The sequence below is a fragment of the Paenibacillus lautus genome (assembly GCF_050482385.1).
GTDB lineage: Bacteria > Bacillota > Bacilli > Paenibacillales > Paenibacillaceae > Paenibacillus_AQ > Paenibacillus_AQ lautus_B.
This window is the reverse complement of sequence record NZ_JBCNHV010000030.1, coordinates 1-115,343: the sequence shown is the minus strand read 5'-3', so window position 1 is coordinate 115,343 and position 115,343 is coordinate 1. Positions and strand designations below refer to the sequence as shown.

Annotated in this window: 77 protein-coding genes and 11 pseudogenes (1 of these 88 running past the window's edge); 23 read left to right on the top strand and 65 right to left on the bottom strand. The window is 48.4% G+C overall.

Annotation, left to right across the window (positions count from 1 at the left end):
- The 3 genes from ABEW73_RS31580 to ABEW73_RS31570 form a co-directional block, all read right to left on the bottom strand.
- Positions 1 to 12,053, bottom strand: partial view of an amino acid adenylation domain-containing protein gene (locus tag ABEW73_RS31580; protein ID WP_430168771.1) — the 5' portion only. 118 nt of this gene lie to the left of the window's left edge; 12,053 of the gene's 12,171 nt are visible here — the first part of the coding sequence; it begins with the start codon at positions 12,051 to 12,053; its stop codon lies off the left edge, out of view.
- Positions 12,054 to 12,082: 29 nt separating this feature from the next.
- Complete coding sequence (gene panD, locus ABEW73_RS31575; RefSeq protein WP_430168768.1) at positions 12,083 to 12,466, bottom strand: aspartate 1-decarboxylase; 384 nt, start codon at positions 12,464 to 12,466, stop codon at positions 12,083 to 12,085.
- Between the two features lie 762 nt (positions 12,467 to 13,228).
- Positions 13,229 to 13,753: a CueP family metal-binding protein gene (locus ABEW73_RS31570; protein ID WP_430168765.1), complete on the bottom strand. Its 525-nt coding sequence runs from the start codon at positions 13,751 to 13,753 to the stop codon at positions 13,229 to 13,231.
- A gap of 265 nt (positions 13,754 to 14,018) precedes the next feature.
- On the opposite strand from ABEW73_RS31570, the pseudogene ABEW73_RS31565 reads away from it, so the two are divergent.
- The 3 genes and pseudogenes from ABEW73_RS31565 to ABEW73_RS31555 form a co-directional block, all read left to right on the top strand.
- A pseudogene (locus tag ABEW73_RS31565) lies at positions 14,019 to 14,138 on the top strand (hypothetical protein); the annotation flags it as partial.
- Between the two features lie 492 nt (positions 14,139 to 14,630).
- On the top strand, positions 14,631 to 15,587 hold the full coding sequence (locus ABEW73_RS31560) for an ABC transporter ATP-binding protein (protein ID WP_430168763.1): 957 nt from the start codon (positions 14,631 to 14,633) through the stop codon (positions 15,585 to 15,587).
- 2 nt (positions 15,588 to 15,589) lie between these two features.
- On the top strand, positions 15,590 to 16,423 hold the full coding sequence (locus tag ABEW73_RS31555) for an ABC transporter permease (RefSeq protein ID WP_430168761.1): 834 nt from the start codon (positions 15,590 to 15,592) through the stop codon (positions 16,421 to 16,423).
- A gap of 258 nt (positions 16,424 to 16,681) precedes the next feature.
- Here ABEW73_RS31555 and ABEW73_RS31550 read toward each other — a convergent pair whose 3' ends face one another.
- The 5 genes from ABEW73_RS31550 to ABEW73_RS31530 form a co-directional block, all read right to left on the bottom strand.
- Positions 16,682 to 17,056, bottom strand: a complete 375-nt coding sequence (locus tag ABEW73_RS31550) for a cupredoxin domain-containing protein (RefSeq protein WP_430168758.1) — start codon at positions 17,054 to 17,056, stop codon at positions 16,682 to 16,684.
- Between the two features lie 58 nt (positions 17,057 to 17,114).
- Positions 17,115 to 17,309, bottom strand: coding sequence for a twin-arginine translocase TatA/TatE family subunit (gene tatA / locus ABEW73_RS31545; RefSeq protein ID WP_076321416.1), 195 nt, complete (start codon positions 17,307 to 17,309; stop codon positions 17,115 to 17,117).
- A 74-nt stretch (positions 17,310 to 17,383) separates the two neighbouring features.
- Positions 17,384 to 19,063: a GMC family oxidoreductase gene (locus ABEW73_RS31540; RefSeq protein WP_430168861.1), complete on the bottom strand. Its 1,680-nt coding sequence runs from the start codon at positions 19,061 to 19,063 to the stop codon at positions 17,384 to 17,386.
- Positions 19,064 to 19,130: 67 nt separating this feature from the next.
- Complete coding sequence (locus ABEW73_RS31535; protein ID WP_430168755.1) at positions 19,131 to 19,910, bottom strand: gluconate 2-dehydrogenase subunit 3 family protein; 780 nt, start codon at positions 19,908 to 19,910, stop codon at positions 19,131 to 19,133.
- 485 nt (positions 19,911 to 20,395) lie between these two features.
- On the bottom strand, positions 20,396 to 21,154 hold the full coding sequence (locus tag ABEW73_RS31530; protein WP_430168858.1) for a cyclase family protein: 759 nt from the start codon (positions 21,152 to 21,154) through the stop codon (positions 20,396 to 20,398).
- A gap of 106 nt (positions 21,155 to 21,260) precedes the next feature.
- Between ABEW73_RS31530 and ABEW73_RS31525 the strand changes: the two genes are divergently transcribed.
- Positions 21,261 to 21,524, top strand: coding sequence for a DinB family protein (locus ABEW73_RS31525; protein WP_430168752.1), 264 nt, complete (start codon positions 21,261 to 21,263; stop codon positions 21,522 to 21,524).
- Between the two features lie 165 nt (positions 21,525 to 21,689).
- Here ABEW73_RS31525 and ABEW73_RS31520 read toward each other — a convergent pair whose 3' ends face one another.
- The 6 genes from ABEW73_RS31520 to ABEW73_RS31495 all read right to left on the bottom strand — a co-directional run bounded on the left by ABEW73_RS31520 (position 21,690) and on the right by ABEW73_RS31495 (position 29,222).
- Positions 21,690 to 22,772 carry a Gfo/Idh/MocA family protein gene (locus ABEW73_RS31520; RefSeq protein ID WP_430168750.1) on the bottom strand — a complete coding sequence of 361 codons (1,083 nt, stop codon included), beginning with the start codon at positions 22,770 to 22,772 and terminating at the stop codon, positions 21,690 to 21,692.
- Positions 22,773 to 22,790: 18 nt separating this feature from the next.
- The gene (locus ABEW73_RS31515) at positions 22,791 to 23,774 is read right to left on the bottom strand and encodes a Gfo/Idh/MocA family protein (RefSeq protein WP_430168747.1); all 984 of its coding nucleotides are present in this window, start codon (positions 23,772 to 23,774) and stop codon (positions 22,791 to 22,793) included.
- A gap of 79 nt (positions 23,775 to 23,853) precedes the next feature.
- Positions 23,854 to 25,545, bottom strand: a complete 1,692-nt coding sequence (locus ABEW73_RS31510) for an extracellular solute-binding protein (RefSeq protein ID WP_430168744.1) — start codon at positions 25,543 to 25,545, stop codon at positions 23,854 to 23,856.
- Positions 25,546 to 25,602: 57 nt separating this feature from the next.
- The gene (locus ABEW73_RS31505) at positions 25,603 to 26,517 is read right to left on the bottom strand and encodes a carbohydrate ABC transporter permease (protein WP_430168741.1); all 915 of its coding nucleotides are present in this window, start codon (positions 26,515 to 26,517) and stop codon (positions 25,603 to 25,605) included.
- Between the two features lie 32 nt (positions 26,518 to 26,549).
- Complete coding sequence (locus ABEW73_RS31500) at positions 26,550 to 27,500, bottom strand: ABC transporter permease (RefSeq protein WP_430168738.1); 951 nt, start codon at positions 27,498 to 27,500, stop codon at positions 26,550 to 26,552.
- 561 nt (positions 27,501 to 28,061) lie between these two features.
- Positions 28,062 to 29,222, bottom strand: a complete 1,161-nt coding sequence (locus ABEW73_RS31495) for a GntR family transcriptional regulator (protein ID WP_430168735.1) — start codon at positions 29,220 to 29,222, stop codon at positions 28,062 to 28,064.
- Positions 29,223 to 29,601: 379 nt separating this feature from the next.
- On the opposite strand from ABEW73_RS31495, the gene ABEW73_RS31490 reads away from it, so the two are divergent.
- Positions 29,602 to 30,099 carry a DUF1579 family protein gene (locus ABEW73_RS31490; protein WP_430168732.1) on the top strand — a complete coding sequence of 166 codons (498 nt, stop codon included), beginning with the start codon at positions 29,602 to 29,604 and terminating at the stop codon, positions 30,097 to 30,099.
- Between the two features lie 230 nt (positions 30,100 to 30,329).
- Here ABEW73_RS31490 and ABEW73_RS31485 read toward each other — a convergent pair.
- Positions 30,330 to 30,702: pseudogene (locus ABEW73_RS31485) on the bottom strand (winged helix-turn-helix transcriptional regulator).
- A gap of 245 nt (positions 30,703 to 30,947) precedes the next feature.
- Here ABEW73_RS31485 and ABEW73_RS31480 point away from each other — a divergent pair.
- A complete protein-coding gene (locus tag ABEW73_RS31480; RefSeq protein ID WP_430168855.1) occupies positions 30,948 to 31,523 on the top strand; it encodes an NAD(P)H oxidoreductase in 576 nt (191 codons plus the stop codon).
- Positions 31,524 to 31,996: 473 nt separating this feature from the next.
- Here the strand turns inward: ABEW73_RS31480 and ABEW73_RS31475 are convergent, their stop codons facing one another.
- The 14 genes and pseudogenes from ABEW73_RS31475 to sufC form a co-directional block, all read right to left on the bottom strand.
- Complete coding sequence (locus ABEW73_RS31475) at positions 31,997 to 32,551, bottom strand: hypothetical protein (protein ID WP_430168729.1); 555 nt, start codon at positions 32,549 to 32,551, stop codon at positions 31,997 to 31,999.
- Positions 32,552 to 33,426: 875 nt separating this feature from the next.
- Positions 33,427 to 33,978: an OsmC family protein gene (locus tag ABEW73_RS31470; RefSeq protein ID WP_430168726.1), complete on the bottom strand. Its 552-nt coding sequence runs from the start codon at positions 33,976 to 33,978 to the stop codon at positions 33,427 to 33,429.
- Positions 33,979 to 34,093: 115 nt separating this feature from the next.
- Positions 34,094 to 34,498: an ArsR/SmtB family transcription factor gene (locus tag ABEW73_RS31465; RefSeq protein WP_430168723.1), complete on the bottom strand. Its 405-nt coding sequence runs from the start codon at positions 34,496 to 34,498 to the stop codon at positions 34,094 to 34,096.
- A 145-nt stretch (positions 34,499 to 34,643) separates the two neighbouring features.
- Positions 34,644 to 35,609 carry an ABC transporter ATP-binding protein gene (locus ABEW73_RS31460; protein ID WP_430168720.1) on the bottom strand — a complete coding sequence of 322 codons (966 nt, stop codon included), beginning with the start codon at positions 35,607 to 35,609 and terminating at the stop codon, positions 34,644 to 34,646.
- Positions 35,602 to 36,585, bottom strand: coding sequence for an ABC transporter ATP-binding protein (locus ABEW73_RS31455; protein ID WP_430168716.1), 984 nt, complete (start codon positions 36,583 to 36,585; stop codon positions 35,602 to 35,604). The genes ABEW73_RS31460 and ABEW73_RS31455 overlap by 8 nt, the downstream gene beginning before the upstream one ends.
- Positions 36,586 to 36,592: 7 nt before the next feature.
- On the bottom strand, positions 36,593 to 37,477 hold the full coding sequence (opp4C, locus tag ABEW73_RS31450; RefSeq protein ID WP_430168852.1) for an oligopeptide ABC transporter permease: 885 nt from the start codon (positions 37,475 to 37,477) through the stop codon (positions 36,593 to 36,595).
- Positions 37,478 to 37,543: 66 nt separating this feature from the next.
- A complete protein-coding gene (locus ABEW73_RS31445; RefSeq protein ID WP_430168713.1) occupies positions 37,544 to 38,497 on the bottom strand; it encodes an ABC transporter permease in 954 nt (317 codons plus the stop codon).
- Between the two features lie 99 nt (positions 38,498 to 38,596).
- Positions 38,597 to 40,345 (bottom strand): ABC transporter substrate-binding protein, encoded by a 1,749-nt coding sequence (locus ABEW73_RS31440; protein WP_430168710.1) that lies wholly within the window; start codon positions 40,343 to 40,345, stop codon positions 38,597 to 38,599.
- Between the two features lie 807 nt (positions 40,346 to 41,152).
- Positions 41,153 to 41,647, bottom strand: a complete 495-nt coding sequence (locus ABEW73_RS31435) for a MarR family transcriptional regulator (protein ID WP_430168707.1) — start codon at positions 41,645 to 41,647, stop codon at positions 41,153 to 41,155.
- Positions 41,648 to 41,764: 117 nt separating this feature from the next.
- Positions 41,765 to 43,084: pseudogene (locus tag ABEW73_RS31430) on the bottom strand (MDR family MFS transporter); the annotation flags it as partial.
- Between the two features lie 245 nt (positions 43,085 to 43,329).
- On the bottom strand, positions 43,330 to 44,079 hold the full coding sequence (gene gpmA, locus ABEW73_RS31425) for a 2,3-diphosphoglycerate-dependent phosphoglycerate mutase (RefSeq protein WP_430168704.1): 750 nt from the start codon (positions 44,077 to 44,079) through the stop codon (positions 43,330 to 43,332).
- 64 nt (positions 44,080 to 44,143) lie between these two features.
- Complete coding sequence (gene sufB / locus ABEW73_RS31420) at positions 44,144 to 45,541, bottom strand: Fe-S cluster assembly protein SufB (protein ID WP_430168701.1); 1,398 nt, start codon at positions 45,539 to 45,541, stop codon at positions 44,144 to 44,146.
- Positions 45,542 to 45,556: 15 nt separating this feature from the next.
- Positions 45,557 to 46,873, bottom strand: a complete 1,317-nt coding sequence (gene sufD, locus ABEW73_RS31415; RefSeq protein ID WP_430168699.1) for a Fe-S cluster assembly protein SufD — start codon at positions 46,871 to 46,873, stop codon at positions 45,557 to 45,559.
- A 17-nt stretch (positions 46,874 to 46,890) separates the two neighbouring features.
- Positions 46,891 to 47,718: a Fe-S cluster assembly ATPase SufC gene (gene sufC / locus ABEW73_RS31410; RefSeq protein ID WP_430168696.1), complete on the bottom strand. Its 828-nt coding sequence runs from the start codon at positions 47,716 to 47,718 to the stop codon at positions 46,891 to 46,893.
- 232 nt (positions 47,719 to 47,950) lie between these two features.
- On the opposite strand from sufC, the gene ABEW73_RS31405 reads away from it, so the two are divergent.
- Positions 47,951 to 48,343, top strand: coding sequence for an ArsR/SmtB family transcription factor (locus ABEW73_RS31405; RefSeq protein ID WP_339290074.1), 393 nt, complete (start codon positions 47,951 to 47,953; stop codon positions 48,341 to 48,343).
- Positions 48,344 to 48,505: 162 nt separating this feature from the next.
- Here ABEW73_RS31405 and ABEW73_RS31400 read toward each other — a convergent pair whose 3' ends face one another.
- A complete protein-coding gene (locus ABEW73_RS31400; RefSeq protein WP_430168693.1) occupies positions 48,506 to 49,984 on the bottom strand; it encodes a pyridoxal phosphate-dependent decarboxylase family protein in 1,479 nt (492 codons plus the stop codon).
- A gap of 705 nt (positions 49,985 to 50,689) precedes the next feature.
- Between ABEW73_RS31400 and ABEW73_RS31395 the strand changes: the two genes are divergently transcribed.
- Positions 50,690 to 51,070, top strand: coding sequence for a hypothetical protein (locus tag ABEW73_RS31395; RefSeq protein ID WP_430168690.1), 381 nt, complete (start codon positions 50,690 to 50,692; stop codon positions 51,068 to 51,070).
- 59 nt (positions 51,071 to 51,129) lie between these two features.
- On the opposite strand, the gene ABEW73_RS31390 is transcribed toward ABEW73_RS31395, so the two are convergent.
- A complete protein-coding gene (locus tag ABEW73_RS31390) occupies positions 51,130 to 51,297 on the bottom strand; it encodes a hypothetical protein (RefSeq protein WP_430168687.1) in 168 nt (55 codons plus the stop codon).
- A gap of 163 nt (positions 51,298 to 51,460) precedes the next feature.
- A pseudogene (locus tag ABEW73_RS31385) lies at positions 51,461 to 53,724 on the bottom strand (heavy metal translocating P-type ATPase).
- Positions 53,725 to 53,988: 264 nt separating this feature from the next.
- On the opposite strand from ABEW73_RS31385, the gene ABEW73_RS31380 reads away from it, so the two are divergent.
- The gene (locus ABEW73_RS31380; RefSeq protein ID WP_430168685.1) at positions 53,989 to 54,942 is read left to right on the top strand and encodes a helix-turn-helix transcriptional regulator; all 954 of its coding nucleotides are present in this window, start codon (positions 53,989 to 53,991) and stop codon (positions 54,940 to 54,942) included.
- A 101-nt stretch (positions 54,943 to 55,043) separates the two neighbouring features.
- On the opposite strand, the gene ABEW73_RS31375 is transcribed toward ABEW73_RS31380, so the two are convergent.
- A complete protein-coding gene (locus ABEW73_RS31375; RefSeq protein WP_430168683.1) occupies positions 55,044 to 55,415 on the bottom strand; it encodes a winged helix-turn-helix transcriptional regulator in 372 nt (123 codons plus the stop codon).
- 142 nt (positions 55,416 to 55,557) lie between these two features.
- Here ABEW73_RS31375 and ABEW73_RS31370 point away from each other — a divergent pair.
- Positions 55,558 to 55,692 (top strand): annotated as a pseudogene (locus ABEW73_RS31370) (NAD(P)H oxidoreductase); the annotation flags it as partial.
- A 78-nt stretch (positions 55,693 to 55,770) separates the two neighbouring features.
- Here the strand turns inward: ABEW73_RS31370 and ABEW73_RS31365 are convergent.
- Positions 55,771 to 56,721, bottom strand: coding sequence for a LacI family DNA-binding transcriptional regulator (locus tag ABEW73_RS31365; protein WP_430168681.1), 951 nt, complete (start codon positions 56,719 to 56,721; stop codon positions 55,771 to 55,773).
- A 651-nt stretch (positions 56,722 to 57,372) separates the two neighbouring features.
- On the opposite strand from ABEW73_RS31365, the gene ABEW73_RS31360 reads away from it, so the two are divergent.
- Positions 57,373 to 58,287: an EamA family transporter gene (locus ABEW73_RS31360; protein WP_430168677.1), complete on the top strand. Its 915-nt coding sequence runs from the start codon at positions 57,373 to 57,375 to the stop codon at positions 58,285 to 58,287.
- Between the two features lie 223 nt (positions 58,288 to 58,510).
- On the opposite strand, the pseudogene ABEW73_RS31355 reads toward ABEW73_RS31360, so the two are convergent.
- Both ABEW73_RS31355 and ABEW73_RS31350 read right to left on the bottom strand, forming a co-directional pair.
- Positions 58,511 to 58,600, bottom strand: a pseudogene (locus ABEW73_RS31355) (hypothetical protein); the annotation flags it as partial.
- Positions 58,601 to 58,618: 18 nt separating this feature from the next.
- The gene (locus ABEW73_RS31350; RefSeq protein ID WP_430168674.1) at positions 58,619 to 59,644 is read right to left on the bottom strand and encodes an SGNH/GDSL hydrolase family protein; all 1,026 of its coding nucleotides are present in this window, start codon (positions 59,642 to 59,644) and stop codon (positions 58,619 to 58,621) included.
- Between the two features lie 268 nt (positions 59,645 to 59,912).
- On the opposite strand from ABEW73_RS31350, the gene ABEW73_RS31345 reads away from it, so the two are divergent.
- Together ABEW73_RS31345 and ABEW73_RS31340 are read left to right on the top strand one after the other, a co-directional pair.
- Positions 59,913 to 60,974 (top strand): GntR family transcriptional regulator, encoded by a 1,062-nt coding sequence (locus ABEW73_RS31345; RefSeq protein WP_430168671.1) that lies wholly within the window; start codon positions 59,913 to 59,915, stop codon positions 60,972 to 60,974.
- Positions 60,975 to 61,016: 42 nt separating this feature from the next.
- Entirely contained in the window at positions 61,017 to 62,036 is a 1,020-nt protein-coding gene (locus ABEW73_RS31340; RefSeq protein ID WP_430168668.1) for a GDSL-type esterase/lipase family protein, read from the top strand.
- A 135-nt stretch (positions 62,037 to 62,171) separates the two neighbouring features.
- Here ABEW73_RS31340 and ABEW73_RS31335 read toward each other — a convergent pair.
- From ABEW73_RS31335 to ABEW73_RS31320, 4 genes and pseudogenes are all read right to left on the bottom strand, one after another.
- Positions 62,172 to 62,318, bottom strand: a pseudogene (locus tag ABEW73_RS31335) (winged helix-turn-helix transcriptional regulator); the annotation flags it as partial.
- 71 nt (positions 62,319 to 62,389) lie between these two features.
- Positions 62,390 to 63,928 (bottom strand): extracellular solute-binding protein, encoded by a 1,539-nt coding sequence (locus ABEW73_RS31330; RefSeq protein ID WP_430168665.1) that lies wholly within the window; start codon positions 63,926 to 63,928, stop codon positions 62,390 to 62,392.
- A 91-nt stretch (positions 63,929 to 64,019) separates the two neighbouring features.
- Positions 64,020 to 64,931 (bottom strand): carbohydrate ABC transporter permease, encoded by a 912-nt coding sequence (locus tag ABEW73_RS31325; protein WP_430168662.1) that lies wholly within the window; start codon positions 64,929 to 64,931, stop codon positions 64,020 to 64,022.
- A gap of 129 nt (positions 64,932 to 65,060) precedes the next feature.
- Positions 65,061 to 65,972 carry an ABC transporter permease gene (locus tag ABEW73_RS31320; RefSeq protein WP_430168659.1) on the bottom strand — a complete coding sequence of 304 codons (912 nt, stop codon included), beginning with the start codon at positions 65,970 to 65,972 and terminating at the stop codon, positions 65,061 to 65,063.
- A gap of 300 nt (positions 65,973 to 66,272) precedes the next feature.
- Here ABEW73_RS31320 and ABEW73_RS31315 point away from each other — a divergent pair, with 300 nt between their 5' ends.
- Entirely contained in the window at positions 66,273 to 68,519 is a 2,247-nt protein-coding gene (locus ABEW73_RS31315; protein WP_430168656.1) for an AraC family transcriptional regulator, read from the top strand.
- Between the two features lie 159 nt (positions 68,520 to 68,678).
- Here ABEW73_RS31315 and ABEW73_RS31310 read toward each other — a convergent pair whose 3' ends face one another.
- From ABEW73_RS31310 to ABEW73_RS31280, 7 genes and pseudogenes are all read right to left on the bottom strand, one after another.
- Positions 68,679 to 70,304 (bottom strand): hypothetical protein, encoded by a 1,626-nt coding sequence (locus ABEW73_RS31310; protein ID WP_430168653.1) that lies wholly within the window; start codon positions 70,302 to 70,304, stop codon positions 68,679 to 68,681.
- Positions 70,305 to 70,759: 455 nt separating this feature from the next.
- Positions 70,760 to 71,427, bottom strand: a pseudogene (locus ABEW73_RS31305) (SGNH/GDSL hydrolase family protein).
- On the bottom strand, positions 71,424 to 74,474 hold the full coding sequence (locus ABEW73_RS31300) for an alpha-mannosidase (protein WP_430168650.1): 3,051 nt from the start codon (positions 74,472 to 74,474) through the stop codon (positions 71,424 to 71,426). Before ABEW73_RS31300 ends, ABEW73_RS31305 begins: the two are co-directional and overlap by 4 nt.
- A 92-nt stretch (positions 74,475 to 74,566) precedes the next feature.
- Positions 74,567 to 76,192, bottom strand: coding sequence for an extracellular solute-binding protein (locus ABEW73_RS31295; protein WP_430168647.1), 1,626 nt, complete (start codon positions 76,190 to 76,192; stop codon positions 74,567 to 74,569).
- 112 nt (positions 76,193 to 76,304) lie between these two features.
- Complete coding sequence (locus ABEW73_RS31290; RefSeq protein ID WP_430168644.1) at positions 76,305 to 77,201, bottom strand: carbohydrate ABC transporter permease; 897 nt, start codon at positions 77,199 to 77,201, stop codon at positions 76,305 to 76,307.
- A gap of 11 nt (positions 77,202 to 77,212) precedes the next feature.
- On the bottom strand, positions 77,213 to 78,127 hold the full coding sequence (locus ABEW73_RS31285) for an ABC transporter permease (protein WP_430168641.1): 915 nt from the start codon (positions 78,125 to 78,127) through the stop codon (positions 77,213 to 77,215).
- A gap of 282 nt (positions 78,128 to 78,409) precedes the next feature.
- Complete coding sequence (locus ABEW73_RS31280; protein ID WP_430168639.1) at positions 78,410 to 79,258, bottom strand: AraC family transcriptional regulator; 849 nt, start codon at positions 79,256 to 79,258, stop codon at positions 78,410 to 78,412.
- Between the two features lie 142 nt (positions 79,259 to 79,400).
- On the opposite strand from ABEW73_RS31280, the gene ABEW73_RS31275 reads away from it, so the two are divergent.
- Both ABEW73_RS31275 and ABEW73_RS31270 read left to right on the top strand, forming a co-directional pair.
- Positions 79,401 to 80,342, top strand: coding sequence for an MTP-1 family protein (locus ABEW73_RS31275; RefSeq protein ID WP_430168636.1), 942 nt, complete (start codon positions 79,401 to 79,403; stop codon positions 80,340 to 80,342).
- A gap of 333 nt (positions 80,343 to 80,675) precedes the next feature.
- On the top strand, positions 80,676 to 81,755 hold the full coding sequence (locus tag ABEW73_RS31270) for a substrate-binding domain-containing protein (protein WP_430168633.1): 1,080 nt from the start codon (positions 80,676 to 80,678) through the stop codon (positions 81,753 to 81,755).
- Positions 81,756 to 81,898: 143 nt separating this feature from the next.
- Here ABEW73_RS31270 and ABEW73_RS31265 read toward each other — a convergent pair whose 3' ends face one another.
- Positions 81,899 to 82,048 (bottom strand): hypothetical protein, encoded by a 150-nt coding sequence (locus ABEW73_RS31265; protein WP_430168631.1) that lies wholly within the window; start codon positions 82,046 to 82,048, stop codon positions 81,899 to 81,901.
- Positions 82,049 to 82,141: 93 nt separating this feature from the next.
- On the opposite strand from ABEW73_RS31265, the gene ABEW73_RS31260 reads away from it, so the two are divergent.
- Positions 82,142 to 83,293, top strand: a complete 1,152-nt coding sequence (locus ABEW73_RS31260; protein ID WP_430168628.1) for a lyase family protein — start codon at positions 82,142 to 82,144, stop codon at positions 83,291 to 83,293.
- Between the two features lie 311 nt (positions 83,294 to 83,604).
- Here ABEW73_RS31260 and rpoN read toward each other — a convergent pair whose 3' ends face one another.
- The gene (gene rpoN / locus ABEW73_RS31255) at positions 83,605 to 84,915 is read right to left on the bottom strand and encodes an RNA polymerase factor sigma-54 (RefSeq protein WP_430168626.1); all 1,311 of its coding nucleotides are present in this window, start codon (positions 84,913 to 84,915) and stop codon (positions 83,605 to 83,607) included.
- 142 nt (positions 84,916 to 85,057) lie between these two features.
- Positions 85,058 to 86,605, bottom strand: coding sequence for an L-glutamate gamma-semialdehyde dehydrogenase (gene pruA, locus ABEW73_RS31250; RefSeq protein WP_430168624.1), 1,548 nt, complete (start codon positions 86,603 to 86,605; stop codon positions 85,058 to 85,060).
- Positions 86,606 to 86,795: 190 nt separating this feature from the next.
- Between pruA and ABEW73_RS31245 the strand changes: the two genes are divergently transcribed.
- Complete coding sequence (locus ABEW73_RS31245; RefSeq protein ID WP_430168621.1) at positions 86,796 to 87,716, top strand: proline dehydrogenase family protein; 921 nt, start codon at positions 86,796 to 86,798, stop codon at positions 87,714 to 87,716.
- An 85-nt stretch (positions 87,717 to 87,801) separates the two neighbouring features.
- Complete coding sequence (locus ABEW73_RS31240; RefSeq protein ID WP_430168619.1) at positions 87,802 to 89,541, top strand: sigma-54 interaction domain-containing protein; 1,740 nt, start codon at positions 87,802 to 87,804, stop codon at positions 89,539 to 89,541.
- Between the two features lie 275 nt (positions 89,542 to 89,816).
- Here ABEW73_RS31240 and ABEW73_RS31235 read toward each other — a convergent pair whose 3' ends face one another.
- The 6 genes and pseudogenes from ABEW73_RS31235 to ABEW73_RS31210 form a co-directional block, all read right to left on the bottom strand.
- Entirely contained in the window at positions 89,817 to 91,043 is a 1,227-nt protein-coding gene (locus ABEW73_RS31235) for a copper amine oxidase N-terminal domain-containing protein (protein WP_430168617.1), read from the bottom strand.
- Positions 91,044 to 91,190: 147 nt separating this feature from the next.
- Positions 91,191 to 91,553, bottom strand: coding sequence for a hypothetical protein (locus ABEW73_RS31230; protein ID WP_430168615.1), 363 nt, complete (start codon positions 91,551 to 91,553; stop codon positions 91,191 to 91,193).
- A 5-nt stretch (positions 91,554 to 91,558) separates the two neighbouring features.
- A pseudogene (locus ABEW73_RS31225) lies at positions 91,559 to 91,681 on the bottom strand (putative immunity protein); the annotation flags it as partial.
- A 580-nt stretch (positions 91,682 to 92,261) separates the two neighbouring features.
- Positions 92,262 to 92,942, bottom strand: a complete 681-nt coding sequence (locus tag ABEW73_RS31220) for a phytoene desaturase family protein (RefSeq protein ID WP_430168612.1) — start codon at positions 92,940 to 92,942, stop codon at positions 92,262 to 92,264.
- Between the two features lie 352 nt (positions 92,943 to 93,294).
- Positions 93,295 to 94,008 (bottom strand): annotated as a pseudogene (locus ABEW73_RS31215) (virginiamycin B lyase family protein).
- Positions 94,009 to 94,155: 147 nt separating this feature from the next.
- A complete protein-coding gene (locus ABEW73_RS31210; protein WP_430168609.1) occupies positions 94,156 to 94,650 on the bottom strand; it encodes a DUF6022 family protein in 495 nt (164 codons plus the stop codon).
- 150 nt (positions 94,651 to 94,800) lie between these two features.
- Between ABEW73_RS31210 and ABEW73_RS31205 the strand changes: the two genes are divergently transcribed.
- Entirely contained in the window at positions 94,801 to 95,493 is a 693-nt protein-coding gene (locus ABEW73_RS31205; protein ID WP_430168607.1) for a MerR family transcriptional regulator, read from the top strand.
- Positions 95,494 to 95,726: 233 nt separating this feature from the next.
- Here the strand turns inward: ABEW73_RS31205 and ABEW73_RS31200 are convergent, their stop codons facing one another.
- From ABEW73_RS31200 to ABEW73_RS31170, 7 genes are all read right to left on the bottom strand, one after another.
- Positions 95,727 to 98,744 (bottom strand): DUF4855 domain-containing protein, encoded by a 3,018-nt coding sequence (locus ABEW73_RS31200; protein WP_430168849.1) that lies wholly within the window; start codon positions 98,742 to 98,744, stop codon positions 95,727 to 95,729.
- Between the two features lie 291 nt (positions 98,745 to 99,035).
- Positions 99,036 to 100,310, bottom strand: coding sequence for a Gfo/Idh/MocA family protein (locus tag ABEW73_RS31195; protein ID WP_430168604.1), 1,275 nt, complete (start codon positions 100,308 to 100,310; stop codon positions 99,036 to 99,038).
- A gap of 96 nt (positions 100,311 to 100,406) precedes the next feature.
- Positions 100,407 to 102,089, bottom strand: coding sequence for a response regulator transcription factor (locus ABEW73_RS31190; RefSeq protein WP_430168601.1), 1,683 nt, complete (start codon positions 102,087 to 102,089; stop codon positions 100,407 to 100,409).
- Between the two features lie 12 nt (positions 102,090 to 102,101).
- A complete protein-coding gene (locus tag ABEW73_RS31185; protein ID WP_430168598.1) occupies positions 102,102 to 103,832 on the bottom strand; it encodes a sensor histidine kinase in 1,731 nt (576 codons plus the stop codon).
- Positions 103,833 to 103,871: 39 nt separating this feature from the next.
- Complete coding sequence (locus ABEW73_RS31180) at positions 103,872 to 104,750, bottom strand: carbohydrate ABC transporter permease (protein ID WP_076322150.1); 879 nt, start codon at positions 104,748 to 104,750, stop codon at positions 103,872 to 103,874.
- A gap of 43 nt (positions 104,751 to 104,793) precedes the next feature.
- Entirely contained in the window at positions 104,794 to 105,699 is a 906-nt protein-coding gene (locus ABEW73_RS31175) for an ABC transporter permease (RefSeq protein WP_430168595.1), read from the bottom strand.
- 115 nt (positions 105,700 to 105,814) lie between these two features.
- On the bottom strand, positions 105,815 to 107,488 hold the full coding sequence (locus ABEW73_RS31170) for an extracellular solute-binding protein (protein WP_430168592.1): 1,674 nt from the start codon (positions 107,486 to 107,488) through the stop codon (positions 105,815 to 105,817).
- 307 nt (positions 107,489 to 107,795) lie between these two features.
- On the opposite strand from ABEW73_RS31170, the gene ABEW73_RS31165 reads away from it, so the two are divergent.
- The 3 genes and pseudogenes from ABEW73_RS31165 to ABEW73_RS31155 form a co-directional block, all read left to right on the top strand.
- A complete protein-coding gene (locus ABEW73_RS31165; RefSeq protein WP_430168590.1) occupies positions 107,796 to 108,656 on the top strand; it encodes a helix-turn-helix domain-containing protein in 861 nt (286 codons plus the stop codon).
- 95 nt (positions 108,657 to 108,751) lie between these two features.
- A complete protein-coding gene (locus ABEW73_RS31160; protein ID WP_430168587.1) occupies positions 108,752 to 110,134 on the top strand; it encodes an ADP-ribosylglycohydrolase family protein in 1,383 nt (460 codons plus the stop codon).
- Positions 110,135 to 110,194: 60 nt separating this feature from the next.
- Positions 110,195 to 110,635: pseudogene (locus ABEW73_RS31155) on the top strand (transposase); the annotation flags it as partial.
- Between the two features lie 432 nt (positions 110,636 to 111,067).
- On the opposite strand, the gene ABEW73_RS31150 reads toward ABEW73_RS31155, so the two are convergent.
- Both ABEW73_RS31150 and helD read right to left on the bottom strand, forming a co-directional pair.
- Positions 111,068 to 112,615 (bottom strand): MFS transporter, encoded by a 1,548-nt coding sequence (locus ABEW73_RS31150; RefSeq protein ID WP_430168585.1) that lies wholly within the window; start codon positions 112,613 to 112,615, stop codon positions 111,068 to 111,070.
- Between the two features lie 25 nt (positions 112,616 to 112,640).
- A complete protein-coding gene (helD, locus tag ABEW73_RS31145; RefSeq protein ID WP_430168583.1) occupies positions 112,641 to 114,980 on the bottom strand; it encodes an RNA polymerase recycling motor HelD in 2,340 nt (779 codons plus the stop codon).
- Positions 114,981 to 115,343 lie beyond the last annotated feature (363 nt).

Here is a 115,343-nt window from a genome sequence, read left to right as displayed (position 1 = left end):
TCGTACGTCCATACCCCGCCAAGCTCTAGTACTTCCGCCCCGCGTGGTGCGGCGGCAGCACCACTGATATACAGCACAACATCGAATCGTTCCAATAGCTCCTCCCGCTCCTTGAACCCGTGCTGCGCTGCTCCTGCAAATAACGGGAACAAGGTAAATCCGGCTTCGGCTTGCGGCTGCTTTCTGATTTGCCGCGAGGTATAACATTCTCCCGCGTTCACCCGTTTGGCAGCATGCCGCAGCAGCGTATCAAAATCGCGCACCTCCCCAAAGTCGATTTCCTTCGGAGCAATCAGCCCGTTGTCCGTCATTGCCGGAAGCACAAGCCGGCTCATGCCGGACTCGCCGCGCCAGAAGTATAGATATACGGCATACGCCGCGGCTTCGACCGTTACCGAGCGGGATGCCGCAAGTTCCGTAAGTCCTTCAGCAACCACCGTGTCCAGTTGGAACTGAACGCTGCCGATGCGCTCCGCGGCATCGCCGCTACTGACGCAGTCGTCTGCCACAGGCAGACCGCCCCAGCTCCAGCTCGCGAGCTCGCGATTTCTCGACTCCAGATAAGCCGCAAGCGATGCGATCGTCGGGTAGGTGAACAAATCCGTTACGCCGAGAGCGCCAGGATACAACGCCTCCAGCCGTTGATGCGCCCGCACCAGAAGCAGCGATTCTCCCCCAACATCGAAGAAACGATGATGAATGCCGAAGTCATCCCTTTGCAGAATTTCGCGCCATACGGCGGCAATCGCCAGTTCGATATCGCTTGCCGCTTCGACAAACGGAGTGCCGCTATCTGCCGCGAGTTCGGGCTCTGGCAGCGCCTTCCGGTCAATTTTGCCGTTTGGAGACAGGGGTATGGCTGGCAGCTTCACCACGGCCTGCGGAACCATATAATCCGGCAGGCGCAGCGCTGTAAAATCCAGCAGTTCCTGATGGTTCGCAGGTTCGGAGCAAACGATGTACGCGCATAAATACTCGCTTCCGCTTGCAGCGTCCCGCTTCATCACCACCGCTTCCGAAACCGCCGGATGACCGAGCAGCACATGCTCGATTTCCCCACACTCGATGCGCTGGCCCCTTATTTTTACTTGATGGTCGATTCGGCCCAAATATTCGATCGTTCCATCAGGCAGCCATCTGGCAAGGTCTCCTGTCCGATACATCAGACTGCCCGTCGTAAACGGATTTTCGACGAACTTTTCTTCCGTCAAATCGGGCCGGCAGACATAACCCCGCGCCAGACCCGCACCGGATATGCACAGTTCCCCGGCAATGCCGACAGGCTGAAGCTGCATCGCTTCGCTCACGATATAAAGCGAGATGTTGTCGATCGGCTTACCAATCGGAACATTGATCGAAATATCGTTGATCGGAATATCGCCTTCAGAGCAATCGTAATAGGAAACATCAACCGTCGCCTCGGTCGGGCCGTACAAGTTCACGAGCCTGACATCGAATGGAACTCCGATCCGCTCGCGGAACCGCCGCACCTGATCCGCAGACAGCACTTCGCCGCTAGCGAACACGTGACGCAGGCTCTCCAGCCTGGCTTCGCCGCGCAGCAAGCTCGGATGCTCCAGGAACAGGTGCAGCATGGACGGCACAAAATGCATCGTTGTTACGCCATGCCGCGCTATCGTATCCATCATAAGCGCGGGATCCTTTTCGCCGCCTGGAGGCAGCAGGACCAGCTTGGCTCCCGCAAAGCTCCACCAGAACAGCTCCCAGACCGATACGTCGAAGGTAATCGGCGTTTTCTGAATAATGACTCCGCTTGCGTCCAGACCGTATTGCTTCTGCATCCAGCCGATCCGGTTGACGACAGAATGATGTTCGATCATGACGCCTTTCGGCTGTCCGGTCGATCCCGAGGTATACAGCACATAAGCCAGCGAACGTGAATCATGCAGCTTCTCTACAGGGGAGTCATCCCCCTCCTGGGCCAGCGCCTCATGAACGTCCATCAATGGCACGAACCTCTCCAGCTCTTCCGGGGCTTTGCCCTTCGTCAGGACAAGCTTGGCTCCGGAATTGTCCAGCATGTAGCGTATTCGCTCCGGCGGCAAGCTCGGCGCGACAGGAACATAAGCTCCGCCCGCCTTTAGCACGCCAAAGATTGCAATCATCATCTCCAGATTGCGATCCATTACGACGGCCACGCGATCCTCGCGCTTGACGCCTTGCTTTCTCAGCGCCTGCGCCAGCCGATTCGACCTCCTGTTTAATTCCGCATACGTCAATGCTCCGTCCTCCGCCGCAACCGCAACGGCCTGAGGCGTTTCCGCCGCTTGTCTTTCGAGATAAACCTCTACTGTATCGCCGCTTGCATACGGCGCGGCCGTGCAATTGAACGCTTCGCTCTGCTTCTCCGCCGCCGCGGGATCGAGTAGCCCGATCCCTCCGAGCGGCTGCTCCGGCTCGGCCAGTGCAAGGCCGACAATACGGAAATACCATTCCGCCATTCTGCATATGCTGTCTTCTTTAAACAACGACGTCGCATATTCGATCGTCAAGGCTGCACCTTTTGCGCCCTGATCCGCAATCTCAAACGTCAAGTCCAGCTTTGATACGCAATGGTCCGGCACTTGCGCCTCAAATTGCAAGTCGTCCACCGCCACCTGTCCGGCCTCCATATGCTGCATGACAAACATTGTGTCAAACAGCGGATTGCGGCTCAGATCGCGCGGCACGTCCAGCATCGTCACCATGTGCTCAAACGGGAGCAAGCTGTTATCCAGCGCCGCAAGCACGGTTTCTTTGAGCTGCTCGGCAAACGCTCTGAACGACAGCTCGCCGGATGGCTGGCTGCGAATCGGCAGCGTATTGACAAACATGCCGACCAGAGACTCGGTTGCGGGATGGAAGCGGCCGGCGATTGGCGTGCCGACAATCAAATCGTCTTGCCCCGTCATCAGATGCAATAACGTGTGGTAGGCGGCAAGCCAAATATGGAATGGCGTAACGCCCCATTGCTCCGCCGCTGCCGAGGTGCCCTCGGCAAGCCCCGCCGGAATCGGCAGCGCAAGCTTAGCGCCCTCGAAGCTTTGTTCGGACGGACGCGGATAATCGGTCAGCAGTTGCAGCACAGGAAGCGTACCCGCTAGCTGGCACGTCCAATATTGCTCTTGCTGTTCTCTTGCCTCCGAAGCCATCCACTCCTGCTGCCAAACGGCGGCATCCTTATAGTGAATGGGCAACGGCTGCAAGGAGACTCCGCGATACAATCGCTCGAAATCGCGGGCCATCACATTCATGGACACGCCGTCGGCGACGATGTGGTGAATGTCCAGCAGCATCGTATGTCGACTTTCGCCGTCTGTCGCGAGAAACGCCCGAATTAACGGAGCCTTTCGCAAATCGAACGGGCGGACGACTGCACGCGCAAATGTATTCAAGTCCGCTGCATCCATCAAGGCATAAACGGCGAGTTCAAACGAAACTCTCTCATGGACACGCTGTACAGGCTTGCCGTCTGCCCAGTCAAAGCTGGTGCGCAGCGGTTCATGGCGATCAATCAACCCCTGAATCGCCTCGCAAAGCCTGTTCTGATCAAGCTTGCCCGTCAGGTTCAGCGCTAGCGGAAGATTGTAGGACGTGCTGCCCGGATAAAGCTGCTGCAGCACAAACAACCTGTTCTGCGCGAGTGACAACGGGTAGTAAGGCCGACTTTCCGCCCGGTCAATAACCACGGCCGGCTTGAAGGCTGCGGTGTCGATGCGGGCCGCCATTTCCCGCAGCTGGGGAGTCTCGAACACATCCTTCAGCGCATACGCCGCTCCATAACGCTGCTCGATCAAGCCCGCAAGCTGTGCGGCGCGCAAGGAATGGCCGCCTAATTGAAAGAAATGGGCTTCTCTCCCGATCAACACTCGTTGGTCCGGCCCACTTGCGGCCAGACCGAGCACCTCCCGCCACAGCTCGGCCAGCCGCTGCTCTGTTGGCGTCGCAGGCGCTTCGCCGTGAGCCACCGGTTCAGCGAATCGGGGCTGCGGCAGGCGGCTGCGGTCGGCTTTGCCGCTCGGACTCAGTGGTATCGCTTCCATAGCTACAAAATATGTAGGGATCATATACTCCGGCAGCAGTTTCTTAAGTGCATCCCGAAGACTCGCTTCCTCCGGCGTATCCCCATCCTCTGTCACGAGATAGGCGCATAACGCCGGCTCTCCCGCATGGTCCGTCACCGCCGTCACAACGGCATCGCGAACTTCTACCTGCAGGAGCAGCGCGTGCTCAATCTCGCCGCATTCAATGCGGAGACCACGCAGCTTGACCTGATGGTCAAAGCGTCCCAAATATTCAATATTGCCGTCCGGCAGCCACCTTGCAAGGTCCCCGGTACGGTACATCTTCTCTCCTGCGGCAAACGGATTCGGAACAAAGCTTTGCTCTGTCATATCCGACCTGTTGCGATATCCGCGGGCAAGACCGGCACCCGCGATGCACAGCTCGCCGGACACGCCGATCGGCTGCGGTCTCATCCGCTCGTCCACAATGTGGAGCCGGATGTTATGGATGGGCTTGCCGATCGGAATCGCTCCCGCCCCAGAGTCCAGACAATTGTAATAGCTGACATCGACTGTCGCTTCCGTCGGGCCGTACAGATTGATGAGCCGGCATTGGCCGCCGCTACACTCCATCAGGCTGTAAAAACCTGCAACATGCGCGGGCTTGAGCGCTTCGCCGCTTGCAAATACGTACCGCAGGGATCTTAGCTCGCCGCCTCTGCCGCTGTCCGTCGCATAGGGCAAAAAGACACCCAGCATGGATGGCACAAAATGCATAACCGTGACCGCTTGCTCCTTTATCGTGCGCAGCATGACTGCTGGCTCCTTCTCGCCGCCGTGCTCCAGCAAATAAAGCGTAGCACCGGCAAAGCTCCACCAGAACAGCTCCCATACGGAAACGTCAAACGTGATCGGCGTTTTCTGCAAAATAACGTCGCGCTCATTCAGCGGATAAGCTGTCTGCATCCAATGCAGACGGTTGATCGCTGCGCAATGCTCCACCATAACGCCTTTGGGTTTGCCGGTGGAGCCTGACGTATAAATGACATACGCCAAATGCTCAGGGCCCGCTTGAGGTGGCAGAACCGTTTCTTCTTCGCCCATCGGCAGCTCCGATGCGGCGGTAGTCGCAAGCGCGTCCAGATCTAGCGTTTCCCCCTGAAAGGCCGGGAGCGTATGAATCCACTTGGTCCCTGCCAGAAGCAGACTGGCCCCACTGTCCTCCAGAATGCCGCGGATCCGCTCGGACGGATGCTCCGGGTCGATCGGCAAATAGGCCCCTCCCGCCTTGAGCACCGCCATGATCGCAATCATCATGGACAACGAGCGCTGAGCGGCAATCGGCACAATTGTTTCAACCGCAACCCCCTTGCCTCTTAGCACGGCAGCCATGCGTTCAGCGCGGTCATTCAGCTCCCCATACGTCAGCGAGCCTTCTGCCGATCGCACCGCCGGGAGGTCTGGCCACCTCCGCGCGGACTCGGCGAACCATCCGTGAATCGTCTTCTCCATCGGGTACGAATATCCCGTATCATTCCATGCCGCAATGACGGCTTCTTCAGCAGGTGTCGTCATTGCAACGTCGCCACAGATCAGGTCAGGTCTGGCGGCCGTTTGCTCCAAAATGTAAAGCAGCCGATCCGCCAACCGCTCCATCGTGCCTTTATAAAACAATCCCGTATTGTACTCCAGCTCCGCCCGCAGACCGCCTTCACCATCGCTGTACAGATCGAGCTTGAAGTCCAGCTTGGAGGTTCCGTGGCTGACAGGCAAAGCCTCCATGCTCCAGCCGTCGCCGCGTGCCACCAGCTTCTCTTCTTCAAACTGGTTGTGGACGATCAGTATCGTATCGAACAGCGGGCTGCGCGACGGGTCATGCGGATACCGGGCCGCTTCCATCATGTGCTCGAAGCTGACATCGCCATGCTCGTATGCGGCAAGCAAACGCCCATGGGTCTCACGGACAAATGTCAGGATCGGCAGCTCGTCCGCCACCCGCATCCGAATTGGCAGAAACTGGTTGAACATGCCGATCATCCGGGCCGTGTCCGGATGTGTCCGGCCTGCCGCCAAAGAACCGATTGCAAATTCCGACTGATGCGTCGTTCCCTTGAGCAACAGCGCGTAAGCCGCAAATAGCAGGCTGTTCATGCTCGCTCCGGCGCTTGCGGCCGTCTCATTCAGCCGTGCCGTGAGCGCCGCCGGAATGTGGAAGGTATACGTATCGCCCGCAAATGTCTGACGGTCGCCGCGCGGCCGATCCAGCGGCATATCGAGCGGCGCCGTAGGCTCTGCAAGCTGCTCTGTCCAATATGCTCGGCTTGCCCTGGCGCGCTCCGAGCCCGACTGTCGCTCATGCCAAACGGCATAATCTTTGTAATGCAGGGCCAAAGGCGCAAGTTCCGCGCCGTCGATCAAAGCGGTCAACTCCTCCAGCAGCAGCTTGACGGATATGCCGTCCGCCGCGATGTGGTGGATGTTGAGCAGCAGATAGGCCTCCGCTCCTTCCGATGCGGGCCGGCAATAACATGCGGCGAGCAGCGGCGCCGCGGCAAGCTCGAGCGGCCGGAAAAACTCGCTCAAGCACTCAAAAAGCGACGTCCCCGCAAGCTCCGCCGTTTGCAGAACAAAGGCGGCCGAATCGTGTACAATCTGGGCCGGCACGCCGTCGATCCAATGATAGGAGGTTCGCAGCGGCTCATGCCGTTCGATCAACTTCCGAAGCGCTGGACCGATACTGGTCTCATCCACCGCACCCGACAGTTTAAGCGCAAGCGGAATATGGTAGGTTAATCCGATATCAGCCATGCTTTCCGCCAAAAACATGCGCCGCTGCGGCGGGCTCAGTGGATAGGATGCGTCTTTGGGCGCGCACGTAACAGGTTCGTACGCTTCCTTGGCAGCCCTGTCGATCCAGGCCGCCTGCTCTCTAACCGTCGGCAGCTTGAAAATTTCCTGAAGCGGCATGCGCACCCGGCAAAACTTGTAGATGGCCGAGGTCAATGCGGCCGCCTTCAGGGAATGGCCGCCATGCTCAAAGAAGTGGTCAAGCGCGCCAACCTGCCCCGCATGAAGCACTTCTTGCCACAATCCTGCGACAATGATCTCCGTATCTGTGGCGGGCGCTTCATATGAGACCGCGCGCTCCGGCGCAGGCAGACGTTTTTTGTCCACCTTGCCGTTCGCGTTCAGCGGCAGCTTCTCCAACTGCACAAACGCGGCAGGAATCATAAATGCCGGCAGCTTGCCTGTCAGTTGGCTCCGAACGCTTGCCTGCCCTTCGTTTTGCTCCACAACGATATAAGCGCATAAATACGGCGCGCCGTCATTCTCGATCAGCGCCACAAACGCTTCCTTGACGCCTGCGCATTCCAGCAGCCTGCTTTCGATTTCGCCTAGTTCGATTCGGTAACCCCTCAGCTTGACCTGGCCGTCGATTCGGTCCAGAAACTCCAAATTTCCGTCAGGCAAGCGGCGCACCAGATCCCCGGTTCCGTACACGGTTTCGCCTTCCCGGAAAGGATGCGGACGGAACTTCGAAGCGGTCTGCTCCGGTAAATTCACATAGCCGGATGCGACACCGTCGCCCGCAATCCACAGCTCGCCCGGCACCCAATCCGGCTGCAATCGGCCCTGCTCATTCAGCACCAGCGTTTCTGAACGTGCGATTGGCGCGCCGATCGGCACGGTGGCCGTTCCTTGTCCGTCCCATGTCTCAGTAATCGGATAACAGGTTGCGAACACCGTCGTTTCCGTAGGGCCGTAGACATGCAGCAGTACGCCCGGTCCAAGCGCGCGGAGCGCTTTGCGGATATGCCGCACGGAAGCCCGCTCTCCGCCAAATAAAATATGGCGCAGGCCGTGCAGAGACTCCAGCCCATGATCGACCAGCGTATTGAAAAGCGCCGTCGTCACAAAGAATACGGTAATGCCTCTGGCCTCAATCAGCTCGGTCAGCCGCACAACGTCGGCAACCTCTTCCTCGCCGACCAGCGTCAGCTTCGCGCCGTTCAACAGCGCTCCGTACAAATCGAATGTTGAACCGTCAAAGGCGTAGTTGGAAAGCTGCAGCAGCGCATCGTTTTCCGAAATGCTTACATAATCGGTATGGACGGCAATTCGGGACACATTGCGATGCGCGGTCATAATCCCTTTCGGCTTGCCCGTCGAGCCGGACGTGTACATGATATAAGCGAGATCGTCCCCAGCGCCGTCGATGTCCAGATCATGGCCGGGCTCGCTGGCCCATCTCGTATCGAGTCCATCCATGTCAAAGACATCGATGCTGTCTCCGGCAAGTCGGGCGCCCATCTCCATCGTCGCGGCTGCAGCCACGATTACCCGAGCTTCCGTATCCCGCAGCATAAACAAAATCCGCTCTTCGGGATATTGCGCGTCAATCGGGACATAAACGGCTCCCGATTTCAGCACAGCCAATATCGCCGCAATCATATCGGGCGTGCGACGCAACAGTAACGCCACCCTGGCCCCCGGCGCAACGCCGCACCGCGCAAGCACGCGCGCGAATCGGTTGGCACGTTCGTTCAGCTCGCTGTAGGTATACGTCCGCTCGCCCATTTCAACGGCAATCTGCTGCGGTGTTTCCGCCGCTTGCCGTTCAAACAGCCTGTGCAGCGACAGCTCCTGCGGCTGCGTGGCGAATGAACGGCCAAGCCGGAGCAGCCGTTCCCGCTCCTCTGCATCGACGGGATCAAGCTCGCCAAGCGCCGCATGCGGCTGCGCGGCGACAGCTCGGGCCAACGCTATATAATGCCGGGCCAATTGCGCAGCGGCCCGCTCATCGTACAAATCCAGCGCATACTCCAGCGTAAATGCGATACTAACGCCGTTATCCGCGCACTCCCAAGTCAGGTCGAACTTGGCCGAGCCGCTGTCCAGCGCCTGGGGCGTATAAACAACATCTTTGCTCTTCCATTCGGGCAGCTCCATATTTTGCAGCGTAAACACTGAATCGAACAGCGGATTCCGCCCATACGCCCGTTCAACATTCGCCAGCTCGGCTATTTCTTCATAAGGCACATCCCCATTGCCGATGGCGGTCAGCGCCTCCCCGTGGACCCGCTTCAGCCATTGATCGAAGCGCAAGCCGCTTTGCCCTTGCAGGCGGATCGGAACCATGTTAACGAACATCCCGACTACGCCTTGCAGCTCCGGCCGTATCCGTCTCGCGGCTGCCGTGCCGACAACGATGTCGGATTCGCCCGTATATTTTGCAAGCAGCGCATAATAAATGGATAGCAGGACGGTGTATAACGTTACGCCCTCGCGTCTAGCCAGCCCCCGCAGCGATCCGGCAAGCTCCGGCTCCAGCTCGAAGCGCTCCATTGCTCCGCGATAGCTCGGCGTCTGCGGCCTTGGACGGGGAGACGGAATCGACGGAGACGGCACGCCATCCCGAAAGACTTCGTGCCAATAAAACTTCTGGCGCTCCAGCCAGCCGCCGCTTTGGCCCGTTTCTTCCCACAACGCTATATCCCCACTATGAATGGACAACGGCTCAGGTATGTTCCCCTCGTAATACCTCGTAAGATCGGACATCAAAATGCCCATCGACGTTCCGTCCGTTATGATATGATGCATATCCAGCAGCAGCACGCTTGACTCGCACTCCAGGAGAACAAGCTCCATGCGCAGCAGCGGCCCCTGCTCCAGACAAAACGGCTGCAGGAAGCTGCGCTGACGTAACGCCAGTTCATGCGCTGACCAGTTGCTTCCGTCAACGACGACAAGCGGCGGCTCAATCGCCTGATCGATGCGCTGCATCACATTGCCTTCTTCCATATAAAAGGATGACCGCAGCGCCGGATGCCGCTCTATCAGCGCCCGCCACGCTGCGCGGAATCGGTCGATATCGAGCGGGCCCTTCACCTGAACCGCAAAGGGCAGATGGTAGTTAAGCAGTCCCGGATTCAGCTGTTCCAAAATGAACAGCCGCTTTTGCGCCGAGGTCGATGGATAAACCGTCCGCTCTTCCGCTTTAACCACCGGAGGAGGAGCGGCTGTGGCAGTACCAATGCCCTCCTGCGCCCTTTGCTCCAGTAAAGCGGCCAACGAGCTCACTGTGTCATGCAAAAACAGTTCGGTAAGCGTAAGCCGTGCGCCAAACGCCTCTTGCAACCTGGCTGCGGCATCAGCCGCCTTGAGCGAGTTGCCACCTTGCTCGAGAAAGCTGTCCCTCAGGCTTATGGCATCCTTTTTCAACACCTTGCGCCAGATGGACATGATCCGCTCTTCCGTCTCCGTGGCCGGCTCCAAGCCGTCATCCCCGTGCAAGACATTGCCGTCATCCGCATCATGGAGCTCCAACGCGGCCGCCGCTTCCAGCTCCGTCAACTCGGCAAGCGCTTCGGCAAACTCGCCTTCGCGCAGCGCTTCCGCCAATACGTAGCGTTGAATTTTGCCGGAGGTCGTTTTCGGAATTCGCCGAACGGGGACAACAAAAGCAACGTCCAGACCGGCCGATCCGTTCAGCCGTTTTTTCACCTCGGCCATCAGCGGTACAAATCCGCTGATCTTGCCGCGATGTTGAATAAAAACAGCGATCGCGTCCCGTTTGGTCGTGTCATCCTGAACGGCGGCAATCGCCGTTTTCCCGATTTCGGCCCCTTTCAGGCCGCTGATCAACGCCTCCAGGTCATGCGGATACACATTTTGCCCATTGACGAAAATGACGTCCTTCATGCGACCGGTCACATATAAACGCCCTTCCAGCAAGAAACCCAAATCTCCCGTATTCAGCCAGCCATTCGGGGAAATCGTTTGCTTGTTTACATCAGGTCGCTTATAGTAGCCGCTTGTAACGTTGCGGCCTCTAATATGAACCAAGCCTACGCTGCCTGCAGCCGTTGGGATTCCCGCTTCGTCGCAAATGCGCACCTCGCACTCTTGTACGGGGAAACCCAGCTCAACGATCTCGATCGCAGCATGATCCCCGTGCGCGGCCATTCGTACAGCCTGTCCAACAGCCAGTGATTGGCGCTCAAACTTAATGGTATTCAGGTGATCTTCCGTCCCCGGGAACGTTACGGCCAGACTCGCTTCCGCAAGCCCGTATACCGGGAAAATGCAATTCCCCTTTAACCCGTACGGCTTCATCGCCTCCAGAAAACCGCGGCAATTGGCGGCCGATATCGGTTCGGCCCCGTTAAAAATCAGCCTGACGCAAGACAAATCCCATGCCACCGCTCCTTCCGGCTTCCAATGCTGCAGAAAATGCACATAACCGAAATTCGGCGAAGAGAGGCATGTCACCCGATGCTTATGCGTAAGCTCCAACCATTTCATCGGATGAAGCACAAACGTCGAGGTCGGCAAGTGCAGCTGATTCATGCCGCAAAACAGCGGCGAAAGATGAAAGCCGATGAGCCCCATATCATGCGTCAGCGGCAGCCAGCTTAGCGAAGAATCCCTCTTTGTCGACTGCGCCCCAAGGATAATGGCGCGCATGTTCGACAGAAGATTGCCGTGCGTTAATACGACCCCCTTCGGGTCTCCGGTAGAGCCTGATGTAAACTGGATGAATGCGGTGTCCGTCTCGGCAGCGTCATATGGCTCAGCCTCGGGCCGGCCTGCATCCGTAGCCGCCGCAAATATCTCCGCAACCGGCACGCTGCCGGACTCGAGCTGGGCCAGCGCCTCCGTCTCCCCGTGCTTCAAAGCGTAGCCTTGAATTCCCGGCCAAAGCTCTTCATCACAGAGCAATCTCGGCGCTTCCAACTGCTTGCATACCTGGATCAGCTTTTTGCGTCCTTCGTCCGTACGCGCCGCCATCACAGGGACAGGGACAATGCCGCCGAGCACGCAAGCCCAGAATAGAAGGATAAACCGTTCGTTATCTTCCGTCTGCATGACGGCAAAGTCGCCTGGCACAAGGCCCTGCTCGCGCAGCAGATGAAGCGCCCTTCCGGCCAATGCAAGTAATTGGCCATACGACAAGTAGCGCTCCTGACTGCTTTCGCAAAATAAAATTCCCGCATCGTTTTCCTTGCGCGCCAGCAGTACGCCGGACAAATTACGGATGGTTCTCATAGTCGGCAGCCCTCCGTTCTGTCTTTTATTTACACCGATGTGGAATGCAGTTCTTGATAATCCTCCGTTACGATGCGATTATGCTCGTCCATAATGACGACATGCGGACGATACGTCCGGGCTACCGATTCCTCCATCATCGCGTAAGAAATAATAATGACGCGGTCGCCCGGCTGCACCAGTCTGGCAGCTGCGCCGTTCAAGCAAACCATACCCGAGCCTCTTGGGCCTGATATGACATACGTCTCCAGCCTGGCTCCGTTATTTATATTGACAACTTGGACTTTTTCGTTCTCCAGGATGTCCGATGCATCCAAAATATCCTGATCGATGGTTATGCTTCCTACGTAATTCAAATTGGCCTCCGTCACGACAGCACGGTGAATTTTGGACTTATGCATCTCTCTAAACATGAATACACTCTCCTTGTGGAGTAGTCTTTAGAAAAATAAAACTTACTAACTTCTTATAACGAACGTTATTTTCCAACTATTCTTTTTAAGGAACATTCAGAGTACAAACAAACCAACATCGTTTCTCTGTCTTAACGAAAAAGAACAAGCTGGAGCAATCAAGCCGTTCAAAAAAAGAAATTCTGCGGCAATTTCGTGCCAATGCAGCTGTTTGTAACGAATAAGCAAGTTCATGCTTATGTGTGGGATCATGCTGAGTGGGTTATTTCATGCCATTGTGAGGGGGGCATGTTGACTGACAGCTCATGCTTTTTGTGTGGAATGTTGCTGATTGGGCAAGCTCATGCTATTGGAGAGAGTCATACTAATTAGGCAGGTTAATGCTATTGTGCGGGTTCCAGTTGATTGAATATTTTGACAGTAGAAACAAAAAACGTGGCTTATACATCGCAGCAGCTCATCATACAGGCAGTTCAGCTGCGCAGGGGAGGAAATCATGTCGTGTAACCGGGTGTAGCGGTAATGAACTAAAGTATTACAGCGCAATAAACACTTTTCTCAAATTTTTTGCAACCTACCATCATAGTAGTGCTAAACCTTCACTTGTGATAGGGAGATAATCTTTCAACGGAGGGGTAAATTCTTTTACTTTTTTGAGCAGACCTACCATAAATTAAGAGTCTTATGAAAAAGTTTCTGATTCCACCTATACCCATAAAATAAAAAAGCCTGAACGATCAGGCTTTAATGCTTTATTGAGTGTTATGTTAGTTGCATCGTTGTGATACAAGTATTGTCATCTTTAAAAGTAGCGATTTCAGATTCTACTGTTTTGCCATCATACTCAATTTTCACTTGATATGTCCGATCTCGCGGTAACCATAGATCAATAAAACCATTTTCTAAAGAAGTAATCGTTTCATCCATCACTACATTGCCTTCTTCATCCTGAATAAACACATCGAAGTTTTTTTCTACTAATTCCCCTTGGCACCCTGTTAAATTGTGGATAGCACATTCATGTGTATTTTCAACAAACGGTGCAATCGAAACAAAAAATTCGTTCTCTGGAAGGTCAAAAGAAGTCTTTTTACCATTATCAGTCACAATTAGTTCATGTGATGTAATAGATGCAGATACATCCTCAAAGGTACCAACACTATACGCATGGACTTTTTCTTTGATTTCCTGTGCTCCCACTTCATTCGATGCACTATTATCGTTGTTACAAGCTACTGACACAAGACTTAGTAATAAAGCCGAAACTATGAGCAAACCCTTCTTCATACATTATTCCACTCCCTTTTTCTTGTCATATTGAAAGGCCAAACTTTTTTGATTGTATCACATTTCCACTTAAGTAATCGGTGCTCAAGTTCACATCAATTCCTCCACCTTAAATGCATCCCGATACTGTTAACCCCCCTTTCCCTATATTTTCGATAGCTTTTTTTTGACGATTATATCCCCAATTCCTTGAAATACACAATTTCGGGATGATACATTTAGATAGTTCAGTAGAGTCACTACTAAAAATGGAAAGAAGGATGAGGACGAGTTCTTTGCCTACATACTGCAGCATTTTAACGAACTCCCGCGTTTCTACAGCCAAACTGAAGCCGAGGGCAAGGGTCTAATCTTCTACATTTTTCTGAATCCAATCATATCGTAAGCGTAACAAAAAAACATTACAGAGGCTCATGGGTTTCCTCCCCTAACTTCATATGCTCGCCATCAATTCGTGATTGTGTACAGCTTTTCGTTTTCTTCCGCTCTAAGCATGAACTCCGCATACGTTCACTGTCCTTCATTAAAATCTTTTTAAGATGTTGTCACTTTTTTTAGTTTTGATGCTTAAACTTTTGACTGATTCTTATCATCACCCGCTTTTTCGCGGAATGGCGTTACTTATATCTTGTGATCGAAATATTGGGTTCGGGAGCTCAGCATGCCGTCTCCGTCCTAAGACGGAGACGAAAACCATTCTGCCGCCCGTCACTCCTTGGAAGAGCAATGCGATATCTTGATATTAACGCCTGTTGATATACCGTTAAGTATATTTAGGCATCATCCAACAAAAGCATTGATCAATCAAAGAATACATACTCTCTCTGGGTTCAGACACGCAGCAGCAAAAACATAGTTCGAACTGAAAGGGGAAAGAATGATGAAGCTGATCTATCAATTAGAGCATGTGAATAAAACGTACAAAAAAGGAAAGGTTGTCGCCAATCAAAACATAAGCTTCGACGTTCAACAAGGGGAAATTCTCGGTTTGCTCGGTCCGAATGGAGCAGGCAAATCCACGCTAATCAAGCAGATGGTAGGACATCTTGCTCCCACCTCAGGTACGGTATGCTATAAAGGAACCAGCGTACAGACCCAAACCAAGCGAGTTGCCCAGGAGGTGGCCTACTACTCGCAAGAGCCTCACGCCTTGACCAGTTTAAAAACCTGGGAAGCTTTGTATTTTACAGGAAGGTTGCGGGGGTTGACGAAGCAGTCCTCCATAAAGCAAACAGAGGAATTGTTGGAACGCTTTGGAATGCAGGACCTCCGTCATAAGCTGTTGAAAAACGTTTCCGGCGGACAGAAGCGGTTAATCGGGATTGGTACTTGCTTGATCGGCTTTTCCCCCGTCATGATCCTGGATGAACCGACCAATGAACTGGACCCTAAAAAGAGAAGGCTCGTATGGGATCTGATTCAGGAACGCAATCGGCAAGGAGTAACCGTAATCTTGGTGACACACAACGTACTGGAAGCCGAACAGGTCGTGGACAGAGTAGCTGTTGTAAATCACGGAAAGCTATTGGCCATCGATCATGTCAGTGTCTTAAAACAAAGGGTCGATCAGCGGATGAAGCTGGAAATTACGACTTCCTTAGGCGAAAGCGATTATGTTTGCCGAAGCTTAAGCGCGCTGGGACAGTGGACCAAAACGGGAGAAAACCGAATCCGGGCACTGATCGAGAAGCAAGACGCAAGCCACGTAATTGACGTCCTGACTACGCAGCAGCTACCAATTGAAGAATATTCGCTCGTTCCACCCAATCTTGAAGATGTCTATTTTCATATCGATGACGAACAGGATCAGCCTGCCAAAGCGGAGGTGAACTAAACGTGGAACAGATGAAACCTTCAATGCAAAGCCAAGACTTGCAACTGCAGGAATCGGTCTTTCTCCAAGGGCACGAGCAGCAGAGCATAATCCAACGCAGATTGACGGAATGGCTGATTCTGGCCCGCATACAATTCACGATTATCCGCGAGGCATGGGTTTGGATTTTTATCATGGCGTGCATGTTTCCATTAACGACGCTGCTGTTTCTCAAATTCTTTACGGTTGACCCAACACCGGCTGTCATGACCCGTATTATTACGGGGAATATGCTCTTCGGCTTAATCGTCATGGGACTCAATTCCATGGCTCAGGAGATATCTTGGCAGAAGCATCAAGGCCACTTCACGTACTATTCGTCCCTGCCGATTGCCAAGGTAAACTTCATCTTCGCTAATTTACTGCGCGGCTTGATCATGAGCGTACCGTCTTTTATTATCCTGGCCGTGATTGGTCAACTTGCTTACGGCATTCAATTCCACTACAGCTGGGGACTTGTCCCTGTATTGCTGCTCACCGTCTTTAGCGTGGTTGGCGCGGGTGTACTGATCGGCTTCTGGTCACCTAGTCATCAATTGACGAATATGTTGGTTCAGGCGTTGATGATGTTCGTCTCGTTTTTGACGCCTGTCATGGTAGATATGGATCACTTGCCTGTGATCTTGCAATGGTTCTCATATATCTTCCCAACCACTTACGGCGCTGAGGCCATGCGGGAGGTGCTGATTTCGGGCTGGTCCGGGTCAGTCGCCAGGAACACGCTTGTACTCTTGCTTTTCTCGCTGATTTCCATCGTATTGATCTTGAAAAAGGTAGATTGGCGTGTTGAGAAGTAGAGAAAAGTTCTGTCCCTGTGCCTCGAGGTACATGGCGCTCCATCAGATACCTCCAAGTTTATTTCCCTAGCTCAACACTTTATTATTCAGTCTTGAACTTTAGTATCTTCTAACATGGATCCAGCCACAGTCCTGAGCGTAGAAGAAAAAAAAGCGCCGCCAGCGCGAACCTTTACGGTCCGGCTGTTCGGCGCTTTCTTGATCTGCCTCCCGCAGTCATCTAGGCGGCAATCCGGCGGTCTCAACCGCAATACATATTTATTCGACAATCAAGGTCCCCTTCATATCGCTGTGGCCGACCCCACACATGACGGAGCAGTGGAACTCATGCTCACCGGCTTGATCGGCGGTAAATTCGGTCGAGCCTGGCTGCTGCAGGTCAACGTTGAAATCAGGAATGGCCAGGCCGTGATTTCCATCTTTGTTCTCCAGCGTAATTTTGACTTTTTCGCCCTTTTTGACTTTGATCTCAGAAGGCTCGAACTTAAAGTTTGACGCCGTCACCTTAATTTCTTTTACACCATCCGCTCCGCCTGAAGACGAGGACTCGTCCGACGAGCTGCCCCCGCTTCCGCATGCGCTCAGCACCACAACCAGTAGCAGTGTAAGTCCAATCATCATCCATTTTTTCATGTCAAATCCCTCCAGATGAAATAATTAAGTTGCCGTCTTCGAAGCAAACAAACCATTCTTAGTGATCTTCCTGGCGGCGCCCCGCGTCCTGCTTCTCTTCGTCCTCTTCCGTCAGATGACGAGCGGAGCTGCGGAATTCGTGAAGTGTCGTTCCCACCGCCCTGCCAAGCTGAGGCAGCTTGGACGGTCCGAACAGCAGCAGGGCGAGCAGCAGCAACAGCAGCAGCCCCGGTATTCCAATCGTCGAAAGCATGGCCGATCCCTCCCTTTCCATGAAGTCTCATGAAGTAGCATGTTAATCGCATGAGCATGGAAGGACTTGCCCGTTCAGACAAGCATGCCTCCCTGTTTCAAATATTTCTGGATCCCTTCCGCCGCCCTGTAGGCGAGCGCGCCGACGGTATCGGTCGGATTATATCCACTGTTATGCGGGAATGCCGAAGCACCCACCACAAACACATTTCCCGCTTCCCACATCTGCAGGTAACTATTCACGGCCGACGTTTCCGGGTCCTTACCCATAATGACGCCGCCGGTATTGTGGGTGGACTGGTAAGGAACGATATTATACGGGTCCAGCTTGTCCTTGATCTCCACTTGGGAAGGACCCATTTCCTTCATGACCTTGCCCGCCTTGTCTGCCAGAAACTTCGTCAGCTCTCGGTCCTGATCTTCGAAATCAAACGTAATCCGAAGCAGCGGTTTGCCGTAAATGTCCTTATAGGTCGGATCCAGATCCAGGTAATGGTGCTTCCAGGGCAGGCTGGCGCCTTGCGTCGCCACGGTCAGCACCCGGTTGGCATACTTTAGTGTGGTCTCCTTCCACTTCTTGCCCCAAGTCGGTGTACCCTGCGGTGCCGGATTGTTCTCGATCGGACGTAGGCCGTTCTGGCTGATCCGGATTCCAGCCCCGTGCAGAAACTTCAAATCGGAATGGTCGAAATTATCCCCGTTGAAGTCGTCGAACTCCATTCCGAGCGCCCCGGCGCCCATGAACGTGCTGAACTCTTCGTCATCGTAAAAGCCGACCGCATGCCCGGAGTTTACCTGATACGCATAATTTCTGCCGATGGTCCCCCGTCCGGTCTTCCGGTCGTAAGGCGTCCCGAGCTTGGAGTTCAGCAGCAGGCGTACATTGTTCAGCATGAAACTGCCGAGAACGACCACGTCCGCTGGCTGGGTCACCTCTTCCCCGGTCACTGTGTTGATGTACACCACGCCGGTCGCTTTTTTGCCGTCATGGAGAATTTCGGTCACGTTCGAGAAGGTGCGCACCTCCAGTTTGCCGGTGGCCATCGCCGTCGGAATGACGGTAACAACAGGATCCGCCTTGGCGCCATACTCGCAGCCGAACCGCTCACAAAATCCGCAGTACTGGCAGGCTGCCCGGGATACGCCGTCGGGATTTTTGTAGTTCTCGCTCAGGTTTGCCGAAGGGATCATGTACGGGTGGTATCCGAGCTTCTTCGACGCCTCTTCGAACCGCTGCAAAATCGGCGTTTTCTTCATCGGCGGGGTCGGAAACGGATTAGACCGTTTGCCAAGCATCGGATTGGCTTCCGATTCCCCCGAAATGCCGGCTATCTGCTCAAACTTGTCGTAGTACGGTTCGATTTCGTCATACGTGATTCCCCAGTCCTGCAGCTGCATGCCCTCAGGAATTTTGCCTTTTCCATACCGCTCCACCGTCTGGTTGTAGATTTCAAAGTCATACGGCAGGAAACGGTGCGTCTGCCCGTTCCAGTGCGATCCGGCACCGCCGAGCCCGTCCCCCAGCAGAAAGGAGCCATAGCTGCGCATCGGCAGCGCCCTCATTGACTCCGAATTGCGGAAGGTGATCGTTTCCTTGGATAGATCCTGCATCAGTTCAAAACGCCGCGCGTACCGGAGCTCGTCATGATCCATGAAATAATCCTCTGTGCTCCGGCTCTTTCCGCGCTCCAGTCCGACTACCTGGATGCCCACTTTGGTCAGTTCGGCCGCAATAATGCCGCCGACCCAGCCCATTCCAACAATAACTACTGGTACTTTAGGTAATTTGGCCACGTCTGATGTCCCCTTATATCTGTGAAATTTATTCGCTCATGTGAGCCTGCAGGCTTTTCGGCTGGATCTGGACCAGTCCTTCCTTCGTAATCTGCTGGGTATAACTCATCTGGTTGCCAGGAAAATTCCGCATCTTCCACCCGTTCATATTCCGGTTGCCGCCATAGAGCGGATCCGCGTAGACCCCTTCGATCGTCAAATTTCTCAGCATCTTGAAGAAACTGCTGCTCGTCACCCCGCGCATGGGAAATTTGTCCTCCTTTTCCATGGCGGTCAGCACTTCATCCTGCTGCTGGGCCTCAAGTTCCGTAAAAACCTTTTTATACTTTTGCTGGCAGTAGCTCTTAAGCCCCTCCAGGCCCAGCGTAAACATTTCGTTGCGCTTTAGGCGCGACTGCTCTCCCTGAGTTACCTGGGCTTGGACGAAAGGACCCATCATATAGTCCCGCGCATTATATCCCCAAGGGCCTGCAAGCTGATGATCAATAAAAAAGGCTACGCCCAGCGCCTTGGCTCCAGGACCGTTCTCATCTTCGGGATAAATCCGTTCGACCGCCGCATCGGTCATTTTAAACTGCTCCTGATTAAAGAACATCAGCGCATCCTGTAACGAAGCTTCCGGCTTGCTGCTGGCCGGCTCGGGGGAGTGATTTTTCTCAAGATTGTCCGTCAGGACACCCCCGAATACGCTGCCGACGATCAGACCGCCCAGCGTCATACCTGAGGCTTTCAAAAATTTCCGCCGGGATTCATCCGGTTGTTCTGACCGGGCCGGCTTGCTGTTCTTTCCCAATTTCAGTCCTGGCAACATGATCCCTCCAATTGTGAATATTGTGGATATAATAATAAAGACCACTTTGAATCAGTTACCCAAAATGTATCTGTTTAAAAAGAATATTTGACATCAGGCGTCAAAATGCAACTAAGTGCCTAGGAAGACCACCGGCGCGTAAGTTAGCCTCGCCCAGCTTTTTCGTAAAGGACCGACGCAGCGCCAGCCCTATTTACTTCTAAGATGAGAATAGAGCGCTCTACTGCCTGCTTTTTTGGAAACAAAAAAGAGCCTCCGGTTTTCTACCGGAGGGCTGGCATGACTACTGATTCAACAATGTGGTAACTTAGTGATTTCAAAACTTGTACCGATAGAACAAAAAAGCCCCTAAATTAGCGACTTTCAATGGGGCCATGCTCTCTTGTCCCCCGACACATTTCAATCCAAATTCCCCCAACACTACTTATGGCAGCTTCGTAGTATACGCAACAACACGTTGATACTTGCTTTATTTTTTTGTCTCATTCCTCCACGATTGCGACCGGCCGGGCCCAGCCGGCACTTGCCATTTCTACTTTAATCGGAAAGCAGCATACTTTGAAGCCAAACGGTTTAGGAATTTTCTCTAAATTGGCCAGCTTTTCAATCTGGCAATATTCCCTGTCCTTGCCGACATAATGTGCTGCCCACAGAACGCCTTCCCTCGGCTGCTTTTTATACGCTTCAGCCTGCAGGTTGAGCGGAATATCCCAGCCCCAGCCATCAGTACCGACTACCTTGACGCCTTGATCCAGAAGCCACAGCGTAGCATTGGCCGATACCCCAGCATGAAGGTATGCATAATGTTCGTGATACAGCCGTTTGTCCGCATCGCTCCGGATGAGAACGATATCGAAGGGTTTCAACGTATACTCGATCCGTTTCAGCTCGGCGATCAGGTCGTCCGTCGTAATTTCGTATCCCGGCGGCTTCGCGCTGAAATCGAGCACCACGCCGTCGGAATAAAACCATTCGAGCGGCAGTTCGTCAATCGTCCTTGCTTGCTTCCCTTCCGAAATCGGCCAGTAATGCCACGGCGCGTCGATATGAGTACCCGAATGCGTATTCAGCGTCACCATTTCCGTCGCCCATGCCTTGCTCTCTGGAAAATCCTCCTGCTCGAGGCCAAGTATCGCCGCAGCTTGCCGCGCACCGTCTTCATGGGACGCATATTCGATCTTCGCTGGCAGCGGCTCGCGGATGCGCGGACTAATCGGCACGCTCAAGTCAATAAGCTTCATCATCATTTCCACTCCCCTTTCATACCAATTCATGCATATTATACTAAATTGAACAAAAAGCCGGTAGACCAACGTCGCGTTCTGTGGCATCATCCGAATTTTCCAAATGAGGCTAGAGGATATTACTTTTGAACAGGCAATTTGGAAACCAGTTGATGCAATGAATTCCATTTGGGAATTAGTTTGTCATTTACTCTTCTATGAAAAGAGACTTCTGATGCGATTTCTTGATGAAACAGCGAATGAACCACAGGCAGAAGATAATAAATCTACATTTCGATTGCCATTGCACGATGCATATCATATTGGGCAAATTGTATTCCTAAGTAAAATACAAGGAGCTGTTGATGATCGATCCAAATTTTCTTGAAATAAGCAGAAAAATAGCCCGGTTTATGACCGGGCCTAAAACGCTGCCGTATAAGTATTACTTTTTTATAGAATCAACCATTTTCTTATGCAGTTCCAGCTCAGAACATTGAAAGATCCCATTAAAATCATGAGGATTACAAATTCCACGAACATATAGGAGAACTTATTCCTTATCAAAATAAACGGTTTTTCCTGTATCTGCGGATATATACACGGCTTCTAATATTTGTGAAACAATCATAGCTTCCCTTGGCTTAACCAAGGGTTCGGTATCGTTCACGATACTGTGAATCCATTGTTTGGCTTCATACTCAAAATCGGTCATTTCTTCTCCCCTGAATCGTTCTCTTGCATTCGGATTCACCTCGATTTTATTCAGGAACAAGCTCCCGTCCCTCTCGCCATTGATCCGCAGTTCATTTTTAGCAAAATCCGCTCCTCCCTTCGTTCCGCACAGCAGGTTGCCGCCGCCTTCCGCTATGTTAAGGGCCCAACTGGTTTCAATGATGACCGTCGCTCCATTTTTAAATTTCACATACCCGAACGCCGAATCTTCTACCTCGAATTCGTTTGGATCCCAAGATCCCCATTCGTTCGCGGCATTTTCGGTATACTTCAGTTTATGGAAGACACTGCCGACTACACTCACCGGTTCATAGTTATCCATCAACCATAGGATCAGATCAAGGGAGTGGGTTCCAATATCGATCATAGGACCGCCCCCCTGTTTCTCTTTATCCAGAAACACGCCCCATGTGGGTACGCCTCTTCTTCGGGTAGCGACAGCTTTTGCAAAATAGATATCTCCAAGTTCCCCATCGGCGATCATCTTTTTTAGCAGTTGGCTTTTGGCGTTGGAACGATTCTGGTACCCGACGGTTAACTTCTTGCCTGTTCGCAAGTGGGCTTCGTACATCGCTTTGGCCTCCGCACCTGTGACGGCCATCGGTTTTTCGCACATGACATGTTTGCCGCTTTCGAGAGCATCAATGGAAATCATCGCGTGGGAGCTGTTCGGTGTTAGCACATGTACGACCTCAATATCATCCATGGCAAGCAGATCCTTGTAATTTGTAAACACCTTTGCGCCTTGCGTGCCGTATTTTTTGGCGGCTTCCTCGGCTCTTTCCAGCTTCAAGTCGCAGAAGGCCACCATCTGTACGTTATCCAACTTGGACAAACACGGCATATGTTTCCCGCCCGCAATCATTCCGCAGCCGATGATCCCTACTTTTACGATTCTCATCAAAGTCCCTCCCCCGCGTTATTTGAACTCTACCGTTCGGTTTTCCTTATGAGCGATGTATGCCGCTTCCAATAGCTCCGTCAATTTCGTCCCGTCCTCCAGTCCGAAGGGCATCGGCTTGTCATGAATCAATGCATCTGCCCATTGGATGATCGGAAGCGGCTGCTCTTTAGGGAGTTGATTAGGTGAAATCCATCCGGAAAAAGGTACATCGAGCTTCTTCGAGATGACTCTAACGGTATCATCCGAGATCATCAAGGTGCCCTCCGTACCGTAAATCTCAAGAGCAGAAGGAGTTTTGTACGTAACAAGGCTTGTTTCGACCAGGGCCACCGCGTTGTTTACGAACTCAATGGAGCACTGTGCATTATCTTCCACTGCTCGGTTGGTGAAATAATGAAACATGGAGGTGATTCTTTTGGGCTTACCGAGCAGCCAACTTGCGATGTACATCGGATGACAGCCCAAATCCATCATGGCTCCGCCGCCGGTTTGCTTCTCATCGTACCAGTATTCCGGGAGCCAATTGTTCAATGCGCCGTCGTGGCCGTTCCGAATGCGCAAAAGCGTGACGTCCCCTAATACATGGTCATCGATCAGCTGCTTCGCGAACAATGGGTGAGGCCTTGTGCGAGCCGGAAATGAAATGCAGAACTTGACGCCTGCTTTGCGTACCGCTGCAGAAATCCGATTACATTCTTCTACGGTAAGAGCCATGGCTTTCTCGGTAAAGATATGTTTGCCGGCCTCGGCGGCAGCTACCATGACGTCTGCGTGCATGCTTGTAGGAGCATCCACCACGACGCCATCGATGTCTTCCCGCTCTAGCAGAGTGTCCAAATCGGCTTCAAAATCCGTTCCCAATTGGGCAGCCCATTCGTTTCCGCGTTCAGGCTGTTCGTCCCAGACAGCCATGAGCTTAACGTTACCGTGAGATTGTAACCTTCTGGCGTAGTCATCTGCATGCACATGCCACTTACTTAACATCGCAACGTTTAACATTCGTCTTCCCTCCGTAATCTTTAAATCAAAGCGATTTTGGGATGGCTGTGACACCATCCCATGGATAAACTTCCTTCACTTAGAACCCTACATCATCTCGTTCTGCAGCTTTTTGAGCCACAAACTCCGCCATTTCTTCCACGCCGGCAGCTCTAAATTTTTCTTGAACACTATGAAGCATATCTAGAGCTTCCTGATCTGACGCCGCAAAATACGCTCTCTTAAATTCCTCATCGAAATTCAAGCTGCTGGTTTTATCCCTATATTCCTGATATTTGGGCCACTCTCTTGCAAGGTAGTTGGCGCTTACTTTGTCTATAATTTTGATAGGCATTTTTGCTGAGAGACTCTCCTCTAACTTTTTCCACTTCGTTTTTTGATCTTCGGGCATAGGCCAAGTAATATCATTGGAGAATGCCCCAATGAACCTTCCTGGAAGATAGTTGAGCCCTGCGTCTCTTTTCAGATCCGGGTTATCATCGAATTGTTTTTTCACATCAGGAATCCACCGGGGTAACCCGTTTTCCATGGAGTAGTGCGTTCCTTCGATCCCGAAATAAGCAAGCAATCGGCCTTCTTCGCTGTTGACATAATCAATGTACCGCAAGGCCGCATCGGGATCTTTGATGTTAGCGCTTATGAACAGGGCAGGGAAACCGGAACGGCCGGGTTTTTCCACTTGCGTTCGAATTTCTCCTCTCTTATTCTTCATGGGTCCGAGTAGTTCATATTGCATTTCCGGATTCGTCTTATAAAGCGTTTTTTGCAAATCATCTAACATCGGCTGGGCTCCAAATACCGCAAGCTTACCCGTCGTAAGTTTTTCATTCGCTGTTGTACTCGTATTGTTAAACGCTTCAAGATCAAACAAACCTTCCGTTAATAACTTCCTCATGTATAACAACTTAGCTTCATGATCCTTGGATTGCGTCCAGTGAATCAGTTTTCCATCCACTTGATGGAAGTCCGAAATCGTGTAATCCGACCACCCGGCTAGAAACTGGCCGGAATCCCATCCATTCCACATCGTTCCGGCCGGGATGACCGGTTTCCCGCCAATATCCTTAAAACCGCCATCTCTAATCTTGACCAATAGATCATATAGTTCTTCTTGCGTATCAATATCCTCCGCTTTTACGTTTAAAGCTTTCAGGATATCCCCCCTGGCAAAAAGACCGTAATTCCAATTATGAATGCTCTCAGGGGTGCCGTCTGGGGTCTCCGTAGGAATGAGATAAGTCTTGCCTTCAAAATCGGGACTATTGAGATCGAACTCGGCAAAATCCTTTGCAATCCCAGTAGTCACAAGTCTCTTAATATTCGGGTATTTATCGAGATATGGGGTTAAATCCAGAAGCTGTCCTTCCATGGCTGCCTTCTTAATGACTTGTCCTTCTCCTCCTGTAGTCGACCAGAAGGGTGCGTTAACAATATCCGGGACCGTACCGGAAGCAAATATGGTGTTTAGTTTTTCTACTTCGCTTGTTGTGATGGATTCAAGTTTTAACGTTACCCCGGTCTTCTCCCTAATTTTTTGGGCTACAGGATTATTTTCCTGGTCCTGCGGAAAACCGGCTCCGCCACCGTTCCAAGCACTGAGAAAAGTCAAGGTTACCGGTTTTATTTCTTCAGTACCTTGCTCCTTCGGACCTGTGTCAACCGTGCCTGCATCCTCCCCTCCGCCTTTTCCCGTGCATGCCGTCATGGTCACTAAAAGCAGTAAAGCGATTAGTGCCATGCCAAGCACACTCCTACGCTTGTTCTTCCTCATCCTGCAATCCCCTTCCATTGGAAGTTTTTATATAAAAGGCTTTACCTTTTATACCAACTACTCTTTAAGAGAGCCTACCAATACGCCTTTTACAAAATATTTCTGAAGAAATGGGTACACACAGATAATCGGAGTCGTAATAATGATGACGAAAGTCATCCTCAAGGCTTCGGGCGTTACTCCTCGCAGTTCCATCTGAGTCTGGGCCATGTTTTGAATAGCAGATCCGCTATTTCCCGACGTCATCGACTGGAAAGAAGCTTCGCTGATCATCTTATTAAGGAACGTAGCTGCAGGCTGCAGTTTTTCATTCTGGATGAAAAACTGACCGGTAAACCAGTCATTCCACACGCCCACTCCGACAAACAAGGCAATGGTAGCAAGCACCGGCATCGAAAGAGGCAATATGATTCTTGCAAATACCGACAATTCACTTGCTCCGTCGATTCGGGCCGATTCCGACAGAGCTTCAGGGATCCCATCAAAGAAGGTTTTCATAATAATCGCATTAAAAAAATTATATAGAGACGGCAACACCAACACCCAAAACGTATCCAGGATGTGTAATTGCCGGAACAGGATAAACGTCGGAATAAGCCCTCCGCTGAACAACGTGGTAAAGAAAAAGAAAAACACGATATATTTTCTTCCGGGCAAACCTTTCCGCGAAAGTGCGTAGGCTAGCAAGGCCGTCAAAAATACAGAGCCAACCGTTACCACAAGGGTTCGGGTAATGGAAATATAAAACGAATTTAAGATCAAAGTATTGCTAAATGCTTTCGCATAGTTCTCTAATGTAAACACTCTAGGAAAAAAATAGATTCCACCCTTCATCGCATCGTAGCCGTCATTGAAGGAAAGGGCTAGAAAATAGATAAATGGATATAGTGCTGTAGCGCAGAATAACAGCAGCACCGAATAGTTAAGCGTTATATACATTTTATCTGCTGTCGTCAGCCTTCTCGCACCCATACACACACCTCCTCGTCTTCAGCGCAAGCTGATTACCATAACGATACGTCACTCACGCGCCTGGATATATTATTTACAGCAACAATGAGAAGCAGCGAGATCGCCGATTTGAATAAACCAATGGCCGTGGAATAGGCTAGTTGCCCTTGTTGGAGACCTGTTTTTAAGACATAAGTGTCCAATATCTCGGAGACGTTTAATGTTGCTGGGGACTGCATCAGCCAGATTTGGTCAAAACCTGCGTTCAGTATTCCGCTAAGGGAGAATATGAGCAGTATGCCTATCGTTGGAACAAGGCATGGAAGCGTAATCTTAAATAGTTTGCTCCATCGACCCGCCCCGTCGATTTCCGCAGCTTCATACAAGTGTGGATCGATATTCGTTAACGCGGCTAAATAAATGATTGAACCCCAGCCTATACCTTTCCAGATGTCAGAAATGATGACCAGTGGATAGAATAATTCCGGCTTTCCCATAAAAAAGATCGGATCCAAACCCATTTGGTACCGAATGTCATTGATAAGCCCTACGTTCGGAGACAAGATTTTTTGAAGTAAGGTAACGACAACGACCCACGAAACGAAGTGCGGCAGGTAGGAAATCGTTTGAAACACTCTTTTGATTCTTTTGTGCATGACGGCATTGAGCATTAAGGCTAGGATCAATGGAGCTGGAAATCCGAAAATAAGTTTAAGGGCACTAATGGATAACGTATTTCGGAGTACTTCGTAAAATTTGGAATCGTTTAAAAACTGTACGAAGTATTTGAAGCCTGCCCATGAACTCCCCATGATCCCCAGATTGAATTTGTAATCTTTGAACGCGATTATAATGCCGTACATCGGGTAGTAAGCAAAAACCAGAAACCAGATGATAGCTGGAAGCAAAAACAAATATACATGCCTGAAATACCATATTTTAGTTAGTTTCCTGTTCTTTTTTAATTGCTCAAATCCAGCAATACCAACACCTTTTGGTACCATCCTCGGAACACCTCCTACTTCTTCGTCGTATCGGATTTTTACGAATCCATTCCCGATAGCTTAGGAACAGAGCCAATGCCAATGGTTTTCGATGTTTCGACGGTATATAACGACTGTCTCCCCCTCCTCTATTGCAAGCGGTTTCATTTTTATAGTTTAAATATATTCAATATGGTGTAGGAATCATTCCATAATTTTATTTTGTACATCGTGCGCACTCCTCCCTATGCACACGATGCGTGGTTTAGGGCATGTTTGATGGCTGTCGGCTATATTCAGGTGTTTGTATTCCTTGACAAGGATACATTATATTCAATATATGCATATGAAATGGTTTAATGAAAATGTTTATTGAAATAAAGCAACCTGGGAATGGTCTGAAGAGCTTCTGCTGGATTTCTTTATGGAATTGGACTTATTATGGGAGGATTTCATGAGAGGAAGTTGTAGTTGACCTAGTAGAAGAGTCCGTTGCATCCGTCGCTTCCTTTGTCAGGTTCGAAAGAAAGCGCGTCGGACTCGTATTTAGGTTACCTATATAGGGGGAAGCGGGTGTTGATATCATGAAGTGGAGAGAACGTTTTTTCCCGTCGTCTCGCCAATCACCAATTCCGGTTCCACTAGGGTTTTAAAGTATTTTCCTTGTTGCCCGTCATCACTGTTAATGACCTCAAGCAGCGTGTAAGCCGCACGGTAGCCCATGTCTCGTTCAAACTGTTTAACATGTGTGAAAGTGCTGTATCCTTCGATGATGGAAGTCGGATCGTCAAAACTGATAATGGAAATGTCCTCAGGCACCTTCAATCCAACTTGACGGGCAATCTGATAGATTTTCACTCCAAGACTTCCATTTAGCGTAATATAGGCCGTTGCCATTCGATTTTGGATATAGCGGTACAGTGGATGTGTTTCAGCTTGCTCAAGACTTCCTATTTCAAAACCAGTCACGATGTGGGCAGGGTTTATGAGTGCTCCCTTTTCCTTAAAGGCATTCATATATCCATCGATCCGCTCTTGAACGGTGACGGTTTGTATGGGCGAATCGGAGCATATGGCGATTTCACGATGCCCCAGCTCCCACAGGTAATTTACCGCCATGTTAGCGCCAAGCCTGCCGTCTGATGCTATATAATGAGTTTCTACCCCAGGAAGGTAACGGTCGATGAGAACGAACGGAAACCCCGCAAATTTCATGCTTAATATTTCCTCGTTGAATAATTCCTCGTCAACCGGGAAAATCAATAACCCTTCCACTCCGATGTTACTGCATGTCTTGATCGCCTCTTTTTCCTTATCAATGTCCCCCTCCGATAAATAGATAACACAACGGTAATCGCTTTCATTTAGGGCTTGCTGAATACCTTGTATAAGTCTAATCGTAAAATAGTCATAAATGCTGGGCAAAATTAGGCCTATCAACCGCGTCCCCATTTCACCGCTAGTTTTATGGATAGGCTTTACGGCAATTTTAGGAGATGTCGTCGGCATTTCATATTCAGGCTCGCTTACAAAAGTCCCCTTTCCGGGCACCCTGGTTATGATTCTTTCGTTAACCAAACCGGCCAGGGCATTAACGACCGTAATCTTGCTTACTCCGAAACGCTCCATGAGTTCCTTTTCCGTAGGGATACGGTCTCCAACCTTCAGTACTTGCGACGATATTAATTCTCGTATATACTCTTGAACCCTCTGATACAAAGGTACCCTTTCCGTAGAGCTCATCCGAATCACCACATTTCATACAATATGTTTAATATATACATTACGAAAGGTGCAACCGTTTTATTCCATGTCCTTTCTTTGTTTGTGGTTGGTGCTGCGCCCACAGGAGGTTGTGTTATGTTGCAGAGTAAAACAATCCCCAGCCGTTTAGCCGAGGCTTTTCGCCGATTTAGTATTAGGGTGGAAGATATGCGACGTACAGGTGGACACTATTATGTGAATTTCCTACAATGTGGTCACTTTTGTGCATTCTAAAGGGCAGTTCTGGTTAATAGGTAATTTGGTTATCCCTGAGTAATAAAATGAGCAATTGATAAGAAATCATAACATTTGTTACATGCTATGATATAAGAAACTTAGCATGAAAGGAGAAAACAAAATGGCAACAAACAATATCAGGGAACCAGAGAATGATAATGCCCTTACTCCACAAAATCCGTCTAAACCAGATCCTGCAATGGTACGCTTGAATGTCTTCATAGGGAAATGGAATACAGAGGGTGTGATTAAAGCGAGTCCGTCTGGGCCAGTTGATCAGCTGAAAGCAGTAGATACCTACGAGTGGTTGCCCGGGGGTCATTTTCTTATTCATCATGTTGATGGCCATATGGGAAAGGATGAGGTTAAGGCTATTGAGATCATTGGCTATGATGCTTCCAGTCAGAAGTACACCACACACTCATATGACAACCAAGGCAATTTCAGTGCATACCAAGCGAACCTAATCGACCGTGCCTGGACAATTTTGGGCAAATCGGAGCGTTTTACAGGAATGTTTAGTGAAGATAGCAACACCTTAACAGGTAGTTGGGAGCTGTCAAACGACGGTAAGAATTGGGTACATTGGATGGACATCAAGTTGACTAAAATCATCTAGCTAATAGGCTGGTACTACCCCTTAATGCACAAAATATTGGTTTTAATAATCTAAACTCCTATCTAACATCCACTGACCGATTAATTTGGTCTGCTCAACGATTAGCTCACTCTTGTTGTAAAAATCAAAACACCTCCAAGGTTGTCTCTATTGAAGCATTCCCTTGAAGGTGTTTTGATTGATCCCACTCTATGGGGTCTTTTAAGTGTATAAATTTACTGTGTACAGCCTTAAAACTGTTCCAAAACCTTGGATTTGTCACCATAAACCCTTTCCAGGTGATCCTCTCCCCAATAGCATAAATAGTCTAGCGCGGGCTTTAATCCCCACCCGTAGGCCGTTAACTCATACTCCACTTTAGGTGGGATCTCTTTATAAACCTTTCTTGCAACATTCTCATCCTTTTCCAGGCCTCTTAGTTGAGTGGTCAGCATTTTTTGAGTTATGTCGGGTATTAACCGTCGAAGCTCAGACGTCCGTTTCCGGCCAGTCATCAAATGATAGATGATTAAGGGCTTCCATTTCCCCCCCCATTACTTCTAATGCCGCCTCCACTCCAACTTTATACTTCTTTTGAACGTTATTTTTCCTCTTTTCAGTCATCTCTTATTCCTCCGTTAAAAGGCTGTATTTTTGCTAGGAACATAAGATTCTTTCATTTCAGTCCGTTATTCAGGTAAGTTTCTAGGGCATCTTTCTAGGGCACTTCCATGTTTCTATGGCACCTCTACCATCCTATAGAACTTGAAAGTGCGTACTTCCAGAGTATTTTGTTACTGTTTATAATAGCATCAGCCATTGATCGTGGCTACGAGTTAGCTGTTAAGAAAGGTAGTGAACATACAAGCATGAGAGTATTAAGCGTTGTTTCGCACCCAAGAAAGGATTCCCTGACTTTTAAGATTGCCGATCGTTTTGTAAAAGGTCTTGCCGAGGCTGGCCACGACTATGAGATATTGGATTTACACGGGATTGGCTTTGACCCTGTTTTAAAAGGCGTAGATGAACCTGATTGGTCAGCCGAGGAACAGTCCTTTTCCCCTCAGGTAGAAATGGAAATAAGGCGAATGAAGGAGTATGATGCCTTGGCATTTATTTTTCCAATTTGGTGGTGGCATTTGCCAGCTATGCTAAAAGGTTATATTGACCGGGTATGGAACAATGGGTTTGCGTACGGTTCGAATCAGCTTCATCATCAGCATGTCTTGTGGATTGGTTTGGCGGGCGTTTCGAAAGAACAGATGAAAAAGCGTAACTATGATGAAATGATGACGCATCTTCTCAATGTGGGAATTGCAGATTATTGCGGTGTATCCAATTCCAAGGTAGAATTTTTATACGAGACTTTGGATTCCAATCCCAGGCATTATGAGATGCTGCTTAACCAAGCCCATCACTTAGGGCTAAATTATGCCAAGCAGTAAGCTTTAAGTTAAGTCTGAACTATCATATTTGCGTTATTATGCGTGTACGTTGTTGTTTGCTCTTGCCCACTGCTGGCGCCACCTTCTGCGTACGATTTACCTACCACGTCATAACTGTAACAAATCGCCGTTCCATCCGGCAGCGTTTCTGTTACCATTTTCAGGTTTTCATGCTGTTCATTAAAATCACTATTGTGCAAACCTATTTAGATCATTATCTAATCGGTAATCGGACCATCTTCGTATCCTTTACTGCACCATCCTGCCCATCAGTTAAACAAAGGCAGCCGATCTCGTAAACGGCTGCCTTCTCTTGTCTTCTATTGAACTAACCTCTCCCGTTAGCATAATGATCAGCAATTCTAGTTATGATACGTTTCACCGCCGTATAAATATCTTACAATTTATCAACGTATGTCATGTGTTCTTTTTTTCGGCAGATAAAAAATAACGCTTAATTAATACCCTGCTCATTATTTGTTTAGTGTAATCTTCTTTCGACCATCTTTTGATTCAAAGATGACTTCCTTTTCATTCAGCCATACAGGACGATCAAATCCTAATGTTCTCTCAGCATTTGGATGTGAATCATGATCATAAACCGTAATTCCTACATCTTCTTCAGGTAGTTTTTTCATTAGAAAAGGAAACGACTTTTGATAAAATTCATATGAATAATGGCTTTCGCCTAAGGTTGCTACTCGGTGCTTTATAATTAGAGTTTCCGTTCCTTTAGGTGAATCCACATAGTCGTATTCCCATTCCATAAATAAAAAAGCAATCCGATAACCTATTAATAAAAAGAATAATATGACAATAGGAAGCCATATAATCTTTTTTTTTGATATTAATAACATTAAAGTTAGTACTACTATATTAAATACGATAAAACTATTCCATCCAGAAGTATCAAAGATTAAGTAGTATTGTTTAAGACTTACTAAAAGCAATGTTGCATCTACTATCAGCGCAAGCATAAGCAAAAATAATACGTATTTTTTACTTGTGCTTGTTTCCACATCTTTCATCTAACGGCACCTCCGATGGACACGGCGCGTTGTCCTAACGTGGACTCCGTGTCTCTTGCAGCAGCCATCATTATACCGCGCGCCAGGAGAGACACGCGGTAAGAAATAATAACAACTACCCTCCATTATACTACCATCTTTGGAAAATTGTATTATGAAATCTTGAAGTCTTTTTATTATACATAACTGCCCTTAGCGCTTCTTCTTGTCTTTATTGAACTATCGTACCCCGTTAATTTAATAATAAATAATGATAATGAGGACGAAGCATTTTATAAAACAAACCTTTAACACGCTTCGCCATTTGAACCTGTTTCAAGTTATCTAACACTTTAGGATAGTGGTCTTGTCCAAAGAGAGTTGTACTATCAATATATATTTCTTATCGTCGGACGCAATATTTGCTTTTTATGTGATAAAATGTAATTCAAAATAAATGAAGGGGCTGATTTTTTGAACTTATCGATCTTAGCTCTTATCCTTGTCGGGATAATCACTATCTATGCCATTGCATTTACCATGATAATAAAGTCACTTGGCCGGAAATTTAAAGACAAATCTAATATGTATTTTCTATATGCATCCATTATCTTGGTTATCCAATCTTATCTTATAATTAAGGATTTTTTAGGAAAACAGCCTTTAAGTTCAGTCAATATTTTATTTTTCTTAATGGCGTTTATGCTGATTTTCCAAGGAATAAGGCGGAAAAATCAAATAACATAAAATAAGAATCTGTTTGCTTTCTGTAAAGTGTTTTTTCTAAGACAGATGGCTCTTGTTATAAATTATTCTGTGCCCTGTTATAGCATAAAAGGACACACAAACCAAATTGTGTGTCCACTTGTCAAGACTATTTATCTATACCTTCATATCTAAAAGGAAGAACCTTCTGGCTGGCTAGCAGGCGAGCGATGCACTAATCCACCGGAGATGGATTGGGGATACTTTAGGAGGTTGTATATCGGGCATGCGCGCTCAACCACTTCATGAAGCTCGGTGATGGTTTCGGCGGATTCTTCGGATACGATGTGAATGTTATATTCGATATTATGCGGATATATGGGAATGTCCTCGTATCCCGGTTTGCCGGCAAGCGGGTGCAACTGACCCGTGACTTCGACTTCAAGGGATTCCAGCGATATGCCCCGTTCCGCAGCTTGAATCAACGTAATATGAGTCAGGCAGCTGCCTAATACGCCAAGCTGAATTTCAGGTGATGAGGGACCGAGGCTATATCCAGCATAATTCTCAGGGCTGTCGCTGATAATTTGGAAGTCGCGTATACGTATTTCTCGAACGCCGCTGCGGCCTTTCGCCTGTACCTTGGCCGAATAGGTATTCGGCTTGGGGTCTTGCTCCGCTTGAGAACGCAGGGCCTCTGCCGCCGCTTTTTTTTGTGCTAAATAATCATTTAATGTAGTCATGCTATCTCGCTCCTTTACAATTTTGATATTTTTAACGAAAAAAAGACACAGCTAAGCAGCTCATCCCTGCTTAAAGCTGTGTCTCCGACGATTCGGTCAACACTCGTTTGCTTGATTATTCCATTTCATTGACGGAATTGGATGACAGGCTGGGGGACATTCCCAAATAATCGAACAGCCCCTGCTCAATTTGTAGAATTCGTTCCACTCTCAAACTATAGGTCGATACCGTCTCTCCGACGACATGAACGTTGAGCAGTCCCGCACTGCGCAAATTGAAAATATGATCATTCGTTATGCCTTTGGATATGCCAAGATGTCGAACCACTTCGATAAAAGTACGCGGTTCGCTGCGCAAAAAGTGCAGAATCCGCAAACGGCTCTTCTCGCTCAGACTGCGAAGAAGCCGGTATAAATGAAGCGACGGCTCGTCGTCTTCCTCAGCATACGACTCGATCCTGGATGCATAATGGCAGAGGGTCAGGCTTCCGTACGAATAAAAGATATTGCCGGGCTGCACTCCTTCTTTGACCTCTTATGATTGACTGGCTGCCGGTATCCAGCAGCCATTTCGCTCATATTTTACAACATTCCGCATCGTCCGAACACGCCCTCCGGGCATATCCTCAATGAGTTACATAAGGATCCGAAGATGGCGTGCCGCTTCAAACGAGATGACATGCCACGTAATGATCATCCCCCACGTTGCGGAACTCGGGCACGACTTCCTTACACTGCGCCAAGGCATAAGGGCAGCGTGTATGGAACTTGCAGCCAGAAGGCGGTTGAGCCGGACTCGGAATGTCCCCTTTGAGCACGATCCTCTCCCGCTTCAGCCTCGGTACCGGGACAGGGATCGCCGATAGCAATGCTTGGGTATATGGATGCAGCGGACGGCCGAACAGTTCGTCACGCGAAGCCATTTCCATCATGGAACCGAGATACATCACCCCGATGCGATTGCACAAATGCTCCACGACGCTTAAGTCATGCGAAATGAACAAATAGGTTAATCCGCGATTATGCTGAAGTTTCTGAAACAAATTGATGATTTGTGCCTGGATGGACACATCAAGCGCGGATACCGGCTCATCGGCGATTATGAAATCAGGATTCAGCACCAGAGCGCGGGCAATGCCGATCCGCTGCCGCTGGCCGCCTGAAAACTCGTGCGTAAACCGATTGTAGTGATAGGCAGACAGGCCGCAAGCTTCCAGTACATCCAGCACCTGACCACGAACCTCGGATTTTTCGGCCAAATCGTGTTCAAACAGCGCTTCGCCGATTGCGTCTCCGATGCGGATACGCGGGTTAAGCGAGCTGTAGGGGTCCTGAAAGATAAGCTGCATTTTAGGCCTGAGCTTTCGCATCTCCGATTTGGGCAGGTCGTGAAACGGGATACCTTTGTACAGGATGTCCCCGCTGGTTTTCTCATGAAGCCGGAGTATCGTGCGCCCAACCGTGCTTTTGCCGCTGCCGGATTCGCCGACCAGGCCGAACGTTTCTCCAGCCCGAATTGTCAAACTGATATCATCGACCGCTTTGACGTGACCAACGTTACGATTAAGCAGCCCGGCGGTAATGGGAAAATATTTTTTTAAATGTCGTACTTCCAGCAATGCTTCACTCATGCCGCGCCTCCTCTTCATACAACCAACAGGCCGTCCTGTGACCGGGCTCCACCTCTCTTAATGACGGCTGCCGGGATCGGCAGATGGCCATGCAGCTTTCACAGCGATCATGAAAATAGCAGGATTCCGTCAGTTCAAGCGGATTGGGTACCTGGCCTGGGATGGAGTACAACAGGTCCGAGCGCTGGCCGAGGATCGGTTTGGATTTCAGCAATCCCTTCGTGTAAGGATGTTTCGGACGGTCGAAGATTTCCTCGACGTCTCCCTCCTCGACGATTTTCCCCGCGTACATGACGATGACATAATCCGCCATCTCGGCCACCACACCAAGATCGTGCGTAATCAGCAGGATCGACATATTGGATTGCTCTTTGCTTTCCCTCAGCGTTTCCAGTACCTGCGCCTGGATGGTAACGTCCAATGCCGTCGTCGGTTCGTCTGCGATCAACAGCTTGGGGCCGCACGAGATCGCAATCGCAATCATGATCCGCTGCAGCATGCCTCCGGACAATTGATGGGGATAGGAACCCGCGATTTGTTCCCCTCGGGAAATGCCGACCAGCTCGATCAGTTCAAGCGCTCGCGCATAGGCTTGTTTTTTGTTCATCTGGCGATGGAGCATAAGCGGCTCCATGATTTGCTTGCCGATCGTAATGACCGGGTTCAGGGAAGACATCGGTTCCTGGAATATGATCGAGATGTCGTTGCCCCGAATTCGGCGCATCTCTTCTTTGCTGACCTTTAGAAGATTCTTGTCCCCGAATTGGATCCGGCCGTTCACCACTTTCCCGTGCGGCCCTTCAACCAGTCCCATGATCGACATGGCCGTGATGCTCTTGCCGCAGCCGGATTCGCCCACGACGCATACCGTTTCGCCTTCGCGGATGCGAAAGCTGATATCGTCCACCGCTTTGACCGTTCCGGTTCCGGATTCGAAATAAGTGCTTAAATGATTGACCTCGATTAATGAATTCATTATCCGTTCACCTGCTTGTATTCTGTTTAGGATCGAGAACGTCCCGCAATCCGTCACCGAAAATGTTGATGGCAATGACCGTCAAAAAAATCGCCAGACCTGGCGGAATCCACAGCCAGGGCCGTTTTTCAAAATCGATGACGTTATTGGCCGCATCGATCATATTTCCCCAAGTGGGTGTCGGGGGCATGACCCCGAGCCCGAAGAAGCTAAGCACCGATTCCGACAGTATCGCTCCTCCGATACTAAGTGTGGCAATGACGATCAGAAGCGGGAAGACATTGGGCAGTAGATGGCGAAACAGCTTGCGCTTATCGCTGAGACCTAGCACGTCGGCAGCTATCATATACTCCCGTTCCCGCAAGGTCAGCATTTGGCTGCGGACGAGCCGCGCCACGCCGGGCCAGCCGATGACGCTGAGCATGAGCATGACCAGATACAGCCGATAGTCGGTTGGAACCTTCCAATCCGACATCAACGCCCCCATGATGAAGAGAATCGGAAGCCCCGGGATCGTAAACAACAAATCGGCGGTTCGCATGATCAACTGATCGACTACTCCGCGATAATAACCCGAGATAACGCCGAGAACCGTCCCGATTGTCATGGACAACGCCATGGACGCAAGGCCGACCGTGAGCGAAATTCGGCCTGCTTGCAAGAGCCGGGTCAGCACATCGCGGCCAAGCAGGTCCGTTCCCAGCCAATGCTTGCCGCTGGGGGGCTGGTGCATCATGGCGGGATTGATTTTACCATCCGCATATGGCGAGAATAAGGGACCGATAAAGCAAGCAACAAACATCAACACGATGAAGGCGAAGCCAGTTACGGCCAACTTGTTTTTCCTGAGTTTCCGAGTGGATTGCTTCCATAAGGAGTCTGAAACATTCATTCCTCGGCTGGCTTTTCCGGCTTGACTTGCCGTCGTTGGAATCGACAAAGGTAGCTCCTCCTTTCTTTAAAGCCTGACCCGGGGATCGGAAGTGTGGTAGAGGATATCGGATATGAGCGTCCCGACGATCGTCAAGATAGCCAAAAACATGGTAAAGCCCATGAGGAGCGGATAATCCCGAACCGTGAAGGATTGCATGTACAACTGGCCGATGCCCGGCCAATTAAATATCTTCTCAATGATGATGGAGCCGCCGAAAAGGCCCGGCAATTCGAAGCCAATCAACGTAATCGCGGGCAGCATCGCGTTTTTCAATGCGTGGCGGAACAGCACCGTTCTCTCCTTCAACCCTTTCGCACGGGCGGTGCGGACATAATCCTGCCGAATCACCTCCAGCATGTTGCTCCGGAAATAACGGGTGAGCGACCCGACGCCAAGCAAAATCATGACGGCTGCCGGAAGCAACATATGGTGCACTACCTCGACGACGTAGTCCCAGCCCTCGGCCCGGCTCCCTGTCGTAATCATTCCACCTGGCGGGAGAATCTTTAAATCGACGGCGAATACTTTGATCAGGAATAATCCGATGAAGAACGAAGGGATCGACATCGCGGCGAAGATGCCGATCATCACCAGGGTATCCAGCAGCGAGTATTGCTTATAGGCCGTAAGAACGCCCACGACGACCGCAATGAACCAGGTGAAGAACGTCGAAACCACAGCCAGCAGAAAGGAGTTCCATATGTAATCCTGAAACAGGTCCAGGACGGGGCGCTGCTGGGCCAAAGAATAACCGAAATCGCCTTTGAAAATGTTGGCCATCCAGTTCACGTATCGTTCAATGACAGGTTTGTTCAACCCGTGGATTTCCCTTAGTTCCGCTTTGCGCTCATCGCTCAAACTCAAGTTGTTGTCGACATAGTCGCCTGGCGTTAAGGAGTACAGGATAAAGATTAACAAGGACGCTCCAATTAATATCAAGAGCATGTACAAGCATCTTCGGAGCAAATAGGTTCTCATGTTCTCTCCTTCATCAGTCATCTCCTTGCCTGATGGGTTCAGGCAAGAGATGTCTTCTTTGATAGAGCTGTCTAATCTTCCCTCCAGCTGCCAGCTCGCCTATTGCAAATTCCATCCCGGCAAGCTGAATGCGATACCCGCGAGCGGGTTCAACTCAAAACCGCCGATGCGTCCGTTGATCGCGATGACGGATTTCGTATAGTTGGTAAACATGATCGGCAATTCGTCATTCAATATTTTGAACATTTCGTGGTAAATCGCTTTACGCTCTTCGACGTCGCCAGTAGCAAGACCCTGGGCGTAGAGCTCTTCGATGCGCGGATTGTCATAGCCCTTCGTTTCTCCTTTGATGAACCGCTCCACCCCTTGCGAAGGATCGCTGATAATCGTCGTCGAGAATGAAGCCATATCATAATCGCCGCTATTGACCTTGGATACAAGCGTGTTGAAATCCGGGAATTGCTCAGGCACGAAATCAACCCCGATTTCTTGATAGTTCTCTTTGGCGACGGCAATGAAAATATCGGTATTCGGGCTCTTCGATCCCAAATAGTTAATACGGAGCTTGACCCCGTCCTTTTCCCGAATGCCGTCTGCGCCGACCGTCCAGCCTGCTTCGTCCAGCAATTGTTTAGCTTTCTCCGGATCATAGGGATACGGGTTGATATCTTCCTCGGTATAGGACCACAGAATCGGAGATGATGGAATGTTGGCGATCGATGCAGCCCCTTGCCTGGAATCCACGTAAATCAGCTGACGATTCAGACCGTAAGTCAAGGCTTGGCGAACCCGCTTGTCTTTCAATGAATCCCTCTCCAGATTGAATTGATTATAGCCGTAGTTGCTGGCCGTGGACGGAATCAGGTTCAAGAAGCCGAGGGCTTTCAATTTCTCGATGTTATCCGTCGTAGCCGCGAAGCTGCCATAGTCGACTTCCCCGGTTTCGATAAACTGCCAAGTGTCGCCCTCCGTCGTCTTGTAGATGAAATATTCGGTTTTCGGTTTGCCTAACACATAGTGTTCATTGGCGACAAAACGCACTTCTTGGCCCGGAATGAACTTCTCCAGCTTGTAAGGTCCGTTCGTGATCGGATTGGCGTGCAGGTTCTTAATATAATCCAGGTTGCCGAACTGATAATCCTTGCCATAGTACGCTTTGGACAATATGGGTCCGCCAAGCACAGTCAACGCCGTTGCGTTGGTCTCTTCCAGCGTCACGGAAATGGTTCGATCATCGATAATTTGAATGCCTTCAATGGAATCCGCTTTGCCGTCCTTGTAGGCTTGACCGCCTTTGATCTTCGCCTCCACCACGCTGTTGAGGCCGTCATACGACGGATCATGAAGCAAGGTCCATGTAAATTCCACGTCCTCGGTTGTCATGGGGGAACCGTCGCTGTACTTCAGCCCTTCGCGAAGATAATACGTATAAGTCAGCTTATCCTCGGAAATGTCCCATTTCTCCGCGAGACCCGGAATCGGCAAACCGTCGGTATCGACGCGGACAAGCGGGGTGTACAGGACAGAGTTGACGTTCCCGTCATAGCCCACTTGGGTGAAGTATGGCGTGAAGGCCCCGCTCGGATTCACCAAAGTCACGATAATCGCATCATTGCGCTGTTTCGCCCTGTCCGGGAGCTTGTTTAAATCGGTTGCGGCCAAGGGTGCTTCGAGTAAATGGCCCTCCGTCCCCTGCTCAGCCGGCTCACTGGAGGCAGTCGCTTGGGGAGTTGAAGGCGGCGACGCCTCAGGCTCGTTGTTGGCAGATTCGGAGGAGCAAGCAGACAGTATTAGGAATAGCGTCAATAACCCTAACCATAACAATCCGGAATATCGTTGTTTTCTCATAGAAACCACCTTTGTCTATTTTTAGAAACCCATCTTCCAAGTAAAATAATAATTCAAATAGGATAACTAGGATTTATGGCCAGACTGATGCATCAGTAAGATCATTTTAGCCAGCGTTATGGATTCTGTAAATAGCTAACTTCCGCGTGTTTCTGTCTAAACAGAAACATTCTGGCGGCTTTTGAACATTACAATGCTGGCCTTAGATTGGCCAGCATTTGTTCAAATGTTGGATATCATATCTTCTTCGCTGTTTCAACGCTTACGATGGACTTCATCAATCCATACATGTTCTTTCATCCCCGTTTTCGAATGGCACGACATGCTTCGTGATAGGAAGAAAATCGAATGTGCGCGCTCCGTTCAATCCCTGAGTTCAGAATCCGTTTTTGCATCGATGACCTATTGGGCACCGCGGCTTTCCGCTAATCCGAATGGAACGCTATTGGTCCAAATGTTGAGTCTTCCATATCAGTCAAATTTAGTATTTCACGTACGGTTCGAGCATTTAATTTTTTTAAAAAAATCTTTCCCCGTGGCTTTTGCAAGTCGTTTTGCATCCCAACAGCACTTAAATACGGAATAAAGACTGTCGAGGATATGCTTAAAAATAAAAAAAGCCACATTTAATGTGACTTTCAAGATATTATGTTCTTCTCGTCCGACAGGAATGGGGACACTTTTGTAACAATACGAATGCTCTCTTATCTCCCGAATTGTGTCGGCGATACTCAGGACAATCACACTCCCATTGTTAGTGGCCCTGCGATTGGCACTGGCACTTACCAACGCCAGGCGGCCGCTCGCCTACTCCGTCTCTTTGTCAGCCCAATGCGAGGATACGCTTTGCAGAAAACGCAGAATAACGTGTAATTCCGCTTCCTTAAACGGCTCAAGCAGCTGCATAAACCTCTCCTCCTCCAGCATGTGAAGCTGTTGATGGAGCTCAAAAACCCGTCTGCCCTTCTCCGTCAGGCTAAAGTAGACTTCCTTCTTATTATCATTCAGTTGCCGTCGATGGATATAACCTTCCTCCAACAGCTTCACGCTGATCTTCGTAATACCGGCCTTGGACAAGTCCATCTTCTCTGCAAGCGCCGTATTGTTGATCGGCTCGTTTTTGCCGATGCAGTCGATGACGTGCACGCTAGTCAAATGACGCGGGATCGACTCCAATTGCTGCTCCTGTGCATAACGAAAAATCTTGTCCTGCTCCGATTCGATCCTTTGCTCGCTCAGATGCACAAAATGAACAACCTGATCATGGACCAGCCATTTGATCGTCTCCAATGTATTCATCATCTCGTACCTTTCGTAACATAGAATATAGTTAACCGAGAAACAATCGTATCATGTTCCGATACCAGAGAGCAACGTTCCTCTACCAAGGATACGAGATGATTAACGCACGGGATCGCTTTAGGCTCCGCTGGTTCCCCGTTCCTTCTGCCGCGCTTTGCGAATTGCAAAGACAAATGGTAGTGCCAGCAGGACAATAAGCGTTGATAAAATGTTCAAATCGTTGATGCCCATCGTTGTGGACAGGTGGGCCAAGTTCGGTCCGACTTCCCCATCGGTCAGCCTTGCGGCGTGGTCAGCCGTACGTGAAGATAGCAGCGTGGTGAATAGAGCCACACCGAACGATACGAATACATTCCGCAGCCAGTTCTGAATGGAGGAGGCGTGTCCGATATATTCGTGGGAAATCTCCTCCATCCCGGCCGTCGTCGCCGGCATCAGCACCAGGGCGAGACCTAGACTGCGGACCGTCATCCACAAGAGCGTATATGCAGATGAGCTGTCGATTTTCAGCCACGCTAGCGGCAAATTTCCTGCGGCCATCAACAGTACGCCAACAAGCAGTAGCGGCATGGGGCCAACCACTTTGTACAGCCGACCGACAACCAAGGACATAATCGCCATGGCACATGTAGCTGGTAACAGAATCATCCCCGAATCAAGTGGCGAATGTCCCTGAACATTTTGCAAGAAAACGGGAACGAGGAGCATGCCCGAAAAAAAGTTGATCATCACGATACACAGCAATATCACCGTCGACGTGAATCGCCGATTCAGAAATACTTTGAGCTGTAGAAGCGGCGTGTCGATTGACATCTCGCGCCAAAGAAACAGTGCTAACGCCAATAGCCCGCCTCCCAGACAAAGCAGCGTACGGGCCGAGCCCCATCCCCAACCGGAGCCTTGCGACAACGTGATCAACAGCAGCGAACTTGCGGCGATGACCGTCAGAAGCCCCCATACATCGAAACCCTTCGGTACTTTCAGACGATAGTAAGGAATGAAGAAAACGGCAACAACGATCGCAAGCACGCCAAGCGGCACATTGGTCCAGAAGAGCCACTGCCAGGAGCCGTGCTGGATAAGCCAACCTGCGTAAGTCGGTCCAATGGCTGGCGCCACGATCGAAGCTGCGATCCAGATGCTCATGGTGACAGACTGCTGGTGCCTGGGGATGATTTGAAATATCATGGTCATCGACGCCGGCACTATAATACCGCAGAACGCGCCCTGAACAATGCGGAAGGCGATCAGCATCGACGCGTTCCAAGACAAGGCGCACAGTACGGAAGCAACCGTCATGCCAAGCAAGGCGAAAATATACAATCGCTTATAACTGAAGCGTTGGCCGAAATAGCCAGCTGTAGGCGCGAAGGTCCCGAGCGCCAACATGAAGCCTGTCAGTGTCCATTGCACAACACTTAAGTCGGTTGCAAATTCTTTTGCAAGACCGGCAAAGCTATATTAATCGTATTGCTATTCAACAGCGAAAGGAAGTTTCCCATGAAAATCGCTACAATTAATGGTATAAGCTTTAGGGGCTTCTGAGTTTGTTGCTCTTGTGTGTTCATTAAATTCGTTTGTTTCATAGCAGGTTCCACCGCCCCTCACTTACATTGTTTACTAGTTAACCAAAATAATAAATCTACACGCATTAGCGGCAGGTTTCAATCCAATTCATGCCCTTATTCCATAATCTTGTCTGGCTCGGCAACCTGCTTGATCTTACTTTCGATATGCTTCTCGCTTCCTAGGTAATATCTCTGAACCGGATGTAGTCGGTCATCAAGATTATATACAAGCGGAATACCCGTTGGAACGTTCAAATCAATAATCTCTTTTGAGCTGAGATTTTCCAGAAACATGATTAATGCCCGTAGACTATTGCCATGTGCAGCGATAATGACATTTTTACCGGCTTTGATCTGCGGTGCAATTTCCTTATCCCAATAATCCCTAACCCGAACAACCGTTTCCTTGAGGCTTTCCGTTAACGGGATAAGCTCGTCATCAATGTCGCGATATTTAATATCGTATCTCGGATAACGGGCATCGTCCTTTGTCAACGCAGGAGGCAGCACATCATAGCTTCTACGCCATAATTGAACCTGCGCTTCTCCATATTTCTCAGCGGTGGTGGTTTTGCTTAAACCTTGAAGTGCACCATAATGGCGCTCATTAAGCTGCCATGTTTTATATACAGGGATCCACAGCAAATCCATTTCTTCCAGCACATAATCTAGTGTTTTAATCGCTCGCTTCAAATATGAGGTGTAAGCTACATCAAATACGAACTGTTCTTCCTTAAGTAATCTGCCGGCATGTAAAGCCTCTTGAATGCCTTTATCCGACAAGTTTACATCCATCCAGCCCGTAAATAAATTCGCTTTGTTCCACAGACTTTCTCCATGTCTAATCAAAACCAATTTATGCATCTTTCTCCCATCCTTCCTGATGAACTCGGTTGCCAACCCCATAATTCTGGACAGATGATAGAGCTTACCCTATACTGCCTTCCATCTCCAGCTTAATGAGCCTGTTCATTTCAACTGCATATTCCATGGGCAGTTCTTTTGTAAACGGCTCGATGAAGCCCATCACGATCATCTGGGTCGCTTCGTCTTCAGACAGGCCACGGCTCATCAAGTAGAAGAGCTGGTCCTCGGATACCTTGGAGACGGTCGCCTCGTGCTCAAGCGTGACATTGTCGTTCATGATCTCGTTATAAGGGATTGTATCCGACGTGGACTCATTATCGAGAATGAGCGTGTCGCATTTGATGTTCGATTTGGCTCCTGAAGCTTTGCGTCCGAAGGAAGCCAGACCGCGGTACGTTACTTTACCACCATGCTTGCTGATCGATTTTGATATGATGGTCGAAGTCGTGTGCGGGGCCAGGTGAATCATTTTGGCCCCGGCATCTTGATGCTGCCCTTTGCCAGCGACCGCAATCGAGAGTACCGAACCCTTGGCTCCACGGCCTTTTAACACTACGGAAGGGTATTTCATCGTCAGTTTGGAGCCAATATTGCCGTCCACCCATTCCATTGTTGCGTTTTCTTCGGCTATCGCCCGCTTTGTCACCATGTTGTAAATATTGGGTGCCCAATTTTGAATAGTTGTATACCGCGCACGGGAATTTCGCTTACTGATGATTTCTACAACGGCACTATGTAACGAGTTCGTGCTGTAAATCGGTGCCGTACAGCCTTCTACATAATGCACAAAGCTGTCCTCTTCCGTAATGATGAGCGTCCTTTCGAATTGTCCCATGTTCTCCGAATTGATGCGGAAGTAAGCTTGCAATGGGACCTCGCATTTTACCCCTTTCGGAACATAGACAAAACTTCCTCCTGACCATACCGCGCTGTTAAGTGCGGCAAATTTGTTATCGCTCGGCGGAACAATGGTGCCAAAATATGGGCGCAGTAGATCCGGGTGCTCGCGCAGCGCCGAATCCGTGTCTGTGAAGATGACCCCTTGCTCCTCTAGGTCTTTCTGGATGCTGTGATACACGACTTCGGATTCATACTGGGCCGACACACCGGCAAGATACTTTTGTTCCGCTTCCGGTATGCCAAGTTTGTCAAAGGTTTGCTTAATCTCAATCGGCACTTCCTCCCAGGTTTTCCCCTGCTTCTCGGAAGGCTTGACATAATATTGAATATCATTGAAGTCCAGTGTTCGCAGATCGCCGCCCCATGCAGGCATCGGCATACTTTGGAACAGTTCCAGCGACTTCAGACGAAAGTCGAGCATCCAGCCGGGTTCGCCCTTCATCTCCGATATGGTGGCAACAATCTCACGAGTTAGTCCTTTGCCGGATTGAAACACCGCTTGATGCGCATCTTTGAAGCCATACTGATATTCTCCCAGCTCCACCATTTCCTTGGCCATATGTTGTCATCCTCCTTATTCGGATATGCTTGCTTGATCTATGTTCTTGATTTGCCCCAGCTTATGTTCCACGAGCGCTTGCATCTGATTGGCTACACCTTCCAGCGGTACTTCGGCCACAACGGGAGCGAGGAAACCATACACGATTAGCCGCTCAGCCTCTACGCGGCTAATGCCTCTGGACATCATATAGTACAGTTGTTCCGGATTCACTTGTCCGACGCTGGCGGCGTGTCCGGCTTTCACATCGTCTTCATCAATCAACAGGATCGGATTGGCGTCGCCGCGCGCGTCGGGATGCAGCATTAATATTTTTTCTGTCTGCTGTCCGTTCGCCCCGCTTGCTCCCTTCTCAATTTTGGTGATTCCATTCAATATTGCGGTTGACTGCTCTCTCATCACCGCTCGGATAACCATATCGCTTGGCGAATTCTTGCCATAATGGACCGTCCGGGCTGTAATATTCATGATCTGCTTGCCGGATCCCACCAAGATTGACTTTATATCCGAACGTGCCCCTTCGCCTTTGAGTATGGATGCCGTATCGCTCATCGAGTTGCCCCAATTCATTTCGCCATTCAACCAATTCACACTTCCGTCTTGTTCAACGATTGCGCGCCGATAAGTCAGGTCGATCACGTCTCTTTCCAGTTGGTGCAATGACACGACATTGACTTTTGCACTTTCGCCAACGAATACTTCCATAACGGCTTGATTCACAGCCACACTCTGATCTAATGAGGACATGGTATTCTCCACCAGCGTTACGGTACTACGCTCCTCGGCTACCACTAAAACATGCGGCATAAAGAGCGTATCGGGTTCGTCTACAAAACAAAGCGTCTGCAGCGGGGTCTCTACCTGAACCCCCTCAGGAATGTAAATAAAGGCTCCGCCGCTCCAGTGCGCGGCATGCTGCGCAGTAAGCAGATTCTCTTCAGTCTGCACGGCTTGCATGAAATAAGGCTTTACAAGTTCCGGATACTGCCTTGCTGCTGTTTCCAGATCGGTCAGAATAATGCCTTGCTTCTGAAGTCCTTCTGACAAGCACTTAATTAATGGGCCCGAATTTCGCTGTACCAGCACATTGTCCGAGTACACCCATTTCCTGATGGTTTCCGGCAATTCATCGAGGGACTTTACCTGCTCTGGCTTACGGCATATCCCTAGCTGCCGTAATGGCCACCGCTGCAGATTAGTCTTTTCCAACTTGGGCAGCTGCAGGGTGCTGACGGCATCCAAGCCTCTCTTCCTCAACATGGTCAACCAATCCGGTTCTGCTTCATATTGAAGTTGCCCTGATACCTGGTTCTCTGCACTGTTCATTGTCATGTTATGGCTCCCCCCTTTCAGATGCGCGGTGACTTGGTCTGCATCGGAATTTGAAACGGCTCTTCTTCATCCGGCGCCGCCGCTTCCTCTGTAATACCCAGTTCTTCTTTGATCCACTCATATCCGTCTGCTTCTAACCGCTCCGCTAATTCCGGGCCCCCGGACTTAACGATGGTTCCTTGCATCATCACATGTACAAAGTCCGGCTTGATATAATTAAGAAGTCGCTGATAGTGCGTGATAATTAAGAATCCTCGATCTGTACTGCGCAAAGCGTTGACCCCTTCAGCAACGATGCGCAGGGCATCAATGTCCAGACCGGAGTCGATTTCATCCAAAATGACCAATGACGGCTCGAGCATCATCATTTGCAAAATCTCATTTCGCTTTTTCTCCCCACCGGAAAAGCCCTCGTTCAAGTAACGATGCATAAATTCCGGGTTCATCTCCAGCGTCTGCATGCTTGCTTCCATCATCCGCACAAATTTGATCAACGAGATTTCCTGGCCTTCTTCACGTTTGGCATTGATCGCACTACGCATGAAATCGGAATTCGTGACCCCCGTGATCTCACTCGGATATTGCATGGCCAGAAACAATCCTGCCCGGGCCCTTTCATCCACTTCCATCTCCAGCAGATCTTCTCCGTTCAGCGTAACCCTTCCCTCCGTTACTTCGTACTTGGGGTGCCCCATCAAAGCGGAGGCCAATGTACTCTTCCCTGTTCCATTCGGTCCCATTACGACATGAATTTCTCCGCCATTTACCGCAAGGCTCAGACCTTTCAAGATTTCCTTACCTTCAACTGCCGCCTTCAATTGTTCTATTCGCAGACTCACTGTCATTTCATCGTCACTCCTTTTTATATGCGTTGCTCTTATTTTGTTTACTAGTAAACATATTATGTGATAATGATTCTCATTGTCAATATTGTTTTGAGAAAACACTATGAATATACCAGTCATGGAAAGCAAAAGTCCCGGGATTCCTTGACTAGATATCAGGTAATGCATAGGCTAAAATAGAATGAGCATACTGATCGTTTCATCAAATGAATACTTATTTGAAGGAGTGTCCATGAAAAAAGACAAGGAAATACTTCACGACCACGGACAAGATTTAAGCCATGCTTTAAAGCAAATGCCTGATGTGGAATATTTTCTGGACGGAGCCACCGTATTTCAACAGCTTTGCGACGGCACACGTTTGCGAATCCTTTGGTTGCTCTGTCATTGCGAGGAGTGCGGGAACAATATTTCAGCCGCTCTTGGCATTAGTGCCGCTTCTGTTTCTCATCACTTGAAATTGCTGAAGCTTCACGGACTGATCAAAAGCAGACGTGCGGGGAAAGAAGTTTATTATTCACTGGCCGACAATGAAAGAGCACGCCTGGTTCATCAAATGATAGATGATTTTTTTCAAATGACTTGCCCAAAGAAAGGAATTGCAGATCACAACCTCAATCGATAAAACTATAGATACTTTCTTAAGTTGTGCATTTCATTTTTGAACAATGCTTGATTCTTCCCTCAGCCGAATAAAGTCCGGTTCGTAGTAAGAAACGTTAGCCTTATTTAGTGCTGACCTAGCCATACATAGCCAGTCGGTTTCGCCTTTAGGGATGAAAAAAATTTATGGGTGCTCTTTTTCAAATGACCTTTCGGATATCTCCTCCAAATATTTTGCTCTTGCTCTATTCAGCAGTTCCATCAATACCATAATATCTTCCTCTGTTGTATCGTAGTTCGTAATGCAAGCCCGCAGAACGGGAGTCTTGTTTATTTCGTATACCGAAATCCATGCCTGCCCTGAACGCAATATCTCTTGACATATAAATGATGCGAAATTCGATTGGCTCTTTGATTGAATATTGGTATCTGTAAAGCAAACGACAGGCAATACAGTTTCATTGATAACCTTCCAGTTAGAGCAAGCAAGCTCCCGGCGCAACCGATTGCCCATCTCAGTCTGGTGCTGCACCATGCTTCGATAGCCTTCCCAACCAGCCGTCACAAGCGATAAATACACTTTCAAACCGATAAACCTTCGCGACCATTGAATCGAATGGGTGAACGGATCAATAATATCCAGATCAGCCCCTTCTTTAGGCATATAATCTGCCGTTATGCTGAATGTTCTATGTAAGATGTCCTTATGGCGTGTAATATAAATTCCCGCCCCCATCGGGACAGACATCCACTTGTGCGCATCGAAGGTAATGGAGTCAGCTCGGTCAATACCACAAAGTAGATCCAACAGTTCCGGTGCAAACACCGAGGCTCCACCATACGCAGCATCGACATGCAACCACAATTGCTCGCGTTCAGCCAAGTTTGCCATTTCGTTAATGGGATCAATCGCTCCGACGCCGGTCGTCCCACCCGTCGCAATGATGAGAAATGGAGTGTATCCAGCAGCGCGATCCACTTGAATTTGATGATGAAGCGCATCAACATCTATTTGCATTTCAGAGCCCGTCATAATCATACGAAGGGAATCCGTACCCAGTCCGCAGGAACGCGCTGCCTTTACCAGGGAATGGTGGCTCTCTGCAGAGGCGTACATGACGGGATGCTTGGGGAGCGACCTCAGTCCTTCTTTGGCATACGATGGAAAATGATGTACTAATGCGGTTAGTACGGCCGTCAGATTTGCTTCCGCTCCCCCCGTTGTAAATGTCCCATCCGCTTCATCTGCTGAATAACCGAATTTTGAAGCTATCTCTTTCAATACATAGTTCTCTATTTCGACCGCTACAGGTGCATGGCTCCATGCTGCAAGCTGCGGATTGAAAGCTGCAGTAATCGTGTCCGCCATAATTCCCATGAAGTTGGGCCGCGGATTATACAGGCCGAAATATCGCGGGTGTGGCGTATGCACCTGGTATTGCGTTAATCCCTCCAGGATATGATAAATCGCCTCGCGCGCGCTGACGGGATGCTCAAAGGATAATCTACGTGCGTGTTCTACAAGTGCATCCACGTTGAGTTCAGGTGAGACACGGACCCCGCGTATGTGCGTCAGGTAGTCATTGATTTGTTCCAACAGATAGGTTCCAATGTCCATTCGTTCATCCGTATCAAGATTAAGAACTGGATTTTGCTTCATCATGTGGGAAATGCATCCTCCTTCATCTTCTAAATTCCGTTGCTGATTCACAGTATAAACTCGCAGAACTCGGTTTTGTATCATCTTCGAATGAAACCGCAAGATTTCGAAACAATCTCTTCCTCTCGACGGCAGCCGACTCTGGTAAGAAGTAGTTCTTGCGTTGCCAGACGATTCGAGGTATTGAAAACCGTTCTTATTTCGTAAATCAAGAAAAATTCTTGTCATTCACTTTTGACAAGAACTTATATCGTTAAAACAAAAAAGCCGCATCTATGCGACTTTTAAGCATATAGGTTCTTGTCACCCGACACTAATGTGTCGATCGTAATGGCAAGACTGATTCCCTTTGATTCCCTGAAGGTTAACATCTACGGGAGAGGCTAGGTGGTGCTGTTGATATATGACACGTCAAAATTGTTATAGCCTTGTGCAAAGGGCAAAGTCCACAGAGTACCAAAGATATGTGTAAAATAGAGCTCGTCGTCGATAGGGTTGCGGCTAAGGCTCTGGAGGCGCTGTTGTTCGAGAAAATCGCAGCGGGCCCTACAACAAGATTAGCCAGGTCTTCATGAGCGATCCAAACTCCCCCGCCGTCGATGATGGCCGTATTGGTAAAGATGGCGGGACCAAAGTTGAATACGCCGCCGCCGCTGGAGGCTGTAGCCGGAAATCTCACCGCCTGTCATCACAAAGGTAGATGCCTGGTTGTTAACACTACCGCCACTAAATGATCCTGTTATATTTCCTGAAATTTTACCAGCATATAGGTTAGTTGAACACTCCGCCGCCGTTTGTAGCCGTATTGTTAAAAATTGTGCCACCGTTCATAGTGAAAGAATTGGTAGCACCGAACACATACACACCACCGCCATTTCAGTTGTCTGCGCTGGCTGTATTGCCGGAGATTTCACCATTGTTCATCATACAAACAGCGTTGCCGTTCATGTATATGCCGCCGCCGTTATTAGCCATACAGTTCGCAATCAGAACATCCCGCATGCTTATCGTACATATGGCTGTATCGCCGCCAACCGAAAGGCCTCCGCCGTTGCCCGCGACGCCCAGATCCGCTTCTTACGCAATTAATAATTGAGCAGCCATCCAGAATCAATTGTCCGCCCGAGCTTAAAAAGCCGAATTGATGGTCAGCTTCTTCTGATCACCACAGAACTGGTGAACAGAAGGTCGTTTGTTATATTAAGGTTTAAAACGTCGCCGTCATTGGCGTTTTCTATGGCGTTCATTAATTCCGCAAAGGTAGTAATATCAATATCTTCCGACCTGGGTACGGGCGTATCGTTTAAAGAAATCATAAAAAATAACCTCCTTATAGTTGGTAAATCTAAACATATATTAATATCCGTATGACATTATATACGTTTGTTTCCGCGTGGGTGCCTCTGACAAGATATCAGGTGAATCGATAAAAAGCAGGCGTGTTACGCACAGAGCTTACCGGTAACACGCCCCCTCAACTTATGCCATCGCTCTTTGCCGACTTCCTTCCCCTTGTTTTCGGGCTGCTTGTATCGGCGTATTGAATTTCTTCACGTTGAGTGCCCGGATTGCGTTGATAATGGCAATGACGGATACTCCAACATCAGCAAATACTGCTCCCCACATGGTTGTAATGCCAAGTGCTCCCAGAACCAGCACAATTCCCTTGACACCCAGAGCAAAAATGATGTTTTGTTTGACGATACGGAGCGTCTTTTTGCTTATCTTCATCACGGTGGCGATTTTGGATGGCTCATCGGTCATGATCACAACATCCGCAGCTTCGATCGCCGCGTCGGAACCCAATCCCCCCATGGCTATGCCGATATCGGCGCGAGCAAGAACGGGTGCGTCATTGATGCCGTCACCGACAAAAGCCAGTTTTCCGTTGGGACTTTTCCCCTTCATTAATTCTTCCATTCGTTCAACTTTATCCGCGGGCAACAGCTCAGTATAAGCTTTGTCTAATTTGAGCGTTGCAGCAACCTTTTGCCCTACGGCATCGGCATCGCCGGTCAGCATAACGGTCTGCTTGATTCCTGCCGATCTCAAAGCCGCGATAGCGCGCGCAGCGTCCTCCTTAATTTCATCCTCAATGAGGATATATCCCATATACTCCTTGTTTACAGCCAGATGAACTACGGTACCTACAAGATTCTTTTCTTTGTAGGTGATGCGTTCACGTTTCATGAGTTTGGCGTTGCCTGCCAACACGACCTTGCCATCGATCACGGATTTCACACCATGACCGGCGATTTCTTCGATATCTTTGACGCGAGAGGAATCAATGGTTCTACCAAATGCCTTCTTGATACTTTGTGCGATAGGATGGTTGGAATAATCCTCCGCATAGGCTGCCAATTCCAACAACTCCTGACCGGTCATTTTGTCGGAATGCATCTCACTGACGGCGAAACTGCCTTTTGTCAGTGTACCGGTTTTATCAAACACGACCATCTCTGTTTTGGCCAGAGCCTCAAGATAGTTGCTTCCCTTCACTAGAACGCCGGATTTGGACGCCCCGCCGATTCCACCAAAAAAGCTGAGCGGTACCGAAATAACCAAAGCACAGGGACAGGAAATGACAAGGAAAGTCAGCGCTCTTTCAATCCACATGCCGAATGACTGACCTGTGATAAGCGGTGGAATGATGGCCAAAATAACCGCCGCGAAAACAACGATCGGGGTATAGTATCGAGCGAATTTTGTGATAAAGTTTTCACTCTTGCTCTTTTTGTCGGAAGAATTCTCCACCAGCTCCAGTATTTTCGCTACCGTGGACTGGCCGTATTCTTTGTTCACTTGAATGGTCAGTTTACCGGTTTGGTTGATGCAGCCGCTAATCACATTTTCCCCGGCGTGTACTTCCCGCGGAACAGACTCTCCCGTAAGAGCTGATGTATCGATTGCGGAGAAACCGTCTGTAACAACACCGTCCAGAGGGATACGCTCGCCAGGCTTCACCACAACGATTTCATTAACCTGTACTTCTTCCGGGTCGACCTGTATCAATTCCCCATTTCTTAGCACATTGGCATAGTCGGGACGAATATCCATCAGTTCGGATATGGACCTGCGGGATTTGGAAACGGCATAGGATTGAAACAGTTCGCCGACCTGATAAAACAGCATAACGGCGATACCTTCCGAATACTCGCCAAGACAGAATGCCCCGATCGTGGCCACTGACATCAAAAAGTTCTCGTCGAAGACCTGTCCCCGAGAAATATTTCTTATCGCTTTCCAGATGATGTCTCCTCCAACGATGAGATATGTGGCGAGATATAGCAGAAATTCAGCGATGCCCTCTAACTTCAGCAGTAGTGCCGCTACGAAACCAACAGATGCAATCAGGATACGCACCAACTGTTTTATTTCCTTTTTTGACATGTCTCTATCCTCCTCCTATTTGAAAAAGCAGCGGCTGTATCATCACAACCACTGCTGACTCAAATAGCGCAATTTGAATGTGGCTAACCATGTTCAATCGTTATAGACCAAATCGAGAAACTTGCATCTATCTGCTAAGCCTCAATGGATACATCCGGTTCAAGTTTTTTTATAACCTTCTTGGACTCCTCAAGAATGGCGTTAAATTTATCATCCGGAGCCTCGAGAATCATCCTCTGCCCCATAAAGTTAACTTTAACCTCGGTCACATCAGCCAGCTTGCGAATACCATTTTCGATCTTCGCCGCACAATTCGCACAATCCAGGTTACTCAGTTTATAAGTTTTTTTCATGAAAAACTACTCCCTTCAAATATCGAACTTTTTTTATTACAATCAAACCATATAACAATCAAATGATCGTTTGATTGATTAAAAGTATACTCTCTCCAATGTTTTTTTCAATAAAATTTGGAAAGTGAATCTGTTTGGGCTAAAAATTCGACGGTTTGGAATAATTTTTAGCGATGAAACCCAAGACTCTAGGAAATTGTCTATTTGAATTCGTATATATTAAGATGGGGAAATAGAAATAACAATCGGAGGAGAAACCAACCTATGGGAGCATCTGCTTTTTCACATTTTAGTACAGGCACGATTGTAGAACGGAGCCTTGACCACATCGTTTACCAGCTGGATCCTAAGCATGGGCAAGGTACTGCCTCGGTTTATGCTGTAATGCCTGGTGTTGAAGTGATTAGCTTAAACTTTCATGCGAGCCGTTTTATACCAACACTTCACTCCAAACGTAACATGCTGGAACTCAATCACTGTCAAGAAGGACGAGCCGAGTGTAAAATGAAGGACGGGTGCCTGCAATATATAGGCGAAGGTGATTTGTTCATGAACACAATGAGCAACCACAGTGATTGTATTGAACTTCCATTGGGCTTCTATAAAGGGATAAATATTACGATTGATTTGGAAAAGTTAGCAGAACAGTTAGCGGATTATTTGCCCGATCTTTCCATTGATGTTCAAGGAATGGCTCCTCGTTTTTTTGTAAACGATGAGTGCTTTTTTATACAGGCCAAGGAAGAGATTCAGCATATCTTCTGTGGGATGTACTCGGTTCCTATAGAGGCCAGAAGCACTTATTTCCGGCTTAAAGTATTAGAAATTTTAATATATCTTCATTATTTTGATATAGCCAGCGAGAAACAAAAGACGATTTATGCCCGACAGCAAGTTGATATTATCAAGCAGATTCAAAAGAAAATGACGGAAGATTTTGAACGAAGATTTACAATTGAGGAACTAGCACAGCAATACTGTATCAGTCCTACTGTACTAAAGACTACTTTCAAAGGAGTATACGGCGTTTCCATTGCGGCATATATGAAAGAATATCGGATCAGGCAGGCTGCTTCCATGTTACATAAGACTTCAAAAAGCATCGGGGATATTGCCTTGTCGGTGGGGTACAAAAGTCAGAGTAAATTCGGGGCTGCTTTTAAAGAGATTTATGAAATGAGTCCTCTTGAATATCGCAATAAAATCAAATCAGATTAATAAACTTCCGTTGAATATTGGTAACAGCATCGATAAAACTTAAAAAGCCGCTAAAATAGCGGCTTTCCATGGCACCATGTTCTTGCCCCTCGACAATAGACTTAAAACTCTTCTAAAACCTTGGATTTGTCACCATGAACCTTATCCAGATGATCCTCTCCCCAATAGCATAAATGGTCTAACGCGGGCTTTAACCCCCAGCCGTAGGCCGTTAACTCATATTCCACTTTAGGTGGGATCTCTTTATAAACCTTTCTTGCAACAATCTCATCCTTTTCCAGACCTCTTAGTTGAGTGGTCAGCATTTTTTGCGTAATGCCGGGTATTAACCGTCGAAGCTCAGACGTCCGTTTCCGTCCTGTCATCAAATGATAAATGATTAAAGGCTTCCATTTCCCCCCCATTACTTCTAATGCCGCCTCCACTCCAACTTTATACTTCTTTTGAACGTTATTTTCCCTACTTTCATTCATCTCTTATTCCTCCGTTGAAAGGCTGTGTTTTTTGCTAGGAACATAAGATTCATTCATTTCAGTCCGTTATTCAGGTAAGTTTCTAGGGCACTTCCATGTTTCTATGGCACCTGTATCATCCTATAGAACTTGAAAGTGCGTACTTCCAGATTATTGCGGTGTATCCAATTCCAAGGTTGAATTTTTATACGAGACTTTGGATTCCAATCCCAAGCATTATGAGATGCTGCTTAACCAAGCTCATCACTTAGGGTTGAATTATGCCAAGGAGCAGTGAGCTTTAAGTTAAGTTCTCCTTTACGGCAATCCGTACAAGTTCTTGTCCTTGCCAGCTTTATCAGAGATGAGTTCCTAACTATATCGATTGACGCAAAATAATGTGGTAAGGAATCTCTACCTTATCCTTTGATTTCTCAATTGTAAGATCAAAGGCCTGTTCACCGACTTTTACCAATTGATGATCAACCGTAGACAGATGTAACCCCATTCCAACAGGCTGGTTCTCTTGGCCAATGATCGCCAGATCCTCTGGCACCCTCAGTTGTATGCTGTTAGCATACTGATAAATACCTGTCGCAACCTCATCGCCGTTCGCATAAACAGCGGTTGGTCTAAGATCCATATTAAGTAGTTGTTGTGCTGCTCTTACCCCGTCATCCATGCTGTAGCAATCCGTGATATGGTATGCTGGCGGCAGATCACCAAATATATACTGATACGCTTTTATTGTCAGCTGTGTACTATTACTCTCTTCTCCTCTTGCTGTCGTAAAAGCAACTCGTGAATGCCCTTTATCCTTTAAGAGTTGAAACGTGTCTACATAAGATGCGTATCGATCCATGTAAGCACAGCCAATCTCCGGATGATCCGTAAACTCGCACGCGACGATCGTCCCATACTTGGTATATGGCATAATGGCATCCCAAGTGTTCGAACGAGAGGTAATGATAATTCCATCCAGTTGTTTATTTTTCAGCATATTTAAGCAGCTAAGCTCTTTTTCCGGATCATACTTTGTAGGGAGCACCATCACGGAATAATCACGTTCAACCGATCGATTAAGTACACCATGAAGCAGTTGATCAAAGGCTTGATTGTTGTTGTACGGCATGATCACACCGATACTTCTTGTTTCCTTACGAATTAAATCGACAGCTAAGCGATTTGGCGTATAGTCCATTTCATCAATCACACGCTGCACAGCTGCACGCTTCGATTCAGATACATAAGGATGTTGATTCAGCACCCTTGATACGGTTGATACGGATACTCCTGCACGCTTTGCGATATCATTAATATTTGCCATTGTCACCTTCTCCTATATCTCACACTTCATACACTAGTCTTACACCAAATCAGCATGTAAAACAACAATCAGCTTCCCACAAGTATAATCACACTAATGAGGAGCTTATTTACATAAGGAGACCTATTTCTTTCTGACGTGACAATCTCAGTTGTATCATCAACAGTTTTGATAGAAGCCGCGATTACCACCTGCCTATATGTTGACTTCAATAAGGCATTATTTACTCTAAACTTAACACTATAAGGGTAACCGTTTTTATTAATTGACGGAAATTCGCCAGGGTCGATTCAATTATCGTATTTCCGCCTACGATTTGTATACGGGAAACTCCCGGGATATGTGCAGCACCGTTTCCTTACCTACTAGGATTCCCTTTCTAATGAACGATCCATTGATCTAAACCTAATATTCATCTGTGTATCTTGGCAAAATTGGTTTTTGGCGCTGCCTTATTATTTTTGTATATAGTAATTGACATTGTTCAAAGTATGCTTTTATACTGTTAAATGAAACTTGAATATCTTACCTAAAACCTATTTGGGATGATGTGGACTTTTCTGGAGAGCAATCTCTCTATTTTCGCCACACAAAGGCCGTACGGTCATTTGTGTGGCTTTTTTGCGTTCATCTAAGGAGGATAATGACTTTATGAAATTATGGCACTATGCATTGATCGTTTTTTTAGGAGGCTGCAGTTATGGAGTTTTGTCCACTTTTGTTAAATTGGCATATGCAGCAGGTTTCACCGTGTCCGCAGTAACCGGAGGACAGTATCTCTTCGGCGTTGTGCTTACTTGGCTTGCAGTGTTATTTACTAAAAAGAAAAAACTGACTCGAATACAAACTTCAAGGCTTATCTTATCTGGAGTTCCATTCGGGTTAACGGGCATATTTTATTATCAAGCCTTACAAACTTTAAACGCCTCTCTTGCTATCGTTTTTTTGTTCCAATTTGTATGGATCGGAGCTTTGTTGGAGTGGGTATTCCAAAAGAAAAAACCGACCAAGACGAAACTTTTTTCCATCGCATTGCTACTGGTTGGTTCCGTGTTGGCTGCCAATATCCTATTTCAGGAACCCTTAGCGTTGTCATGGCAGGGAAGCCTTTGGGGAATGCTTGCGGCATTATCCTTTTCCACATTCGTTTTTTTGAGCGGGACGGTTGAAAAGGAGACCCCTCCTATTTTAAAAAGCGCTCTTCTTTCCACGGGAGGCGCATTGACCGTATTTATCGTATTTCCGCCAACGTTTTTGTTTGACTTGGATGTACTTATGGGAATCATTCCTTATGGATTAGCTCTGGGCATATTCGGCGGCGTCCTTCCTCCCCTTCTGTATTCGATTGGAATGCCGCATGTTGGTTCGGGATTGGGAACCATTCTTACGTCATCCGAATTGCCGGTCGTCATTACCATGTCCTCTTTAGTGCTGGGAGAAGTCATAAGCTGGCCTCAGTGGATAGGAGTGATCATTATCCTATACGGGATTGTTAACAGTAACATTCGATTTGATATTTGGAACAAAAAATCTATAAGTAGAGCAGACAACCATTATGTAAGCTAAATGTTTGCGTCCAAAAAGCCCGCTAACCAAATGTGATAGGCTCCTTTTCAAGTTGACAGCGTATATAAATATGAATCCCTCAGTTCAATTGAATAGAACTGAGGGATTTTACTCTTTTTGCGTGTCACGCCACTTGATCAAAGTGGTTATTTTGTATCATAAACGACTTAATGTAGTTCATTAATATCGCAACCCATACGTGCATAGTTAAGAGATGGCTGCATCAATTGTATCCTGCAAATATACCACAGCCCCTGCCAAGTTTGCCGCCATTTTGTAAAAATGCTTTCGCTGCACGCTGTAAACTCGTTTCCTCACCATATTCGGATTATCAGAACACGCATTCCGTTGCGGTCAACGGACGCTTAAGCAATTCCCATCCGGTTCTGGCGGATATAAACGAGGCCAGCTCCGAGCCCATGCGGTAATGCGTCTGATAGCCGGGATGATACCGGCCGCCCCATCCTTCCACCTCTGGATGAATCAACCCCAGATCAACCACGAATACCTTTGCGTTTCCGCTTCTATTGAAATAGGACACGACCTTATTCACGCTGGCAAGATAGTTGTTATTCATGGTTCCAACACAGCAAAAGACATAGGGGTCGTCATATTTTTGTAGGATAACCTGAATGAATTCAATATAAGCGGCAATATACTCCTCATCATCAATCGGCGTAGAATAATCGTTCTGGCCCAGATTAATGACGACTCCATCAGGGATATACCGGGAAAAGTCCCATGGCGCCGTCTCTTTGCCGAGCGTCCCGGAAAAATGCTCCGGCAATCCTTGCCTATTCCCTATCGCATCTTGCCAAACGCCAATTCCGCATATGGCCATCGTATGATATTCCGCGTTCAACATTCTGGCGCTGATCCCGGCATAGGACATGTATCCGTCGTCTAGATGCGGCGCTTCAGCGAGCACATGCGGATGGCCGATCCCTGCTCCATCTGTGATGGAATCCCCAAAATATTCAAGCCGGACAGGTTTTGCCGCGGGTGGGGCAAGGAAGCTTCCACCGTCAGGCAGAGAAAAATGATGAAATGCTATACTTCCGGTGAGGATCCCCGTTCGCTTGTGGATCTCTAAAGTGTGTTTACCCTCCGGCAGCCCCTGTTCGATTATATATTCATGAACCCCCTTCTTCAAATTGATCCAATTGCGGGCGACACCGTCCACTACGATTTCAACATAATCCTGGCCGTCGGAATCCTCAGCCGTCATCGAGATGGTCGTACCTCGGAAAGCAACAAAAACCGCGCTGTTGACCCATCCGCATTTCGGCTTCTCTCTCTCGGTTAGATCAAATCTCCCCATGAGCCTGGCATATTTGGTAAAGTTAAACTCCAACATAAATCCCCCTTCAACTTTTGCATAGACTAACGGAATCCTCACAACGCATAATAAAGTATACTTTATTATATTGTTAACTGTATTTATATTATCAATTGATATACTTTTAGTCAATTACAAAGCAATGAAATCTCCTTGTTTGTAAGCATAAATATGCATGGAATTCAAGATAACAGTCTTGATTTCAACGCATTAATAAAGTATACTTTTATAAAATCGTATAAAGTGCCGCAATCAAGCACCAGTCTGTAAAAGAGGAGAATTTTTTGTGAATGAGCCGAAGTACATGACGGTAAAACAGTCGCTGCTGCATCAGATTCAAGCCGGCAAGCTTCGACCTGGCGATAAACTGCCGACTGAAGTAGAACTTATGAAACAATTTCATGTAAGCGGAATAACGATTCGAAAAGCGATGACAGAACTGGCCAACGAGGGCGTAATTACCAGAATCAAAAGAAAGGGCTCTTTTGTCAATGGAGCTCAAGCCGCGGACCATTCGAGTCACTTGATCGCGTTCATTTTATCGGCGGAGGACAATTACGATGTATCGTATATGAAGATCATCAAGGGCGCGCAGCAAGTGGCAGCCGATTTCAATTACTCCTTAATCGTAGAATGGAGCAACGAAAATTTGGCCGTTGAACAAGCATCCATTCAGAAAATGTTGGACCGGAAAGTTGACGGCTTTTTGATTTATCCGTTCGATCCGATCCGGAGCAAGGATAACTACCTATTCATCGAACAAAACAACATCCCCTATCTATTGGTAGACCGGTACAATGTGGATCATCCCAGCTATTTTTCCGGATGCAACAATTACGACGGGGCGATCCTGGCTACCCGGGAGCTGATCCGTCTGAAGCATACCAAAATAAAGTTTGCAAGCTATCACTTCTTTCTTCATTCCGAGCAGGAGCGGTTTGACGGCTATTGCAGCGCTATGCGTCAGGCAGGGTTTCCGGTAACCGACGATAACTTGCTGACTCGTGTGGACTATGACGCACTAGCCGACAGTATTTTGAAGCGGAATGTTACTGCTTTGTTTTGCTGCAATGACAAACTTGCCATCGAAATGATCGAGAAGCTAACGGACCGCGGCATTAGAATTCCGCAGGATGTTTCCATTATGGGATTCGACGATTGGGACCATTCCAGCAACCTGTCGATCGGATTGTCTACCGTCCGGCAAGATTTCGAGGAAATCGGCAGAAATGCTGCGAATTTACTTCACCAAGTTATTCAAGGCAAAAGCCATGGAGGCAGCACAAAAATATTGTCAGGTGTTACTTTGGTGATCCGGGAGTCTACATGCGAGAACCCTTACGCCTAACGTTGTCAGTTTAAATAGATCATTGAAAGGAAGGAATGCGTTATGAAATTCGACTTTGCGGCTTCCAGTCTCAGACACGGGCTCTTTCATCAAGAGCGGGATGGCATCTCCTGTTTTCTTCCCGGCAGCGCGATAACCGTGCGCTTTCATGGACGGGAAATAACGGCCGAGATCGAGGATGTCCGCGGTGAAGGGAAAAGCTGGCTTAACGTCTATATCGACGATCTTCCGGTAAGGGTGATGAGAATCGATCCGGATAACCGGCTGTACCAGCTTGCGGATGACCTTGAAGACGTGCCCCATACCTTAACGCTGCAGAAGCGTACGGAAGCGGCATTCGGCAGCATTAAATTTACCGATTTGACGATAGAGAACGGAGCTTTTTTGAGCCCGCCAGCCCCTCTTCCCTACCGGCTGCTCATCATCGGCGATTCGATCACGTGCGGCTTCGGCAACGAAGCGCAGATTCCCTGCGACTGCGATGCTTCACGAGAAAATATCGCGCTTGCTTACAGCTCGCTGACCGGTCAACTTTTGCATGCCGAAACTTTGATCGTGGGCGCATCCGGTACGGGATGCTATCAGAATTTCGGCGGTGGCAAGGAAGGCCGCATGTCGGATTATTTCATGGAAACCATCTGTCCTGATCTCGATCAAGAAGCCATGGATCCGTTTCATCCTGACATGATTGTCATTAATCTCGGAACCAATGATTGGTCCGCGCCCATCGAGCCTGCGGATTATCTTGAACAATATCGCAAATTGACGGGTTTTATTCGCGATAGATATCCATCCGCCCCATTATTCTGCGCAATCGGTCCGATGACGCTGGATCCCGCTCCCCATTTAAAGGATCTCATCGAAAGCCTTAACGAAGAAGGCGACGACAACATTCATTTCGTGGAATTCCCGCTCATCAAACGGCCGGAAGACGGCATGGGAGGCTGTGGGCACCCTTCCATCAAGAAGCATCGGCAAATGGCCGAACAATTGGTCGGGACAATCCGTCAGGTTTGTTCCCTTTCCCCCCTTCCCCGGCAGCCAGCCGCTAGAACAGAATGACCTGCAAAAAGCCGCTTCCTATACGAAGCGGTCCGATCTTATCAAGGACGACTTCGCCAAATATCAATAAATGCCTCGTAATCACTTTCGTTAAATATTGCGTCTCGATGCAGAAAGAAACGGACTAGCGTAATGCTAGTCCGTTTCTGTTTGTTCATTATTCGCCATTTTGAGCTGCTTTCGCTCGACATGGGCCGCTCCCCATTGATGTAAGGATTCCAAAATCGGAGACAGGCTCTTGCCGTATTCCGTGATGGATTATTCCACTTTCGGCGGGATTTGCAGGCTGACCGCTTCCTATACAAAGCGGTCCTATTTTTGCGGGTCGCTGTTCTCGATAGACAGCAACACTTTTACTTTGCCAAGAAGGCATCGACCTGATTCTGCAGCTCAGTCTGAATTTGCTTGAGCACCGCTTCGCCTTCCGTTTTGAATCTGGCGAAGTATTCGTCTGGATCAAGCGCGCCGTTAAATAATCCGCTATAATATTTGGCTTGAATGGTCGCGAACTGGGCCACTTCGTTCTTCACCGGAGTCGGATCGAAAGTGAAGCCGGTCATGATATCCTTCGTGAAGTTGTCGGCTTGCGTAATGAATTGACTGTACTCTCGGGTCTCTTCGTCGATACCGGCCCACTCCCGCTCTAACGCAGGATTCAACATGAGCTGGAACGAGACGATGCCGCCATCGTTGTTCAGCGTGTCGTATTGATGCTCGCCGACCGATTTCCAGTTCACGCCTTCGATGCCGTGCTCCAACAAATCATAATTCTCCTGCCGGTTCGCCCAATCAAGGAACATCATTGCACGGTCTTTATGTTTGCTCGTCTTTACAATACAAATGAAATTATCCATCTTAAAATTGGATAGGTTCTTTCCAGGGGTCAGATCGAATAGACGAACGGCTTCCAGCTCTCCATCAGACACGACCTGCTTCAACTGATCGTTGTACGTTTTGGGAATGCCAAAGGCCATTTGGGGCGTGGCCGCGACTTTGTTCTGGAGCTGCATGTCCCCCGGACTGCTTTTATTCGTCAAGACGTCCTGCGACATGACTTTGTCTACGAACAACTTGCGGACATCCTGGATGCCGGACCAGATCTTAGGTTCCTGGGTTTCAAAGAGGTTGTAGACCTTGCCATCGTTGCCCTTGTAATACAGCATCAAGCTGGCTCCAGCAAAATTCGTTGGACGAATGTTGACACTGGTATCGTCCCGGATCAGCCAGTTAACCCAACTGTAGGTGACGTCATCCGCGCCGGCGAGGAGCGGAGTGATTCCGGAGTTACTGTCGCGAACGGCGTAGAGATAAGCTTTTAGATCCTCATACGTCTTTACGGGCGGCAAGTTGAACTGCTCCCTCAGATCCTTTCGGATGAAGACCGATCTCTGTTGGGTATAGGCGCTTCCCAAGGGAACGCCGTAGATGCTTCCGTTAATTTTGTTAGCGTCCCACATTTGTTGCGGCCTCGTCTTTTTCACATTGGGGCCGTATTGGTCCAGCAGTTCGCTTAATTCTTCGTAATAGCCCTGGGAAGCCATCGTGTCCAGATGCAGCCACGGAGCATCAAACATCAAATCCACGCTCTCTCCCGAAGCCAGCATGACGTTGGTCTTCTGATTCAGATCGGCAAAGTCGACAAATGTAAATTTAACCTGCGTATTGATTTCGGCTTTTAATCGCTTGTTGACTTCGGCCAGCACCTCGTCATAGTTAGCCCCCTTAGCCCCCGGAATGACAACCTCCAAAGTGACCGGTTCAAGGGCAGAATCGCCGGTTTCCCCGGAATCGCCCGGCGCGGAGGCATCCCCGCCGGATCCGGAGCAGCCGGACAACGCGATGGCTAGTCCGAGCATCACCGTCGTCAAGAACTTGCGTTTTGATTTGGCCATGTAAATGACTCCCTTCAAATAATCAACTTATGTATAATAAATGGCTGGGCCAATCTATATCGCGCTCAGCCATTTGCGTAGAACCCCAGCCTCAACCTTTCACCGAGCCGAGCGTTAGACCTTTGACGAAATATTTCTGAACCATTGGATAGACAAGTATAATCGGGCCGATTGTCAGGCATACCGTTGCCAACTTGACCCCTTCTGCCGGCGGTAGCGTCAGCACATTGCCGTGATTGAGCGACGTGAGCTGCATCTGCGACATGAGCTGCCGAAGAAGCAGCTGGAGCGGGTACATATCGCTGTTATCGATAAACAGAAGCGACAGCCACCAATCGTTCCAGTATTGCAGTGCGTAAAACAAGCTAATCGTCGCAATAACCGGCGTTGAGATCGGCCGGATAATTTTGAAGAAGATCGTCCACTCACCGGCCCCGTCCATGTTAGCCGATTCGTTCAGCTCATAAGGCAACGAGCGATAGAACGAGACTAAGATAAACGCAAAGAACGGATTCATGACGTAAGGGAGCACAAGCGCCCACAGCGTATCTTTCAGATGCAGCCATTGGACGACCAGAAGATAGAAGCCGACAAGCCCAGAGCCGAAGACCATCGGCACGTAGGTCAAAAATGAGAGGAAGCCGCCGTATCGGTTCTTCGGATGGGCCAGCACGTAAGCAAACAACATGGTGACGACGAGGCCGAGCACGGTTCCGATGGCCGTTACCGCAATGGTGATGCCATAGCTGGTAAACATTTGCTTGCCCTGAAGGAGGAAACGATACGACTCCAGCGTAAACTCATCCGGCCATATGGAGTATCCGTTCACGGCCAAGCTTCGGGTGCTGGAGAACGAATTGATGACCATCAGCCAAAAAGGAAACAAACAAACCAGTGCAAATAAAATCAAAAACAGTCCGAACAACAACACCGCCATTTTATCGGAGAACCCGTTTGTCCGTCGGACTCGTGGGGGCGGGATCAGAGCAACCGGACGATTCATATGAAATTCACCTCCCTTGCATTCCGCGGAATTAAAGTGCGTTTTCAAAAAAAACTCAGTTCAAGATTCGATGTCGAGTCCACCTCATGATTTGCTTCGTCATGGAAAGATGACATTTTGAACAACCTCTTAAAATAATCTGGAGTCTTTATCGATTTTCCGAACCAGCGCATTAAACGAAACGACAGCGATAAGCCCCATAATAGACTGATAGAACACGATAGCCGATGACATGCTAAAATTGCCAAGCTGCCTTAATGCCCGATAGGAATACGTATCGATGACATCGGTCGTCGGGAATAGAATCCCGTTGTCCCCGATAATTCCGTAGATCATACCGAAATCCCCGTAGAAGATCCGTCCAACTCCCAAGAGGACGAGAATGATGATTTGCGGCTTCAGCAAAGGCAGCGTAATGTATTTCATCTGCTGCAGCCTCGTGGCTCCGTCCAGGCGGGCACTCTCATAATAATCGGAGGAGAAACCGGTGATGGCAGCGAGCAGAATAATCGAGTAGTAACCGGCGCTCTTCCATATTCGCGTTAAGGTTAGAATAATCGGCCATACCCACGGGGTCTGGTACCAGTCGATGGCTTGAAGTCCGCTCATGCTCAGCACACGGTTAATCAGACCGTCCGTATTGTTGAATAGAATGAATGTCATATACCCTACGACGACCCAGGAAATGAAATATGGAAGGAAGACGACGGATTGGATCGTACGTTTAAACCATTTCAAGCGAATTTCATTCAAGAAGAGCGCAATGAGAAGCGCAAAAACCATCTCGAAAATAATGAACAGCGCATTTAAATAAACCGTATTGACCGTAACTTGAATCCAATCCCGATTGGAGAAAAAGAAGCGAAAGTTGTCCAGCCCCACCCAATCACTTCCCCATATGCCTTTGCTGATCTGAAAGTCCTTGAACGCTAACAGATGTCCGGACAGAGGAATATAGGAGAAGACAACGAGAAAGACGATTCCCGGTATCGCCATCGAATACAAGCCCCGGTTCTTCACAAGATCCCTAAACATTCTCAATTTATAGTATCCCTCCATTCGATCTGGTCTGTCCGATGTGGCCATATCCTGACAGTGTTAATTATGTACGGAAGGATGACTTTGGGATAGTCCTCATTGTGTCACAAGGAGTACTTAAACTTAAGGATTCTGAGCTCTTTGGGCTTCCGGTATTATCTTGATTCTACTTTTGTCAAAATGAGGACTTCACATGAAGGTCAGGATATGATTGAGTAAGGAGGTCCCGGTTCGTTTCTTCTATCGAACAGTTCCGTTATACCCTTAAACCGTCAATCCATCAGCAAGGGGTGCTGGCAATATATGAAGATCAAACCTATTTTACAGAAGACCTATTTTCGAACCTTTCTTTTACTGACCACCGTTCTGATCTGTTCCATTATTCCTTTCGTCTACTTGCTGTCTGCAGAATTCGCAAAATACACCATGCTGGAGGTGCGCAGCAATTCGCAGAACGAAGTCAACAACCTGGCTTCGAAGGCCGAAATGATTCTCGGCAATTTGAAAGCCTACGGGCTCAGCATGTACGCCGATCAGAATATTCAGAACTGGTTCTTCAATACAAACAAAGATCCGCTCATCGACCATGCTGCGCTCGTCGCCCAATCCAACTTCATGTCCACCGAACCGCTCATCCAGCGATCCTATCTGATTAATTTGAAGCACAATCTTGTCGTCGATTCCAAAGCCGGAATCGTCCGGAATGAATCCTTTGCCGACCCGAGCATGCTGGAGCGTGTGAAGTCATTCCACCCCCAATATTTGCGCTTCTTTAGTCATTCGCTGGATGGCTCGGACTCCCTGGCCCTTATTCTGCCCGCAACCCCCGAGAAGCCGTCTGACTTCTATCTCGTGCTGCTCGTTGACAAACCGCTGCTGTCGAAGCTTCTGTTCGGCCAAACGATCGCCTCGGAGCAAGACATTCGGATTCTCGACGAGGACGGACAACTTCTGCTAGGTGTGTCCAATCCCGCGCTGAGCAGACAGCTTTATCAAGCCAGCCAGGAGCAGCAGGACAGCGATTTTCAAGTTCGGCTCCCGCATCAGAGATGGTTCGTCAATACAGCCAAGCTGACTACTGAAAATTGGTCGGTATACTACTCGAACGAGTATCATATTTTGACTCGTCATATCTCCTTATTCCAGCACAAATTGATAACGTATACATTACTGCTGCTGGGGATCGTCTCCGCGTTGTTCTTCTGGAGTTCTCGCCGTTCCTTGCGTTCCATCACCTTTTTGTCGGAAAAGCTGAAAGGAAAGGTTGCATTCGCAAACTCCACGCCTGATGTCAAGCCGGATATCCAATGGATCAATGACGGCATCGATATGCTGCTGAACAATGTGGAACAGCTGCATGCATCCATGAGAAACCAATCCGAGCTCGTTCGAACGGAGCTTCTCGCCCAGTGGATGCTCCACGGGACGCCGGGTACCAAGAGCTACGAATATATTCAGACCAAGACCAAACTGGCCTCCTGTGAAGTTCTGTTTTTGGCCGTCCTTCGGATCGAAGCCTATACGGTCTTTTGCGAACGTTACGATTTCCCCTCCCGGAAATTGATTAAGTACGCCATACGCAATATTAGCGAAGAAGTGTTTGGTGCAGGTTCTTATGCGGCCGAAGGCTTGGATATGGGCGGCGACCACCTTATCCTGGTCATCGGAGGCCAAGAATTGGACGAGCTTCAGCTACAACGTCTTCTGGAGGAGACGCAGAATCAGGTGGCACGCATCCTGAACATTGATACAACCGCCGCAGTCAGCAATGCCTATGACCTCAGCACCAATATCCGAAACATATATGATCATATCTACGAATTGACGAAACTGCGATTTCTCAACGGAGAGAAGCAAATTTTTCTGGAGAGCGATTATGAAGAGTTTATGGCAGGGTATCCTTCTGCGTCTGAGGCGCTGGAGACAACCGAGATCATCAAGTCGATCCGTCGCGGCCGCCCGGACACCACCGTCGTCTTGCTGCGCCAGCAGATGAAACACGTTCAAGAGTTATCTTATCGCGATTGTAAGCTTAACCTGACCTACTTCACCTACGATCTGCTCAAAAATTTCAACAAGTCCAGCGTCTTGCGCGAGATCAGCAGCATCCATCAATTGCTGGAGCGGTACAGCACGCTGTCCGAGTTTCAAGCATGGCTCGAGAACATCGTCGCGATACTCGCGTCCGAGACCGAGGTTCCTAAATCTTCGAGCCGCAAGGAAGAGATCGTCTTGGAGATCAAAGAATACGTGGACAACCATCTGCAGGATGCGCAGTTGTCGATCGAGCAGGTTGCCGACAATTTTTCCTTCTCCGTGAGCTATATCCGGCAGTTATTCAAGGAGATCATGAACATGTCTCTGTCCGAGTACATTCTCCAGGAACGAATCGAGAGAGTGAAAGAGAAACTGACATCCAGCCAGCTCTCGGTGCTGGAGATCGCAGATCAATGCGGCTTCCTATCCAAAGGGCATTTTTTCTCCGCATTCAAGAAGTTCACGAATCTCACTCCGAAGCAGTATCGTGAAATCCACGGGGACTCCCTCTAGTTAAGATATCGCGCTTGCCAGCTTATTATGGAGAGGTTGCAGGCAAGGATGCGTTTCGCGAGAACAGGCTCAAATCCAAAAGGACCTTTCCGGCAAAGCACCTCAGTGCTTTCGGAAAGGTCCTTATTCAGTTATTAAAAATGGTCTGGCACTCTGGCGCTATTCACCGGTCGTTTCTAGAACCGGCTCAAGCCCCAGCTTCGGATTCGCCAAGTCGAGTTTATACATGATCTGATTGTAGTTATACCGTGGCGTTGGGACATGATTCGTGAATGTATTCGTATAGGTTCCTTCGAAGTAGATGACCCGGCCGCCGTCCTTGTTGAAGTATTCATGCTGGGCTACGTTATAAAAAGTATAGTCGTTATGCGTAACGATATGCTTGGCATTGGTCCAAGGACCTTGAGGCGATGGTGCTTCCGCGTACCAGACTTCCCCAAGTACCGATGTCTTGCCTTGTACCTGCTGCGCGATCATCACGTAACGCTGCCGATATTCATTCCATTCAATGGAACTTTGGGCGATTTGAACGTCTTCACCAGTATCGATATCCTTCAATTGATAATAACGCGGGTCGTCAGCTTTGATCAGCCCTAATTGGATCAGCTCTTTCTCTTGTTCTTGGTTGAGCGGCTGAGTATCCTTTTTCCAGCCCCATACGAGCTTGCCGTCCGCATCGCGTTCCAGCGACGTTTGAGCCCCGTTGTATGTCGTTCCCGGCGTCAGGCAAGTAAACGATTCGTATTGGGTATAGTCGATGATGGCGTCATAGCTGGCAGCAACCCGCAAATTCGGAATTCGGTGTTCGGTAAAGAGCCAGTATCCCTTACCACCCTCCTCGTAGTAGGTCGCCTGTCCGCCCGGATGGCGCCAGTCGTCTTTGGAAGGGAACTGGACGACCTGCTCGAACTCCTTCGTCGTGTCGTTAAAGGCAAGAATACCGAAGGCGGTGGGTTCAGGATTGTGCGTGCTGTAGCCAGCGAGCAGACGCTCCTGTCCGGCGCCGTCCTTGGCGGTCATCAGACCGAATACCCAGGCTATGCCTGCACCATCAGGCAGAGGCGGCACCAAACTTTTGACGAAACCGTCTTGATTCGTAAAATAGTCCAGATTCACACCGACATCCGGGTCCAGTCCCCCCTTACTCGGAAGCTTGGAAGTCGCACCCGTCACGCGGAAGTTCCCCAGCGGATAGGCCGGTCTGTCCGTATCGCCCCAGAACCAGTACAGTTTATTGTTGTACTCGATCGTCTGCACGGAATCCTGTCCCATGACCAAGCCGTTGATCAGCGGCTCCTGAATCGGCGCGCCCAAACCAAGTTGCGCGCTGTCGCGGTAAATGCCCTGACCTGTAATTCGGTACAGCCGTTCGGCGATGTTCACCCGGTTCATCTCAAGCGTAATCATGCCCCCAGGCACAATCTGTACGGCCTGCCCCCGGTTGCCGAACATGTCGGCAGGGATATCGTAACCGTGACTCGACAGGTGGAAGAAGACCGTCTGATCCATCAGGCCGGGCTCGTTGTATGCCACGATACCGGCACTGTCCGTGTAATACAGAACGTTGTTCGTCGTCTTCAGCTCGACAAGGGGAATGCCCCTGCCCGTCTCGGCATCAACGATCTTGATCATGAACGGCTGCTGAACCATTTTCTTTGCACTGCTCAAATTCTTCTCGGCGCTGCTTCCCGCCGCCTCCGCTGCGATCGCGGCGCCCGGCGCCGTCATGGTCATCAGCAGGATGCAAGCCCATATTCCCGCACGTTTCCACTGTTTTATTTTCACTTCTCTTACCTCCCTAACTTTTGGCGTTTAGAAGAAATCGTTGCGCTGACCCGGTACTGTCTTTCAAACCCTATTCCTACAGCCATGGTTACGAAATACCTCTGGATGCGTTTGGTCTATCGCGTCCAAGCGATCGAAGCGACGCTGAGCGGCATCCGCTTCTTCGTTGATGAACTCCTCACTAACCACCTCCTTTCAAGGCATGGAGAGCAATGTTCGAGATCGAGCAATAAGAAACGTCTATGGGACGCTCATTTTCAATGAAGCCTGACCACGTTTAGTAGAAGTTTTTCTTGAGATATGAGGAAGCCCCGACTCGAACTTATAATGTAAGCGAATACATTATTGTTTGCGAGTAACAGCCGCACAAGCTGCGCGGCTGTTCTCAGTGTAGAAATGTCTTTCGAACCCATAAATCTGCTTATGAGGAATTATTCCAACTAAGGCAGTTGACGTCAGGAGCCCATTCGCATGCGCGACCAATCGAAGCCGATCACCTCCAGCAACGCGCGCGCAAGCAGCAGATGACCCGTCAAGTTCGGATGCACCCGATCAGACGCCAGCGCAGTCGGATGCGCGTAGTCGAAATGGCTCGCGAAAGCTGCCTGCGTATCCACAAATAATGCGCCTACCGCTCCGCAACCCGCTTGGCAGCCCGCCCGAACTCATCCATCCGGCTTCGCATGTGATCTTCGGCATTCGGTTCCAGATAGAACGGCGTCATGATCACGAGTCCTTGCAGGCCGGGGAGTGCCGATCGAACCAGCTCTTCCAGGGTCTGCTCATATTCTTCAAGGTTCACATGCGATTCCGGAATCGCAGGTTGGTCGAACTGCCGCCATACATCGTTGATGCCGATCATGATCGTTAACCAATTCGGCTTTAGATCCAGTACGTCCGTCTGCCATCTGGCCTGCAAATCCCGAACCGTATTGCCGCCGATGCCCATATTCGTCACTCGAATGAGGAGCTCGGGATATGCCGCCTGCAGCATCGCGTCCACGAGCGCGGCATACCCTTTGCCGACGCCTTGGAACAGCCCTTCCCCGTACGGATATTTACGTTCGCAGTCCGTGATCGAGTCGCCGATCATGACCAGGCGTTGCCCTTCTTTCAGCTTCATCCTTTATTCCTCCCACTCCGTTGGAGACGAATCGTCTTCACCTCGAACGGACGGAACTGAAGTGATACCTCTTCGTCCTCGTGAGGCAAATCCGCCAACTTCTCCTCCAGCATATTTGTCTCATAAACCGCTGCAACGGACAGCCCGAAGTGAAGCACGCACGCTACGGAAGCTCCCTTGCACTCGTACAAACGCACGATCCAATCGCCTGATCCGTCTTCGGCAAGCTTGGCCGTCTCCGCGATCACATTGGCTTGATCGATGCTGAGCAACGATTGCTCCTCCCGGCCTCCTCCAGACGTTAGGCTGACTGGATAGTTCAACTCGTAGGCTTCACGTATGACAGGACTCCCCAGGAACGCGCCGTTCCAGAACGTAAATCCATATGTAAAATGGTGCGTCCCTTGATCGGACGTCTCATCCGGCCACGTCGGAGCCCGAAGCAGCGTTAGGCTCATCGTGTTGTCGTTGACGGAAATCCCGTATTTGCAGTCGTTCAGCAGCGCAAAGCCGCGGTTCGCCTCCGCAAGCGCCGACCATTTATGCTGAACCACTTCGTAACGATCCGCATCATGCGGACGCGAAGCATGATTCGGCCGCTTGACGTAACCGAACTGAATTTCCTGCAGCGACTCGTTCGCATGTACGCGAACAGGGAAATCGACTTTTAGCAGCTTGTTCTTCTCGCGCCAGTGAATCGTCGTATGGAATTCCACACGGCGGCTGCCGGCACGCAGCCGGATATCCTGGATCAGGGTCGACTGGTTCAGTTCGCGCTCAACCCGAATAGTCGCGAAGAGCGGGCCGTTCGCGGTAACGGATACCTTGGCGCTCGCATTCAGCTCGACGGGTGCCAAGCGGTAGCGCCGATCGATCTCCCAAGCATCGAAATCCGAATTTTGATCCCGATACATCCGCATGACGTTGCAGTGATCCGCCGCCCATTCCGCTCTGGTCTCCTTGTCAAAAATAGTCGTTAACTCGCCCCGTTCGTTTATTTCGAGCGCAATCCATTCGTTCTCCAGACGCGATTCCGTCGCAAGGACCGCTGACGCTGCTGAAGTACCCGTCGCTTCCGCTTCTTCAGCCCTGTACGTCGACCAGCCCATGGAAGGCACCTCTACCTCGGCATAGCGAACGCCTTCGTGCAATTGCACCGGCAGAACCGCTCCGTTTCCGTCCGCAATTCCACGGACGCCTGCGGGCAACACGACCAGTTCCTTTCTCGGCCAGGACAGTGAGTTAAAGACGGTAACCCGGGAGGCATCGTCGTCCGTGAGCGCATCTCTTGCGTCTGAAGCCATGTCATATACGTTCTGATTCAATTCCTTCAGCTCTAGCTGCGCCTCTTCGTGGACGCGATGAATGGAGGAGCCCGGCAGAATATCGTGGAATTGGTTCAGCAGCAGAACCTTCCATAGACGGTCCATATCCTCGTGAGGGTAGCTCCGGTTAAACAGCAGCTCCGCCGCAGCCCCCCAAAGCTCCACCTCGCGGAAACCGATTTCCGCCTTCCGGTTTAGCTTTTTGATGATCGCTTGCGTCGTGTAAGTCCCGCGATGAGCGGGATAATAGAGCTCTCCTACATATTTGGCGTCAGGAATGCCTTTTTCGATCTGATCCTCAAAAAATTCGATCGGCGAGCCATGCTTTGTCTTGGGGACGCCCTCCAAATTGCCGAGCCTGCGCATAAACTCGAGATCATCCCGATTGGATCCGCCGCCTCCGTCGCCGTGTCCGAACTGCGTGAGCCGCGTGGAAATTCCTTCAAGCTGGACGCGATCGCTCCACTGATGGATCAAGAATGACGGGTTAATCCGAATTGGATAGTAATCGCCGTAGTTCATCAGATGCGTCAAAATTTGCGAACCGTCGATCCCTTCCCACATGAACGTATTATGCGGGAACGGGTCCGCTACATTATCATAAGTACCGAACAATTTTGTAGACGCGAAATAATGGATCCCGCAGCCCTTCATAATTTGCGGCAGGTTCCCGGAATAGCCGAATACGTCAGGCAGCCACAGCATCTCGTTGTCCACGCCGAATTCGTCCTTGAAGAACCGCTTGCCGTGCAGCGCCTGGCGGATCAGGCTCTCGCCGCTGGGCAGATTCGTATCGGGCTCCACCCACATGGAGCCTTCGGGAACGATTCTCCCTTCCTTTACCGCCTGTTTGATGCGCGCATACAGCTCCGGATACAGCGTCTTGACCACCTGGAACAAATACGGCTGGCTCTGGGTGTATGTGTATTCCGGATATTCGTCCATGAGCGCCAACTGATTGGACATGGTCCGCGCAATCTTCCGCTTTGTCTCCGCGATCGGCCACAGCCAGGCGACATCCAGGTGGGACTGTCCCATCAGGTACAGGGTCGGCGCCGTCGAACCGTTCACGCAGGAGAGGAGCGGCTCCATCAACTTCCGGCACTGCTTTGCGTTCTCACAGAGCGCTTCTTGACGCAGGGTCAGGTCGATCGTCGCGAACACCTGAGTCAGGCATCGATCAATCTCCGCAACGCGGAGGGATTTGGCATCCAGATGATTGCGAAGATCGTACAAGCACTCCAAATCGATGAAAAACTGGTAGACCTCCTCTTCAAAAACGCAAAGCTGTGACTCTCCGAACGTCGGCCTGGAATCCGAATGGCCGGCGTACGCCTCCGTGACGATTTCAAATGGCTCGCCGGCTTTTGCCGAACGGGTTAAAGTTACGTAATGATGGTTAAGGTCCTTTGCGCCGCTCACGATACCATTTATGTACACGGTCGCTTCGCATCCGAAATCAAGCATGGCCACAAGCCGTTTGCCTTCGGCCTCTTTGGGAACGATAATGTTCGAGCGGAACCAGCCGTATCCCCAATTTTCTCCCCACCGCTGACCCGGAGCGAAACTCTCAAACGGTTGTCCATCCATTTCATGAATAAACAGTTGTTTCATTGTCGTAAAACCGGAAAAATCCATAGAATAAAGCTTCGTTATCATAAATTGATCTCTTTTGTTTAGCAGCTTTTCCACATGGAATAAAATCTCTTTTTTTTCATTCAAGGTTTCTCACATCCTATGTTTCGTTATCTATGATCCTATCGCCTTGCGGCATACCGCCCCTCCGCGGCGGCCTTGCAGCGGAGGGACGATTTCTATTCGTTTCCTAGCGCTCTTTGTGCAGCATCATTATAGATTTTCAGCGCTTCATCAATGTTGCCCATTTTTTTGACCTTATCGATGAATGCCTGCCAATTGTCGAAGCTGTTTTTGCCTGCTACGAATTTAGCCTGTTCTTCCGTAACGAACGTCTTGATCGGGTTCATAATTTCCGAGACCCGCTGGCTCTCACTGCCCGTGAGTTGAATCGACGGCTCGCTCAACCAGGAAGGAACATAGTCGTTCTCAGGCATGGGCAGACTCGTCAGGAATTCCGCCTTCTCAATTGGCACCTCTTCATATTTGCCGTTAAATACCGTATAGTCTGTCGCGGCAAAATCCACGAACGCTCTTGCGTCGCTCACCATCTGCAAGCCGGGGTTATGGTTTCGGCTAGCGCGCATGCCGTATTTATCGCCCTCCAACCAGGGATCCTTGGCCGTTTTCAGCGAGTCGACAAAGGTCGGAACGCCGTCTTCCCCGATCGTATAGGTTGTGCCCTCGATTCCCCAAGTGATGAGCTGGATCATTTCATCCGAATATTGATAATCGATGAATTTGATCAATTCTTCAGGGTTTTTAACTTTCGAGCTTACGCCGTAGACTCCCCAGCCCAAGTCAGGGGTATTGCCGTTCACAACCTCCTGCCAGGCTTTTCCGTACTTCGGATTGTCAGGATACAACGAAACCGCGAAAATCTTCCCGTCGTCGGCCGTTCTCGTGTACTCGGCCGGCGTCGTAAACCACTGCGTCAGCCACATGAGGTTGTCGCCGTTCAGCGCTTTTCTTTTCAGCGTATCGTCTGTATCAATGGTATACTCCGGATCTAACAGCTTCTCGGCATACAGCTTATTCGCAAATTGGAGCGCATCTTTATATCCTTCATCCAGAACTCCGTATACGTATTTCTCGCCGTCCCAGAAAATTTCATCCCGGATATGGTTCGCAGAGAACAGCGATCTCAAGCTGTTCCATTTTGTCGCAACCGGATATTTATCGGGGTAGAGCTCTTTAAGTTTTTTGGCAGCCCCATAAAATTCATCGAGGGTTTCCGGAATTTTGATGTTATTGGCCTCGAACACGTCATAGCGGTAAGCAGACGTATTCTGGATGAGCATGCCTCGATCCTCGGGGAATCTGGGCGTGGAGGTTTCTTTAAAGGTGAACATGCTGCCGTCGGCATCCGTTACTCGCTTCATTCCGTTCTTAACCTTGCCAATGTAGTTCATATAGTTCGGCATTAAATCTTGATACTGGCCTAACTCGAGCAGCTGGCCTTGTTCGGCCATTTCGGTCGTATCATAGAATAACGGCGTCACGAAGAAATCCGTCAGATCGTCGCTTGCAATCATGAGCTTGACCTTTTCGTCATATTCGGAAGACGGAATATAGTTATATTTGATTTCTACCTTCTTGCCCATATAAGCTTCCATGCGTTTGTGCCATTCCTTGCCTACCAGACTATTCGGATTATCCACACCGTTCGCAGGCAGCGTGACCGAAAAGCGCATGACTTCTTGATTCTCTTCATTGGTATCGGATTTTTTGGAATTATTCGAACATCCGGAAAAAACCATTAGTAGGGCCAATCCGAGGACAAGCATGTTTGCCAATTTGTTCATTCCATTTCCCCCTAATTTGCACAATTAACCACTTCTTCTTCAAATCTGCTATTCATTACTGGTCAATGAATGACTGCACATTCAGTTTGCTTGCACCGGCGCCTTCAGATCTTTAGCCTTTGATGGAGCCGACGAATATCCCTTTGGTGAAATGCTTCTGGAAGATCGGATAAATACACATGATCGGAAACATGGTAATAATGATGACGCTCATTCGTACCGCCTTCGGATCAAGCGTCTCCCCCGGAGCATTGATGGCAACCGCGCCGCCTCCTACCCGCCCTTGAATCGCAGTTGTATCCAAGGTAAACAGGTAGTTTCGGAGCACCATCTGCAAGGGATACTTGTCCTGGTCTCGCAGATAGATCAAAGCCTCGAACCAACTGTTCCAGCTTCCGACCAGACCGAATAGAGCAAAGGTGGCAAACAGCGCTTTCGACAACGGCAGTATGATCCTGAAGAGAACCACCAAATCACTCGCTCCATCGATATAGGCGGAGTCCTTCAGTTCAGAAGGAATATTCAGAAAGAAAGTCCGAAACAGAAACACATTATAAGCACTGATCGCACCAGGGAGAATCATGACCCATACCGTATCCAACAGGTTCAAACCGCGCATAAGCAGATAGGTCGGGATTAAGCCGCCGCCGAAAAACATCGTAATCATGAGAAAAATGGTCAGAAATTTCTTGCCCGCAAATCCCGGGATCGTGAGCGGATACGCCATCAGTGCCGTAAACAGCAGCATGATGCCCGTAGAGCCGGCCGCATAAATAATCGAGTTCAGATATCCTTTAAAAATGTACGGATCCTGAAACACCGTCGTGTACGCTTCCAGATTAAATCCCTTGGGCCAAATCGTTACGCTCCCCGAGGAGATGTAACGCGTGCCGCTAAGCGATGTCGCGATAATGTTCAGAATCGGATACAGCACGACAATCAGGATGAATAGCATGATAACCATATTGAATACATCGAATGCTCTGGAACCCAAACTAGCCTTTTTCAACATCCCACCACCTAGAACAAACTCGTATCTGATACTTTCCGGCTTAACCAATTGGTCAAGTAAAGGATCGTAAAGGAAATAAACGACATGAATAATCCGATAGCCGTCGTGTACTCGTATTGTGCGCCCAGTATACCTTGACGATAAACGTAGGATCCGATGACATCCGCTACTTCGTAAGTCTCAGGCGAATAGAGCAGAATGATCTTCTGGAAATCACTCCCGAGGATTCCTCCGACGGCGAAAATCAGCAAAATAATGGTGGTCGGCTTGAGCGACGGCCAAGTGATGTGCAAAACCTTCTTCCATCGCCCTGCGCCGTCTACCTCGGCCACGTCATACAGCGTAGGATCAATTCCGCTTAATGCTGCAAGGTAGATGATCGTGCCGAACCCGACGCCCTGCCATATGCCCGAAGAAATGAAGATGGTCCGGAAATAGTCAGGTTCGAGAAGAAACATGATCGGGTCTCCGCCGAAGAAGCCGACAATATGGTTAAACAAACCGTCTCTCGCCGTAAATTCCTTAAGCATCCCCGCAACAATGACGACCGAAATAAAATGCGGGAAATAAGAAACCGTCTGCACAAGCTTCTTAAAGCCCTTGTTTTTCAATTCATTAAACAACAGAGCCAATATAATCGGCGCCGGAAATGACCAAAATAAAGTATACAAACCGAGAAGCAAAGTATTCTTTAGAACTCTAAACGCCATCGGATCGTTAAAAAAAGAAGTGAAGTATTTGATCCCCACCCACTCGCTTCCCCAAATCCCCTTGGAAGCATTGAAATCTTTGAAAGCGATTAATATTCCGTACATCGGAAAATAGTGAAAGATTAACAGCGTCAGAAAGCCAGGAAGCACCATAAGATAGAGATAGCGGTGCTTCACAATCCTGGCCACCAGCCTGTTATTGATTGTCTTCAAAGGAACACCTCCTGACTGTTAACGTGATCGGATACGGCTGGTGCTATTACTCCAGTTCGCATGAGCCTGGCCATTTGGTTCGTTTTATATGTAAGCGCATTCAATTTCACCCCCAGACTGTATCCTAACGTTCGTCGAAAACGCATTTGCTTCCGGCTACCGTCCCCTATAGATATGATTATCATGATGCCCCACAACTTGTTATGCTAAGTAGAAAATAACACATACTATTTACATCGTCAACACATAAAAGCGTTAATCTGTTCATCGTTATTTAGCATACTATCTTCGGATTATCCCGAACTGACGATATCTGTGCGGTGTCAGGTTATGCCTTCGCTTGAATAAGTCGTAAAAGTAGCTGACGTTGTCAAGTCCGATCTCAAGGCTGATGTCCAGGATGTCCATATCCGTGTTTAGCAGCAAATTCTCGGCGTAGGACATTCTCAATTCGTTAATATACTGGGTCGGAGACATCCCGAGATGCTTCTTAAACATTCTGCATACGTAGGCATGCGATTTGCCCGACAACTGGACAAGCGCTGCCGTTCCCCGCGTAAAGTGCTCTTTCTTCCTCGCCTCTCGGCATAGGGACTTAAACCATTCCGGTTGTCCGGTAAGATCGATCGGATCCGCGTCAGCCTTGATATACCTGGAGAACAGGTCGGTCAAGATGGCTCTTACCTCCGCCTTGACAGTCAGCTTCTTCTCCTGCGGGATCAGACTGAGCTGGTCCAGCCGATACCGCACATATTCCTTCTCCGTTTTGGACAGTAAGGTCGACGGCGGCATGGTCGGCCCAAGCAATCTTTCGCTTGGGAACCCTTCTCCCAAGAAAGCTATGAGGTCGTCCAAGACCTCGCGATGGAACGACAAATTGATGAACTGGCAATCGCTGTCCGTCGTCTGCTCATAATAATGAACATCCCGGTCCCGTATGAATACGAGTGTATTTTCCTGCAGCAGCTGCCTTTTGCCGTTAATGACATGCACAACGCTTCCCTTCAGGATAAGAAACAATTCAAAGAAGTCATGCGTATGCATGTCGATCGTGTCGCGCACAGAAGCGATCAGCCGATAGTGGGCCTGAATTTCAGAATCAATCCCGTCCGCCGCATAAAGCTTCAACATGGGTATCCCTCCTTGTTTGTATGTTGATTAGTTCTTCCGATGTCAAAACACCATAAAGCATTCCAAAATAGAGCAAGATCGGGAGGAGCACTTTCGATTAGGATAAAGTTGTTATTGGAGCCCGAAAGGAGATTTGTCACGAATGAACTTACTGGAACTGCGTCAGCAATTCGAAGCAAACAAACGCATTTATGAAAGCGCCAAGCTTGTCTTCCGCGGAGTCGAAGGCTTTGACGTCTACAACCCTACGATCCCGTTCCAATGGAACGGCAAGCGCTACATTTACGGACGCGTGGAGAAACGACATGAGTGGGCGAGGTCCTGGGTTCGCTTGTTCGAGCAGAGCGGTCCGGACGAGTGGACTGCCGTACCGAATACGATGATTTATCAGCTAGAAGACCCTTATATTAGCGTGATCGACAAACAGCTCGTATTGGGCGGCACGCATGTCCGTTACAAGCAGGGACGCCTCGATACATTCTACGGTTATTTCTACAAAGGAAGTGATCTTCATGATCTCTTCTACTTCACGACCGGTCCGGATTATATGAAGGACATTCGGCTCGTAGAGCTCCAGGACGGGATGATCGGCGTTTTCTCCAGGCCGCGCGGCGAAGAGATCCGCAATGAATTCGGCAGCGAATCCTTGGTGGGATTCACCGTCATCGACAGCCTAGACGAATTGTCTCCGGAAGTCATCGAGAACGCCCCTTATATCCGCGGATTATTCAGCAAGGATGAATGGGGCGGCTGTAACCAAGCATACTTACTCGAGAGCGGGAAGATCGGCGTCATCGGCCATATCTGTTACGCTCAAGGAGATACATCGACTTATATGAACATGGCCTTCGTATTGGATCCGCAGACGAATCGATTCTCGGATTTGAAAATCATCGGCACTCGTCCTTGTTATCCGGATGGCCCCGCCAAGAAGCCGCATCTGACCGACTGTGCGTTCACCGCTGGCATCGAAATGCGTCCCGACGGCAAGGTTAATCTGTACAGCGGCATCGGCGATACCGAAGCGGCACGCATCGTCATCGACTACCCGTTCGAGAAGGAAGGCGCCATTGCAACCTTCTAGATGAAATTCCAAGCTTGGAGCTGCTGGATCCCCCAGCGGCTCCTTTTTTTGTCCGATTTGCGGCACCGTATAGTACCATTCATTTTGCAAAGTGTTTCCGTCATAAAGTTATTATGATAAGTTAATTAAAACACATACTTTATTTGACCCCATCGTAATACAGACCTTCACGAAATTCAAACTTTTTATATCATTTCGCTCCTTTCTTGCTTAATTCCTGAAAAATTCCCACCTATTCGACAAAATCTTTTTCGGAGTTAAGCTCCAAGTACGTATACTTTTTAAACTGATGTACGCTATAATTGAGGAAATGTTGATACGAGGTGAACTCACTTGAACAAGAAGGACTTGGCTCTGCCAAAGTACCAGATGGTAAAAGACTATGTCTTATCCCAGATCGAGAATAAGGAATTTACGAAAGACGATCGGATTCCTAGTGAGTCGGAGTTCTCCAAGCTGCTGGATGTCAGCTCCATCACGGTGCGTAAAGCGCTGTCTGAGCTGGTCAACGAGGGCGTGATCTACCGTGTCCGAGGTAAGGGAAGCTTTGTCGCCAGCCAAGCAGCCGTCTCGGAGAAGACCTCCAATCTGGTGGCCTTCGTCATCTCCGGCATCGACCTGTACGACAGTTCGTATATGCAGATCATGAGAGGTATTCAGTCATTTCTAGGCCAGCATGGCTGCAAGCTGATCATCGAATTCGTGGAGAACGACTTCGAACAGGAACGCGAGCTCATTCTGGGGCTCATTCAAACGGAGCTAAGAGGTTTACTCATCTATTCCTCTGATCCCGAAGCTGCAAAGGGCTATCTCGGAGAGATTCGCAAAAAATCGATTCCGTTTGTTATGCTGGATCGCTCCCCTTCCGGCTATCCGGTCAACGTTGTCACCTGTAATAACCATGACGGTGCTTATGAAGCCGTTGAATACTTGATCCAGCAAGGACATCGACGAATCGGATTCGCGGCTTACGATTATCACCTGAGCCCGGAGGTTGACAGATATAACGGTTATTGCAACGCCATGTCGAATGCGTCCATTCCGATACCCGATGCGCTCTTGTTCCTGGATAAGGAACTGGACTATGCTGCACTTGTGAGCCTTATCCAAGACGGAGAGCTGACCGCGCTGTTCTGCGCGAACGACAAGCGAGCCCTTGAGGTAATCGAACAGCTCACCGCACTTGACATACGTATCCCCGAACAAGTATCCCTTATGGGCTTTGACGATTTCGAGAGCTCCAAGTTCGCCAAGGTGGCCTTAAGCACCGTGAAGCAATATTTCGACGTTCTCGGCTATGAGAGTGCCAAGCTGCTGTTCGAAATTACCGAAGGCTCATCTTATGGCAATAAGAAAGTCATGCTGCCTACAAGCTTGGTCATACGTGATACGATCAAGTCAGTTATAGGTTAAATTTCAAAATTGAAATGCCTTCTAGTTGTTGAGGCTGTGCAAGTAATGAACAAACACGGGTGACCCGTCCGATGTTGGATTGGGTCCCTTTTTCACACCGACTCTACGCGCCCTTCAGACCCTCGCATTTTGTACGTATCGCTTTAAGGCTTAACTTCACCGTATAAGGTCTCTTCTATATCATTCTCCATTAACACAATGTCAGGGGCATCATTATTTCTGTCTACAACCATTGCAAACGTTTCAGAGAAGAACTCGTCTTGATGAATGATTTCTTCCTCCAAAGTGCCCATATCTCGGAAAATCCCATCATGATGGCACGAAAATTGCTTGTTATCCCTATAAGGAAATGACGACACAACATTTTCGAAAGGGATGAGATGATGATGTTAAGAATTGAGCGGGACAAGAACGGAGAGGTCAACGTGCCCTCCCATGCATACTACGGTGTGGAGACGATGCGCGCTGCCGGTGAATATCCCCATGTGAACGCTCGCGTCCATAGCGAATTTATTAAGGCTCTGGCTTCCGTCAAAAACGCAGTCGTACGTGCAGGCATAGAGCAAAGCTTTGTGCCGGAGCGAATCGGAAATCTCATTTTGAAGGCGACGGATGAAATCATGGATGGAAAGCATTCGGAGCAATTTATTACAGATTATATCCATGGTTCTTCAAGCAATATCCTGAATGTGAATATGAACGAGGTGCTTGCCAACCGGGCACTGGAGCTGATGCTTGAGGATAAAGGAAACTATGCGGTGGTTGATCCAGACATTCACGTGAACGGCCCTCATACAGCCGATTGGATCATTTCGACCACGCTAAATGTTGCCGCCCATCAACTTTCGCACAAGTTAATCACAGCCATCGAGGGATTAAAGTATCGATTATGGATGGCAAAAGAACTTCTCGAGGGACAACGTCCGGCCGATTCCGCGGATTCTGTTATGATGGTGTCGACACGACTGATCCGTTCTTTCAGGGAATCCGCGAAGCAGCTGCAGCTCGATGCGACGCCGCTCACGGAAGCCGCCTCCCGATTAAAGAGAATCCGTATCGATTCCGCACCGGATGCTGCCATGCCCCATTCGTATTGCGAATTAACGGAGAGAACCGTCTCTTACTTAAGGCAAATTACCTGTACTGATTATTTTGCAGCAAGTCACTACCAAGATTCTTCTTCCGGCAGCAAAAGCGCCTATGCAGACCTTTCATCGGCTCTGAAAACATTGGCTGTTAATCTGTTCAAGCTATGCTGCGATATTTGGGACGCCTCTATGAGTGAACAGGATATGAATCCGCCGAACCGCATTTACTATGAATCTGCCGGATTTTTGCATCAGATCTGTATGCAGGTTATTGGATATGACCATATCATCAACCTCGCAGAGGAAGCCGGGATGCCTAATGACGACACCGTTCCTCCGGTAATCCTCTACCATTTAATGGAGTCGCTAGACATTATGATGAAGGGTATCGGATCGTTTGCAAGTTCGCTGACACGAGAGCAGAACGATGCCGATACAACAGCCGACTAAAGGAAAATGACGCACCGCTTCAGGAGGATTGAAAATCGAATAGGAGGCTACCCATTTGTTGAGTAGCCGACCTTCCTCACCACCGTACGTAAGTTCGGTATATGGCGGTTCAATCGCTTAAGTGCAAGTTACGCAGGCGCTCGTACTGCGCAGGAAATTCATAGTATCCTGCCTGTGTGAGCTTTTCGTTTGTAATCGAACGCTGTAATATCGCGCTTACGGCTATACGCGGACTTTCACCTCCAAGTTATCGCCCATGCTGGGCGTACCCAAGAAAGGGTGTCTCGGAAACCTATCCGAGACACCCTTTTCTATCTACGCTTGCGGAACGAGGAGGGCATAATCTGCATTTGTTCCCGATACTTCGCAACCGTTCTGCGAGACAGCCGGATTCCCTCCGCTCGCAGCATATCCGTAATATGCTGGTCCGAATAGGGAATGTTTTTATTTTCGGCGTCGATAAGCTCCTTGATTCGGGCTTTAACACTCCGGGAGGATACACTGCTACCGCCCGTCGTCGACAGTCTAGCAGAGAAAAAATATTTGAGAGGGAGCACGCCATGCGGCGTAAGTACGAATTTACCGTTCACCGCCCGGCTAACGGTCGATTCATGCAGGTCCAGTTTGGTGGATATCGTATTCATCTTCATCGGTGCAATTCCCTTGATTCCTTCAACCAGAAACTGCCGCTGCTCCTCCATAATGGCATTGACGACCCTCATCATTGTCCGGTTCCTCTTCTCCAAGCTCCGAACCAGCCAACGGGCAGATCGGACGCAGCTGCTCAAATACGAAGTGGCTTCGGTTGATCCCCGCAACTTAACCCATTCTCGGGAGGAGTTGTTAATGGAGAGCTTGGGGAGATTTTCCGGATGGATCGACACTATGAAGCCACCCTCATAGTTTTCGACGATCGCATCCGGAACGATATACTCTGGCTCTATCGAGGTATACGCCAGCCCCGGACGAGGATTCAATCCGCGAATATATTCCGCTGCCGTCCTTGCCGTCTCCATGGGTATGTTCAAAGCCATTGCGATCTTCTCCAGCTTCCCGTATGCCAGCTCCGGCATATACAGGTCTGCGACTTCATAGGCATACGGAGCGGCCGCCGGATCTCTAACAATCTGCAGCAGCAGGCATTCCCGCAAATCTCTGCAGCCGACACCGGCAGGCTCTAACGATTGCAATGCCTCATGCGCGGTCCGAATAAGCTCCTCTGATACGCCAAGCTTCCGTCTGATTTCGGTGATCGGGATATCCAGATATCCGTCATCGCTTAGATTCCCCGCCATAAATGCCGCAACTCGGTATACCTCCCTTGGCAGGGAGAGCATACGCAGTTGGCTCCTAAGCCTTGACTCCAATGTGTCCTGCGACTGCCTTGCGTTCTGTAATGGGTCCATCTCGTACCCATTGCTGATTGTGGCCCTGCTCCTGTAGCCATAAGCGTCGTAATCCCGTCTGAATTCGAGTTCAAGGACTGGGTTTTCAGCTTCCTGGTCCTGTAAATACTGGACCAGGTCTTCGGCGGACATGGTTAATATATGAATCGATTGCTTCAGTTCAGGAGTTATTGCCAGCTTCGTGCTTTGGTCTTGCACTAATTGATAGCTCAGCAACAGATTCTCCTCCTCCCGCAGGCTCTCTTCAATGAATATACTGTTCCCTCTTGACTATACTCAAAAACATTCGAAATGAACATCATGATTTCGTGTCTAATATTTTAGACTATATATGTTGAGCGATTTGATGTTCATCCTGTTAGAACCGCTCAGCTACCAGCTTTGCCTGCGTAAACAACAGCAAATAATCCCGACCGCCGGCTTTTGAATCCGTGCCTGACATATTAAATCCGCCGAACGGATGCGTTCCGACCAAGGCGCCAGTGCATTTGCGGTTGAAATACAGATTGCCAACGAAAAGTTCGCGTCTTGCCTTCTCCAGATTCGGCCCGCTACGAGAAATGACGGCACCGGTCAAGCCATAATCCGTATTGTTGGCATACGCCAGCGCCTCATCAAAGGTTTGCGCCTTCGTGAATGCAACCACCGGACCGAATATTTCTTCCTGCGAAATCCGGGCATTCGGATCTACATCCGCGAAGATCGTCGGTTCGATGAAGAATCCGTTCAGATCTCCTGTGCCGCCACCAAGGGCCAAGCGTCCTTCCTCTTTTCCGATTTCGATATACTCCTGAATTTTGAGGTATGCCTTTTCATCAATAACAGGACCTACATCGGTTGCGGCGGCTGCCGGGGCACCCATTACCAGCTGACTTGCCCGCTCCACTACTCGTTGCAGCACGATGTCGTAGACTTTCTCATGGACGATGGCCCTGGAACAAGCCGAACACTTCTGCCCGGAGAAACCGAAGGCGGACAGCGTTATGGCATCCACCGCCAGATCGAGGTCTGCATCCTCATCAACGATGATCGCATCTTTGCCGCCCATTTCCGCAATGACACGTTTGATCCATTTTTGCCCAGGCTGCGTCTTGGCCGCCCGTTCATTGATGCGGAGTCCAACATCGCGGGAGCCTGTAAAGCTGACGAAACGGGTCAGTGGGTGGTCAACAAGGTAATCGCCGACCTCTCCACCCGGTCCTGGAACGAAGTTGACGACGCCGGACGGCAACCCGACCTCTTCGAGCAGTGCCATAAATTTGGCAGCGATGACAGGTGTTGGACTGGCCGGTTTAAGGACGACGGTATTCCCGGATACAACGGCAGCCATCGTCATGCCTGCCATAATGGCCAATGGAAAATTCCATGGCGGAATGATGACACCGACGCCTAAAGGCAGATAATACAGCTCATTCTCTTCTTCCTGGCTAACCGTTAATGGCTGCGGCTGGCTAAGCCGCTGTATTTCGCGTCCATAGAACTCCAGGAAATCGATCGCCTCCGCCGTTTCAACATCCGCTTCTACCCGGGTCTTCCCAGCCTCAAATGTCATCAAGGCGGAAAATTCATTTCTGCGTCGGCGCAAAATAGCTGCTGCCCGGAATAAATAACGTGCACGCTCATTCAGATCCGTCCGCTTCCAAGTCTCAAAGGCAGCTGCAGCCGCCTGCATTGCCTGCTCCGCATATTGTACATTCGCCTGAGATACGGTACCGACCACCTGAGCTTTATTCGCAGGGTTAATGGAGACGGCCTTGTGCTCAGTCATGATGCGCTCACCTCCGATGATTAGCGGATACTCTTTGCCAAGTCCTGCCTCCGTCTGCTCAAGTACGCGGTCATATTCCGCATTGTTACGCTCATCCTTAAAGTTAACAAACGACTCGTTCCTGAATTCAGTTCTCATAATTATTACCCACCCTTTTTCGTGTGATTTGGCTGGAATCGTCAAACCCTATTCCACCGGTCCTCTTGGATAATAAGCAATTATCGTGCCAACTGTGCTTGTTTCTTTCGTCTGGAACGATTTTTGCTTGCAGTTAACCTGGTAAAGATTCATTGCACGAGCAATGACAGCCTGAAAGGAGAAATCAACCGTGGATAGTACTGAACTCTATCGAAAAGTATTATTATCAGTTTCCGGCAATAAACTGGTCGAGAATCTTGCCCTTCGGTACGGCCGTAAATTAGCAGCTAAATTCATTGCTGGTAACAGCTTGGAGGAAGCGTTGGATGAAATTGAGAGGTTGAACGAAAAAGGGATCATCGTCACATTGGATCATCTGGGGGAGGGAATCACACAGTTATCGGAAGCTGCAGGCTACAGAGAGGAATATATACGCTTAATTAATGGGATCGCCATGCGGAAGGTGAACTCCAACGTATCACTGAAGCCAACGCAGATGGGCTTGGCCCTTGATCCGGAAGCATGCTATAGCAACATTCGGGACATCGTCATTCAGGCTGAACAAGATAACAATTTCGTACGGATCGATATGGAGGATTCCCCCTTTACACAAGCAACAATCGATATCGTTCTTCGCCTTCACGGGGAGGGATTAACCAATGTCGGAACTGTGATTCAAGCCTACTTGCTGCGTTCACGAGAAGATGTGAAGCGATTGATTGAAGCTGGTGTAAACCTCCGTCTCGTAAAAGGAGCGTACAAGGAGCCGGCATCCGTTGCCTATCAGCAAATGAGTGAAGTCATCGATAACTTCAAAGCCCTCATTCAAATGCACCTTGACCAAGGCGTGTACACGGCCATTGCTTCGCATGATGATCGCATCATCGATTGGGTCAAGGGATATGCTCTTAAGAACGGCATTCCGAACGATGCCTACGAATTCCAGATGTTGTACGGCCTGCGAATGAACGACCAGGCGCAATTGGCGAAGGAAGGCTACCGAATCCGCTGCTATATGCCCTACGGCAGCATGTGGTACCCGTACTACACCCGACGGCTGGCAGAAAAGCCTGCTAATCTATGGATGGTCGTCAAAAATATGTTCAAATGATTTACACTGGAAAACAGGCCCGGTATAATGGCCCTAATACAAGATTGTAAGCATTTACATTTCCCATAAAATAGGGGGCAATCGAATGAAGCATCTATTGCCGGCCGTGGAGCATTTCATCCGCACGGACTGCATAATTGTAGATCTGACCGACCTTGTAGCCATCCGGGGTGCGCGGAAGGCTGCCGAGTTTACCCCTGTTTTTGTCAGGGATGAGTCCGGTCAATATGCACTGCTGCCTGCATCGGCCGCCGAAACCATTCTGAATGTTCAAGATATCCTGATCAAAGTCAAAACTGTAAACACAGATGATCCGTTAACGAAAGTCTCTGCTGCCTTCAACTCTTGTTCATTGGCGATCGTTCTTAACGACGGCAAGGCTGTCGGTTACCTTTCCGCACAGGATGTTATGGATGCGGTGGTGCAGACTCACCGGGTGCTGGAGGCTTATTTTGCAACAACGCTGGATACCTTGGACCCGGACGTTGCCATTACGCTGATTGACGAGGAAGGATGTGTAGCCGTCTGGACATCAGGAGCGGAGCATATATTCTCCATTCCGAAAGACGATATCATCGGCAAGCCTGCTTCGGATTTCTTTCCCGTCGATCGTCTGCAGTCTCTTCGCACGCTCGAAACCGGCCAGCCCGCCCATAAAATGCAGCATCGGCCGCGGCACGACCTGTTCGTCCTAATTAATTCGAATCCGGTTACTCTCGAGGATCGGATTATTGGCGCCGTTACGGCGGAATCAGACCTGACCACCCAAATGCGGCTGCATCAAGAGCTGCTGCAGATGACAAGCAAGGTCCATCATCTTCAGAAGGAAGTGGCCCTGCTGAACCCTGCGGCAGACCCATTTCAGCATATTAAGGGAGCGAGCCGCGCGATTAAACACAGTATCGAAACAATCAAGAAGATCAGTTCTACGAAAGCGACGGTGCTTATCCTGGGTGAGAGCGGTACCGGAAAAGAATTATTCGCGAAGGCGATCCATGAGTCCCGCGAGTCGATGAACGCCCCCTTCATTGCAATCAATTGCGGAGCCATACCAGCCGCACTGTTCGAGAGCGAATTATTTGGCTACGAACGGGGCGCTTTCTCTGGTGCAGACCCGAAAGGAAAGAAAGGAAAGATCGAACTGGCCCGCGGCGGCACTCTATTCCTTGACGAGATTGGGGAAATGCCTCTTGATCTTCAGGTCAAACTGCTGCGCGTGCTCCAAGAACGGAGTTACTTCCCGGTCGGCGGCACGAAGTTGCTGCAGGCCGACTGCCGGATTATCGCGGCCACAAACCGTGATTTGAAGCGGATGATTGATGACGGCAGCTTTCGCGAGGACCTATATTACCGGCTAAACGTCGTAACGTTGGAGGTTCCCCCTTTACGCGACCGCAAAGAAGATATTTACGAGCTGACACAGTCCTTTCTTCACGAATTCTCGCTCGTTTATGGCCGCCATATCCATTCGTTTACGCCTGAGGTATTCGAGGATTTGCTTCACTACGATTGGCCTGGAAACATCCGCGAGCTGCGCAATACCATTGAGCGTCTCGTCATCTTCTCTACCGAAGGAGAGATTCGGCGCGAATATTTGCCAGACCATATTTATTCCGGCGATAAGAGTCCGCAGCAGGGAGAGGATGTTGGTCCAAGCACCGCACCCATCGACGGTGCTACTTACCAGGTAAGGCTTGACGAGTACGAGCGGAACCTAATGCGTGAAGCGCTTGAAGCAGTCAACGGGAACAAGTACACGCTAGCGAAGCAGCTCGGCATTTCGCGGGCTACGCTCTACAATAAGCTCAAACGGCTGAAACTGTGAAAGTAGCTTGGATGGACGATGTCTAATATTTTGGACACTTCAATTTTGAATGTCTAAAATTGCATACATAATGGAATTATCAGCCAATTATGAAATTAGGGGCTGTTCATTATTTCCCAAAACGAAAGGCGGCTGATCGTTTGATCAGCCGCCTCTTTATCATGGTTCAACTACCGTATTCAGTTAGCCACGTCGAGTTGCAAACCGTACCGTTCGACCACCACGCCTCCGAGGATGGGACCGGATAATCTGTCCAGAGACAAAAAAGCAGCTTCTTATTTCATGTCCTTCCAGCTTTTGAAATCGTGAATGGCGAAGCCGGCATAGCTTGCGTAGTGCGCCAATTGATTATGGGCAGACTGCAGCTCTTTTTCCATCACTTCGCTGCTCATGGAATAGAATGAGACCCGCGGCCCCTCTTTGCTTTCGAGCGTTTCTACAGCAATAACAACTTTCTTCTTCAGCGTAGAGGCTTCTCTCAGTATGGTCTGCGCATTTTCCACAATTCCATTGGTGCCTAACGCATGATTCCGATAATTCATGATCACTAGGCAATCGAACTTCTCCAGCAACCATGCGCTCATACTGTAATCCTTCCCTGGTACATGAATCGTATTCAGCCAAAACGGAACGTCGATTGCAATTTTTAAGCCGCTCCCTTTGGTTTCTTTCTCGATCAGTCTTAAATTGTCCATCCAGCTTTCAAGAATCGTCTTATTGTCCTTCGTCCATTCACTTAACGCATAAGGTTCAATATCGAAATGCAAACCCGAAAAGCTTGCTTCCGGGCCAACAGCGGCGTTATAGGCTTTAACCCACGCTATAAATTTTTGAATATCCTCCTGCTTAGACCTATAGGCCCATTCGGGACGACCCTCAAGTGCCTCCACTTGAATTCCTTCGCTCTTCGCTTTTCGAATAAAACCCTCATATATTGCTGGATCTATATCTCTATCAACCTGAAGGTAAATATCCGTTAACCCTTTTATTCTTGCAAAGTTTATAATTTTATCTTGATCCTGTTTCAGGATGTGGCTGTTCCATATCCATGTTCCTTTCGGAGCACGGGCCACTGAAGTCACGATGCTCACCAGATTAAGTGAAGACTGCCAATCCACAATTGCATGCAAGGCTTCACTAATAAAGCGAAGCGGAACCATCGTGCGACCGTTTTTGAGCACCGCCGATCCTTCAAAGTCTACTCTTTTTCCATTTACCAGTGCATGATTATCGCCAATCCCCAAAATAATGATGTCACGGTTAAGCAAGATCGTGATTTGTTTTAATTTTCCGCTCCATTTCGTAGTAGCTCCGAGCTTTTCGGATACAAAAGCAAGTGGAACCATCGTAAGGTTGGTTCTTTGATCGACGTATGGGTGCTCATCTGGGAAATGTACTTCACGACCATCCACGGATACTCGGACTTTAGAAGCGTAGATAGCGGGGGTAAATGCAGCTAAACTTAGCATGATAGCTAATGTGCATACTAGCAATTTTTTCATGGGTGACTTCCTTATCTTTTTGATTTTTTCTTGTCTTTACTATACGCACAATGTCGAAATGAGATTAAATGGGATTATAAGGTATGTAATTAATATCACGACTATTTTAGACGGTGTATAACTATCCCCATATTTTCACATAAAAGTTTATTGTGTGTGGGCATCGAGAGCTTCAATAGCTGCTTCAATAGAAGCAATGCGTCTTTCAAGTAACGTCTTTTGTGGACTACCTTCTTTAGCTTTTTCATACTGTTTTTGAACAGATGGAAGAATACCAAATATAACCTTTCGGGCTTCAAGGATGTTTTCCTTTTCGTATGAAAAATCCGCTCCATGCCAAGCATGTTCTAGACTATCTAAGGCGATTTTCACTGCATCCAGTCGTTTCTTAACGAGGTTTTCGTTTGATCCTTTCTCCATCATATTCTTATAGGCATTCTCGAGCTTGCTTAATGTTGACTGCATCGATTTTATCAACAATGTTTGGCGTTCTGGGCTAACAGCTTTCATTTTTCTCACTCCCTTATGTATTGTACTGAACGTAAGGCGCTGATCCCATAGGTCGCTGCACCCAACTCGTGAGCATTTACATGCGTCACAGCCAGGGCCTGCCCAGCAGCCTGTGCGGCGTTAGCTTCAAAGGCGGCCTTACTTGATTGAGTTCAATCACTCGACGATGGCGATCTTCATTTGGTTGTGCTTGCACGAATTAATGTAGCTCATGTTGTGCGCAATCGGCTGCCAATATCGCAAGAAGAGATAATCCGTATCCTGCAATGTACCGCCCGACTCATAGTAACGAAGCTAGGGTCTCCCATTAAAATCCCCTTCCTTTCGATTCCAATATAAGTGTACAACATTTATGCAAGTGCAAAGATAAAACTGACATATCCTTCATTTCACTAACATCAATATAAAAAGATTATCGTTGTACTTTAATGTTTTCTCTAAAGATTGTTTGAATCATATGAGGTATATTAGATCATTCTACTCTACTTGTAATGACTCAATTATGGCTTCAAAAATGATCTATCAGGCTATTCGGCTTTGTTGATGTGTTTTTCAACTATAGTGCCCTTTAGCTAAATAATCTGTTGATGTTATTCAATTAGAAGCTCTTGTCATCAAGTCACGACAAGAACTTATATAATTAGATTGAAAAAAGCCGCGATGTTCGCGACTTCTTATACTTGTATGTTCTTGTCCTCCGAGATGGGTTCATTCATCATGCTCCACGGAATTAACTTTCCTGCCAGTCATCAAGGCCACGCCGAGCCGACGTGCTTCCGAGCACATTTCCTCGATCAGGGATCCCCAGCCTTTCTTCAAATAATACACGCCAGTGATGGAACGCTGCATCTGTCTGAACAAGGGGCCTGCCACTTGTAAATCCGGAGCCTGCACGTATGTTCCTCCTCGGGCCAGCACGTACAGAAGATGACGTACCATCGGACTTCTCACGTGCTCCTCCATCCAGTCTCGCAGACTCATGTGTGGAATCGCGGCCGTGTCCAGCTTGAGAATCTTCATGAGGATGGCTCCGAACCTGTATTTGTCCGCAGCCGATAACAAGGGAGTCTTAAGCAGCGAACGGACCGCAGCCGGAAAAGGGTGCACCTGCTCTTTCCAGATTCCGTACGGGGTGAACTCGTCGACTTTTCGAAAAATATCCGGATTTACGTTCAATTCGCGGAAAATGTCGTACGCATCCCCGGCATAGAGGGCATGTGAACCCAAATTAAAGCGTATCCCGTCCTTCTTGTTTGTGATCGCCCTTCCCCCCATCTGATTCTGACTTTCCAAAACAACGACGCGTTTTCCTCCTCTTGCTAAATAAAGAGCTGCGGTCAGTCCGGCAATGCCTCCACCAACAACGGCCACATCGTACTTTGCAATCATTCGAAGAAACCTCCTTCATACGCTCTCATTAAACAAGACCGGAAGGAGGCCGAAAATGTGACAAAGTGAAAACGGCGATGCAGTATAAAGAGCAACCCGAATAACGCTGCCCCATTGAATTACGACAGGAAATTAGTTTACTTCAAAGAAAGAAGCCGCATATTATGCGACTTTCAAACCGTTTTCACCTTTGTTTATTAAAATTTGCCCGTCGAGGTTTTCATAGGAACATTTTGCGATTTATTGCCCACATTCGGGTTATAAATTTAGGTGACAGGATCCCTCGAAGCTCTGATAGCTTCTATTCGAAGGCCGCCCAAATTGGGCAGCATGAGATAATCGGCTCATGCTGTTATGGAGAGATGATGAGACGTCCAATTTGGTTGCACTCTTCAGCAAACCAGATTTCGCCCTTTGCACCAATCGCAATACTGTGGGGCTCGGCGTTGTTAGTCGGGATTGGATACTCTGTAATCATGCCTTGAACCGTAATTCGTCCGATTTTGTTACCGCCCCATTCGGTGAACCAAAGATCCCCATCTTCCCCGGAGATGATAGCATGGGGTCTGGCATTCGATGTTGGTATCATAATTTCCGTTACCTCGCCTGAAGTTGTCATTCTTCCGATTGTATTGGCCATCATTTGCACAAACCATAATGCCCCGTCAGGACCACTCGTAATGCCTACAGGTCCGGAATTCAGTGTTGGGATCGGAAATTCCGTTACATCACCTTCAGTGGTTATTCTGCCGATCGAATTACCTTGATTCTGTGTAAACCATAGTGCCCCGTCGGGGCCGGGAACAATAAATGAAGGAAATGAGTCTGAGTTAGGCAACTCAAACTCGGTCATCTCCCCCGACGTGGTTAACCTTCCGATTCTGGCCGCTATTCATTTCCGTAAACCATTCTCTGTCGGCAGGTTGAACGAAGTGATCTCGCCTGCTTCATTAATTCGTCCGATTCGATTACCCCGTTGTTCCGTAAACCACATGGCAGCGTCTTTTCCCCTCGTTATTCCGTATGGGCCGGAATCCTGTGTTTTGACTGTATATTCATGTATCATAACCCTCATGCATATTACCTCCTAAAAAAACGATTGTTAGGACGTTGTTTCAATCTTTTTAGCGTTTCCATATCTCCGATGACGATCACGCCAATATTCAGCTTTCATTGGGATTTGGACCTAACAAAAGCATGCTCTCCTTCACGATTATTCTAATTCCTTAATCCGTCGAATCCCTCGCGCGATTTGTTCCCTCTCATGCTCGCACAGCGAATAGAGTACAGGTGCCCTAGGAATGTCGAACTTCAGATGAGAATGAGGGATTTCCGTCAATAATGTTCCAATGGGTTGTTGACTATTCTTACTTCGTATAACGTTCCAGAAAATTCTGGACCTATTTTCCTCGGTCCCCCATTTTTCAAGCGAGTTGCGAAATAGCAGACATTTCCCGATGACGAAATCATGCTCCTTAAGGGGCTCCGTTGCTTCGAAACCTGCATCTTCAAGGCTATCGAAGATTACGGGCATCAACTGGTCCAAATAAAGCCCATAGGCAGCATCCTCGATTTCACGAAAAGCGATCGTTAACTCATCAAACATCGAATCGTATCGTGTTTTCCATACCGATTCGATATACTGGTTACCTGCTACACAAATCTCCTCAATTGTCATGTCGGAACGAAATACTGGTTTTACTGTCATATAAACTCCTCCTTGAAATGGATTAGCTCCATCATACAACATGCAAGCCAATTGGAAGGTTCGGAGATATTTATGAAGGAAATCAATAAATCATCCAGAATAACATTACAACGGTTTTAATGTTTGCGTTTTTTACGAAGGTGGGATCACATGGGCTATCGACCGAAAAAGCTGGCTGAAAAATACGGGTTGAGCGGCAGCACCCTGCGGAACTACGAAGCGAGGGGGTTAATACCTCCGGCAGATCGATCTTCCAATGGATATCGTATGTATACAGAACGGCATGAAGCTTATCTGGCATGTATTCAAGCCATGGCTGCCGGATTCGGCATGGAAGTAACGAGCGAGGTCATGCATTGTCTTGGGCAAAATAAGTTGGATGACGCATTGTGGATCATCAGGGATCGAGAGGTCATGCTGCATCGGGAAAAAGCAAGTTTGGATCAACTGGTAAGGGAGTTGAAATCATATTTCGAAGGTAGTCGAGATTGTGACTTTAACCAACATTTCAGCATCCACGAGGTTTCCAGCCGGACGGGTGCTCCTAAATCGGCAATCCGCTACTGGGAGCAAAGCGGCCTGTTCATGGCTAAACGAGACCCTGATAACGATTACCGTCTTTATAATGAAACTCATCTCTTTAAAATTAGGATGATTCAGGTACTGCAGAGCTCTGTTTATTCCGAGGAAACCGTGAATTTAAAACAATCCATTGCACGCTTAGAACTAGAGAACATCGAGCATGCGATGAAGCTTTCTGAAAATATCCAGGCTTACCTGCACAAAACGATCAAACTCCAGATGCGAGCGCTCTATTTTCTATATCGCTTAATTAAAGACTAATTTTAGCGTAAAGATTAATACAAAGTAACATTGACACCGATTCAAAAGCAGAAGCCATGGGTCACAGCGTGAAAATAACGCTGCGCCCATGGCTTTTATTTATTTGGAGCTATAAGTTATCAGTATCATGGCGCGGCAGTATTTGTCATGAAATGCCTTGGTCCAAGGTCGGAATCAACGATAAACAAGCCGTTTGTTATCGAATTCTCACTTGCCTGAGAAATAATTATCATTCACTGTGGCTTGTATTCAAATGTAAACTTCACGGGAGTCGACATACCATCCATTGAGAGATAGGCAACGTTGGTTCCCTTCAGAATACCGGTAAGCTTGATCGTGAATTGGAAACTACCCGTTACTGTACTTGTCGTCTGGCCTTCATACTTAACTTTCCCGTTCGAATCGAGTATTTTCAAATTCACTTTGGACTGGCTGCTTCCATTCATCACCAGACCATCGATCGTCAATTTCCCTGCGCCGACATCTGCCACAGCTTTTACGCCGTCGATCGGAGTTACCGCATCACCTCCCGCAAGGTTGTACACGCCAAACTCATAGAAGGAGTAACCATAATCCGTATTTCTTTCGAGCCCTTGGAATTTGACGTATCTGGCTTTGACCGGTTCAAAATGGAGCGTTTCTTTTCCGTCACGTGCCGTAATGATTCCCTCATTGTTCTTGATCACACTGGTCCAATTCTGTTTATCGTCAGATACAAGAAGTTTGTAGGTTTTAGCACGCGCATATTCCCAATGAATTCGTACGGTATCGAATTCCTTGACTTCGCCAAGATCGACCTGGACCCAGCTGTTATTCGTGTAATCACTGGCCCATCTTGTCGCTGGGAATCCGTCCACCGCTTTTTCAGGTTGCAAATTCGGGCTGCCGCCTTCTACCGAAGAGGCTTCCGCCTTTTTATTTTGCGCCAAGTTTCCAATCAGGTAATAAACGTCTTCCTTTAGCGCGCTGTACGCCGTTTCTTTCATAACGCCATCTTTCAACAAAATATCAAGTTTTGCGTTAAATCCTCTCAGATATTTGTCGACCTGTGTCGCATCCGTTCCTTCGTAGCGTTTCATCAGCTCTAGATAATTGTTCAAAGAACGAGGCGCTTCGGCATTCGTAAATTGATTTTGTTCCACAAATCGGTTTACCAAAGTTTTCATGCTGTCTGCATTGGCACCAACATTGATGATGTAAGACGTTTTCTGTGACTTGCCCGCCGTTACCGTAATAATCAATTCATGTTTTCCGGGTGCGCCCATCAGGTTCATGGTTGTTCCGGCCGTATAAGGCTTGCCGTCAAACTGAGCCGTAACTTTTGTCAAGCCATCGTCATCCTTTAACTGCCACGTAAACTGGAGCGGCTCTGTTTCATTTACCAAAACGCCGCTTTGAAGAGGCTGTCCATTCAATTGCACGGCTGCCTCCGGCGGAGCCGCATTATTGATTTCATAGGTTCCATTCACATATTGATACAACCAATCATACAAAACGCGATTGGAAGGGTCTTGGTTGACCGCCGCATTGTAAACGGCATTATTCCCTTGATAATAAGCTCTGTATCCGTTTTGCATCAGGCCTGTTTCAACGCCGCTGTTCAAGTAGTCGATAAATCGCTCACGGAACACGCCGTCGGTCAACATCCGGTCATCAAACTCGACTTCATTGGACATGCCGTATTGCTTCGCCAGGTTGGCGGCATCCTCCAGACGGTCGTAATCCAAAGCCTCGAAGAAATAGTTCGGCTGGAATGCAGCGTTGTCAAAGCCAACGTCCTTCCACATAAAAGCTTTGTATGCCAAAGAATGCGGAATCCAGAAAAATTTCAGGTCCATATCATGGACTTTGCCGCTTACTGCTTTAATCAAATCCGGACCCGTATCACTTGTGCTGATTTGCTCTTCCAGCCAGTACATGCCGACAAGCTCCAGGTTGGAATAGTTCGCCTCCTGCCATCTTTGGTGGACCTGATCCAGCCACCACTGCATCACTTTTATCCGGTTTTCTTGCGCTTTCTCTTTGCCGACAACCGAGTCTCTGAAGCTTTCGGATACCCCGTCACCGTCAACGTCACCAAAGTCGTTTACGTATTCCCCCGGGTTCGGAATCATAAGCACAACCTTCATTTTATGATCAGGCTGATTCAGCTTGGATCCGACTTCCACTGTAGCCTCATTCAACTGCTGCATATCCCCTGCGGCTGCGAAGGTTTTGTCCAAATACCAACTCCAGTCCTCCAGGTTCGTTTGCCCGACACCGAAGTCACGGCCGGCAGGCGAAGCCAGTCCGAGATATAATATCCCGTCAAAAAGCCAATCGACAGGCTCCCCATCTTTATTTACATAACTGATGTTAGGGATGATCCGTTCCTTGTTCCAATCACCCAAACCATTTGGATATTGTCCGTTATACAGGAGATTCAGATTCCGGATACCGGCTGTAGCTTCTCCCGGCTCCAAAAAACGAGGCTCTTCGGCAGGGACCTTTACTGATCCGTCAGCCTGTCCATCGGTACCCCGAATTTCAATCTCATCAATATATGACCATTGTGTAGGATGCATCGTAAAGGTGACTTTAACATAACGGGCATAAGCCAGCTTGCCGTCCGTATTCCCACCTTTGATTCCATCCCGGCTCCCGTCCCATTCAAAGGTCTCCTGTCTTGGCGGTCCTCCCCCCCAGAGCAGTTGGGTGGCGTTATGGGAAAGCAGTCCCCAATTTTCTTTATCGTCGGAGACATACATGGATACCGTCAAAGGTACGAGGATCGAGTTGGTAGGATAATCTTGGAAGAAGTGTGCCGTAATCTTTCCAATTGACTTTTCCTCACCGAGATCAAAGACGACTTCCCTCGTTTTTCCACGCTGATGCCCTACCCATGCCGGGTCATTCATATCCAATGTGCCGTATTTTCCATCCGTAAGCTTGTATCCATCGTCAGGACGCGACGCTTCTGGCTCTTCGGACCATTCATAAGGGAGGCCATCCGCAAGATTGCGGAATTGCGTCTCCTCCACTGCCGAAGATGCTGCCGGCTGGTTTGTATTCGGTGCTGATGGTGCCTGGTCTGCATCCGGTTCCCCGGCATCCGTCGGTTGATCCGGTTCGAACTGTGGATTTCCTGTTGCATCTCCCGCCTGCGCACTAATTACTGGCGGAACAGGCGATTTCGCCTGCACCGAAGAAACCGGGCCCATCAGCATGACGGCTGCCATCAGGGCGGGTCCCCATTTCTTATTCAAAATCATCATGGTCAACTCCTTTTTTTATCCTCGAGTGTAGAAATGCTTGATATCCGCATTGTGAAAACCTGAATGGATCCCCCCTTTCACGAAAATCGGTACAATCTCCTGTTGGAATCGCTTTCAAAAACAAAAATCTCTCATTCCCCATTTCCTTTTTTGCTCGCGAATTTGTGCGGCATCCGGGGTAAGTACTTCCCAAGCCCGGACGCCGCGGATGTCCGCCATTATTACGGCGCAGCAAGTGATTCTGTTCTATATTTGCCTTTCCCTACATCGTCTCGCAGATTTCAACAATCAAACGCCCGCTTCTTCCTTCTGATACATCTCGGTCAGCTTTATGCTTCTGCCTTGCTGCAATCGAGATCGTTCGGAAGCGAAGGCAATCAAATGGCTTTGCAAGGAAGCTGTTGCTGATGTAAGGCCTTGAGACGGGTTGCGGTCGAACTTATGTACATTTTTGAGGAAGGAGCTCACCATGCGCTCATCGCCTCCGCCGTGGCCGTCTCCCTGCACGCTGCATTTAATTTCAATCTCTTCGCCCGTCGCATAGCGGTACAGCGTGAATGAGCCCTTATCCATGTCGCCAATGATCTCTCCCTGCGTGCCCATAATCTGCACACGGCGAGTACCGCTTTGGGTTAGACCCGACATAATAAAGTTAGCGTTGGCGCCGCTGGCAAATTCCATATTGACGACCTGATGGTCGACCACATTGTTATCGCAACGATAGACGCAGCGGCCGAACGGTCCTTCCTTAAGCGCCCGGATAATGCCTTCCTGGGATAAATCGTGCGTCATATAGCGCGCCCAATGATCGGCAGGTTGCTCCAAATACATTTTAATCGCTGAAAAGGCGCATTCCCTCTCTGCTTCGCAACCATCGATGCAGCGGTCCGTTGCTCCCTCCGGCGCGTTCTCGGCTTTAAAATGAAGCAATGAGCCAAAGGAGCTGACCGCTGTGCACGGCTCATCCATCAGCCAGGAGATGAGGTCCAGGTCATGGCAGGACTTGGCCAAAATCATCGGGCTGGTTTCCTCGGAATTACGCCAATTGCCGCGTACGTAGCTATGAACCATATGGTGATAGCCTACGTTCTCGGTCAGCTGAATGGTGCCGATTGCACCCAGCTCCCCATCCTCGATGCATTTCTTGATCCCCGACCAGAACGGGGAATAGCGAAGCACATGCGTGACCACCAGCAAACGCTTATGCTTAAGGGAAGCTTGCTCCAGGTCTATGCATTCCCGCACATTCGGTGACATCGGTTTCTCCAGCATGACATGGTAGCCAAGCTCCAGCGCTTTCATTGCCGGTATATAATGCATCCGATCAAGCGTGCTGATGATCATCACGTCGGCTATTTTTCCCTGCTCGAATGCTTTTTCCCAAGAATGATAAACATGCTCTTCAGCGATTTGATGAATCTCTGCAAAACGTTGTCTGCGTTCATCATCCGGCTCGGCTACTGCAACAAACTTCAGCTCATTCGGAAATTTTTCCGCATACGGTCCATAGATGTATCTTCCTCTACTGCCTGCGCCTAATAGTACAGCCGTTAATGTTTTCAATGTTCTTCCCCCTTGCATATGCAATTGCATCATAATTTCATTGTAAGGGGTGATTCCGCGCATCAAAATAGATCATTGCTTACATTCCATATACATTTATTGACCTTGCTGCATCGTTTCGGCTCGAGCCGTCCGAAAATCCTGCGGCGTCATATCATTTTGCTTCTTAAAGAAGCGGATAAAGGCCAGCGCCGAATTGTAGCCGAGCTTGGCGGCAATTTCATTCACCTTCATGGATGTATTGAGCAGCATATCCTTTGCAAGACAATTGCGGTAATCATTTACGTATTTAGAGAGTCCAATTCCCGTGATCTGTTTGTAAAGCCTTGATAGATAGGATGGATTCAAGCTGACATGATCTCCAATAGCAGTTAGGGATATGTCATCCGCAATATGCTCCTCTATATAGCGATGCACCTTATTGACGACCTCCGCCGGCAGTTCTGTTCCTCGTATCGCATTCCATTCAAAAAAGCAGTCCGCCATTTGCCAATAGTATGGAATGAGCTCCGTCCATGAAGCGGTCTCCTCCTGTCGGAACAGCATATCGAAATTAATCTGGGTATTCATATAGTCTCGCATATCTTTATTTTTGTGCATATGCGCCAGAAATACCGCAGATAGGAAATGGTACAACTCAACCTTGCGCTCGTAAGGAGTATCCGGATCGTTCCAGATGTCTGTCAATTCAACAAATAGGTGATTAAACTGTTCGCGGTGATTATTTTCAAGACAGCTCATCAGCAGCTGGACGCGAGCGTGTAAAAAGCTGTCATGATAGCTTTTCGCCTTCTCTTTTTCTTCGGACTTCTGAATATCTTTATCTGTCATGATGACCTCATGGAACAAGCCATGGCCTTGCATAAGACCGTATTTCATCGCATGAAAACGATCCGACAACCGATCCCATGGGACAGCCTCGCTGCCAATAAGAAAAGATACGGAGAGGCTCAGCAACTTTTTGCAGGTAGCCTGTATCGTCTCCAAATTGCCGCTCACATAGCGGTATGCCCTGGTCCATTCCATCGTACCGGTATCCACCGTTATCTCCGGACTGGCTTTAGGTTGAAAGATCCATACCATTTTGTTCATATCAAATACGACGGAGAAGCAGCGTACATGGGCGGATAAATACTCATCGCCGATATTTTGCAGAGCGTAAGCGAGCAAAGCCTTGTCCGGCGCCGTGAACATTTCCTTCCAGGCATCGATCCGGCCAATCAGTAAATAGACAGGCAGTGATGCTTCGAGCGGAATGTCCATTTCCGCAAAAGCGTCCCGAAGCTGCTGACCCGTCATCGTCTTGCCTTGAAATAAGCCCCAAATATATTCCTTCTGCAAGGAGGGCATCGCTATTCTCATTTTGGACTGGGCCCGCAAGATCATTTGCGCCTGATCCTGTTCCTCTTCAATTTCCTCTATCGCCCGTTCAACGGTATGAATGATCTTCTCGTCGCTTTCCACTTTCAGCAAATATTCAAAAGCGCCAAATGTAAGGGCGCTCTTCGCATAGTGAAAATCATTGAACCCTGTCAATAAAATAACTTTGCACGCCGGCCACTGCGATTTTATTTCCTGCAGCAGCTCAATACCCTCTATGCCGGACATCTTAATGTCCGAAATCACAATATCCATCCGGTGATGTGACAGCACCTCAAGCGCCTCTTCGCCGGAATAGGCTTTCATGACTTCAAGCTCCAAATGCTCCGTCTTCTCGAACAACTCCAGAAGACCATCAACAATAATCGGCAGATCATCCACGATTAAAAGCCTGTACATGGCGATTCCTCCTTAGCTCATGCTCAGTTTAATAATAACTTGAAGCCCGCCAAGCTCAGAGCGTGACACGGTAATCCCATACTCTTCTCCATAACGAAGCTGAATTCTGCGATGAACATTAAGCATGCCCGTTGTCTCCTCAATCTGGTTGGTTGAATAACGCAGCCTCTTGCCAAGCGCTTCGATCTCCTCGTCCGTAATGAACTCGCCGTTATCTTCCACATAAATGTAAAAAGCATCATTTCGCAGCTTGCTGTGCACCCATAGCTCGCCCGTGCCGCGCATATTCCCGAGGGCGTACTTGTAAGCATTTTCAATAATAGGCTGCAAAATCAATCGGGGGACTTCAATCGGCTGGGCTTCGACTTCAAACAGAACTTGGATTCGATCCCCGTAACAGATCGACTGCATCTCCACATATGTGCGGGAATGCTCAAGCTCCATCTCCAGCGGGATGTCATCATCATTATGCCGAGTAATGAACTGAAAATATTGCCCGATGTATAAACAGAACTGGTAGGCTTTTTCCTTCTGGCTATCGGATTTAATCAAGCGGCAAAGCACAAAAAAGCAATTATATAAAAAATGAGGATTAATTTGCGATTGCAATCTTTTCAGTTCCGAACGCTGATTGCGAATTTGCTGCTCGTAATTTTCCTCAATCAATGTTTTCAAAGATTTTACCGTATCGTTAAAAGCCTGGTATAAATAGCCGAACTCATCCTTCCTGCGGTCGATCAAGATCGGCTCCAGCTCGTTTTGCTGCATGCGACGGAAGGAACGCACCAGCTTGATCAACGGACGGTATATTAGCCGGATTAAAAAATAGGTGAAGAATAAAAAAATAAAAACAGCAAGCGCGCAAGCCCACCAAAACAAAGCTTTATATACCTGGAGCGAACCGAGAATCATCTCTTCCGGGATGCTCGTTACCATGTATGAATTCCAGAGGCTGGAATACTTGAATACGGTTAGAAATCGCTTATTTTTATAATGGATCGTATCATAGCCTTCATCCATTTTTGCTGCCTGTTTTTCAAAAGCCAGCTGCTTCATCAGATCATGCAATTCAAGGTCGGAGCCGCTATTGATTTCCCAGTCGCGCTCCAGATTAAACAATACGGTCTGGCCTCCCCTGCTATTGCCGATTTGCGCTAATGTTTCTTTCATTTTGCCTGTTGAGAGCTCTACGCCTACCACATAGAGCGGGTCCTTTTTGCCTGCAGGGTACTGCATCGTAATAAACAGCCGGTCCTGCCAATAAATAAAGGGCTCCGTATAAAGCTTCTTCTCTGGCTGCATCGCTTCATATTCTTCCGCGTTCAGCTTGGTTTCAAAGCTGTTGCTCAGCACCGTGCGCTCGATCTGCGGAATGTACGCCTTCGCCTCGCGAATAAACGGACTGGAATTTTTCATCAAATCCAGGCGGTGCTGTATATCCAATATTTTATACGACCGATCATAGGAGTTCATCTGTTCGCCTGTTGCAGCCACTTCCATTAAATCCCTGTCCATGACATAGTTAGGCAAATATCGGCTGATCCGGTCTGCCTCCTGATCCAGGGAGTCTAAATAAAACCGCGTCGTATTCAAAATCGAATCGGATATTTCGCTACGGATATGATTGGCCCCTTGCTCATTCATCATCCAGGTAATAGCCATAAGCGGCAGCAAGGCCGCCAAAAAGGCAGCCATTATTTTTCTGAATATAGAGGAATCCTGTAAAAAGAATATACTTTTCATCGTCTGTTCTCCTGTGCCCGAGATCTACGACCTTCCTGTCTATTCTTTTACACTTCCCATTACAATGCCCTTGATAAAAAACCGCTGCAAGAATGGATAGACAATAAGAATCGGGAAAGCCGCTACGAAGATTTGTGCCGCCCTGCTTGTACGGTCAGACAGCTGGAGCATGAGTTCCACATTTTCTGATTTAAGAAATCGGAAATCCATCTTAATAATAACGGTTTGCAAGAAAGTTTGCAGCGGATAATTTTCCGGGTGATTCATATAAAGCATGCCGTCGAACCAGCTATTCCAATGCCCGACCATCGTAAAAAGCCCCGTTGTTGCCAGTGCGGGCAACGATAGCGGAACATATATTTTCCAAAGTGTTGCAAAATGCCCGGCTCCGTCAATCCGTGAAGCATCCTCAAGCTCCCTGGGCAAATTGCGGTAAAAGTTCAATAGCAGGATAACGTTGAACACGTTAATCGCCATAGGAAACACCAGCGCTCCGAGAGAATCAATAAGTCCCAAGCTTTTAATGGTCAAATAGGTAGGAATAAGTCCGCCGTTGAACAAAATCGTAAACACGAAAATCCAAGCATAAACGGTTCTTAGACGAAACGTATTGCGGTCCTTGGATAAAGGATAAGCGGTAACAATTGTTAAAAGCATGCTTAATGCCGTCCCAACAACAACCCGTTGAATAGAAATTCCAAAGGCTCTTAAATATTCAGGCTTGCCGAACACGTTATCATAAGCCGCGGTTGTAAACTCTACAGGCCACAGCGCAACCTTGCCGGCTGCCGCCGCCGAACCCGAGCTAAAGGAAATCGCCAAAATATGAATGATCGGCATTAAGCATAAAAAAGATATAAACGCAAGAAAGATGAGATTGCAAACGAGAAAAGCTCTTCTTCCGAAAGACGGTTTCATGACCACGGTCTGTCTCCTTTCTGAATCACCGACTTTTCCGCTATTAGAAAATACGGTAATTCGCTAGTCGGTATGCGAGTACGTAGGATACGGAAATGAAAATAAAGGATACGACGGATTTCAATAAGCCGACAGCTGTGGCAAATCCGAACTGGGCTTGCTGTATCCCCATTCGGTAAACGAACGTATCAATGATATCGGCACTTTCATAAACCGGCGCGCTGTACAGGTTAAATATTTGATCAAATCCAGCATTCAGCACATTGCCGATATTAAGCGTAAGCATAAGAACGATGATCGGCATCATGCCCGGCAGCGTTACGTGAAGCGTTTGTTTCCAGCGGCCCGCGCCATCCATTTGAGCGGCTTCATAAAGCGTAGGATTAATTCCTGTCAACGCCGCTAAATAAACAATGGTGCCAAATCCAAATTCTTTCCAAACATCGGAGATGACCATGACATAAGGGAACCAGTTATTGTCGCCAAGAAAGAAAATCGGCTTCATGCCGAACCATCCAAGCAGCTGGTTCAATATGCCGGAGGAAGGAGACAAAATATCGACCAAAATGCCGCTTAGCAACACCCAGGATAAGAAATGGGGCAGATAGACCAGGGTTTGGAACGTTCTTTTCATCCATTCTCTACGCAATTCATTAAGCAAAATAGCAATGGTGATCGGCACGAACAAACCGGCAACGATTTTCATTACGGCAATATATACCGTGTTAAAAAAGATACGGCCGATATCCGGATAATCCATTAACAGCTGGAAGTTCCTCCATCCGATAAACGGGGAGCCAAACAACCCTTTATTCGGCACATATTTTTGAAAAGCCATCATGATTCCTGACATTGGAATGTAACTAAAAATAATAATAAAAGCCAAACCCGGCAGCAGCATCAAATGAAGCGGCCATTCCTTCTTCCAGACACGCGTCAGACTCTTCATATCTTCACCTCGCTGATTCACTTATCATGCTGTGCGCATTCCCTGCTCAAGAACCTGATTGTTCTTGAAAAAAGGAGGGATTGCATTGATTCAATCCCTCCCTGCGCTACAGATCCTATTGAAGCGATTTATACCACTCGTTAACTTCTTTCGTGATTTCATCGCCGCCAAGCTTCTTCCACTCTGCAACGAATGTATCGAACTCGTCTACGGATACTTGGTTCATTATGATTTTGATGAATATTTCATCACGTTTCTTCGTCAAAATTTCTTGACGGTCTGCCATCGTCGGAGTAGGCGCGCCGTAGAATTTGTTTTGCAGGTATTCATTGTTTTGCTGGATTTTTGGGTTATGCGATACCGCTCCGTTCGGCCCCGAAATCAGCACTTCCCACCACATATTGATATCGCTACCATCGATAAATTTCATCGCACGTTCATAACGACCCTTCTGGTCTGCAGTTTGAAGAATGCTAGGATCTTTCGTTTCGATCGCTTTCGGCAGAATTTCGCCGTTGTTATCCATCTGTTTGCCTACGCGAAGCGGGTTCAGCAGCCAGTAGTTGTTGCCTTTTTCTTGTTTGTCTTTACCATACAGATAGATTTTTTGCTCATCTGTCGGATTCATCGTATTATCAACGACGATCCATTGGTTCAGCAATTTGATAACGCCTTCAGGATGCTTGGCTTGTTTAGAGATCACATAGTACTCGTCAACACCAAGACCAATTTGATTCAATGTAGGCTTGTTGTCTACGGAAGGGATAGGGAACACTCCCCATTCTTGAACAACCTTCCCGTCTTTCACAGCGCCCTGCACAAGCTGCGCCGGTGTCCAGGAAGCACCAAATACCATGCCGATGCTGCCGTCGTAGATGAGCTCAGCGGCTTTTTCCGTATCTTTAACCGCAAACTCAGGATCGATCAACCCTTTTTTGAACATGTCTTGCAGCGCTGCAAGCGCCTGCTTCATCTCGGGCTGGATATCACTGTTCATCAAACCGCCGTTCCCATCTTCCATCCAAATGTTTTCATAAGCATGATAGCCGTTCAAGAACGCTCTCAGACCGGTAACGCCTGTCTCGATACTAATTGGGTTTTTGCTGACCGCAATACCGTAAGCTTGTTTTGTGCCGCCAGGATTCTTGGTTTTGAACGCTTCGGCAATTTTTATGAAATCATCCATTGTTTTAGGCTCAGGCAAGCCCAATTCTTTCAGCCAGTCTGTACGAACGAACAAGTATTGATAATTGAACGGGTTGTATGAGCTTGGAATCCCCATCATTTTCCCGTCGATCATCGCAGTTTTCATCTGCATGCCGCCGTCCATGGTCAGAAACTTTTTCGTCTCTTCCGTAGCATGCTGATCATAAATCTCTGTCAAATCCATAATCATATCCGCTTCAGTAAGCTCTTTAAGCTGTGCAGCGTTTACAAGCAAGAAATCCGGAAGATCGTTGGATGCGATCGCAATTTTTACTCTCTCTTTAAATTGGCTTACATCTGCAATCCACTTGTTTGTAATTTTGATACCGAGATCTTTTTCATAAGCGTCATAAACTGAGTTTTTGTCGAAGTCTTCACCTTCGTCAAATTTCAAGTAAGGATCGCTTGGCGAAACCGTTGAAACCTCAATGATATCATTGCCGTTTCCTGTGCCTGTTGTTTCAATTGGTTCCTTGGAATTTCCAGGTGGTTGGTTTGGCTCAGACGACGATTTGAAGCCGCAGCCTGAAATCGCCAATGCAAGCGTCAAGGAGATCATTGCAAGTGCCCTTTTGCTCTTCAAATTTTACCCCTCCGGTACATTTCGTTTAGTTTTCGCTGCAAATTGTAATGCAGTCTTTCATAATTCCAGTATAGAAAGAAGCTCCCCGCTGTTCTATATACTAGTCTTTACTTTCGTATACACCTCTTGACACCAGGCAAAAATAAATAATTACCGTGATTGACGTATACAACGGCGGTGTTTACTCTTCATTTAGAAACACCTCAAAATGTATGTATGAAAGTAAATAACAGTATCTGGTTGAAGGCATCCCTTGTCTATATACTTAGCATATAAATTCATTATTGTCTGGAGGTATTGGATCATAATGAAACTTCATATTGCCTATGACCATCCCATTGCTATCAATGCTTTCGAATGGACCCCTGCCACTTATCGGCAGCCGCCTCATGTGCACGCGAGTCTGGAGATCGGCCTCTGTTTAACAGGCAAAGGCTATTTTTTCTTTGGCAACAAACAATATGCAGCTAATCCTGGCGACTTATTTCTGGTCAATAATGAAGAACGGCATATTGCCCAATCTGCCCCCGACAACCCGAGCCGCTATCTGTTTATTAACTTTGATCCCGCGCTGCTGCTAGCGGAGGAGCCCGGTCTGCTGCTGCCATTCTCCTATCGCTCCACTCATTTTTGCAATCATATTATCGGCGGCTCTCCCCTCGCCAAACAGCTTACGCCTTGGGTGCTGGCTATAGCGGAAGAACTGCGGGAGAAGTCCCCGGGTTATTTGGTCATGGCCAAAAGCGCGCTCATTCAGCTGTGCGGCCGTCTTCTTCGACATTACAACGGTTTGCTAACCGATGATGAGCGTCATCATATGGTACATTCCGTTCGCCAGGCGCAATCGCTTGCCGCTTTGGTCGAGCATCGTTACAACGAGCCGGTTAGCTTAGGGGAATTGGCTGATGAACTTGGTTTAAGCGTCTCGCGCGTGAGCCGGGCGTTTCTGGAAACGACCGGTTATCGTTTCTCGGAATATGTTTCCTTGCTGCGTATCCAGGCTGCCAAGCGGGAATTGGCGGGAACGGACAAAGCTGTTGCTGATATTGCATTCGAATGCGGCTTTCAAAGCTTGCCAACCTTTTATCGCGTTTTTAAAGAGACTGTCGGCGTGTCTCCGATCCGTTATCGACAATCTATGGGGGTTACGAAAATGAGCAAAAAATGAGAATAAGGCTTTCATAATTTGAGAAGCCATTGGCTGCATGGCTGGTTATAATCAAGGCACATATTGATTTCACGTATTTCAGGAGGGTAACCGTTATGACGAAATGGATTGGACTGAGGGAAATAGTTCGGGATGAAATAAAGCAGCGCAGAGAAGAAGGCTGTCATGTAGAGGGGATGTCCGAACGTCTGGAAGCGGCCGGCACAGACGAAGCAAAGCTAATGGAAGTATACCAGGCTTTGTTGGCTCTTGAACCACGTGCGGATTTCAAGTATATCGAGCCGTCTGAATTGGAAGCCATTCGCGCCGAACGTCCGGATGGACCGAGAATACTGTCCGGAAACTGGGATGAACGTAAGTGGCAGGATAAATTTTATGGTGCTTGGCTCGGCCGTTCGGCTGGTTGTGCGCTTGGGAAACCTCTCGAGGCTCCTGCCTTCATGCAAGGCTCCGGCGGAAGACCCGGGTGGCACAATATGAAGTTGTGGTTCGAAGGCGCAGGACAATGGCCGATTCGCCACTATACACCGGGCGAATCAACTGCGGAAGCCGAGTACGATATCGAGATAGCAAGGTGGAGCAGTTTAGCCAGCTGCCGGGAAAACATTCGCTTTATGGAAACAGACGATGATATTCGTTATACCGTTCTTGGCCTGCTCATGCTGGAAGAGCGCGGGCTTGATTTCAACTCCTGGGATGTGGGCAAGCTGTGGCATCGTCATTTGTCATTCGGGCAGGTATTCACGGCTGAAGCGCAGGCCTATCTTAATTTCGCTCGTGTCACTTCACATATTAGCGGCGATCGGCCAGACGACTGGGAGAAACATATCCACTCTGGACGCTCTTATTTAAATCCCTACCGGGAATGGATCGGCGCCCAAATCCGTGTGGACGGCTATGCGTACGGTGCTGCCGGCCAGCCACAGCTTGCAGCTGAGCTTGCTTGGCGGGACGCTTCCTTCTCCCATGTGAAGAATGGTATTTACGGCGCCATGTTTTGCTCGGCTATGATTGCCGCCGCATTCGTTGAAAGTGATATGAAGCGAATTGTTGAGATCGGATTGAGTGAAATTCCGAAACACAGCCGTCTTGCAGAAGATATCGCATTAGCGGTCAACATTGCTGAGGAAACGGAAGACACATTAGAATTGGTGAGTAAAATATGGGAAACGTTTAAGCACTATCACCATGTTCATACCAATAATAATGCTGCATTATGCGCGGCTGCGCTCATTCATTCCGGAGGCGATTTTGAGAAAGGCATTACGACAGCCGTACTTGGTGGCTGGGACACCGATTGCAATGGCGCCACCGTCGGTTCCATTCTTGGTGCATCGATTGGAGCGGCGTCGCTTCCTGAGAAGTGGATCTCGCCGCTAAACGATACGTTGTATGCCGATGTCAGTGGCTTCCACCCCATTCCCATCTCCGAATGCGCTCAAAGAAGCTATAGTGTCTTCCGAAAATTGCAGCATTAAAATGATTTAGGATGAACCGAGTAGGAGGGGGCGGCTAGCCCCGTCCTCTCCGTCGTGTACAAGGAGGACGAATTTGAATTTAATAAAGATGCGGGCATGTATGTGTGTAAAGCAAGACATTTAGCTATACGAAAGGCACGTACAGGCAAGAAAGGTATTAATAAAAATCAAAAAGACACTTATATGTTTGATATTGAAAAATGCAGAGTATGTCCATTCCGTAACGGATGTTATAAGGAAGGTGCAAAAAGTAAAACGTATTCTGTCACAATTAAATCAACTGAGCATCGCGAACAAGAAGCGTTTCAAAATAGTGAGGAATTTAAATCGTTAGCAAAAGAAAGATATAAAATTGAGGCGAAAAACAGTGAACTCAAACATAGACACGGGTATGATGAAGCATCATCGGCGGGTCTAATTGGCATGGAAATACAAGGAGCAACAGCTATATTCGCAGTCAACCTCAAACGAATTCTCACGCTGATTAAAGCAGAAAAGTAACTAAATATAAAGAAGTAGTTCACTTCCTGTTCAAAAACCGAACAGGAAGTGAACTATTTTGTTTAAAAAACAATTACTAATTCATAACGTAAGTTTTTAGCAGTCTCGTCCAATACAGGAATCATCTATTGAAAGCATCCTAAATATTCTAAACACTCTTTTTTAAGTGTCCTTGACAAAGGGTCCAGATCATCCAAGGGGATTTTCTTATGCAAGTGAGTTTTTTGATTTCTCCCGACGAATTTTCAAAATATAAAGTTAAGCCTCGGTTTCGTTCTTCGCGATTGACCCTGATTAATGAAATTCATATGAAATATATCCGATATAAGGGCTTAACAAGCGAGAACAATAAAATCCAAAATTTATAAATATCAAGGAGAGCATACGTAATCTCGATTCCGGTAGTAGAAGCACTTTGTCACGTGGCTTGCTTTATCCATTTATCGGTCCATGGCTCTCCGCTTTTTCTTTCGACTTTACTCCCAGTGGTTTAGGCAGAACTACTACGATCAACACGGCACATAGAATCAACAGGGCCGAGCTAATTTTCAACGTATAATCCATTCCATCAATATAAGCAACGTTAATTCGTGCTAAGATCGAGCTCCGTATGGATTCATCCATCGTATAAGCCGCTTTGGTTGCTGTCCCGATGGAATTTGTTATATAGTCGACATACTGGCTGGGCACATCACTAATTACCTTATTGATTCCATTTTGGTATTTAATAGATATCAGCGTCCCGAGGACCGCAACGCCCAGCGCGCTGCTGACCTGCCGCAATGTGTTATTCACCGCTGAACCAATCCCAACCTCTGTCCGAGGCAACGATTCCATGACCGCCGACATACATGGGGACAGTGCCAGACCAAATCCAACCCCTTGTATCACTAAATATATGGCGACAAATCCATAGCTGTCCTGAACATCAATGGTTGAAAGTAAGAACAACCCAATGCCCATGATCAGCAATCCTGTTGCAATCGCCCATTTGGTACCCAATTTGCTCGCAACCCGGACACTGAATAGCGATGCTACAATCATCCCGGCCATGAAAGGAATCAGCCTCAGCCCCGTCTCATAGGCATTGCTATCCAATGTGAATTGAAGATATTGGGTCAGGAAAAATAGGAGTCCATTCAGGACAAACATAATCACACATACGGCAAGGGTGGCCCAGGTGAATAAAGGATGTTTGAACAAGCTTAAATTCACCATAGGCTCCTTGGCAAACTTTTGCCGTACAATGAACAAAGCAATAAAGAGTGTCCCTGCGCATAAAGTCAAGATGACTTGCAGCGAACCCCATCCGAGGCGCGAGGATTCAATAATTCCGTACACCAAACTGCCTAATCCGATACAGGACAGTAGCATACTCAGCCAGTCTATCCGATGAGCCTTTTCATTTTTGGATTCAGGAATAAGAAAGTATCCCGCTATCAATACCACTGCAATGATCGGCACGTTGATAAAAAAGATGGAGCCCCAGGAGAACTTCTCAATCAAAAACCCTCCCAGCAACGGACCGACCAGCAATCCCACGCCCGAGCTTGCTGACCAGATGGCGGAAGCTTTCCTTGCTTCCTGAGGAGTGAATACGGTAGGAAGAATGGAAAACGTGAGCGGCATAATGATCGCTCCCCCCACACCCATAAATGCCCTTGCCACAATTAACACATCCGTAGTTCGAGCAAATCCTGCCACAAGCGAAGTTATGGCAAAAATGATTAAACCGATAAACAGCATTTTTTTTCTCCCGAACCGGTCTCCCAAACTGCCTGCGGGAAGCAGCAACACGGAAAAAACCAGAAGATACGAATCCATAATCCATTGGAGCTCATTGGTACCGGCATCAAGCTCCTTGGAAAGCGTCGGCAGTGCGACATTAAGGACGGTTACATCAAAACTGATAATTAAGAGACTCAAAACCAGACAAGCCAGTGTCCACCATCTATATTTGTGATGATCGAAAGAACTCATTTAACTCCTCCTAATGGAAATCTTTTTATCCTGTCACCGTATACAGGTCGTTCGATACATTCACCATAAATGGATTCAATTCACCGTTAATACAGACATGCAGGTCATGCATCGCTCTTGTACAGGCTGTGTAGAACAATTTGCGTTCGCTTTCTTTTCCATACGTTGCCTGTGAAGCATCATAGATAATGACCGCATCAAATTCAACGCCCTTTGCCAGATAAGACGGAATGATCAGGATCCCGGCCTGAAAGGAGGCCGTTTCCTTTTCGATCAGCCTTACACTTATCAAGTCCTTTAATGCCTCATATGCCTTGCCGCTCTCGGTTGCTGTCTTGCAGATTACGGCAATCGTCCGGTGACCCGCGGCCTGCAGTTCCTGGATACTCTCCACCACCACGGCAGCATGCTTCGCCAAATCAGACGTTTGCTTCAGGACGGGCTTATCGCCTTCCCGGTTAAACGGCTCAATAACCTCCCCGCCTTCAATGAGCGCACGGGTGAATTCGATGATTTGCCGCGTCGAGCGGTAGCTCCGAGCTAAGGTCACATGGCTAGTATCCATCCCTCCATATAACAGCGTTAAGTTATCTGTGTTCAAGCTGCCCTGGTCATGGATGAATATCCTTTGATTCCAGTCCCCCAACACCGTCATTTTGCTCCGGGGAAACAATCTCCTGATAAATCTGAATTGGAACGTGGAGAAATCCTGCGCCTCATCAATAAATACATGCCCGATCGTATTGTTCGTTTGGAATCCTTCAATGCATTCGGTTAGAAACAGGTATGGTGTAGCATCCTCATAAAAGAGCTTCGTTTGATCCAAATTCTCCACCGTCTGACTGCAAATCTCCGCCCAGTGCGGCGGAAGCTCGGCATTGTCCATAAAGTTTGAGACATAGCTTAGATCCCCGAACAGTTGGCGATATAACAACGGAATATTGACGTAACCGAATTGCTTGATTTCTTTTCTTAACGGTTTGAAGTACAAATCCACGATCTTTTCGGCAAGAATCGTTCTTTCGGTTTGAAAATCATCGAACGTATTGCCAGCACTGCGCTCTCGCTTTTGAAGCTCCTTGAAAGCCCAGTTGTACTCATCCTTGTCAAGCAACTCAATTTCCTCTTCAACCCATAATTTAGCCATCTCTTTAACAGCCTTTTTCTTCAGCTCCTTTAGGAGCCACTCCGATAAAAGTCCCATTCGGTTGGGCATCCGAAGGCTGGAATCATACCCGTAGAACTGCTCATGGATCCGTGCAGCGGAAATCAGAACCTCGTCGCGAAACGTAATATCTTTAAATATCATATCTTTGCTGCCCAAGGAAGACACGTACTGCTCGATCCAATCCATGAACTCTCCCGAAGCTTTGATTTGAATACCTTCAATCCGCTCGGTATATCCCTCTTTCCCTATCGCCGACAGAATGAACTCCATTTGGCTGAACGGATCTTCAACCTGAAATACCTCTCCCAAGCGATGCTCCAAATATTCCTGAAAAGTGGTTTGTTCCATATTTTCTTCACCCAACTCAGGAAGGACGGTAGCAACATAACTGTTGAACATCGCATTTGGAGAGAACAGCACGATCTGGTCAGCACGCAGCGTATCCCGGAAACGGTACAGCAGGTAAGCCACCCGCTGCAAGGCAGCTGAAGTTTTACCGCTGCCTGCCGCCCCCTGAACAACAAGCATTTGGCTTGTCACATTGCGTATAATCAAGTTTTGTTCCTTTTGAATGGTCGCCACGATGCTTTTCATTTGCGAATTGGACTGCTTACCAAGAACCTCTTGCAGCAATTCGTCGCCTATGGTCACACTGGCATCGAACATGCTTTCAATCATGGCATCCCGAATCATGTACTGTCTTTTTAAGGTCATTTCCCCTGTAATGATACCGCTGGGCGTATTGTACTGGGCTGGCCCGGGAGAATAATCGTAGTACAAGTTGGACACAGGAGCGCGCCAATCATAGACAAGAAAATTGATTCCGTCTTCATCGACCAAAGAAGCAATTCCCAAATAAATTTCCTGAATCTGTTTATCGTACTCATCATAAAAATCAATGCGTCCGAAATAAGGAGACTGCTTGAGTCGAGACAAGGTTTTCATTTTCTTTTTTGCATGCTGATAAGTACGTTCGTTCTCGGACAAAACCTCGGCCTGCTGCTTCAGGCTTGCATAGGTGCCTGCGTCCTCAAAATTCAAAGACACATCTTCCCAGAAGTTTTTTCGGAATTCCACGATATCCGTTTTTTTCTCGTCGATGTCTCCAGCAATCTCTGCCAACTGCCTATCGATCTCAGACATGACAAGGTTTACCCGTTGTTGTTCATCTTCCCAGCTCTCAAATTTAGCGCTCATCTTAACACTCCCCAATCAGACTGTAGTTCAGTTTCTAAAACCAATATCAATCACTTGAGCTCTGCAGCCTCATGCTGATGATAAATTTATGTGAGACAGTAATTGACAACGAGATAAGATTGTGATATCATTAAATTATAAATATGTAATATGTTTATTTTTTTGTAAAAAATTGACTCGTCGATGATATTAGCATATAAGTATTCATATATCAAGCTTTATTTCCCAATGCATTCTACGCGCTTGTAGAGGACATTGGTTGTTTTCGTTGTAGAGATAGAATTCTGAGTAATCAGGAATACAGGACTAAAGAACAAATAATGATAAAAAAAGCCGGCTTTGTGAAGTGACCCCCAAAAGTTA

Bases quoted from the DNA above. Each gene is read 5' to 3' on its own strand.
- ABEW73_RS31160 (WP_430168587.1), top strand. From the start codon at position 108,752: ATGACGAAATGGATTGGACTGAGGGAAATAGTTCGGGATGAAATAAAG.
- ABEW73_RS31260 (WP_430168628.1), top strand. From the start codon at position 82,142: ATGTTAAGAATTGAGCGGGACAAGAACGGAGAGGTCAACGTGCCCTCC.
- ABEW73_RS31230 (WP_430168615.1), bottom strand. From the start codon at position 91,553: ATGAAAGCTGTTAGCCCAGAACGCCAAACATTGTTGATAAAATCGATG.
- ABEW73_RS31360 (WP_430168677.1), top strand. From the start codon at position 57,373: ATGAAATTATGGCACTATGCATTGATCGTTTTTTTAGGAGGCTGCAGT.
- ABEW73_RS31365 (WP_430168681.1), bottom strand. From the start codon at position 56,721: ATGGCAAATATTAATGATATCGCAAAGCGTGCAGGAGTATCCGTATCA.
- ABEW73_RS31520 (WP_430168750.1), bottom strand. From the start codon at position 22,772: ATGAGAATCGTAAAAGTAGGGATCATCGGCTGCGGAATGATTGCGGGC.
- ABEW73_RS31200 (WP_430168849.1), bottom strand. From the start codon at position 98,744: ATGATTTTGAATAAGAAATGGGGACCCGCCCTGATGGCAGCCGTCATG.
- ABEW73_RS31235 (WP_430168617.1), bottom strand. From the start codon at position 91,043: ATGAAAAAATTGCTAGTATGCACATTAGCTATCATGCTAAGTTTAGCT.
- ABEW73_RS31515 (WP_430168747.1), bottom strand. From the start codon at position 23,774: ATGTTAAACGTTGCGATGTTAAGTAAGTGGCATGTGCATGCAGATGAC.
- ABEW73_RS31490 (WP_430168732.1), top strand. From the start codon at position 29,602: ATGGCAACAAACAATATCAGGGAACCAGAGAATGATAATGCCCTTACT.
- ABEW73_RS31325 (WP_430168662.1), bottom strand. From the start codon at position 64,931: ATGAATCGTCCGGTTGCTCTGATCCCGCCCCCACGAGTCCGACGGACA.
- ABEW73_RS31210 (WP_430168609.1), bottom strand. From the start codon at position 94,650: ATGACAGTAAAACCAGTATTTCGTTCCGACATGACAATTGAGGAGATT.
- ABEW73_RS31330 (WP_430168665.1), bottom strand. From the start codon at position 63,928: ATGGCCAAATCAAAACGCAAGTTCTTGACGACGGTGATGCTCGGACTA.
- ABEW73_RS31550 (WP_430168758.1), bottom strand. From the start codon at position 17,056: ATGAAAAAATGGATGATGATTGGACTTACACTGCTACTGGTTGTGGTG.
- ABEW73_RS31275 (WP_430168636.1), top strand. From the start codon at position 79,401: ATGAACTTACTGGAACTGCGTCAGCAATTCGAAGCAAACAAACGCATT.
- ABEW73_RS31400 (WP_430168693.1), bottom strand. From the start codon at position 49,984: ATGATGAAGCAAAATCCAGTTCTTAATCTTGATACGGATGAACGAATG.
- ABEW73_RS31280 (WP_430168639.1), bottom strand. From the start codon at position 79,258: ATGTTGAAGCTTTATGCGGCGGACGGGATTGATTCTGAAATTCAGGCC.
- ABEW73_RS31240 (WP_430168619.1), top strand. From the start codon at position 87,802: ATGAAGCATCTATTGCCGGCCGTGGAGCATTTCATCCGCACGGACTGC.
- ABEW73_RS31445 (WP_430168713.1), bottom strand. From the start codon at position 38,497: ATGAGAACCTATTTGCTCCGAAGATGCTTGTACATGCTCTTGATATTA.
- ABEW73_RS31180 (WP_076322150.1), bottom strand. From the start codon at position 104,750: ATGAAACCGTCTTTCGGAAGAAGAGCTTTTCTCGTTTGCAATCTCATC.
- ABEW73_RS31220 (WP_430168612.1), bottom strand. From the start codon at position 92,942: ATGATTGCAAAGTACGATGTGGCCGTTGTTGGTGGAGGCATTGCCGGA.
- ABEW73_RS31265 (WP_430168631.1), bottom strand. From the start codon at position 82,048: ATGGGCACTTTGGAGGAAGAAATCATTCATCAAGACGAGTTCTTCTCT.
- ABEW73_RS31455 (WP_430168716.1), bottom strand. From the start codon at position 36,585: ATGAATTCATTAATCGAGGTCAATCATTTAAGCACTTATTTCGAATCC.
- ABEW73_RS31190 (WP_430168601.1), bottom strand. From the start codon at position 102,089: ATGTACAGGCTTTTAATCGTGGATGATCTGCCGATTATTGTTGATGGT.
- ABEW73_RS31505 (WP_430168741.1), bottom strand. From the start codon at position 26,517: ATGGGTGCGAGAAGGCTGACGACAGCAGATAAAATGTATATAACGCTT.
- ABEW73_RS31480 (WP_430168855.1), top strand. From the start codon at position 30,948: ATGAGAGTATTAAGCGTTGTTTCGCACCCAAGAAAGGATTCCCTGACT.
- ABEW73_RS31530 (WP_430168858.1), bottom strand. From the start codon at position 21,154: ATGAAGCTTATTGACTTGAGCGTGCCGATTAGTCCGCGCATCCGCGAG.
- ABEW73_RS31460 (WP_430168720.1), bottom strand. From the start codon at position 35,609: ATGAGTGAAGCATTGCTGGAAGTACGACATTTAAAAAAATATTTTCCC.
- ABEW73_RS31315 (WP_430168656.1), top strand. From the start codon at position 66,273: ATGAAGATCAAACCTATTTTACAGAAGACCTATTTTCGAACCTTTCTT.
- ABEW73_RS31510 (WP_430168744.1), bottom strand. From the start codon at position 25,545: ATGAGGAAGAACAAGCGTAGGAGTGTGCTTGGCATGGCACTAATCGCT.
- pruA (WP_430168624.1), bottom strand. From the start codon at position 86,605: ATGAGAACTGAATTCAGGAACGAGTCGTTTGTTAACTTTAAGGATGAG.
- ABEW73_RS31340 (WP_430168668.1), top strand. From the start codon at position 61,017: ATGAAATTCGACTTTGCGGCTTCCAGTCTCAGACACGGGCTCTTTCAT.
- tatA (WP_076321416.1), bottom strand. From the start codon at position 17,309: ATGCTTTCGACGATTGGAATACCGGGGCTGCTGCTGTTGCTGCTGCTC.
- ABEW73_RS31495 (WP_430168735.1), bottom strand. From the start codon at position 29,222: ATGAGCTCTACGGAAAGGGTACCTTTGTATCAGAGGGTTCAAGAGTAT.
- ABEW73_RS31560 (WP_430168763.1), top strand. From the start codon at position 14,631: ATGATGAAGCTGATCTATCAATTAGAGCATGTGAATAAAACGTACAAA.
- ABEW73_RS31150 (WP_430168585.1), bottom strand. From the start codon at position 112,615: ATGAGTTCTTTCGATCATCACAAATATAGATGGTGGACACTGGCTTGT.
- ABEW73_RS31165 (WP_430168590.1), top strand. From the start codon at position 107,796: ATGAAACTTCATATTGCCTATGACCATCCCATTGCTATCAATGCTTTC.
- sufB (WP_430168701.1), bottom strand. From the start codon at position 45,541: ATGGCCAAGGAAATGGTGGAGCTGGGAGAATATCAGTATGGCTTCAAA.
- ABEW73_RS31350 (WP_430168674.1), bottom strand. From the start codon at position 59,644: ATGTTGGAGTTTAACTTTACCAAATATGCCAGGCTCATGGGGAGATTT.
- ABEW73_RS31525 (WP_430168752.1), top strand. From the start codon at position 21,261: ATGAGGCTAGAGGATATTACTTTTGAACAGGCAATTTGGAAACCAGTT.
- opp4C (WP_430168852.1), bottom strand. From the start codon at position 37,477: ATGAATGTTTCAGACTCCTTATGGAAGCAATCCACTCGGAAACTCAGG.
- ABEW73_RS31475 (WP_430168729.1), bottom strand. From the start codon at position 32,551: ATGAAAGATGTGGAAACAAGCACAAGTAAAAAATACGTATTATTTTTG.
- ABEW73_RS31440 (WP_430168710.1), bottom strand. From the start codon at position 40,345: ATGAGAAAACAACGATATTCCGGATTGTTATGGTTAGGGTTATTGACG.
- ABEW73_RS31405 (WP_339290074.1), top strand. From the start codon at position 47,951: ATGAAAAAAGACAAGGAAATACTTCACGACCACGGACAAGATTTAAGC.
- sufC (WP_430168696.1), bottom strand. From the start codon at position 47,718: ATGACAGTGAGTCTGCGAATAGAACAATTGAAGGCGGCAGTTGAAGGT.
- ABEW73_RS31295 (WP_430168647.1), bottom strand. From the start codon at position 76,192: ATGAACAAATTGGCAAACATGCTTGTCCTCGGATTGGCCCTACTAATG.
- ABEW73_RS31205 (WP_430168607.1), top strand. From the start codon at position 94,801: ATGGGCTATCGACCGAAAAAGCTGGCTGAAAAATACGGGTTGAGCGGC.
- panD (WP_430168768.1), bottom strand. From the start codon at position 12,466: ATGTTTAGAGAGATGCATAAGTCCAAAATTCACCGTGCTGTCGTGACG.
- ABEW73_RS31375 (WP_430168683.1), bottom strand. From the start codon at position 55,415: ATGAATGAAAGTAGGGAAAATAACGTTCAAAAGAAGTATAAAGTTGGA.
- ABEW73_RS31540 (WP_430168861.1), bottom strand. From the start codon at position 19,063: ATGGGCTGGGTCGGCGGCATTATTGCGGCCGAACTGACCAAAGTGGGC.
- helD (WP_430168583.1), bottom strand. From the start codon at position 114,980: ATGAGCGCTAAATTTGAGAGCTGGGAAGATGAACAACAACGGGTAAAC.
- ABEW73_RS31185 (WP_430168598.1), bottom strand. From the start codon at position 103,832: ATGAAAAGTATATTCTTTTTACAGGATTCCTCTATATTCAGAAAAATA.
- sufD (WP_430168699.1), bottom strand. From the start codon at position 46,873: ATGACAATGAACAGTGCAGAGAACCAGGTATCAGGGCAACTTCAATAT.
- ABEW73_RS31470 (WP_430168726.1), bottom strand. From the start codon at position 33,978: ATGACTACATTAAATGATTATTTAGCACAAAAAAAAGCGGCGGCAGAG.
- gpmA (WP_430168704.1), bottom strand. From the start codon at position 44,079: ATGCATAAATTGGTTTTGATTAGACATGGAGAAAGTCTGTGGAACAAA.
- ABEW73_RS31500 (WP_430168738.1), bottom strand. From the start codon at position 27,500: ATGGTACCAAAAGGTGTTGGTATTGCTGGATTTGAGCAATTAAAAAAG.
- ABEW73_RS31435 (WP_430168707.1), bottom strand. From the start codon at position 41,647: ATGATGAATACATTGGAGACGATCAAATGGCTGGTCCATGATCAGGTT.
- ABEW73_RS31570 (WP_430168765.1), bottom strand. From the start codon at position 13,753: ATGAAGAAGGGTTTGCTCATAGTTTCGGCTTTATTACTAAGTCTTGTG.
- ABEW73_RS31390 (WP_430168687.1), bottom strand. From the start codon at position 51,297: ATGATTTCTTTAAACGATACGCCCGTACCCAGGTCGGAAGATATTGAT.
- ABEW73_RS31380 (WP_430168685.1), top strand. From the start codon at position 53,989: ATGGGAGCATCTGCTTTTTCACATTTTAGTACAGGCACGATTGTAGAA.
- ABEW73_RS31175 (WP_430168595.1), bottom strand. From the start codon at position 105,699: ATGAAGAGTCTGACGCGTGTCTGGAAGAAGGAATGGCCGCTTCATTTG.